Origin of the sequence: Brevundimonas phoenicis (genome assembly GCF_047237745.1) — a bacterium.
Lineage (GTDB): Bacteria > Pseudomonadota > Alphaproteobacteria > Caulobacterales > Caulobacteraceae > Brevundimonas.
In genome coordinates, this window is the sequence record NZ_JBDFLN010000001.1 from 2,932,275 (window position 1) to 3,041,479 (window position 109,205).

The 109,205-nt window shown below is 68.7% G+C and carries 114 protein-coding genes, 1 other RNA gene and 1 pseudogene (1 of these 116 only partly in view); 47 read left to right on the forward strand and 69 right to left on the reverse strand.

The genetic code is table 11. The annotated features are described in order from the left end of the window. On the reverse strand, positions 1-239 hold the start of the coding sequence (locus ABC419_RS14710) for an electron transfer flavoprotein-ubiquinone oxidoreductase (protein ID WP_412878002.1). It extends 1,417 nt beyond the left edge of the window; the window shows 239 of its 1,656 coding nt (coding positions 1-239); the start codon lies at positions 237-239; its stop codon lies off the left edge, out of view. Positions 240-430: 191 nt separating this feature from the next. Here ABC419_RS14710 and ABC419_RS14715 point away from each other — a divergent pair, with 191 nt between their 5' ends. Both ABC419_RS14715 and ABC419_RS14720 read left to right on the forward strand, forming a co-directional pair. Continuing rightward, entirely contained in the window at positions 431-1,252 is an 822-nt protein-coding gene (locus tag ABC419_RS14715; protein WP_412876982.1) for a uracil-DNA glycosylase, read from the forward strand. Positions 1,253-1,347: 95 nt separating this feature from the next. Further along, positions 1,348-3,051: a lytic transglycosylase domain-containing protein gene (locus tag ABC419_RS14720; protein WP_412876981.1), complete on the forward strand. Its 1,704-nt coding sequence runs from the start codon at positions 1,348-1,350 to the stop codon at positions 3,049-3,051. A 189-nt stretch (positions 3,052-3,240) separates the two neighbouring features. Here ABC419_RS14720 and ABC419_RS14725 read toward each other — a convergent pair whose 3' ends face one another. Both ABC419_RS14725 and ABC419_RS14730 read right to left on the reverse strand, forming a co-directional pair. Beyond that, positions 3,241-3,897 carry a glutathione S-transferase gene (locus tag ABC419_RS14725; RefSeq protein ID WP_412876980.1) on the reverse strand — a complete coding sequence of 219 codons (657 nt, stop codon included), beginning with the start codon at positions 3,895-3,897 and terminating at the stop codon, positions 3,241-3,243. Positions 3,898-3,924: 27 nt separating this feature from the next. Beyond that, the gene (locus tag ABC419_RS14730) at positions 3,925-4,245 is read right to left on the reverse strand and encodes a DMT family transporter (RefSeq protein ID WP_125901722.1); all 321 of its coding nucleotides are present in this window, start codon (positions 4,243-4,245) and stop codon (positions 3,925-3,927) included. A 216-nt stretch (positions 4,246-4,461) separates the two neighbouring features. Here ABC419_RS14730 and purB point away from each other — a divergent pair, with 216 nt between their 5' ends. From purB to ABC419_RS14750, 4 genes are all read left to right on the forward strand, one after another. Then, positions 4,462-5,760, forward strand: coding sequence for an adenylosuccinate lyase (gene purB / locus ABC419_RS14735; RefSeq protein WP_412876979.1), 1,299 nt, complete (start codon positions 4,462-4,464; stop codon positions 5,758-5,760). A 42-nt stretch (positions 5,761-5,802) separates the two neighbouring features. Next, positions 5,803-6,498, forward strand: coding sequence for a 2OG-Fe(II) oxygenase (locus ABC419_RS14740; RefSeq protein WP_412876978.1), 696 nt, complete (start codon positions 5,803-5,805; stop codon positions 6,496-6,498). Then, positions 6,498-6,998, forward strand: a complete 501-nt coding sequence (locus ABC419_RS14745) for a DNA-deoxyinosine glycosylase (protein ID WP_412876977.1) — start codon at positions 6,498-6,500, stop codon at positions 6,996-6,998. Before ABC419_RS14740 ends, ABC419_RS14745 begins: the two co-directional genes overlap by 1 nt. Positions 6,999-7,120: 122 nt before the next feature. After that, on the forward strand, positions 7,121-7,744 hold the full coding sequence (locus ABC419_RS14750) for a fasciclin domain-containing protein (protein ID WP_313515837.1): 624 nt from the start codon (positions 7,121-7,123) through the stop codon (positions 7,742-7,744). A 150-nt stretch (positions 7,745-7,894) separates the two neighbouring features. Here ABC419_RS14750 and ABC419_RS14755 read toward each other — a convergent pair whose 3' ends face one another. Next, entirely contained in the window at positions 7,895-8,218 is a 324-nt protein-coding gene (locus ABC419_RS14755) for a DUF1476 domain-containing protein (RefSeq protein ID WP_125901728.1), read from the reverse strand. Positions 8,219-8,477: 259 nt separating this feature from the next. On the opposite strand from ABC419_RS14755, the gene purC reads away from it, so the two are divergent. Continuing rightward, complete coding sequence (purC, locus tag ABC419_RS14760; RefSeq protein ID WP_003165779.1) at positions 8,478-9,236, forward strand: phosphoribosylaminoimidazolesuccinocarboxamide synthase; 759 nt, start codon at positions 8,478-8,480, stop codon at positions 9,234-9,236. After that, positions 9,236-9,475, forward strand: a complete 240-nt coding sequence (purS, locus tag ABC419_RS14765; RefSeq protein WP_125901729.1) for a phosphoribosylformylglycinamidine synthase subunit PurS — start codon at positions 9,236-9,238, stop codon at positions 9,473-9,475. Before purC ends, purS begins: the two co-directional genes overlap by 1 nt. A 64-nt stretch (positions 9,476-9,539) precedes the next feature. Here the strand turns inward: purS and ABC419_RS14770 are convergent, their stop codons facing one another. Next, positions 9,540-10,709: a class I SAM-dependent methyltransferase gene (locus ABC419_RS14770; protein ID WP_412876976.1), complete on the reverse strand. Its 1,170-nt coding sequence runs from the start codon at positions 10,707-10,709 to the stop codon at positions 9,540-9,542. Positions 10,710-10,833: 124 nt separating this feature from the next. Here ABC419_RS14770 and ABC419_RS14775 point away from each other — a divergent pair, with 124 nt between their 5' ends. The 3 genes from ABC419_RS14775 (at position 10,834) to purQ (ending at position 13,361) form a co-directional block, all read left to right on the forward strand. Further along, positions 10,834-11,316: a YbhB/YbcL family Raf kinase inhibitor-like protein gene (locus tag ABC419_RS14775; protein ID WP_412876975.1), complete on the forward strand. Its 483-nt coding sequence runs from the start codon at positions 10,834-10,836 to the stop codon at positions 11,314-11,316. A 107-nt stretch (positions 11,317-11,423) separates the two neighbouring features. Then, the gene (locus ABC419_RS14780; protein WP_412876974.1) at positions 11,424-12,665 is read left to right on the forward strand and encodes an MFS transporter; all 1,242 of its coding nucleotides are present in this window, start codon (positions 11,424-11,426) and stop codon (positions 12,663-12,665) included. 33 nt (positions 12,666-12,698) lie between these two features. Then, positions 12,699-13,361: a phosphoribosylformylglycinamidine synthase subunit PurQ gene (purQ, locus tag ABC419_RS14785; RefSeq protein WP_292057132.1), complete on the forward strand. Its 663-nt coding sequence runs from the start codon at positions 12,699-12,701 to the stop codon at positions 13,359-13,361. Here purQ and ABC419_RS14790 read toward each other — a convergent pair. Beyond that, the gene (locus tag ABC419_RS14790) at positions 13,358-13,600 is read right to left on the reverse strand and encodes a hypothetical protein (protein ID WP_412876973.1); all 243 of its coding nucleotides are present in this window, start codon (positions 13,598-13,600) and stop codon (positions 13,358-13,360) included. The two genes, purQ and ABC419_RS14790, sit on opposite strands and share 4 nt — an antisense overlap. A 112-nt stretch (positions 13,601-13,712) precedes the next feature. On the opposite strand from ABC419_RS14790, the gene ABC419_RS14795 reads away from it, so the two are divergent. From ABC419_RS14795 to ABC419_RS14810, 4 genes are read left to right on the forward strand one after another with little or no spacing between them, the layout of a single operon-like run. Beyond that, entirely contained in the window at positions 13,713-14,507 is a 795-nt protein-coding gene (locus ABC419_RS14795; RefSeq protein WP_412876972.1) for a TspO-related membrane protein, read from the forward strand. Positions 14,508-14,548: 41 nt separating this feature from the next. Further along, positions 14,549-16,759 carry a phosphoribosylformylglycinamidine synthase subunit PurL gene (gene purL / locus ABC419_RS14800; RefSeq protein ID WP_412876971.1) on the forward strand — a complete coding sequence of 737 codons (2,211 nt, stop codon included), beginning with the start codon at positions 14,549-14,551 and terminating at the stop codon, positions 16,757-16,759. Continuing rightward, a complete protein-coding gene (locus ABC419_RS14805; RefSeq protein ID WP_412876970.1) occupies positions 16,759-17,133 on the forward strand; it encodes an indole-3-glycerol-phosphate synthase in 375 nt (124 codons plus the stop codon). The genes purL and ABC419_RS14805 overlap by 1 nt, the downstream gene beginning before the upstream one ends. Positions 17,134-17,151: 18 nt before the next feature. Continuing rightward, entirely contained in the window at positions 17,152-18,249 is a 1,098-nt protein-coding gene (locus ABC419_RS14810) for a glycosyltransferase family 4 protein (protein WP_412876969.1), read from the forward strand. Here the strand turns inward: ABC419_RS14810 and ABC419_RS14815 are convergent. From ABC419_RS14815 to ABC419_RS14840, 6 genes are all read right to left on the reverse strand, one after another. Continuing rightward, complete coding sequence (locus ABC419_RS14815) at positions 18,224-19,045, reverse strand: TIGR00282 family metallophosphoesterase (protein WP_412876968.1); 822 nt, start codon at positions 19,043-19,045, stop codon at positions 18,224-18,226. The two genes, ABC419_RS14810 and ABC419_RS14815, sit on opposite strands and share 26 nt — an antisense overlap. After that, positions 19,042-19,587, reverse strand: a complete 546-nt coding sequence (locus ABC419_RS14820) for a 5-formyltetrahydrofolate cyclo-ligase (protein WP_412876967.1) — start codon at positions 19,585-19,587, stop codon at positions 19,042-19,044. The genes ABC419_RS14815 and ABC419_RS14820 overlap by 4 nt, the downstream gene beginning before the upstream one ends. A gap of 212 nt (positions 19,588-19,799) precedes the next feature. Next, a non-coding RNA gene (ssrS, locus tag ABC419_RS14825) (6S RNA) lies at positions 19,800-19,960 on the reverse strand. 176 nt (positions 19,961-20,136) lie between these two features. After that, a complete protein-coding gene (locus tag ABC419_RS14830; protein ID WP_412876966.1) occupies positions 20,137-20,826 on the reverse strand; it encodes a DUF4336 domain-containing protein in 690 nt (229 codons plus the stop codon). A gap of 35 nt (positions 20,827-20,861) precedes the next feature. After that, on the reverse strand, positions 20,862-21,203 hold the full coding sequence (locus ABC419_RS14835; protein WP_003165793.1) for a cell division protein ZapA: 342 nt from the start codon (positions 21,201-21,203) through the stop codon (positions 20,862-20,864). Next, positions 21,203-21,478 carry a hypothetical protein gene (locus ABC419_RS14840; protein ID WP_125901739.1) on the reverse strand — a complete coding sequence of 92 codons (276 nt, stop codon included), beginning with the start codon at positions 21,476-21,478 and terminating at the stop codon, positions 21,203-21,205. Before ABC419_RS14840 ends, ABC419_RS14835 begins: the two co-directional genes overlap by 1 nt. A gap of 126 nt (positions 21,479-21,604) precedes the next feature. On the opposite strand from ABC419_RS14840, the gene tkt reads away from it, so the two are divergent. From tkt to ABC419_RS14880, 8 genes are all read left to right on the forward strand, one after another. Then, complete coding sequence (tkt, locus tag ABC419_RS14845; protein WP_412878001.1) at positions 21,605-23,587, forward strand: transketolase; 1,983 nt, start codon at positions 21,605-21,607, stop codon at positions 23,585-23,587. 4 nt (positions 23,588-23,591) lie between these two features. Further along, a complete protein-coding gene (locus tag ABC419_RS14850) occupies positions 23,592-24,434 on the forward strand; it encodes an alpha/beta hydrolase (RefSeq protein ID WP_412876965.1) in 843 nt (280 codons plus the stop codon). Then, on the forward strand, positions 24,431-24,820 hold the full coding sequence (locus tag ABC419_RS14855; RefSeq protein ID WP_412876964.1) for a VOC family protein: 390 nt from the start codon (positions 24,431-24,433) through the stop codon (positions 24,818-24,820). The genes ABC419_RS14850 and ABC419_RS14855 overlap by 4 nt, the downstream gene beginning before the upstream one ends. Positions 24,821-24,824: 4 nt before the next feature. Beyond that, positions 24,825-26,018 (forward strand): formate-dependent phosphoribosylglycinamide formyltransferase, encoded by a 1,194-nt coding sequence (gene purT / locus ABC419_RS14860; RefSeq protein WP_412876963.1) that lies wholly within the window; start codon positions 24,825-24,827, stop codon positions 26,016-26,018. A gap of 273 nt (positions 26,019-26,291) precedes the next feature. Then, the gene (locus ABC419_RS14865; RefSeq protein WP_292057151.1) at positions 26,292-28,379 is read left to right on the forward strand and encodes a carbon starvation CstA family protein; all 2,088 of its coding nucleotides are present in this window, start codon (positions 26,292-26,294) and stop codon (positions 28,377-28,379) included. Further along, the gene (locus ABC419_RS14870) at positions 28,372-28,626 is read left to right on the forward strand and encodes a YbdD/YjiX family protein (protein WP_412876962.1); all 255 of its coding nucleotides are present in this window, start codon (positions 28,372-28,374) and stop codon (positions 28,624-28,626) included. Before ABC419_RS14865 ends, ABC419_RS14870 begins: the two co-directional genes overlap by 8 nt. Positions 28,627-28,897: 271 nt before the next feature. Next, on the forward strand, positions 28,898-29,905 hold the full coding sequence (gene gap, locus ABC419_RS14875) for a type I glyceraldehyde-3-phosphate dehydrogenase (protein WP_200168597.1): 1,008 nt from the start codon (positions 28,898-28,900) through the stop codon (positions 29,903-29,905). A gap of 117 nt (positions 29,906-30,022) precedes the next feature. Then, on the forward strand, positions 30,023-31,219 hold the full coding sequence (locus ABC419_RS14880) for a phosphoglycerate kinase (protein WP_412876961.1): 1,197 nt from the start codon (positions 30,023-30,025) through the stop codon (positions 31,217-31,219). A gap of 55 nt (positions 31,220-31,274) precedes the next feature. Here the strand turns inward: ABC419_RS14880 and ABC419_RS14885 are convergent, their stop codons facing one another. After that, positions 31,275-31,676 carry a hypothetical protein gene (locus ABC419_RS14885; protein WP_412876960.1) on the reverse strand — a complete coding sequence of 134 codons (402 nt, stop codon included), beginning with the start codon at positions 31,674-31,676 and terminating at the stop codon, positions 31,275-31,277. Between the two features lie 157 nt (positions 31,677-31,833). Between ABC419_RS14885 and fba the strand changes: the two genes are divergently transcribed. Continuing rightward, positions 31,834-32,898: a class II fructose-bisphosphate aldolase gene (gene fba, locus ABC419_RS14890; RefSeq protein ID WP_088410130.1), complete on the forward strand. Its 1,065-nt coding sequence runs from the start codon at positions 31,834-31,836 to the stop codon at positions 32,896-32,898. Positions 32,899-32,965: 67 nt separating this feature from the next. Here the strand turns inward: fba and ABC419_RS14895 are convergent, their stop codons facing one another. Then, the gene (locus ABC419_RS14895; protein ID WP_412876959.1) at positions 32,966-33,604 is read right to left on the reverse strand and encodes a DUF2799 domain-containing protein; all 639 of its coding nucleotides are present in this window, start codon (positions 33,602-33,604) and stop codon (positions 32,966-32,968) included. A 75-nt stretch (positions 33,605-33,679) separates the two neighbouring features. On the opposite strand from ABC419_RS14895, the gene ABC419_RS14900 reads away from it, so the two are divergent. Both ABC419_RS14900 and rpoH read left to right on the forward strand, forming a co-directional pair. Then, on the forward strand, positions 33,680-34,705 hold the full coding sequence (locus ABC419_RS14900; RefSeq protein ID WP_412876958.1) for an RluA family pseudouridine synthase: 1,026 nt from the start codon (positions 33,680-33,682) through the stop codon (positions 34,703-34,705). A 233-nt stretch (positions 34,706-34,938) separates the two neighbouring features. Beyond that, a complete protein-coding gene (gene rpoH, locus ABC419_RS14905) occupies positions 34,939-35,823 on the forward strand; it encodes an RNA polymerase sigma factor RpoH (protein ID WP_200168593.1) in 885 nt (294 codons plus the stop codon). A 16-nt stretch (positions 35,824-35,839) separates the two neighbouring features. On the opposite strand, the gene ABC419_RS14910 is transcribed toward rpoH, so the two are convergent. The 8 genes from ABC419_RS14910 to ABC419_RS14945 form a co-directional block, all read right to left on the reverse strand. Continuing rightward, positions 35,840-36,646, reverse strand: coding sequence for a response regulator (locus ABC419_RS14910; RefSeq protein ID WP_412876957.1), 807 nt, complete (start codon positions 36,644-36,646; stop codon positions 35,840-35,842). Positions 36,647-36,723: 77 nt separating this feature from the next. Further along, a complete protein-coding gene (locus ABC419_RS14915) occupies positions 36,724-38,019 on the reverse strand; it encodes an adenylosuccinate synthase (RefSeq protein WP_040345924.1) in 1,296 nt (431 codons plus the stop codon). Between the two features lie 92 nt (positions 38,020-38,111). Beyond that, positions 38,112-39,272 carry a phosphoserine transaminase gene (locus ABC419_RS14920; RefSeq protein ID WP_412876956.1) on the reverse strand — a complete coding sequence of 387 codons (1,161 nt, stop codon included), beginning with the start codon at positions 39,270-39,272 and terminating at the stop codon, positions 38,112-38,114. Between the two features lie 53 nt (positions 39,273-39,325). Beyond that, positions 39,326-40,261, reverse strand: coding sequence for a DnaJ C-terminal domain-containing protein (locus ABC419_RS14925; RefSeq protein WP_412876955.1), 936 nt, complete (start codon positions 40,259-40,261; stop codon positions 39,326-39,328). A gap of 126 nt (positions 40,262-40,387) precedes the next feature. Continuing rightward, entirely contained in the window at positions 40,388-44,065 is a 3,678-nt protein-coding gene (locus ABC419_RS14930) for a baseplate multidomain protein megatron (protein ID WP_412876954.1), read from the reverse strand. Between the two features lie 11 nt (positions 44,066-44,076). Continuing rightward, a complete protein-coding gene (locus tag ABC419_RS14935; RefSeq protein WP_412876953.1) occupies positions 44,077-44,508 on the reverse strand; it encodes a C40 family peptidase in 432 nt (143 codons plus the stop codon). A gap of 185 nt (positions 44,509-44,693) precedes the next feature. Continuing rightward, positions 44,694-45,347, reverse strand: coding sequence for a phage/gene transfer agent baseplate hub protein (locus tag ABC419_RS14940; protein ID WP_412876952.1), 654 nt, complete (start codon positions 45,345-45,347; stop codon positions 44,694-44,696). 3 nt (positions 45,348-45,350) lie between these two features. After that, complete coding sequence (locus ABC419_RS14945; RefSeq protein WP_412876951.1) at positions 45,351-45,962, reverse strand: phage distal tail protein, Rcc01695 family; 612 nt, start codon at positions 45,960-45,962, stop codon at positions 45,351-45,353. A 163-nt stretch (positions 45,963-46,125) separates the two neighbouring features. On the opposite strand from ABC419_RS14945, the gene ABC419_RS14950 reads away from it, so the two are divergent. Next, complete coding sequence (locus ABC419_RS14950; protein ID WP_412876950.1) at positions 46,126-46,824, forward strand: DUF805 domain-containing protein; 699 nt, start codon at positions 46,126-46,128, stop codon at positions 46,822-46,824. An 83-nt stretch (positions 46,825-46,907) separates the two neighbouring features. Here ABC419_RS14950 and ABC419_RS14955 read toward each other — a convergent pair whose 3' ends face one another. From ABC419_RS14955 to ABC419_RS14990, 8 genes are all read right to left on the reverse strand, one after another. Continuing rightward, on the reverse strand, positions 46,908-47,441 hold the full coding sequence (locus ABC419_RS14955) for a phage tail tape measure protein (RefSeq protein WP_412876949.1): 534 nt from the start codon (positions 47,439-47,441) through the stop codon (positions 46,908-46,910). Beyond that, positions 47,434-47,610: a phage tail assembly chaperone gene (locus ABC419_RS14960; RefSeq protein ID WP_412876948.1), complete on the reverse strand. Its 177-nt coding sequence runs from the start codon at positions 47,608-47,610 to the stop codon at positions 47,434-47,436. Before ABC419_RS14960 ends, ABC419_RS14955 begins: the two co-directional genes overlap by 8 nt. After that, positions 47,607-47,897 (reverse strand): GTA-gp10 family protein, encoded by a 291-nt coding sequence (locus tag ABC419_RS14965; RefSeq protein ID WP_412876947.1) that lies wholly within the window; start codon positions 47,895-47,897, stop codon positions 47,607-47,609. Before ABC419_RS14965 ends, ABC419_RS14960 begins: the two co-directional genes overlap by 4 nt. Beyond that, a complete protein-coding gene (locus ABC419_RS14970) occupies positions 47,897-48,307 on the reverse strand; it encodes a phage major tail protein, TP901-1 family (RefSeq protein ID WP_412876946.1) in 411 nt (136 codons plus the stop codon). Before ABC419_RS14970 ends, ABC419_RS14965 begins: the two co-directional genes overlap by 1 nt. A gap of 196 nt (positions 48,308-48,503) precedes the next feature. Next, on the reverse strand, positions 48,504-48,911 hold the full coding sequence (locus tag ABC419_RS14975) for a DUF3168 domain-containing protein (RefSeq protein WP_412876945.1): 408 nt from the start codon (positions 48,909-48,911) through the stop codon (positions 48,504-48,506). Beyond that, positions 48,908-49,225 (reverse strand): phage head completion protein, encoded by a 318-nt coding sequence (locus tag ABC419_RS14980; RefSeq protein ID WP_412876944.1) that lies wholly within the window; start codon positions 49,223-49,225, stop codon positions 48,908-48,910. Before ABC419_RS14980 ends, ABC419_RS14975 begins: the two co-directional genes overlap by 4 nt. After that, positions 49,222-49,488: a head-tail connector protein gene (locus tag ABC419_RS14985; protein ID WP_412876943.1), complete on the reverse strand. Its 267-nt coding sequence runs from the start codon at positions 49,486-49,488 to the stop codon at positions 49,222-49,224. The genes ABC419_RS14980 and ABC419_RS14985 overlap by 4 nt, the downstream gene beginning before the upstream one ends. 170 nt (positions 49,489-49,658) lie before the next feature. Beyond that, positions 49,659-50,900: a phage major capsid protein gene (locus ABC419_RS14990; RefSeq protein ID WP_412876942.1), complete on the reverse strand. Its 1,242-nt coding sequence runs from the start codon at positions 50,898-50,900 to the stop codon at positions 49,659-49,661. 127 nt (positions 50,901-51,027) lie between these two features. Here ABC419_RS14990 and ABC419_RS14995 point away from each other — a divergent pair, with 127 nt between their 5' ends. After that, complete coding sequence (locus ABC419_RS14995) at positions 51,028-51,459, forward strand: hypothetical protein (RefSeq protein ID WP_412876941.1); 432 nt, start codon at positions 51,028-51,030, stop codon at positions 51,457-51,459. Positions 51,460-51,462: 3 nt separating this feature from the next. Further along, a complete protein-coding gene (locus tag ABC419_RS15000) occupies positions 51,463-51,993 on the forward strand; it encodes a shikimate kinase (protein WP_412876940.1) in 531 nt (176 codons plus the stop codon). Between the two features lie 4 nt (positions 51,994-51,997). Here ABC419_RS15000 and ABC419_RS15005 read toward each other — a convergent pair whose 3' ends face one another. The 10 genes from ABC419_RS15005 to ABC419_RS15050 form a co-directional block, all read right to left on the reverse strand. Next, the gene (locus tag ABC419_RS15005; RefSeq protein ID WP_412876939.1) at positions 51,998-52,432 is read right to left on the reverse strand and encodes an HK97 family phage prohead protease; all 435 of its coding nucleotides are present in this window, start codon (positions 52,430-52,432) and stop codon (positions 51,998-52,000) included. A gap of 144 nt (positions 52,433-52,576) precedes the next feature. Next, the gene (locus tag ABC419_RS15010; protein ID WP_234288076.1) at positions 52,577-52,792 is read right to left on the reverse strand and encodes a hypothetical protein; all 216 of its coding nucleotides are present in this window, start codon (positions 52,790-52,792) and stop codon (positions 52,577-52,579) included. Positions 52,793-52,800: 8 nt separating this feature from the next. Continuing rightward, complete coding sequence (locus ABC419_RS15015; protein ID WP_412876938.1) at positions 52,801-53,967, reverse strand: phage portal protein; 1,167 nt, start codon at positions 53,965-53,967, stop codon at positions 52,801-52,803. Positions 53,968-54,140: 173 nt separating this feature from the next. Further along, a complete protein-coding gene (locus tag ABC419_RS15020) occupies positions 54,141-55,385 on the reverse strand; it encodes a DNA-packaging protein (RefSeq protein WP_412876937.1) in 1,245 nt (414 codons plus the stop codon). Beyond that, positions 55,285-55,740: a hypothetical protein gene (locus tag ABC419_RS15025; RefSeq protein ID WP_412876936.1), complete on the reverse strand. Its 456-nt coding sequence runs from the start codon at positions 55,738-55,740 to the stop codon at positions 55,285-55,287. The genes ABC419_RS15020 and ABC419_RS15025 overlap by 101 nt, the downstream gene beginning before the upstream one ends. Positions 55,741-55,861: 121 nt before the next feature. Next, a complete protein-coding gene (locus tag ABC419_RS15030) occupies positions 55,862-58,273 on the reverse strand; it encodes a PAS domain-containing protein (protein WP_412876935.1) in 2,412 nt (803 codons plus the stop codon). Positions 58,274-58,305: 32 nt separating this feature from the next. Continuing rightward, positions 58,306-58,785 (reverse strand): YcgN family cysteine cluster protein, encoded by a 480-nt coding sequence (locus ABC419_RS15035; protein ID WP_200168842.1) that lies wholly within the window; start codon positions 58,783-58,785, stop codon positions 58,306-58,308. 42 nt (positions 58,786-58,827) lie between these two features. Then, entirely contained in the window at positions 58,828-59,166 is a 339-nt protein-coding gene (locus ABC419_RS15040; protein WP_412876934.1) for a DMT family transporter, read from the reverse strand. Beyond that, complete coding sequence (locus tag ABC419_RS15045; RefSeq protein WP_412876933.1) at positions 59,163-59,753, reverse strand: TetR/AcrR family transcriptional regulator; 591 nt, start codon at positions 59,751-59,753, stop codon at positions 59,163-59,165. The genes ABC419_RS15040 and ABC419_RS15045 overlap by 4 nt, the downstream gene beginning before the upstream one ends. A gap of 47 nt (positions 59,754-59,800) precedes the next feature. Further along, positions 59,801-60,394, reverse strand: coding sequence for a hypothetical protein (locus ABC419_RS15050; RefSeq protein ID WP_412876932.1), 594 nt, complete (start codon positions 60,392-60,394; stop codon positions 59,801-59,803). Positions 60,395-60,491: 97 nt separating this feature from the next. On the opposite strand from ABC419_RS15050, the gene ABC419_RS15055 reads away from it, so the two are divergent. The 5 genes from ABC419_RS15055 (at position 60,492) to ABC419_RS15075 (ending at position 68,346) form a co-directional block, all read left to right on the forward strand. Further along, the gene (locus tag ABC419_RS15055; protein ID WP_412876931.1) at positions 60,492-62,309 is read left to right on the forward strand and encodes an ABC-F family ATP-binding cassette domain-containing protein; all 1,818 of its coding nucleotides are present in this window, start codon (positions 60,492-60,494) and stop codon (positions 62,307-62,309) included. Between the two features lie 186 nt (positions 62,310-62,495). After that, the gene (locus tag ABC419_RS15060) at positions 62,496-64,040 is read left to right on the forward strand and encodes a S10 family peptidase (protein WP_125901779.1); all 1,545 of its coding nucleotides are present in this window, start codon (positions 62,496-62,498) and stop codon (positions 64,038-64,040) included. A gap of 669 nt (positions 64,041-64,709) precedes the next feature. Further along, entirely contained in the window at positions 64,710-65,738 is a 1,029-nt protein-coding gene (locus tag ABC419_RS15065) for an ABC transporter substrate-binding protein (protein WP_412876930.1), read from the forward strand. An 80-nt stretch (positions 65,739-65,818) separates the two neighbouring features. Next, positions 65,819-67,231 carry a hypothetical protein gene (locus ABC419_RS15070; RefSeq protein ID WP_412878258.1) on the forward strand — a complete coding sequence of 471 codons (1,413 nt, stop codon included), beginning with the start codon at positions 65,819-65,821 and terminating at the stop codon, positions 67,229-67,231. Then, complete coding sequence (locus ABC419_RS15075) at positions 67,228-68,346, forward strand: DUF2336 domain-containing protein (protein WP_412876928.1); 1,119 nt, start codon at positions 67,228-67,230, stop codon at positions 68,344-68,346. The genes ABC419_RS15070 and ABC419_RS15075 overlap by 4 nt, the downstream gene beginning before the upstream one ends. An 84-nt stretch (positions 68,347-68,430) precedes the next feature. On the opposite strand, the gene ABC419_RS15080 is transcribed toward ABC419_RS15075, so the two are convergent. From ABC419_RS15080 to ABC419_RS15110, 7 genes are all read right to left on the reverse strand, one after another. After that, positions 68,431-68,853, reverse strand: a complete 423-nt coding sequence (locus ABC419_RS15080; RefSeq protein WP_125901782.1) for a Ros/MucR family transcriptional regulator — start codon at positions 68,851-68,853, stop codon at positions 68,431-68,433. A gap of 164 nt (positions 68,854-69,017) precedes the next feature. Beyond that, positions 69,018-70,232 (reverse strand): DUF2336 domain-containing protein, encoded by a 1,215-nt coding sequence (locus tag ABC419_RS15085; RefSeq protein WP_412876927.1) that lies wholly within the window; start codon positions 70,230-70,232, stop codon positions 69,018-69,020. 52 nt (positions 70,233-70,284) lie between these two features. Further along, positions 70,285-71,277, reverse strand: coding sequence for a cysteine synthase A (gene cysK, locus ABC419_RS15090; RefSeq protein ID WP_412876926.1), 993 nt, complete (start codon positions 71,275-71,277; stop codon positions 70,285-70,287). Between the two features lie 128 nt (positions 71,278-71,405). Further along, positions 71,406-72,086: a GNA1162 family protein gene (locus ABC419_RS15095; RefSeq protein WP_125901785.1), complete on the reverse strand. Its 681-nt coding sequence runs from the start codon at positions 72,084-72,086 to the stop codon at positions 71,406-71,408. Continuing rightward, on the reverse strand, positions 72,083-72,451 hold the full coding sequence (locus ABC419_RS15100; protein ID WP_125901786.1) for a DUF4810 domain-containing protein: 369 nt from the start codon (positions 72,449-72,451) through the stop codon (positions 72,083-72,085). The genes ABC419_RS15095 and ABC419_RS15100 overlap by 4 nt, the downstream gene beginning before the upstream one ends. Beyond that, the gene (locus ABC419_RS15105) at positions 72,448-72,765 is read right to left on the reverse strand and encodes a hypothetical protein (protein ID WP_200168855.1); all 318 of its coding nucleotides are present in this window, start codon (positions 72,763-72,765) and stop codon (positions 72,448-72,450) included. Before ABC419_RS15105 ends, ABC419_RS15100 begins: the two co-directional genes overlap by 4 nt. After that, on the reverse strand, positions 72,762-73,661 hold the full coding sequence (locus tag ABC419_RS15110; RefSeq protein WP_315027151.1) for a CsgG/HfaB family protein: 900 nt from the start codon (positions 73,659-73,661) through the stop codon (positions 72,762-72,764). Before ABC419_RS15110 ends, ABC419_RS15105 begins: the two co-directional genes overlap by 4 nt. Before the next feature lie 202 nt (positions 73,662-73,863). On the opposite strand from ABC419_RS15110, the gene ABC419_RS15115 reads away from it, so the two are divergent. Further along, positions 73,864-75,306, forward strand: a complete 1,443-nt coding sequence (locus ABC419_RS15115) for an aldehyde dehydrogenase family protein (protein WP_412876924.1) — start codon at positions 73,864-73,866, stop codon at positions 75,304-75,306. Between the two features lie 7 nt (positions 75,307-75,313). On the opposite strand, the gene gloB is transcribed toward ABC419_RS15115, so the two are convergent. Further along, positions 75,314-76,045, reverse strand: coding sequence for a hydroxyacylglutathione hydrolase (gene gloB, locus ABC419_RS15120; protein WP_412876923.1), 732 nt, complete (start codon positions 76,043-76,045; stop codon positions 75,314-75,316). A 141-nt stretch (positions 76,046-76,186) separates the two neighbouring features. Here gloB and ABC419_RS15125 point away from each other — a divergent pair, with 141 nt between their 5' ends. From ABC419_RS15125 to ABC419_RS15145, 5 genes are all read left to right on the forward strand, one after another. Continuing rightward, the gene (locus ABC419_RS15125) at positions 76,187-77,008 is read left to right on the forward strand and encodes a class I SAM-dependent methyltransferase (RefSeq protein ID WP_412876922.1); all 822 of its coding nucleotides are present in this window, start codon (positions 76,187-76,189) and stop codon (positions 77,006-77,008) included. A gap of 10 nt (positions 77,009-77,018) precedes the next feature. Then, positions 77,019-77,513: a SixA phosphatase family protein gene (locus ABC419_RS15130; protein ID WP_088410353.1), complete on the forward strand. Its 495-nt coding sequence runs from the start codon at positions 77,019-77,021 to the stop codon at positions 77,511-77,513. Further along, a complete protein-coding gene (locus ABC419_RS15135; protein ID WP_412876921.1) occupies positions 77,510-77,863 on the forward strand; it encodes a DUF952 domain-containing protein in 354 nt (117 codons plus the stop codon). Before ABC419_RS15130 ends, ABC419_RS15135 begins: the two co-directional genes overlap by 4 nt. Positions 77,864-77,865: 2 nt before the next feature. Further along, entirely contained in the window at positions 77,866-78,903 is a 1,038-nt protein-coding gene (locus tag ABC419_RS15140) for a quinone-dependent dihydroorotate dehydrogenase (protein ID WP_412876920.1), read from the forward strand. Between the two features lie 64 nt (positions 78,904-78,967). Beyond that, entirely contained in the window at positions 78,968-80,890 is a 1,923-nt protein-coding gene (locus ABC419_RS15145; protein ID WP_412876919.1) for a hybrid sensor histidine kinase/response regulator, read from the forward strand. Here the strand turns inward: ABC419_RS15145 and ABC419_RS15150 are convergent. Together ABC419_RS15150 and ABC419_RS15155 are read right to left on the reverse strand one after the other, a co-directional pair. Next, positions 80,887-81,309: a very short patch repair endonuclease gene (locus ABC419_RS15150; RefSeq protein ID WP_125901796.1), complete on the reverse strand. Its 423-nt coding sequence runs from the start codon at positions 81,307-81,309 to the stop codon at positions 80,887-80,889. The genes ABC419_RS15145 and ABC419_RS15150 overlap by 4 nt on opposite strands. A gap of 51 nt (positions 81,310-81,360) precedes the next feature. Next, positions 81,361-81,849 carry a peroxiredoxin gene (locus ABC419_RS15155; RefSeq protein WP_088410358.1) on the reverse strand — a complete coding sequence of 163 codons (489 nt, stop codon included), beginning with the start codon at positions 81,847-81,849 and terminating at the stop codon, positions 81,361-81,363. A gap of 135 nt (positions 81,850-81,984) precedes the next feature. Here ABC419_RS15155 and ABC419_RS15160 point away from each other — a divergent pair, with 135 nt between their 5' ends. Continuing rightward, entirely contained in the window at positions 81,985-82,554 is a 570-nt protein-coding gene (locus ABC419_RS15160) for a YqgE/AlgH family protein (RefSeq protein WP_125901798.1), read from the forward strand. Between the two features lie 7 nt (positions 82,555-82,561). On the opposite strand, the gene ABC419_RS15165 is transcribed toward ABC419_RS15160, so the two are convergent. The 11 genes from ABC419_RS15165 to coxB form a co-directional block, all read right to left on the reverse strand. Then, positions 82,562-84,235 (reverse strand): putative bifunctional diguanylate cyclase/phosphodiesterase, encoded by a 1,674-nt coding sequence (locus ABC419_RS15165; protein ID WP_412876918.1) that lies wholly within the window; start codon positions 84,233-84,235, stop codon positions 82,562-82,564. Continuing rightward, the gene (locus ABC419_RS15170; RefSeq protein ID WP_412876917.1) at positions 84,232-84,852 is read right to left on the reverse strand and encodes a GNAT family N-acetyltransferase; all 621 of its coding nucleotides are present in this window, start codon (positions 84,850-84,852) and stop codon (positions 84,232-84,234) included. The genes ABC419_RS15165 and ABC419_RS15170 overlap by 4 nt, the downstream gene beginning before the upstream one ends. A 46-nt stretch (positions 84,853-84,898) precedes the next feature. Continuing rightward, positions 84,899-86,113, reverse strand: coding sequence for a M16 family metallopeptidase (locus tag ABC419_RS15175; protein ID WP_412878000.1), 1,215 nt, complete (start codon positions 86,111-86,113; stop codon positions 84,899-84,901). A gap of 55 nt (positions 86,114-86,168) precedes the next feature. Further along, positions 86,169-86,894: an SURF1 family protein gene (locus ABC419_RS15180; protein WP_412876916.1), complete on the reverse strand. Its 726-nt coding sequence runs from the start codon at positions 86,892-86,894 to the stop codon at positions 86,169-86,171. Beyond that, the gene (locus tag ABC419_RS15185) at positions 86,891-87,223 is read right to left on the reverse strand and encodes a DUF983 domain-containing protein (RefSeq protein ID WP_412876915.1); all 333 of its coding nucleotides are present in this window, start codon (positions 87,221-87,223) and stop codon (positions 86,891-86,893) included. The genes ABC419_RS15180 and ABC419_RS15185 overlap by 4 nt, the downstream gene beginning before the upstream one ends. Positions 87,224-87,315: 92 nt before the next feature. Next, positions 87,316-88,194 (reverse strand): cytochrome c oxidase subunit 3, encoded by an 879-nt coding sequence (locus tag ABC419_RS15190; RefSeq protein ID WP_200168029.1) that lies wholly within the window; start codon positions 88,192-88,194, stop codon positions 87,316-87,318. A gap of 42 nt (positions 88,195-88,236) precedes the next feature. After that, on the reverse strand, positions 88,237-88,812 hold the full coding sequence (locus ABC419_RS15195; protein WP_087141734.1) for a cytochrome c oxidase assembly protein: 576 nt from the start codon (positions 88,810-88,812) through the stop codon (positions 88,237-88,239). Between the two features lie 5 nt (positions 88,813-88,817). Then, on the reverse strand, positions 88,818-89,072 hold the full coding sequence (locus tag ABC419_RS15200) for a cytochrome c oxidase system small membrane protein (RefSeq protein WP_125901211.1): 255 nt from the start codon (positions 89,070-89,072) through the stop codon (positions 88,818-88,820). Between the two features lie 5 nt (positions 89,073-89,077). Then, positions 89,078-90,055, reverse strand: a complete 978-nt coding sequence (cyoE, locus tag ABC419_RS15205) for a heme o synthase (RefSeq protein ID WP_412876914.1) — start codon at positions 90,053-90,055, stop codon at positions 89,078-89,080. A gap of 65 nt (positions 90,056-90,120) precedes the next feature. Beyond that, positions 90,121-91,767: a cytochrome c oxidase subunit I gene (ctaD, locus tag ABC419_RS15210; protein ID WP_087141731.1), complete on the reverse strand. Its 1,647-nt coding sequence runs from the start codon at positions 91,765-91,767 to the stop codon at positions 90,121-90,123. A 23-nt stretch (positions 91,768-91,790) separates the two neighbouring features. Further along, the gene (gene coxB, locus ABC419_RS15215) at positions 91,791-92,762 is read right to left on the reverse strand and encodes a cytochrome c oxidase subunit II (protein ID WP_412876913.1); all 972 of its coding nucleotides are present in this window, start codon (positions 92,760-92,762) and stop codon (positions 91,791-91,793) included. A gap of 264 nt (positions 92,763-93,026) precedes the next feature. On the opposite strand from coxB, the pseudogene ABC419_RS15220 reads away from it, so the two are divergent. From ABC419_RS15220 to tldD, 4 genes and pseudogenes are all read left to right on the forward strand, one after another. Continuing rightward, a pseudogene (locus ABC419_RS15220) lies at positions 93,027-93,338 on the forward strand (PadR family transcriptional regulator); the annotation flags it as partial. A 116-nt stretch (positions 93,339-93,454) separates the two neighbouring features. Continuing rightward, positions 93,455-94,021 carry a DUF1700 domain-containing protein gene (locus ABC419_RS15225; RefSeq protein WP_125901204.1) on the forward strand — a complete coding sequence of 189 codons (567 nt, stop codon included), beginning with the start codon at positions 93,455-93,457 and terminating at the stop codon, positions 94,019-94,021. A 24-nt stretch (positions 94,022-94,045) separates the two neighbouring features. Further along, positions 94,046-94,825 (forward strand): GIN domain-containing protein, encoded by a 780-nt coding sequence (locus ABC419_RS15230; RefSeq protein ID WP_412876912.1) that lies wholly within the window; start codon positions 94,046-94,048, stop codon positions 94,823-94,825. A 107-nt stretch (positions 94,826-94,932) separates the two neighbouring features. Beyond that, complete coding sequence (gene tldD, locus ABC419_RS15235; RefSeq protein ID WP_412876911.1) at positions 94,933-96,363, forward strand: metalloprotease TldD; 1,431 nt, start codon at positions 94,933-94,935, stop codon at positions 96,361-96,363. Positions 96,364-96,539: 176 nt separating this feature from the next. Here tldD and mnmH read toward each other — a convergent pair whose 3' ends face one another. From mnmH to ABC419_RS15255, 4 genes are read right to left on the reverse strand one after another with little or no spacing between them, the layout of a single operon-like run. After that, positions 96,540-97,601 carry a tRNA 2-selenouridine(34) synthase MnmH gene (gene mnmH / locus ABC419_RS15240; RefSeq protein WP_412876910.1) on the reverse strand — a complete coding sequence of 354 codons (1,062 nt, stop codon included), beginning with the start codon at positions 97,599-97,601 and terminating at the stop codon, positions 96,540-96,542. Further along, positions 97,601-98,656 (reverse strand): selenide, water dikinase SelD, encoded by a 1,056-nt coding sequence (selD, locus tag ABC419_RS15245; RefSeq protein ID WP_412876909.1) that lies wholly within the window; start codon positions 98,654-98,656, stop codon positions 97,601-97,603. The genes mnmH and selD overlap by 1 nt, the downstream gene beginning before the upstream one ends. 31 nt (positions 98,657-98,687) lie before the next feature. Continuing rightward, on the reverse strand, positions 98,688-99,641 hold the full coding sequence (locus ABC419_RS15250) for a TraB/GumN family protein (protein ID WP_412876908.1): 954 nt from the start codon (positions 99,639-99,641) through the stop codon (positions 98,688-98,690). A 37-nt stretch (positions 99,642-99,678) separates the two neighbouring features. Continuing rightward, positions 99,679-100,656 carry a TraB/GumN family protein gene (locus ABC419_RS15255; protein WP_412876907.1) on the reverse strand — a complete coding sequence of 326 codons (978 nt, stop codon included), beginning with the start codon at positions 100,654-100,656 and terminating at the stop codon, positions 99,679-99,681. A gap of 144 nt (positions 100,657-100,800) precedes the next feature. On the opposite strand from ABC419_RS15255, the gene ABC419_RS15260 reads away from it, so the two are divergent. Beyond that, on the forward strand, positions 100,801-102,849 hold the full coding sequence (locus ABC419_RS15260; protein WP_412876906.1) for a TonB-dependent receptor plug domain-containing protein: 2,049 nt from the start codon (positions 100,801-100,803) through the stop codon (positions 102,847-102,849). Positions 102,850-102,992: 143 nt separating this feature from the next. Here the strand turns inward: ABC419_RS15260 and ABC419_RS15265 are convergent, their stop codons facing one another. Further along, on the reverse strand, positions 102,993-104,840 hold the full coding sequence (locus tag ABC419_RS15265) for a peptide MFS transporter (protein WP_412876905.1): 1,848 nt from the start codon (positions 104,838-104,840) through the stop codon (positions 102,993-102,995). A 335-nt stretch (positions 104,841-105,175) separates the two neighbouring features. Between ABC419_RS15265 and ABC419_RS15270 the strand changes: the two genes are divergently transcribed. Further along, positions 105,176-106,342, forward strand: a complete 1,167-nt coding sequence (locus ABC419_RS15270) for a GNAT family N-acetyltransferase (protein ID WP_412876904.1) — start codon at positions 105,176-105,178, stop codon at positions 106,340-106,342. A 24-nt stretch (positions 106,343-106,366) separates the two neighbouring features. Here the strand turns inward: ABC419_RS15270 and mscL are convergent, their stop codons facing one another. The 3 genes from mscL to rpsA form a co-directional block, all read right to left on the reverse strand. Further along, positions 106,367-106,774: a large-conductance mechanosensitive channel protein MscL gene (gene mscL / locus ABC419_RS15275; RefSeq protein WP_412876903.1), complete on the reverse strand. Its 408-nt coding sequence runs from the start codon at positions 106,772-106,774 to the stop codon at positions 106,367-106,369. 28 nt (positions 106,775-106,802) lie between these two features. After that, positions 106,803-107,093, reverse strand: a complete 291-nt coding sequence (locus tag ABC419_RS15280) for an integration host factor subunit beta (protein ID WP_125901184.1) — start codon at positions 107,091-107,093, stop codon at positions 106,803-106,805. A gap of 278 nt (positions 107,094-107,371) precedes the next feature. Next, the gene (rpsA, locus tag ABC419_RS15285) at positions 107,372-109,069 is read right to left on the reverse strand and encodes a 30S ribosomal protein S1 (RefSeq protein ID WP_125901183.1); all 1,698 of its coding nucleotides are present in this window, start codon (positions 109,067-109,069) and stop codon (positions 107,372-107,374) included. Between the last annotated feature and the right edge of the window lie 136 nt (positions 109,070-109,205).

Sequence of the window (109,205 nt, forward strand, 5' to 3'; positions counted from 1 at the left end):
TTGTCCTTGGTCACCGGCGTCTCCAGCGGGGCGCCGCGTTCCTTCCAGTCGGGGAACAGCTCGTTCAGCGCCTTCGGGTCGATGACCGCGCCCGACAGGACGTGGCCGCCGATCTCGGCCGATTTCTCGAGCACGGCGACGGAAATCTCCTTCCCATCCTTCTCGGCCCGCTGTTTCAGGCGGATGGCGGCGGACAGGCCGGCGGGGCCGCCGCCGACGATGACGACGTCATATTCCATGACCTCGCGCTCGACGCCCGCCAGGGCCTCGAGCGGCGGCAGGTTGTCGATGACGGCTTCCTGCCATGCGTTCTTGGCGCCGCCTTCGATCATTTCCTCGGCCATGTCCCCTGAATCCTCGTTGTCGTCGTGGTTATCCGCCTTATCGGGAGGTGACGCGGGGGCGGTCAAGGCCTATTGCCTATAGCTTCATGAACGCCCCTTCCCTCGACATGGCTGCCGCAGAGGCCCTGTTCGCCTTCTGGCGCGACGCAGGCGTGGACGCCTGTTTCGAGGCGGAGCCGGTCGACCGCACCGTCTTCGTCGCCCCCGTCGCGGCCAAGGGTCCGGCCACGATCACGCCCCTGCGCGCCCCCGGCGCCGCGCCCGGCGCCGCGCCCGCGCCCGGCGAAGCGGCGGCCGAAGCGCGTCGCCTTGCGGCGGCGGCCGCCACCCTGGACGAACTGGCCGAGGCCATCGCCGCCTTCGAGGGCTGCCCCCTGCGCGCCATGGGCGCCAGGCAGTCCGTCTTCGCGCGCGGCAATCCGCAAGGGTCGCTGATGATCGTCGGCGAAGGCCCCGGCGCCGAGGAAGACGTGCGCGGTCAGCCCTTCGTCGGCCAGGCGGGCCAGCTGCTGGACCGCATCCTGATGGCGGCGGGCCTGCTGGACGGCGCCTTCATCACCAACACCGTCTTCTGGAAGACGCCCGGCAACCGCACCCCGACGCCGCAGGAACAGGCGGTCTGCGCCCCCTTCCTTGAGCGCGCCGCGGCCCTGCTGAAGCCCAAGGCGGTGCTGCTGGTCGGGGCGGCGGCGGCCAAGGCCGTGCTGAAGACCGACGACGGCATCATGCGGACGCGCGGCCAATGGCGTGAATGGCGATTGTCCGAAGGCGGAATTGCCGCCCCCGTCATGGCCACCCTCCATCCCGCCTTCCTGCTACGTCAGCCGCAGGCCAAGGGTTTGGTTTGGAAGGACATTCTAGATTTGTCCGCTCGCCTGCGCGGCGAAGTGGTTGAGCCGGGCGCCTGATTCAGGCATCCTGGACTCTTGGAGACCAGTCCGCAGAGCGTCGCAGAATCCCGGATCGAGACGGGGCCGACGCCGACGAAGGGGGCCGCCGCGTCATGTATTCTTTCCGCCGGACGCGTCGTGCGTCTCTGTTCGCCTTCGCGCTTTGCGCCCTTGCTGCGACCGCAGCCCAGGCTGAAGATGTCGATACCTCTCGACCCTATGTCGCCGCTGGTGCAGACTCTGGCGCAGACGCCTCGCCGTCGCCCACGGCGCTGAGCAGCGAGGACCGGCTCAGCTACACCACCGCTTTCGACGCCCTGCGTCGCGGCGACCTGGAGCTGGCCCGCGCCTCGGCGCGTCAGGCCAAGGATCGCGTCCTGCTGGGTCAGGTCGAGTTCGAGCGCCTGTTCCACCCCAGCCACGTCGCCACCTATGACGAGCTGGCGGCCTGGCTCGAGACCTATTCCGACCTGCCGATGGCCGAGCGCGTCTATACCCTGGCGATGCGGCGTCTGCCTGACGGCGCGGCCGAGCCCAAGCGTCCCGGCGGCCTGCTGACCCGCACCTGGGCCAGCCTGACCGGTCCCGGCGACGGCGGCGTCAACGACCCGGCCAAGGCCGCGCGCGTAGCCCTGAACAACGACGACCTGGCCGGCGCCTACGCCACGGGCCAGCGGATCGGCGATTGGTGGACGGCGGGTCTGGCCGCCTGGCGCATGGAGCAGCACGCCGACGCCTTCCAGGCCTTCGAGCACGTCGCCCAGGATCCGACCGAGGATCCGTGGGTCCGTTCGGGCGGCGCCTTCTGGGCGGCGCGAGCGGCGGGCCAGTCGGGCCGACAGGACCGCGTGAACGAATACCTGCGCCAAGCCGCGCGCTGGCCGGCCACCTTCTACGGCCAGATCGCCCTACGCCAACTGGGCGAGGAGCCGGTGATCGAGAACCAGGGGCCCCGCCCCTATGAGGCGACGCTGCAGCGCGCTTCCTTCACGCCCGAGCCGATCGGCGTGGATGCGCGCGCGCTCAACGCCTTCATCCGCTCGGACGAGGACGCCCGCCGCACCGTCGCCCTGTATGAAGTCGGCCGCCGCAACGACGCCGAACAGGCGGCCCGCAACGGCCTGCGCGCCGCCAGCGGCGACAGCGCCGCGCGCCAGATGTGGGTCGGCCTGTATCGCCTGGTCGCGCCCGGCCGCGCCGCCCAGTCTGAGGCCAGCCGCATCGACGCCGTCCGCTATCCGATGCCGGACCTGCAGCCGATGGGCGGTTTCACCATTGAGAGGGCCCTCGTCTACGCCATCGCGCGCAAGGAGACGGACTTCAACGCCAGCGCCCGTTCCGGCGCCGGCGCCTATGGGCTTATGCAGGTGATGCCGACCACGGCCGCCCACATGACCGGCGACCAGGGCTATGTCCGCACGCCCCAGCGCCTGCTGGACCCGGCGGTGAACATGAAGCTGGGTCAGGACTATGTGAACCGCCTGTTCCAGATCGAATCCTTCCAGGGCGACCTGCTGAAGGCGGTGGCCTCGTACAACGCCGGGCCGGGGCCGATGCTGGCGGCGATCCGCAAGCTGGGCGCCGACGCCGATCCGCTGCTGCTGATCGAGACCATCGACGTGCCTCAGGCGCGCGAATACGTCGAGAAGGTCGTCGCGGCCTACTGGATCTATCAGCGCATGATGGGCGGGCCGGTGAAGACGCTGGACGCCGTGGCCTCGGGCGCGCGCGCCGTGCCGATCCGCCTGGATTACGTCCCGCCCGCCCCTGCGCCCTTGCAGGTGGCCGAGGCAGTGCTGGGCGGCGGCTCGCGCTGAAGCGCGAGCTTCAGATCATCAGGGACGCCAGTGAAGCCCAGACCAGGGCCAGAACGACCGCCGCCAAGACATAGGCGCGCGCCGTGCGCGCCCAGTCGGTGTTTCTGCTGATCGTACGCATGGCTCCGCCCCCTCGAGAACAAGCTGGACTGTAAGTCCGCTCTCTTAAACCCGCGTTCTCAGGATCGGTTAATCAACGTTAGATGACAGCGCCGCCGCTTCCCACTCGCGGAAGTGCGGCTGGGCCAGAAGGGCGGCGACATAGGCGGCGGCCGTCCCGTCGTCGCCGTGGGCCGACAGGTCGATCTGATAGTGGCGCACCCGCGCCGCCACGGGCGTGAAGAAGGCGTCGGCGATCGACCAGTCGCCGAACAGCCACGGCCCGCCCGCGCCGAAGCGTTCGCGCATCTGCGACCACAATGCGACCAGACGCGCCAGGTCGCGGTCCAGCCCCGGATCGGACGGCGCCGAGCTGCGCGCATCCCCGGCCATCGGATGATCCGGCCCCATGCCGCACAGGTCGCGCAGGGCGTGGAAGCCGGAGTGCATCTCGGCCGTCGCCGAACGGGCCAGGGCGCGCGCGATCGGATCGACCGGCCACAGATGCGCCTCGGGATAGCGTTCGGCCGCCCATTCGCTGATGGACAGGGTGTCCCAGATCGTCTCGTCCTCGACCTTCAGCAGCGGCACGAAGCCCGAGGGCGACAGACGTCGCAGTTCAGCTTTTTCAGCCTCGGAGCGATACCAGACCTCGCGCGTGTCGAAGACGGCGCCTGCGCGCCTCAACACCAGCCACGGCCGCAGGGACCAGGTGGAGAAGAGGCGCGGCCCGACGATCAGTTCCATGGCGAAGCTCCGAGGCTGTCGCCGTGATTAATGGCTGGAGGCGAGCTTCAGCACAACCAGGCCGCTGACGATCAGCACGGCGCCGATGACGCGCATCGGCGTAATAGGCTCGCCCAGGACGGCGATGCCGACGACGAAGGCGCCGACGGCGCCGATGCCGGTCCAGATCACATAGGCCGTGCCCAGCGGCAACGTCTTCATCGAGATCGACAACAGGCCGAAGCTGATGATCATGAAACCGATGGTGCCGATGGTCGGCCAGGGCTTGGTGAAGCCCTCGGAGGCCTTCATCAGGAAGGCCCAGACGATCTCGAACAGACCGGCGAGAAGAAGGAAAATCCAGGCCATGACGTGCTCCTTGCATGGCATGCCGGGTCGTCCCAGCGTCATGCCCACTGATGGGAGAGGTCGTCCTCTGAGCGCGCCCTATTTGGGACAGGAGCGCGGCAAGTCAAGGTTTCCACACGCCGCGCCGTCGATCCGGTCGCCGGTGATGCCCAAAAGCCTCCATTCCCGCACGGCGAACCTTGACTCATGGCCCCTCGCGCACGACACGACCGGTCCATGATCACGCGCTATTCCCGCCCCGACGCCGTCGCCATCTGGTCGCAAGAGACCAAGTACAAGATCTGGTTCGAGATCGAGGCCCACGCCGCCACCAAGATGGCCGAGCTGGGCGTGATCCCGAAGGAATCGGCCGAGGCCATCTGGGCCAACGGCAAGGACGCGACCTTCGACGCCGACCGCATCGACGAGATCGAGCGCACCACCAAGCACGACGTCATCGCCTTCCTGACCCACGTCGCCGAAATCGTCGGCGAGGAAGCCCGCTTCCTGCACCAGGGCATGACCTCTTCGGACGTGCTGGACACCTGTTTCGCGGTGCAGCTGGCGCGCTCGACCGACCTGCTGCTGGACGGCGTTGATCGCGTCCTGGCCGCGCTGGAGACCCGCGCCAAGGAGCACAAATACACCCCGACCGTGGGCCGCTCGCACGGCATCCACGCCGAGCCGGTGACCTTCGGCCTGAAGCTGGCCGGCTATCACGCCGAGTTCCAGCGCGCCAAGCGCCGCCTGATCACGGCCCGTGAAGAAATCGCCACCTGCGCCATCTCGGGCGCCGTCGGCACCTTCGCCAACGTCGATCCGGCCGTTGAACAATACGTCGCCGACCAGATGGGCCTCAGCGTCGAGCCGGTCTCGACCCAGGTGATCCCGCGCGACCGCCACGCCGCCTACTTCGCCGCCCTGGGCGTCGTCGCCTCCTCGGTCGAGCGTCTGGCCGTCGAAATCCGCCACCTGCAGCGCACGGAAGTCCTCGAAGCCGAGGAGTTCTTCGACAAGGGTCAGAAGGGCTCGTCGGCCATGCCACACAAGCGCAACCCGATCCTGACCGAGAACCTGACGGGCCTGGCCCGTCTGGTCCGCTCGGCCGTGACCCCGGCGATGGAGAACGTCGCCCTGTGGCACGAGCGGGACATCAGCCACTCCTCGGTCGAGCGCGGCATCGGCCCGGACGCCACCATCCACCTGGACTTCGCCCTGCACCGTCTGGCGGGCGTCATCGAGCGCCTGAACGTCTACCCTGAGAACATGCAGAAGAACCTCGACCGTCTGGGCGGCCTGGTCTTCTCGCAACGGGTCATGCTGGCCCTGACCCAGGCGGGCGTCTCGCGCGAGGACGCCTATGCGGCGGTTCAGGAGAACGCCATGAAGGTCTGGCGCGGCGAAGGCGTCTTCATCGACTTCCTGAAGGCCGACCCGCGCGTCACCCTGCCCCACGACGAGCTGGAGGCCCTGTTCGACCTCGGCTACCATACGAAGAACGTGGACGTGGTGTTCCAGCGGGTGTTCGGAAGCTGAACTGACATGAACAAATCCCTCGTCCTCAGACTGAACCCAGCTTTGGACGAGGGGCGGCTTGCGCGCGCCTACCTGGAACACGGCATCGTTCAGATCGCCAACATCTTCGAGCCGGAGACAGCTGAGTATCTGACGCAGATACTTGAACAGCATACGCCCTGGGGGATGGCGTACCAGGACGCGGGCGGTCCCAAGGCTCTGACGGCCGATCAACTCAAAAGCGCGGATCATGACCAACTACGGCAGGCGTTAAAGGCCATGCTTGACCGCACCGGGGACGGCTACGGCTTTCTCTACCGGTGCTATCCGATGCTGACCGCCTATCTGGAAAGGCGAGATCCAGGCCACCCCATCCACGCCCTGACAGAATTCCTGACCAGTCCCGCCTTCATCGAGTTCGGCGCGCGCGTCACCGGCCAGCCCCAAGTCGTCAAAGCGGACTCCCAGGCGACCTATTACCGTCCAGGCGACTTCATCGGCCTGCACACCGACGTGGGTTCGGAGCCGAGCAATCGCTTGACCGCCTACACCCTCGGTTTCACACGACGCTGGCGCGAAGACTGGGGCGGGCAACTTCTTTTTCATGACGAGAACGGCGACATCCAACGAGGCTACGCCCCGCGCTGGAATACGTTGACGCTGTTCCGCGTGCCGCAGCCGCACTCGGTCGCCCCGGTGGCCGGCTACGCCAAGGCGCCTCGCCTCTCGATCGTCGGCTGGCTCAGAGACAAGGGGTGATGTCCCTCGTCGCAACGAAACAGGCCTTCCCCCCCGTCGTCGATGAGCGCACCCGCCTGCTGATCCTCGGCAGCCTGCCCGGCGACGCCTCGCTGAGGGCGGCGCAGTATTACGCCCATCCGCGCAACGCCTTCTGGCGGCTAATCGGGGCGGTGATCGGGGCGGATCTGATCACCGTGCCCTATGAGGCGCGGCTGGAGACCCTGTGGACGCACGGCGTGGGGCTCTGGGACGTGATCGCGTCAGCTGAGCGGCGGGGCAGCCTGGACGCAGCCATCCGCAACCCTCAGGTCGCCGACTTGATCGCCCTGACGAACCGACTTCCGGCCTTGCGCGCCGTGGCTTTCAACGGCGGAAAGGCGGCGCGCGCCGGGCGCCCCATGCTGGAAGGCGCCACAACGGCCGAGTTGATCGACCTGCCCTCCTCCAGCCCCGCCCACGCGCGTCCGTTCGAGGAAAAGCTGGGCCGATGGTCCGTCCTGAACGCCTGTCTGGATTGACCGACGAAGCCGCCCGTTCACGGGCCGCGCCGGAAAATTTGACGCCCGCCGCATCCTTTTTCGGGTCTGAGCCGTAATCCCCTCCGACGCGGGCGCCGCCCGTTCACCGAAGGAGAGAAGCCATGACGACCTATCGCACCGCCGCGTTTGCGGCTGTTTCGACCGTCGCCCTGCTGGCGCTGGCCGCCTGCGGTCAAAACGACGCCAAGAAGGAGCCCGCACCCGTCGAGACCCCGGCCCCGTCAGCAGCCCCCGCCACGACCGAGCCGATGGTCGGCGGCGTGGCCATGAACCCGTCCGACAATATCGTCGCCAACGCCGCCAAGGCTCCGAACCTGACTACCCTGGTCAGCGCGATCCAGACCGCCGGCCTGACGGAACGGTTGCAGGGGGCCGGCCCCTTCACTGTCTTCGCCCCCGACAACGCCGCCTTCGAGAAAATTCCCGCCGCCACGCGCGAGGGCTGGATGCAGCCGGCCCAAAAGGCGGCGCTGACCAAGCTGCTGACCTATCACGTCGTGCCCGGCCGCCTGACGGCCGCCGACATCGCCGCCCAGGCCCAGGCCAACGGCGGAACCGCCACCCTGACCACGGTTCAGGGCGAGAAGCTGACGGTCAAGGACGCCGGCGGCGGTCAGTGGCGGATCACCGACGCCAAGGGCGGAACCTCGACCATCACCCAGGCCGACGTGGCCCAGTCGAATGGGGTGGTTCACATCGTCGACACGGTGCTGATGCCGAAATAGGACATCGGATCGAACCGACCGGCCGCGGGCGCGTTGTTCGGATGCGCCCCGGCGCCTCCGGTCCCTTCCGTTTCCCCGGCGGGAGGCAGATCGAAGAAGGGCCGCAACCGTCGCCGGTTGCGGCCCTTGTGTCATTCGATTGCGATGCGGTTATTCGCCCGCCCGGATCTGTTCGCGCGCGATCGAGGCCAGTTCGTCCATCTTGGAGCGCAACTCGCCCTCGGACACCGTCATGCCCGAAGCCTTGAAATCGCCGGCCACCTTGCGGAAGACGTCTTCCTCGCCCGGCTGTTCGAAGTCGGCGCGGACCACGGCGGCGGCGTATTGCTCGGCGCTCTCAGGCGACAGGCCCATCTTCTCGGCAGCCCAAAGGCCCAGCATCTTGTTGCGACGCGCGATGGCCTTGAATTCCTGTTCCTGATCGAGGGCGTATTTGGCCTCAAAGGCCTGTTCCCGATCGTCGAAGGTCGTCATGCGCGTCGTAACTCCAGTCACGGACGAGTCTTGTCCGCAAACGGCTCTATGGCCCCCGGCGCGACCGAACGCAACCAGACTTCGGTCGCGTAGGCTGACGCAGGGTCGCTTCAGGATATTTGTGTCACAGACGCCCTTCGGCTAAAGGGCGCGTGGTTCTATATAGCCGCCGTCGATTCAGGAACCGCGCCGCCCCGACCTTCGGGCCGCGCGTTTTTCGTTTTGAGGCCGTCCGTTTCCTTCCCCCCGGGGCCCAAAGATGAACACCAAGCGCAAGAAGCTCTACGAGGGCAAGGCCAAGATCCTGTACGAGGGGCCCGAGCCGGGCACGCTGATCCAGTATTTCAAGGACGACGCAACCGCCTTCAACGCGCAGAAGAAGGCGACCCTGGAAGGCAAGGGCGTCATCAATAACCGCATCAGCGAATTCATCATGTCGCGCCTGAACTCGATCGGCGTGACCAACCACTTCATCAAGCGCCTGAACCTGCGCGAGCAGCTGATCCGCGAAGTCGAGATCATTCCGCTGGAAGTGGTGTGCCGCAACGTCGTCGCCGGCTCGCTGGCCCAGCGCCTGGGCCAGGAAGAGGGCACGCCCCTGCCCCGTTCGATCATCGAATTCTACTACAAGAAGGATGAGCTGAACGACCCGATGGTGACCGAAGAGCACATCACCGCGTTCAACTGGGCCACGACGCAGGAGCTGGACGACATCCTGGCCATGACGGTGCGGGTGAACGACTATCTGTGCGGCATGTTCGGCGCTGTCGGCATCACCCTGGTGGACTTCAAGATCGAGTTCGGCCGCGTGTGGGAGAACGACTTCGCCCGCGTCATCCTGGCCGACGAAATCAGCCCCGACTCGTGCCGCCTGTGGGATTCGACCACGGGCGAGAAGCTGGACAAGGACCGCTTCCGCCGCGACATGGGCGACGTCATCGAAAGCTACACCGAGGTGGCCCGCCGCCTCGGCATCATGAAGGACATGCCGACCGTGATTCAGGGAGGGCTGCATTAATGGCCAAGGTTAAAGTTCACGTCTTCCTCAAGCCCGGCGTGCTGGACGTCCAGGGCAAGGCCGTCGAAGGCGCCCTGCAGGGCCTGGGCTGGAACGGCGTCTCGGGCGCCCGCGTCGGCAAGCTGATCGAGTTCGACCTCGACGACGCCGTCGCCGACAAGGAGGCCGAGGTCAAGCGCATGTGCGAGACCCTGCTGGCCAATACAGTCATCGAAAGCTACCGGATCGAAATCGCCTGAGGGCGATGACGGTCCAGACGATCAAGGCCGCTCGATAGAGCGGCCTTTTTCTATGCCCGCCGACCTAGCCGCACAGGTAATCCCGGCTCAGCGGCGCGGCCGTTTGCTTCTTCGTCAGTTGAAGCTGGAACACCATGTGGCCCAGCTCGCGGAAGGCGACCTCGCTGGCGGCGAGGTAGAACTCCCACATCCGGCAGAAGCGTTCGTCATACATGGCCAGAGCCTCGCCGCGCCGGGCCAGAAACCGCTCGCGCCAATGCCTCAGGGTCTCGGCGTAGTGCAGACGCAGCACCTCCATGTCCGTGACCCACAGGCCCGCGCGCTCGATGGCGGGCAGCACCTCGGACAGGGCGGGGATATAGCCGCCGGGGAAGATGTATTTGCGCACCCACGGCTGGGTGCGGTTGGGCGGCGACTTGCGGCCGATGGAATGGATCACCGCCACCCCGTCGTCGTCCAACAGCCGGGTGACCGTGTCGAAATACTCCTGATAGTTCGGCACGCCGACGTGCTCGAACATCCCCACCGATATGATGCGGTCGAAGGTCTGATCCAGGTCGCGATAGTCCTGAAGCCGAAAATCGGCCCGGTCGGTGACGCCCAGCGCTGTCGCCCGTTCATTGGCCGTGCGGTGCTGTTCGGTGGACAGGGTGACGCCGGTCACGCGCGCCCCGCGCTCGACCATCGACAGGCCCAGCCCGCCCCAGCCGGCGCCGATGTCCAGGGCGCGATGCCCCGGCTCCAGCAGCAGCTTGTCGATCAGGCGGCGCTTCTTGGCGACCTGGGCCTCTTCCAAACTGGCGTCCGGCGTCTCGAAGAAGGCGCAGGAGTATTGCAGGTCTTCGTCCAGGAACAGGCGATAGAAATCGACCGTCAGGTCATAGTGATGGCTGACGTTGCTGCGCGCGTGCAGCCGATCGTTGGCCTGCTCCGCCCCGCGCTTGAGCCGCTGTATCCAGGTCAGCTTGGGCGAGCGCGGCCGAAGCGCCAGTTGCGAGGTCGTCAGTTGCAGGAAGTCATAGATGCTTCCGCCCTCGATCCGGAATGTCCCGTCCATGAAGGCTTCGCCCAGGGCCAGGTCAGGATTGGCGGCGATGGCGACGGCGGTCTTCATGTCCGTCAGCACGGCCGTCAGTTCCGGTTCGCCCGGCCCCGCCGTCAGCTCACGCCCGTCCGGAAGCCGCACCCGGATCGACCGCGTCTGAAAGGTTCGGTCCAACAGGGCTTGCAGCATCCCGTTCCTCCGCTCATCAAGACAGCTTGACCTTAGCTAGGGACAGAATGTCGCGACGCAACGCCCGTGGCGAGTCTTCCGTTAGTTTGGGCATCCGAATCCGCCGTCAAAGGAAGAGCGCGCCATGAGCTTCACCGTCACATCGACCAACTTTTCCGACGGAGGCGTCCTGCCTGACGCCCAGGTCAAGGCGCTGGGAAACACCTCGCCCCAACTGTCGTGGTCCGGCGCGCCCGAAGGGACCAGGAGCTTCGCCGTCACCTGCTATGATCCCGACGCCCCGACCGGCTCGGGCTTTTGGCACTGGACGGTCGCCAACATCTCGGCGGACGTGAACGCCCTGGCCGCCGGTGCGGGCGCCGTTGGCGGAGCGAACCTGCCCAAGGGCGCCGTCCAGGGGCGCACCGACTATGGCGAGGCCGGTTTCGGCGGCGCCGCCCCGCCGCCCGGCCACGGCCCGCACCGCTACATCTTCACCGTCTTCGCCGTGGACGTGGAACGGCTGGACGTGACGGAAGATAACTCGGGCGCGATCTTCGGCTTCAATCTGCACTTCCACACCCTGGCCAAGGCGTCGATCACGGCGACCTACGAGAACCGAGGCTGACCAGCCGACACAAAGCGTGATGACCGCTTCGACGCCGCCCCGGTTGATGCCGTGGGCGGCGTCCTTATTTTGCAGCGCAACCTCCCCTTGCTGCATCGCGACAATCCATGGCCCCTGCCGACGCCCCCTGCCTCGACGATCCGCGCTGCGCCGCGTCCATTCCCGACGAGCGCGTGGCCGAACCGGGCAAGGTGGCGCTGGTGCTGCTGGCGCTGGCCATGGGCGGCTTCGCTATCGGCGTGACCGAATTCGCCGCCATGAGCGTCCTGCCCGACTTCGCGGCGGGCCTGGGCGTCAGCGAACCGACGGCGGGCCATGTCATCAGCGCCTATGCCGCCGGGGTGGTCGTCGGGGCGCCGATCCTGGCCGTGCTAGGCGCGCGCCTGCCGCGCTGGCTGCTGCTGATCGGCTTCATGGCCCTGTTCGCCGTCGGCAACGCCCTGAGCGCCATCGCCCCGACCTATGAGTGGATGCTGGTCTTCCGCTTCCTCAGCGGCATTCCGCACGGCGCCTACTTCGGCGTGGCGGCCTTGGTCGCGGCGTCGCTGGTGCCGCTGCGGCTCAGGACGCGGGCCGTCTCGACCGTTCTGCTGGGCCTGACGGTCGCCACGGTGATCGGGGTGCCGGTCGCCAACGCCGTCAGCCACGCCTTCGGCTGGCGCTGGACCTTCGCCATCGTCAGCGTGCTGGCGGTGCTGACCATGGCCCTGGTCGCCCTGTTCGCGCCGCGCGATCCGGCCCATCCCGACGCCAGCCCCTGGCGCGAGCTGGGCGCCCTGAAGCGCGGCCAGGTGTGGCTGACGCTGGGCGTGGGCGCCGTCGGCTTCGGCGGCATGTTCGCGGTCTACGCCTATCTGGCCTCGACGCTGAAGGCGGTGACGGGCGTAGGGCCGGAAGTTCTGCCCTGGGTCTTCGCCCTGTTCGGCTTAGGGATGGTGGCGGGCAATCTGCTGGGCGCCTGGGCCGCCGACCGCTTCGGCATGATCGCGGCGGGCGGCCTGTTGCTGTGGAGCGCGGCGGCCCTGGCCCTCTACCCCTTCGCCGCGCCGCACCTGTGGGCCGTGATGATCGTGGTGGTGCTGATCGGCGGCGGCGGCGGGCTGGGTTCGGTGCTGCAGACCCGGCTGATGGACGTGGCCGGCGACGCCCAGACCCTGGCCGCCGCCCTGAATCACTCAGCCTTCAACACGGCCAACGCCATCGGCCCCCTGCTGGCGGGCATGGCCGTGGCGGCGGGCTGGGGCTGGACCTCGACCGGCTGGGTCGGGGTGGCGCTGTCTCTGGGCGGTTTCGCCGTCTGGGTCGTCGCCTGGGCGACGGGGCGCAAGGCGCAACAAAGCGACGCCTGACATTCGTCCCGAAGGGTGCTAGGAGGCCCGGCCATGAGCGCAGCTGTCATTGTATTCCCCGGTTCCAACTGCGATCGCGACTGCAAGGTCGCCGTCGAACGTTCCACTGGCGAACAGGTCCAGATGGTCTGGCACGCCGAGACCGAACTGCCCAAGGGCCTCGACCTGATCGTGCTGCCGGGCGGCTTCTCCTACGGCGACTATCTGCGCTGCGGCGCGATGGCGGCGCAGGCCCCGATCATGCAGGCGGTCAAGAAGGCCGCTGACGACGGCGTCACCGTGGTCGGCATCTGCAACGGCTTCCAGGTGCTGTGCGAAGCCGGGATGCTGCCGGGCGCCCTGATGCGCAACAGCAGCCTGAAATACATCTGCAAGCCGATCAGCATCACGGTCGCCAACGGCCAGACGCGCTTCACCTCGGGCTATCAGGGCCAGCGCGAAATCATCATGACCCAGGGCAACGCCGACGGTAACTACTTCGCCGACGAAGAGACCCTGAAGCGCATCGAGGGCGAGGGCCAGGTGGTCTTCCGCTACGTCGACAACCCCAACGGCTCGGTCGGCGACATCGCGGGCTTGCAGAATGAACGCGGCAACGTTCTGGGCATGATGCCCCACCCGGACCGCGCGTTCGAAGCCGAGCTGGGCAGCGCCGACGGCGCGACCCTGTTCCAAAGCATCTACGCGGCCGCCTAGATTTCGTTACGGTCCAGGACGCTGGCGCTGCGGCCGGCGTCGCCGACTTCGACCTCTGCCTCGACCGGTTCGCCGTCCTCGTCGACGGCGCGCTCCAAAGTGCCTTCGGCGCCGGATTCGTGGATTGCCGCCAGTTCGCGGGCGCCGACGCCCAGGCCCCGCTCCAGGGCGCGGTTGGTTTCGACTTCTTCCTCGAGCGTCTGCTCGATCGGTTCGGGCGCGTCGTTCGGATCAGGCATGGCGGCCTCCTTCTCGGTCTGCCTCAAAGCAAGGCGAAAAGCCGCGCGCAGGTTCCCTTGAACCTTCTTCGACGCGGCGCGTAGATACGGCGAAGCTGAGCCGGAGAGACGCATGACCGCCATCGAACGCCCCACCCCCGCCCAGCAGACGCGCCGCCTGGCCGTGCTGGCCGCCGCCGTCTTCGCCGTCATCGTTCCCGTCGTTCAGGCCCTGGGCGGTTTCGGCTTAAGCCAGGCGGAGTTCGCCGCCGACGGAAACCAGACGCTGCGGGTGGCCGGCTACGCCTTTTCGATCTGGAGCCTGCTCTATCTGGGCCTCCTAATCTACGCCGGGCGCCAGGCCCTGCCCCAGACAGGCGAGAGCGTGCTGATCAACCGCATGGGCTGGCCGTCTGTCGTAGCCTTCTTCGGCATCGGCTTCTGGATCGTCATGGCGGCGCTGAACCTGAAGGCGGCCAGCGTCGTCGTCATCCTGGCCTCGCTCCTGGCCCTGCTGCTGCCGATGCTGGCCAGCGCGCGCACCATCCGCGCGACCGGGACGGTGGAGCGCGACCGCTGGTTCCTGATCTGGCCGCTGGCGGCGCTGGCAGGGTGGCTGACCGTGGCGGCGCCGCTGAACCTGATCACCGTGGCGACGGCGTTCGAGGCCCTGCCCGCCGCCCTGTCGCCGACCGGCTGGGCCGTGCTGGCCGTGGTCGCGACCACCCTGGTCGGGATCGGCGTGACCTGGGCTCTGCGGACCCTGGCCTATCCCCTGCCCATCGCCTGGGGTCTGGTGGGGGCCTTCGTGGCCGAGCAGGAGGTCAAGCCGGTGCTGGCTTTCACGGCCCTGGCGGCCGCCTTTGCCCTGGTGGTGGCGGGGGTCATCATCGTCTTCGGTTTGAGACGCGGCGTCGAACGCCGGTGACGGGCTGACAGACGCCCCAGAGACGGCTAGAAGGCCCGCCCATGAGCGCGCCCCAAAAGACCATCGCCCAGCTGGCCGAAGAGTACGGCCTCGCCCCCAATGAATATCAAGTCCTGCTGGACCGGCTGGGCCGCGAGCCCAACCAGGTCGAGCTGGGCGTCTTCTCGGTCATGTGGTCCGAGCACTGCTCCTACAAGTCGTCCAAGAAGCAGCTGATGAAGTTCCCGGTGACGGGCGAGCGCGTCATCTGCGGCCCCGGCGAGAACGCGGGCGTGATCGACATCGACGACGGCGACGCCTGCATCTTCAAGATGGAGAGCCACAACCACCCCTCCTACATCGAGCCCTATCAGGGCGCGGCGACGGGCGTGGGCGGCATCATGCGCGACGTCTTCACCATGGGCGCGCGCCCGGTGGCTCTTCTGAACGCCCTGCGTTTCGGCGACCCGTCGCACGAGAAGTCCAAGCGTCTGGTCAAGGGCGTGGTCAGCGGCATCGGCGGCTACGGCAACTGCGTCGGCGTGCCGACCGTCTCGGGCGAGACCAACTTCCACAAGGGCTACAACGGCAACATCCTGGTCAACGCCATGTGCGTGGGCCTGGCCCGCGCCGATGAGATCTATTATTCGGCCGCGCCGGAAGCGGGCCACGACGTGGTCTATTTCGGCTCCAAGACCGGCCGCGACGGCATCCACGGTGCCACCATGTCCTCGGCCGAGTTCGACGACGAGTCGGACGCCAAGCGCCCGACGGTGCAGGTCGGCGACCCCTTCGCCGAGAAGCTGCTGATCGAGGCCACGCTGGAGCTGATGGCTTCGGGCGCCGTGGCCGCCATTCAGGACATGGGCGCGGCGGGTCTGACCTCGTCATCCGTCGAGATGGCGGGCAAGGGCGGCGTCGGCGTCGAACTGGACCTGGACAAGGTGCCTCAACGCGAAACCGGCATGACCGCCTATGAGATGATGCTGTCGGAAAGCCAGGAGCGCATGCTGGCGGTGCTGAGGCCCGGCTATGAAGACGTCGGCTATCGCATCTTCCAGAAGTGGGGTCTGGACTTCGCCATCATCGGCAAGACCACCAACACCGGCCATCTGGTGCTGAAGCACCACGGCGAGGTGGTCTGCGACGTGCCGCTGGCCCCGCTATTCGACGATGCGCCCCTGTACGACCGCCCGTGGGTCCAGCCCGAGCTGCAACCGCGCCTCGATCCGGCGGAAGTCCCGGCCCCGGACAGCTGGAATGACGCCGTGCTGAAGGTCGTCGCCTGCCCTGACATGGCGTCCAAGCGCTGGATCTGGGAGCAATACGACCGCCACGTCATGGCCGACACGCTGCAGGATTCCTCGACCGGCGCCGACGCAGGCGTGATCCGCGTCCACGGCACGGAAAAGGGCCTGGCCGTCACCTCGGACTGCACCCCGCGCTATGTCCAGGCCGACCCCTATGAAGGCGGCAAGCAGGCCGTGGCCGAGGCGTGGCGCAACCTGACCGCCGTCGGTTCGCGTCCCATCGCCATCACCGACAACCTGAACTTCGGCAACCCTCAGCGGCCCGAGATCATGGGCCAGATCGTGCGCGCCACCGACGGCATGGCCGAGGCCTGCCGCGAGCTGGACTTCCCGGTCGTGAGCGGCAACGTCAGCCTGTATAACGAGACCAACGGCGTCGCCATTCCGCCGACGCCGACCGTCGGCGCCGTGGGCCTGCTGACCAACTATGACGTGACCACCGGCTTCGGCGGCGCGGCCGAGGGCGACCAGTTGGTCCTGATCGGCCAGACGCACGGCGAACTGGGCGCTTCCATCTACCTGCGCGAAGTTCTGGGCCGCGAGGACGGCGCCCCGCCGCCGGTCGATCTGAAGCTGGAACGCAAGACCGGCGACTTCGTGCGCGGCCTGATCGAAGCGGGCGAGCTGACGGTCGTCCACGACCTGTCTGACGGCGGCCTGATCGGGGCGGCGGCGGACATCGCCCTGGCCTCGGACGTCGGCGTCGAACTGAACGCCTCCAGCCATACCCACGCCCACGCCTTCCTGTTCGGCGAGGACCAGGCCCGTTATCTGGTCGCCGTATCGGACGCCGACGCCCTGATCGCCAAGGCCAAGGATGCGGGGCTACACGCCTCGGTCGTGGGTCTGGTCAAGGGCGCGGACTTCGCCTCCTCGGGTCCGAAGGGCGAGCTGTTCCGCATCCCCGTCGCCCATGTGCGCGAATTCTACGAAGGCTGGATGCCGAACTGGATCGAAGGCTGATGCGCAGCGCCGCCCTCATCCTCGTCGTCTCGGGCGCCGCCCTGCTGTCGGCCTGCGAATTCGAGGGCGGCGATCCCGTCCAGCACGCCCTGCGCGACGCGGCCGCCGCCCGTCAGGCCGCCGCGCTGAAGACCACCGAGGAAGAAGAAGCTCAGGCGATCCGTCGCCCGACCGCCTCCGGCCCGGCTCTGCATGAGCCGGATGAACTGTCGCGCCTGATCGCCGCCCGTCGTCAGGCGGTGCAGGAGACGCGCACGGCGCTGACCGCCATCGCCGATCCGGCGTTGAAAGCCCAACTGACCGAAGACCTGAAGGCTGAAGAAGCCAGCCTGCGCGCGCTGGAAGCCCGCGCCGCCGCCAGAGCTTCCAACTAACCGGAGACACGCAAGGTCATGAGAACCGCCGTCGTCATGCCTGTCGGCGCGCGCTTCGACCTGCACCAGCCGAACTCTATGGAGACGGTGGCGCGCACCCTGGCGCGGGCGGACAAGGGCGAGGTCCGCGTCTTCTGCTGTGAAGGCGCCCAGGATCACGGCGACCTGCCGGTGCAGACCCTGCCCGCCGCGAACCGGCTGAAGGCCCTGCATCAGGCGCTGGCCGACTATCGCCCCGATGTGATCGAGTTCCACCAGCAGACGCAGCAGGCCGTCGCCCTGGCCCCGCATTTCCCAGACGCAGCGATCACCCTGTATCGCCACAACGCCGTGAAGCCGCCGCGCCATGTCATCGACCGCTGGCGTTATGAGCGGCGCTATGACCGCATGGACGGGCTGATCTTCGTCAGCGAGGCGGCGCGGCTGGATTTCCTGAAGGACTTTCCCCGACTGGAGGCCAAGGCCTTCGCCGTGCCCAACCCCATCGACGTGGACCTGTGGCGCGCGCCTGTGGAGGGGCGCGAGCCGCTGATCGCCTTCGCCGGGCGCGCCATGCCGGAAAAGGGCGTGGACCTGATCTGCGCCGCCCTGCCCGCCGTGCTGGTGCGCCATCCCGACTGGCGCGCCGTGCTGATGCTGAACGACTGGGACCGTCATGCGGACTGGGCCGCGCCCCATGTGGCGCCGCTGGAGCGGTTCGGCGACCGGGTCCGGGTGCTGAAGTCGGCGCCGCTGGCGCAGGTGCGCGCCGAGATGCAGCGGGCGGCCATCGCCCTGACCCCCTCGGTCTGGGCCGAGCCTCTGGGCCTGACGGCGCTGGAGGCTCATGCGGCGGGGGCGGCGCTGATCTCATCCGGTCGCGGCGGCCTGCGCGAGGCCAGCGGGCCGCACGCCGTCTATGTCGATGATCTGACGGCTGAGGGACTGGGCGAGGCCATCGACAGCCTGATCATCGATCCCGCGCGTCGCCTGACTCTGGCCCGCGCGGCGCAGGCCTATGTGAGCGAGACCCACACGCCCGAACACCGCGCCGCCCAGTTGCACGACCTGCGCGAACGTCTGGTCCGGGCCAAGCGTCGCCAAGCCGGCGTCAGACCTGCGGGATCGCCTGGCTGAGGCGGCCGCCGACGCGGATCGGCTCGACGCGCTTGGCCAGGCCGGTGCGGTCGTCGGTCTCGACAAAGACGCCGCAGATGGTGGCCGGACCGCTGGCCGGGGTGTAGCGCCCGCCCGACAGACGGGTGGTGAAGCGGCGCAGAGGCTCTTCCTTGTCGTTGCCGATGACGGAGTTGTAGTCGCAGCAGCCGCCCGCGTCGGTCTGATAGGCCGTGCCGTGGGGCAGGATCTGCGCATCTGCCGTCGGGACGTGGGTATGGGTGCCGACCACCAGGCTGGCGCGACCGTCGCAGAAGTGGCCCATGCCCATCTTCTCACTGGTCGCCTCGGCGTGCATGTCGACGATGACGGCGTCGGCGACGACGCCCAGAGGCGCGGCCTCCAACTCGCGCTCCACGGCGCTGAAGGGGTCGTCCATCGGATCCATGTGGACGCGGCCCAGCACATTGATGACCAGCACCCGGCGGCCGTCCGGCGTGACGAAGACATCGGCGCCGCGCCCCGGCGCATCCATCAGGCGCGGATAGTTGGCCGGACGAATCAGGCGCGGCTCGCGCACGATATAGGTCAGGGCCTCGCGCTGGTCCCAGCTGTGGTTGCCCAACGTCAGGACGTCGGCCCCGGCGTTGAAGATGTCGTTGGCCGTGTTCTCGGTGATGCCGAAACCGCCCGCTGCGTTCTCGGCGTTGACCACCACGAAGTCGAGCCTGAGGTCGCGCCTCAGCCCCGGAAGATGATCCGAAAGTCCATCGCGCCCGGACTTGCCGACCACGTCACCGAAAAACGCCAATCTCATGGGATGGCTCTATAGCCGGTCTCGGTCAAAACGCTATGCAGGCGGATGTCATGCGGCTCCAGAGCGAGGCGATCGACTGCCTGCCCGGCATAGGCGAAGCCGACCCGATGCGCGTCGGGCAGCGCCGCGAACGTCCGGTCATAGTAGCCGCCGCCCTGCCCCAACCGCCCGCCGTGGGCGTCGAAGGCCAGCAGGGGCGTCACGATCAGGTCCGGCCGCACCACCTCGCCCAGAGGCAGGGGCGCGGGGCATCCGGCGGCGTCGAGCTCCAGCGGCTCGCCCGGCGTCCAGGCGCGGAAGATCATGGCCGCGTCGCGCTCCAGCACCACCGGCAGGCACAAACGGCGTCCCGCCTGGTGCAGGACATTGGCCAGGACGTCAGTGTCCAGCTCCGACCCCATGGCGCGATACAGGGCGACGATGGCGCCGCTGGGCAAGGCGTCAGCATGGCCCGCCGCACGCTCGGCGGCTTCGGGATCGGTCTCGGTCAGACGCTTTCGCAAGGCGCGCATGGCGGCCCGGAGTTCGTGCTTGGGGGTCATCGCCGCTCGGCCCTTCGCCAAATTCCACCGACAGGCCGAGCGCGTCGCCCAACTCGATCCTCGGGTCAAGCCCGAGGATGACGGAGCAGATGGAAAGTCGGAAAGCGCGCTCAAGCACCAAGGCCCTGCGGGCCGCAGCGATAGCGCACCCAGACGCGCTCAAGCAGCGCGCCGCCGCGCGGCGAGCGATAGCGCACTAAAGAAGAAGGGTTGGCGGCGCCGCGTGAGCCGTGAAGAACGTTTAAATCCTCTCGACCTGGGTAGCCAGGTGGGCTCCGTATGCCCAGGCCCTCGAGCCCGGACAGGGACAGATCCCTATGAGTGAATTAAGGTCAGAAGGATATGTTGTCTTCGACGTGAGCCGCAGCATGACCCGCCGTCGCGCAAGATAGGCGTTCGGACGAGTTTCAACAATGGCGAAGCGCGCCTTTCTCCCTCCCTTTATGGGGACGGTGGCTGACCCCGTCAGGACGAAGTCGGGTGGGGGGTGACGCGACAACAGCTTATTCCCACGAAAACGCGAACCCCTGCTTTACCTATCGAACCCGCCTAGCGGGTCAGCCAGGAAAATGCCCGTCGCAGATGCTGACGCGCGTCCGTCAGGATGGGTCGGCCATGCGCCATCAGGATACGTTCGGTCGGCCACTCGAGCACTTTCGCAAGGCTCGCACGAGCCGCGTTGCGGTCCGTTGTGGCCAGTCGGAATTTGCGCGGAACTTCCGCAACCGGCCCCGTCATCAGGTCGAGGCGAGCCACCAGCGCCCGCCAGCCATGATACCAGTCCTCCGGCAGGTTCTGCAGCAGATCGGTGAAAATGGCCGTGCCGCTCGGGTGATGAAACAGGACGGCCTCGCTGGCGATAGCGTTCTCGAAGATGATCAGGTCGATCTGCCCCTCCCAGCTGCTCGGCGCTGTCGCCGCCAACGCCCCATCGAACCTCAGATCGGTACGCTTTTCCGCCAATGTGGGCGGCGCCAGAGTTTTGGCGTGCGGATAGGCCTCCTGCCATTCCCCGACAAAGCTGTGGTGGAGGGCGTTGGGCGGAATGATGAACCCGACCGGTCCAAGTCGGCCAACCGCCTGACGCAATTCCAGGCTCAGCGATACTGGCGACCAAATGACCAGCTCCCCATCCGCCAGCCGCATCACCGCCATCCGGGTCGGGTAGCGAAATCCCCCGCCGCCGACCACCACCGGGCCATCGGCAATCCATATGTCCGTTCCGAAGTCTTGGAGCATGTCGGTGTCCGAATGCGGTTTATAGAGGCGACGCCCTACATCGTCTGGACGATCTTCTCGATGCGGGCGGCCACGGCGTTCAGGGCCTCGGCCACGCCGTCGCTGGCGGGGGCGGGCGTCGCGACGGCCGCCGTCGCCGCCTTGGCGCGGCCCGAGTTCTGGACCGCCGCCTGGCGCTTCGCTTCTCCAAGCTCATCGGCCAGCATCAGGGCGGCCATCAGGAACAGGCGTACGTCGCCGACCTGGCCGACCTGATCGGCCACGCCCTGCACCCGTTCGTTGAACTGGGCCGCCAGGTCGCGCACCCGCGCCTCCTGACCGTCGGCGCAGCCCACCGCATAGGGGCGGCCGTGGACCTCTACCGTCACCGTCGCCATCAGTTCGCCTCCTGCTCGGTTTGGGCCTGCTGCTGCGCCAGCACCTCGCGCACGGCGTCGGCCGCGCGGGCCAGCGCCTGGGCGGTTTCCTGACCGGCCGTCTCCAGCTCGGCGATGCGGGCCAGGTCGGCCGCGTTCGAGGGGCGCGGCGCGAACAGGTCGTCGTCCGCGATGGGCGGCGCCGAGGCGGGCCTCGCCTTCAGCTCCAGCACCTTGCGCTCCAGATCGGCTAACGCCCGATCGATCCGCGCCTTTGCAGCCGTAACGGCGTCCATGATGGTCCTTTCTTCCAGATTCCGTGTAGAACCTGCCGGCGCGCCGGGGTAAAGCGGCGCCGCCCCCGCTTTATCCTGTTCCTGAGGAAAGGTCTCGCCGTGACCGACGCCCCCCATGCTTCTGCTATGGCTGCATTCGCCAAGCCTTCGCCCAAGCAGATGGCCGACGCCATCCGCGTGCTGTCCATGGATGCGGTCGAAAAGGCCAAGAGCGGCCACCCCGGCATGCCGATGGGCATGGCCGACGTCGCCACCGTCCTCTACTCGAAATTCCTGAAGTTCGACGCCAGCCGTCCCGACTGGGCCGACCGCGACCGCTTCATCCTGTCGGCGGGCCACGGCTCGATGCTGATCTACAGCCTGCTGCACCTGACGGGCTATAAGGACGCGACGCGCGAGCAGCTGGAAAACTTCCGCCAGTGGGGCTTCAAGACCGCCGGCCACCCGGAGTACGGCCACATGGCGGGCATCGAGACGACCACCGGCCCGCTGGGTCAAGGCCTAGCCACCTCGGTCGGCTTCGCCCTGGCGGAGCGGCATCTGGCCGCGCGCTTCGGCAAGGATCTGGTCGATCACCGCACCTGGGTCGTCGCCGGCGACGGCTGCCTGATGGAAGGCGTGTCGCAAGAGGCCATCGCCCTGGCCGGCCGCCTGAAGCTGAACAAGCTGTGCGTCCTGTGGGATGACAACGAAATCACCATCGACGGTAAGGTGTCGCTGTCGGACGCCACCGACCAGCTGACGCGCTTCAAGGCCTCGGGCTGGGCGGTTAAGGCCATCGACGGCCACGACTACAAGCAGATCCAGAAGGCCCTGGCCTGGGCGACCAAGCAGGACAAGCCGACGCTGATCGCCTGCAAGACCAAGATCGGCAAGGGCGCCGCCACCATGGAAGGCAGCCACAAGACCCACGGCGCCGCCCTGGGCGCCACCGAGATCGCGGCGACCCGTCAGGCGCTGAACTGGCCCTTCGCGCCGTTCGAGCTACCCGAAGGCGTGCAGAAGGCCTGGGCCAAGGTCGGCAAGCAGGGCGGCAAGGCCCGCAAGGCCTGGGAAGGCCGTCTGCTGAACCACGCCCAGCGCGACGACTTCACCCGCGCCATGGCCGGCGACCTGCCCACCGGCGCCTTCGAGGCGCTGGACGCCAAGCTGAAGCAACTGGTCGTCGACAAGCCCGCCCTCGCCACGCGCCAGTCCTCGGGCGAGGCGCTGGAGACGGTGTTCAACGCCATCCCCGAAATGGTCGGCGGCTCGGCCGACCTGACCGGCTCGAACAACACCTTCGTCAAGAACACCCAGATCATGGACGCGCCGGACTATGCCGGTCGTTACCTGAACTACGGCATCCGCGAGTTCGGCATGGCTGCGGCGATGAACGGTCTGGCGCTGCACGGCGGGGTCATCCCCTACGGCGGCACCTTCATGGCGTTCGCCGACTACAGCCGTCCGGCGATCCGTCTGGGCGCCCTGATGGGCGTGCGCGTCGTCCACGTTCTGACGCACGACAGCATCGGCCTGGGCGAAGACGGCCCGACGCACCAGCCGGTCGAGCATCTGGCGGCCCTGCGCGCCATCCCCAACCTGCTGACCATGCGCCCGGCCGACACGGTCGAGGCGCTGGAATGCTGGCAGGTCGCCCTGCAGCACAAGACCACGCCGACGGCCATGTGCCTGTCGCGCCAGAAGACCCCGGCCGTGCGCGTGACCGACCCGGGCGAGAACCTGTCCCGCAAGGGCGCCTATGAGCTGAAGGCCGCCAATGGCGAGGCGAAAGTCACCCTGTTCGGCACCGGCACCGAGGTCGCCCTGGCCCTGAAGGCCGCCGAGACGCTGGAGGCCGAAGGCGTGCCGACCCGCGTCGTCTCGGTCCCCTGCTTCGCCCTGTTCGAGCAGCAGCCCAAGGCCTATCAGGACGCCGTCATCGGCCGCGGCACCGTCCGCGTCGCCGTCGAGGCCGCCATCAAGCAGGGCTGGGAACGCTTCATCGGCGAGGACGGCGGCTTCGTCGGCATGTCGTCCTTCGGCGCCTCGGCCCCCGCCGAAATCCTCTACCGCGAGTTCGGCATCACCGCCGAGGCCGTGGTCGAGGCCGCCAAGGCGCGGCTGTAAACCCATGCGCCGCCTCGCCCTCGTCCTGAGCTTCGGCTTGTCGATGGCGGGCGGCGCGCCTGCCTTCGCCGAGACAACCGCCCCCATGGCGGTCGAGACGCCCGTTGTCATCGGCCAGTCCTACGCCCTGCCCTCCGCCGGCATGAACCAGACGCGCGAGATCAACGTCTGGCTGCCGCCCGGCTACGCGCAAAGCAATCAGACCTATCCCGTCCTCTACGTCCTCGACGGCGGACAGGATCAGGACTTTCACCACATCTCAGGCATCGCCCAGCTAGGCACCATTGTCGGCACGACGCGCGACGTCATCGTCGTGGGCATCGCCTCGATGGACCGCCGCAACGAGTTGGCCCTGCCGACCGACGACGCCGAACTGATCGCCCGCTATCCGACGCAGGGGCAGTCCGACCGCTTCCGCCGCTTCATCGCCGAAGAGGCCATGCCCTTCATCGACGTCCGCTATCGCACCAGCGGCGAGACGGCCCTGATGGGCGAGTCCCTGGCGGGCCTGTTCGTGGTCGAGACCTTCCTGAAGGAACCGCAGATGTTCGACGCCTATGTCGCCGTCAGCCCCAGCCTGTGGTGGGACGGCGGCAAGCTGGCGCGGCAGTCGGGGGCGCATCTGCGCGACCACTCCAACGACCCGCGCACCCTGATCCTGACGCTGGGCGACGAGGGCGAGATGATGCAGGCGCCGATGGACGTGCTGACCGCCAATCTGCGCGATCACGCCCTGCCCGGCGTCACCTGGGACTTCACCCCGCGCCCGAACGAGAGCCACGCCACCATCTATCACGGCGCCGCGCTGGACGCCTTCCGCCGCCTCTATGCGGTCCCGGCACAATGAGCCACCTCGGCGCCGTCAGCCTGCTGGTCCGCGACTATGACGAGGCCATCGCCTTCTACGTCGGCAAGCTGGGCTTCGACCTCAGCGAAGACACCGACATGGGCGGCGGTAAACGCTGGGTCCGCGTCACGCCGAAAGGCGGCCAGACCTCCCTGTTGCTGGCTCGCGCCGCGACGCCGGAACAGGTCGCCCGGATCGGCGATCAGGCCGGCGGCCGAGTCTGGCTGTTTCTCTACACCGACGACCTGATGCGCGACCACGCCGCCTGGCTGGAGGCCGGCGTCGTCTTTCGCGAAACGCCCCGTCATGAAGCCTATGGCAAGGTGGTGGTCTTCGAAGACCTCTACGGCAACGCCTGGGATCTGATCGAACCTGCTGGAGTCTGACGTCATGAAGATCGGCACGCCGCTTACCGACCACGCCACGCGCGTCATGCTGCTGGGCTCGGGCGAGCTGGGCAAGGAGGTGGCCATCGAGCTGCAACGCCTCGGCGCCGAAGTGATCGCGGTCGATCGTTACGCCAACGCCCCGGCCATGCAGGTGGCGCACCGCAGCCACGTCATCCCCATGACTGACGCCCAGGTGCTGAACGGCGTCATCCTGGCCGAGGCCCCGCACATCATCGTGCCGGAGATCGAGGCCATCGCCACCGACGCTCTGGCGGCTATCGAGGCCGCGGGTCTGGCCCGCGTCATCCCCACGGCCCGCGCCACCCAGCTGACCATGAACCGCGAAGGCATCCGCCGTCTGGCCGCCGAGGAGTTGGGCCTGCCGACCAGTCCCTACGCCTTCGCCGCCTCGGCCGAGGAACTGGCGACGGGGGCGCAGGCCGTGGGTTTCCCCTGTTTCGTCAAGCCGGTGATGTCGTCGTCGGGCAAGGGCCAGTCCTATGTCGACGGCCCCGAGGGCGTGGCCGACGCCTGGGCCTATGCCGAGGCGTCAGGGCGGGTCGCGGGCGGCGTCGTCATCGTCGAGGGTCGCATCGACTTCGACTATGAGATCACCCTGCTGACGGTGCGGTCGTTGCGCGACGGCGCAGTCCGTACGGACTTCTGCGCCCCCATCGGCCATCGCCAGCAGAAGGGCGACTATGTCGAAAGCTGGCAGCCGCAGATCATGAGCGAGGCCGCGCTGAAAGCGGCGCAGGCCATCGCGGGCAAGGTCACGGACGCCTTGGGCGGCCTCGGCGTCTTCGGCGTCGAACTGTTCGTGAAGGACGACGAGGTCTGGTTCTCGGAAGTGTCGCCGCGCCCGCATGACACCGGACTGGTGACGCTGGCGACGCAGGTCATGAGCGAGTTCGCGCTTCACGCCCGCGCCATCCTGAGCCTGCCGGTGGACGTTTCCTTACGCGAACCGGGCGCCAGCGCCGTCATCTACGGCGGCATGGAGGCCGAGGGCGTGGCGTTCGAGGGCGTGGCCGAGGCCCTGTCGGTCCCGACCGCCGACCTGCGCCTGTTCGGCAAGCCTGAAGCCTATGAGCGTCGCCGCATGGGCGTGGCGCTGGCGCGCGGCGCGGACACGGACGAGGCTCGCCAGCGCGCGACCGAAGCGGCGGGCAAGGTGCGGGTGGAGAAACCTTAAGCTCCCTTCTCCCCTTGTGGGAGAAGGTGGCAGGCGGAGCCTGACGGATGAGGGGTGCTTGCGCGCCTTTTCCTGAAAGATCGCTCAACGCCTGCACCTGACATCCACCGTCGCGCTCACACCCCTCATCCGAGCGCCTTCGGCGCCTACCTTCTCCCACAAGGGGAGAAGGACTGGCCAAGCTTCTTCGACTTTTGTCGATTGGCGCCGGGCGCGATTAGGGTCCAAAAAAGGCGAAAGGTCGCATCCAGTCGACCCGGAGGACCGTTCGCCATGGGCAAGCTCAAGACGGCGCTGATTTTCGGCGCCATCGCCATATTGGGGGCCGTGTCCCTCGCCGTCATCGCCCTGCATCAGGGCGAAAGCATCAGCGCCGTATGGATCGTGGTCGCGGCGTTGTGCGTCTACGCCATCGCCTACCGCTTCTACGCCCGCTATCTGGCCGGGAAGGTGCTGGGGCTGAATGCGCGCAGGCCCACGCCCGCCGTGCGGCATAACGACGGGCTGGATTACGTCCCGACGCCCCGAAACGTCCTGTTCGGCCACCATTTCGCGGCCATTGCAGGCGCAGGCCCTCTGGTCGGGCCGGTGCTGGCGGCGCAGATGGGCTATCTGCCCGGCGTGCTGTGGATTCTGGTCGGCGCCGTGCTGGCAGGGGCGGTGCAGGACATGATCGTCCTGTTCATGTCGACCCGCCGCGACGGTCGTTCGCTGGGCGACATGGTCCGCACCGAAATGGGGCCGATCCCCGGCGTCATCGCCCAGGTCGGGGTGCTGATGATCATGGTCATCATCCTGGCGGTGCTGGCGCTGGTGGTGGTCAAGGCCCTGGCCGAGAGCCCTTGGGGCACCTTCACCGTCGCCGCCACCATTCCCATCGCCGTCTTCATGGGCCTGTACACCCGCTTTCTGCGGCCTGGCCGCGTGGGCGAGGTGTCGGTGATCGGCGTGGTGCTGCTGGTCCTGGCCATCATCGGCGGCGGCCATATCGCCGCTGATCCGTTCTGGGGTCCGGCCTTCACCCTGTCGGGCACGACGCTGGCCATCGCCATGATGGCCTACGGCTTCATCGCCTCGGTCATTCCGGTGTGGCTGCTGCTGGCGCCGCGCGACTACCTGTCCACCTTCCTGAAGATCGGCGCCATCGTCGCCCTGGCCGTCGGCATATTGATCGTGCGCCCGCACATTCAGATGCCCGCCATCACCCCCTTCATCGACGGCACCGGGCCGGTCTTCTCGGGCGCCCTGTTCCCCTTCCTGTTCATCACCATCGCCTGCGGGGCTGTGTCGGGCTTCCACGCCCTGATCTCGTCCGGCACCACGCCCAAGCTGCTGGAGAACGAGAACCAGATCCCGCTGATCGGCTATGGCGCCATGCTGTGCGAAAGCTTCGTAGCGATCATGGCCCTGATCGCCGCCACGGTGCTGGACCCGGCCGTCTATTTCGCCATGAACAGCCCGGTCGCCGTCATCGGCGACAACGCCGCCTCGGCCGCCGCCGCCGTGGCCCAGTGGGGTTTCCACATCACCCCGGCCGAGCTGGAGCAGTTGGCCAAGGACGTGGGCGAACACTCCATCCTGTCGCGTGCAGGCGGCGCCCCGACCCTGGCGGTCGGCATGGCGCACATCCTGTCGGGCGTCATCGGCGGCAAGGCCATGATGGCCTTCTGGTACCACTTCGCCATCCTGTTCGAGGCCCTGTTCATCCTGACCACCGTCGATGCGGGCACCCGCGTCTGCCGCTTCATGATCCAGGATCTGCTGGGCATGGCCGTGCCCAAGATGCGCCAGACCCAGTCCTGGACCGGCAATGTCGTGGCCACGGCCCTGACGGTCGGGCTGTGGGGCTATTTCCTCTATACCGGCGTGGTCGACCCTCTGGGCGGGATCAACAGCCTGTGGCCCCTGTTCGGCATCGCCAACCAGATGCTGGCGGCGGTCGCCCTGATCCTGGGCACGGTCGTCCTGTTCAAGATGAAGCGGCACAGGTTCGCCTGGGCCACGGCGGTTCCGGCGGTCTGGCTGCTGATCTGCACCGTCACGGCGGGGCTGCAGAAGCTGTTCCACCCCGACGTGAAGATCGGCTTCCTGGCCCACGCGCGGAAGTATCAGGACGCCATGGCCGCCGGCGACATCCTGGCCCCGGCCAAGACCATCGGCGACATGCACCGGGTCATCGTCAACGACTACGTCAACTCGGCGCTGACGGCGGGCTTCCTGTTCGTGGTGCTGACAGTCGTGGTCTATGGCGTCGGGGCCTGCCTCAAGGCGCTGAAGTCCGACCAGCCGACCGTGGTCGAGACCCCGGCCGCGCACGAGTTGACCCTGGCCGACGAAGCCATGGACATCGCCCGTGCTTAAGTCCTCTTCATCCTCGGCGACGACCGGCGGCGCGGACTTGCTCTGCGCCTGCCGGGACACGCTGGTGCGGTGGGGCAAGGACGCCCGCCGCACCGCCGGGCTGATGATCGGCCAGCCGGATTATGACGCCTATGTCGCCCATGCCGCCGTCACCCACCCGGATCAGGAACCGCTGGACCGCACCGCCTTCTTTCGCCTGCATGAGGCGCGGCGGTTCGGCGAGGGCGGCGGCTTCCGCTGCTGCTGAGGGCGCCGGCCCCTCCCACGCCGTCATCCTCGGGCTTGACCCGAGGATCGAGGGCCGCGACGCGCTCGCCCTGCGCCGTTGTGCAGATGGACCACCCGATCCTCGGGTCAAGCCCGAGGATGACGGCTATGAAAGACAGAAGGCAAAGCGGCGCCGGCCCCGGACGGTTACACCCGATCATACCTTGTTACGGCGACGGGGTTGCAACCGCGCGCGCTCCGTCCCACTAAGGCGCCCATCATAATCGCCCCTGTTCAGGAGACTGCTCCCCATGACCGTTCGCGTCGCCATCAACGGCTTCGGCCGCATCGGCCGCCTCGTCCTCCGCTCGATCGTCGAGCACGGCCGCAAGGACATCGAGGTCGTGGCGATCAACGACCTGGGCCCTGTCGAGACCAACGCCCACCTGTTCCGCTATGACTCGGTGCACGGCCGCTTCCCCGGCACGGTCACGACCGGCGAGGACTGGATCGATGTCGGCACCGGCAAGATCAAGGTCACGGCCGAGCGCGACCCGGCCAACCTGCCGCACGCCGAGCTGAAGGTGGACATCGCCCTGGAATGCACGGGCATCTTCACGTCCAAGGACAAGGCCTCGGCCCACCTGAAGGCGGGCGCCAAGCGCGTGCTGGTCTCGGCCCCGGCCGACGGCGCCGACAAGACCATCGTCTTCAAGGTCAACCATGAGACCCTGACGGCCGACGACATCGTCGTGTCCAACGGCTCGTGCACGACCAACGCCCTGGCCCCGGTGGCCAAGGTGCTGCACGACCTGTTCGGCATCGAGCGCGGCTATATGACCACCATCCACGCCTACACCGGCGACCAGCCGACGCTGGATACGATGCACAAGGATCTGTACCGCGGCCGCGCCGCCGCCCTGTCGATGATCCCGACCTCGACCGGCGCCGCCAAGGCCCTGGGCCTGGTCCTGCCGGAACTGAAGGGCAAGCTGGACGGCTCATCGATCCGCGTCCCGACCCCGAACGTCTCGGTCGTCGACCTGAAGGTCGTCGCCGGTCGCGAAGTCACCGTCGAGGAAATCAACGCCGCCCTGCTGGCCGCCGCGAACGGCCCGATGAGTGGCGTCCTGGCCACGACCACCGACCCGCTGGTCTCGGTCGACCTGAACCACGTCGCCGCCTCCTCGACCGCCGCCCTGCCCCAGACGCAGGTCGTCGACGGCAAGCTGGCCCGCGTCCTGACCTGGTACGACAACGAGTGGGGCTTCGCGACCCGCATGGCCGACACCGCCCTGGTGATGGCGAAGTTCCTCTGATCCGGTCTCGCGCCTGACAGACTGCTGACCTATGAGGGGCTCTCGCCGAACGGCTGAGAGCCCCTTGTTTCAAGACGACGGGCCCGCCGCCCAGATCAAAAAAAAGACGGACCACCGATGACCTTCCGCACCCTCGACGACGTTTCCGACCTTTCGGGCAAGGCCGCCTTGGTCCGCGTGGACTTCAACGTGCCGATGGAGGACGGGAACGTCACCGACGACACCCGCCTGAAGGCCGCCCTGCCGACCATCCACCGCCTGCGTGAAGCGGGCGCCAAGGTGGTGCTGCTGGCACACTTCGATCGTCCCAAGGGCGAGCGCGTGCCGTCGATGAGCCTGAAGCCCGTGGTCGAGCCGCTGGAGCTGCTGCTGCACGGCCCTGTGCGCTTCGCCGACGACTGCGTGGGCGATGAGGCCAAGGCCGCTGTGGCCGATCTGGACGCGGGCGGCGTGCTGCTGCTGGAGAACGTCCGCTTCCACAAGGGCGAGGAAAAGAACGATCCGGCCTTCGCCCAGCAGCTGGCGGAACTGGGCGACCTCTACGTCAACGACGCCTTCTCGGCCGCGCACCGCGCCCACGCCTCGACCGAAGGCCTGGCCCGCCTGCTGCCCGCCTATGCCGGTTGCGCCATGGCGCGCGAGCTTGAGGCGCTGGACGCCGCCCTGGGCAAGCCGCAGAAGCCGGTCATCGGCATCGTCGGCGGTGCCAAGGTCTCGACCAAGCTGGACCTGCTGAAGAACCTGGTCGCCAAGCTGGACTACCTGGCCATCGGCGGCGGCATGGCCAACACCTTCCTGTTCGCCCAGGGCGTCGATGTCGGCGGTTCGCTGTGCGAGAAGGATCTGGCCGACACCGCCCGCGAAATCATCGAGGAAGCCCGCCGTCAGGGCTGCGAACTGCTGCTGCCGGTCGACGTCGTGGTGGCCAAGGGCGTCAAGCCGGGCATCGAATCGGGCGTGCGCGCGCTGGACCGCATCGCCACCGACGACCTGATCCTGGACGCCGGGCCTGAGACGGTCGCCCGTCTGAACCGCGCCATGGACCTGTCCAAGACGCTGATCTGGAACGGCCCGCTGGGCGTGTTCGAGGTTCCCCCCTTCGACAAGGCCACGGTCGAGGCCGCCAAGCACGCCGCCGAACTGGCCAAAGCCGGCAAGCTGGTCGCCGTCGCCGGCGGCGGCGACACGGTCGCGGCCCTGAACCACGCAGGCACGGCCGACGACATGACCTTCGTCTCCACCGCCGGCGGCGCCTTCCTGGAATGGATGGAGGGCAAGGTTCTGCCCGGCGTCGAGGCCCTGCGCGCCGCCTAACGGCAACCATCAAGGCGAGGGCTGTTCGCGGCCCTCGCCCCTGATGTCTGAAGGTTTAGTCTTCGCCGTCCATGTCGACGGCGCGCGCGACCAGATCGCGCCACGTCGGATCGGTGTCGTCCACCAGATCGACGTCGTCCAGCAGGGCCACCGCCCCGCCGCCGTCAGGCAGGATCAGGCCCAGCACCTCCATTAGATCGCCATCTGGCCCGACATGGGCCTCGGCCTGAACGATCACCGCCGCCTGTTCGCCGTCGTCTTCCCACCAGATGACCGGCTGGGGCAGCTCTATGTCGATGACGCGCGCCTCTTCGGTGTCGCCCAGGGCGAACACGGCCTTGCCCGCCTGAACGTCGTCCAGCGTCGCCACCGCGCCCGTGAAAGGCGTCAGCCGCGACCAGTCGTCGACGTCGAAACCGCCGCCGTCCTCATCCAGCGCATCATCATTCTGGCTCATCGCCGCTCCTTGGTCAGACACGCCCGAGGCGTCGCGTCCACTTAGAGGCTGCGCGCCCAAAGTCCACCACGCTTGCGCCCTGTCACATCGGCGTGACTTCCCCCGCCCGACCAGCTAAGACCTCGGGCAAAATCATATCTGGTTCAGGAGACTACCCATGGCGCGCATCACGCTGCGACAACTGCTCGACCACGCGGCGGAGCACGACTACGGCCTGCCCGCCTATAACATCAACAACATGGAGCAGGGCCTGGCCATCATGGAGGCCGCCGACGCCGTCAATGCGCCGGTCATCATCCAGGCGTCGCGCGGCGCCCGCTCCTACGCCAACGACGTCGTCCTGGCCAAGCTGATCGACGCCCTGGCCGAACTGTATCCGCACATCCCGGTCTGCATGCACCAGGACCACGGCAACGGCCCGGCGACCTGCGCCACCGCCATCCAGTACGGCTTCACCTCGGTGATGATGGACGGCTCGCTGGAAGAAGACGCCAAGACCCCCGCCTCCTACGAGTACAACGTCGAAGTGACGCGCCGCGTCACCGAGATGGCCCACAGCTGCGGCGTCTCCGTCGAGGGCGAGCTGGGCGTGCTGGGTTCGCTGGAGACCGGCATGGGCGAGGCCGAGGACGGCCACGGCTTCGAGGGCAAGCTGGACCACTCGGCCCTGCTGACCGACCCGGATCAGGCCGTCGACTTCGTCAAGGCCACCAAGGTCGACGCCCTGGCCATCGCCATGGGCACCTCGCACGGCGCCTATAAGTTCACGCGCCAGCCGGACGGCGAAGTCCTGGCCATGAACGTGATCGAGGAAATCCACCGTCGCCTGCCCAACACCCACCTGGTGATGCACGGATCCAGCTCGGTGCCGCAGGATCTGCAGGACATCATCAACGCCTATGGCGGCCAGATGCCCCAGACCTGGGGCGTGCCGGTCGAAGAGATCCAGCGCGGCATCAAGAACGGCGTGCGCAAGGTGAACATCGACACCGACAACCGCATGGCCATGACCGGCGCGATCCGCAAGCTGCTGGCCGAGAAGCCGGGCGAGTTCGACCCCCGCGCCTATCTGAAGCCCGCCAAGGAAGCCATGCGCAAGCTGTGCCAGGAGCGCTATCTGCAGTTCGGCTGCGAAGGCCAGGCCTCCAAGATCAAGCCCCTGTCCACGGCCCAGATGGCCAAGCGTTATGCCGGCGGCGAACTGGACCCGCGCATCGGCTGATCGCCGGCCGCGTCCTGATCAGACTGAAACGCCCGCCTTCGTTGACCGGAGGCGGGCGTTTTCATGTTCACCAGACGCCGTAGCGGCCGCCGATCGCCCCGCGCACCGCCCGCGCCTCGATCTCTGCGTAGTGAAGCGCCTCTTCGGCCTGGCGCGCATCGCGACGGGCGTCGCGAATTTCATCACGCACTTCACGGATACGGTCGCGGATGCGGCGGCGCTCCTCGTCGGTCAGGCCGTCCTGGCGCAGTTCGCGCTGCTTGGCCTCCAGCTTGTCCTTGCGATTGTCGATGCGGCTGATCGCCGAGTTCAACGCGCTCTCGGCAGAGGCCACCGCCTGCTCGACCGCATGGATGCGCCGCCCGTCCTCATAGGCAGGCAGGAAGTCTCGCTCCTCGGCCGGGGCGCAGACCCCGCCATAGCTGTTCCCTTCGCGCCCCTGCCGGAATCCGTTCTCCCAGGTGCAATAGGTCCGCAGCCCGTCTTCTCGCGAGGCCAGATAAGCGCTCATGTTCGGCGCCACCCCGTATTTGGCGCAGGCCTTGGCGTGCTCGTCCAGGCGGCTGACCTGGCGTCCGGCCGCGCCGTCGCGCCAGCCCTGACCGCCCCAGTCGCCGACTAGGCACTGATCCTCGTTCATGGTGGCGCAGCCCGACAACAGCGCCAGGCCCGAAACGGCGACAACGGCGGCGATCAGCGACTTCATCTTCGGCCTCTCCAGGGGCTTTTTCGCGTTGAGGTCTGATGACGCCCCTGCACGCAAGCCATGCTATTTTGCCTTATGGCCGATGAACCTTTGCTGACGGAAGACGACGAAACGCTCGAGGATGCGCCACGCGCCGCAGAACGACTTCAGGCGCGCATCGACACGCCGGGCGTGCGTCTCGACAAGGCTCTGGCTGAGACCTTCCCGACCCTGTCACGCGCCCGGCTCCAGGCCCTGCTGGCCGATGGCGCCGTCACCCGCGACGGCCAGACGGTCTCCAACGGCTCGGCCAAGACCCAACCCGGTGTCTATGTGGTCGCCCTGCCGCCCGTCGCCCCGGCCACGCCCCAGCCGGAAACCATCCCCCTGACCGTCCTGTTCGAGGACGCCGACCTGATCGTCATCGACAAGGCGCCCGGCATGGCCGCCCATCCGGCCCCCGGCTGCGAGACCGGCACCCTGGTCAACGCCCTGCTGGCCCACTGCGGCGACAGTCTCTCCGGCATCGGCGGCGTCGCCCGCCCCGGCATCGTCCACCGCCTCGACAAGGACACCTCGGGCGTCATGGTCGCCGCCAAGTCCGACCGCGCCCACGCAGGTCTGTCCGCCCTGTTCGCCGCCCACGACATCGAGCGCACCTATGTGGCCCTGACGCGCGGCGCGCCCTCGCCCGAAAAGGGTCGCATCCAGACCCAGATCGGCCGCTCCAGCGGCGACCGCAAGAAGATGGCCGTGCTGCGCTCCGGCGGGCGCGAGGCGATCACCGACTATGTGGTCCAGCAGACCTTCGGCCGCCCGGCCAAGGCCTCCAACGCCCCGCTGGCGGCTCGCGTCGCCTGCACCCTGCACACCGGCCGCACCCATCAGATCCGCGTCCACATGGCGTCCAAGGGCGCGCCCCTGCTCGGCGATCCCGTCTACGGCTCGGGCAGCCCCGCCGCACCCGTCCGCGCCGCCGTCGAGGCGTCCGGCCTGAAACGCCAGGCCCTGCACGCCGCCGTCCTGGGCTTCATCCACCCCGTCACCGGCGAAGCCCTCCGCTTCGAAACCGCCCCGCCCGAGGATATGCTGCGGCTGGAAGCCCTGCTCAGCGAACTCTGACGCTTTGGCGCGCCGTCGCGTCTGCGCCAAACTGCCCGCTTTATTAGCAACAACATCTGTGCTAGATAATCGTCACGACGGACGACCCGCGCGGTCGCCGCCGAATTGAGACAGTCCGCCCCTTTCGCTCCGGGCAACGGATTCCCATCTTATCAGTTGAGGGGCGAGGCGATGATGCACGTCATGTGGTCAAAGCCGCGGCGCCTGCTCTAGCATTCGGTCGGAGGGACCACATGGCCAATACCACGCTGACGGTGATGTCGCCTGAACAGGGACTGTCCCGTTATCTCACGGAAATCCGTAAGTTTCCGATGCTGACCAAGGATGAGGAGTTCATGCTCGCCAAGCGGTGGAGCGAACACCAGGATCCTGAGGCCGCCCACCGTCTCGTGACCTCTCACCTGCGCCTCGTGGCCAAGATCGCCATGGGTTATCGCGGCTACGGCCTGCCGATCGGCGAGGTGATCTCCGAGGGCAACGTCGGCCTGATGCAGGCCGTCAAGAAATTCGATCCCGACAAGGGCTTCCGCCTGGCGACCTACGCCATGTGGTGGATTCGCGCCTCGATCCAAGAATACATCCTGCGCTCCTGGTCCCTCGTGAAGATGGGCACCACGGCGGCGCAGAAGAAGCTCTTCTTCAACCTGCGCAAGGCCAAGAGCCAAATCTCGGCCTTCGAGGAAGGCGACCTGCACCCGGAACACCTGGCGGCCATCGCCACCAAGCTGGGCGTGTCGGAAGAAGAAGTCACCAACATGAACCGCCGCCTCGGCGGCGACGCCTCGCTGAACGCCCCGCTGCGCGCGGACGGCGAAAGCGAGTGGCAGGACTGGCTGGCCGACGACAACGCCGTCAGCCAGGAGACCCAACTCGCCGAAGACGAGGAAAAGTCGATCCGCATGAGCCTGCTGCAAGAGGCCATGGAAGAATTGACCGACCGCGAGAAGCACATCCTGACCGAGCGTCGCCTCAAGGACGATCCGGTCACGCTGGAAGAACTCGCCGGCCAGTACGGCGTCAGCCGCGAACGCGTGCGTCAGATCGAGGTGCGCGCCTTCGAAAAGCTGCAGAAGGCCATGCGCGCTGCGGCCGAGGAACGGAACCTGGTCGACGCCTGACGTCGACCGCAGCTCACTACCCCGCCTGCGCCAGGGTTTCGGGCGGCGCCAGCTTCAGCACCGCCTGAACCGGCGCCGTCAGCGCGGCCTTGGTCGGCGCGCCCGCCGCCAGGACCGTATCCAGACCTGCCGCCGCGATCGCCAACGGCGCGTCGCCGGTCTTGATGGCCAGCGCCTTCAACGTCTCGGCCTGCTGCTTGATGGCCCGCACGGCCTGCATCGGGTCGCTGTCGAACTGCGTCAGGGCCGAGAACAGGATCCGCATCGCCTGATCCTTGACCGCCAGCGCGGCCTCGGCGCCGGAACGCGGCTTGTCCGCCTTGCGCTTCTGCGGTCCGGCGTAGTCGTCCGAGTTGAAGCGCCGCCGATCGGGGCCGACATAGCCCACCGCCTCGACCCAGTCGCGCGGCTTGGTCGCCAGATTCTCGATCCGTCGTTGCAGATCGCCGCTGGTGAAGGGTTTTCTCAGGAACTCGTGGACGCCGGAATCCCGCGCGCCCTTGATGGCGCTGGCGGTCGCCTCGGCCGTCACCATGATGATCGGCGCGCGTCGGCACGACAGGCTGGAGCGACGGATACGCCGCACCAAGGCCTCGCCGTCCAGCTTCGGCCCCGCCCGCTCGGTGCAGATCAGGCCCGGCTCCATTTCGCGCGCCAGGTCCAGCACCCGCGCCTCGTCGCCCTCGACCACGATCTCGCGCGATCCGAACCCCTTCAGCAGGTCCATCAGCAGGCGCGCGGCGGCGGGATTGGGATCAACGATCAGCACGCGCCGAACCACCGGCGCGATCCTCTGTATCGTTTTGGCGTCTAGGGCGAACACGGGGCGAGCTCCATTCCAGAGCCCGACCCTATGCCCCACGGGTTAAGGCGATGTTGCCTCAGCCCAAAAATGTAAACTTAGCCTTGGAACGGATCGCGCATCAGAATGGTGTCGTCGCGCTCGGGGCTGGTCGACAGCAGGGCCACCGGCGCGCCGATCAGTTCCTCGATCCGGCGCACATACTTCAGCGCATGGGCGTTCAGATCCTTGAAGCTGCGGACGCCGCCCGTGCTCTCGGTCCAGCCTTCCAGTTCCTCGAACACCGGCTCGGCCGAGGCCTGATCCTTCAGGCTGGACGGCAGATAATCCAGCACCTCGCCGTTGATGCGATAGCCGACGCAGATCTTCAGCGTCTTCAGCCCGTCCAGCACGTCCAGCTTGGTCAGGGCGATGCCGTCGATGCCGTTGATCGCCACCGACTGGCGCACCAGCACCGCGTCGAACCAGCCGCAGCGGCGCGCCCGGCCCGTGTTCACGCCGACCTCGCGACCCACGACCGCCAGATGCTCGCCGACCTCATCGTTCAGTTCGCAGGCGAAGGGGCCTTCGCCGACGCGCGTCGTATAGGCCTTCACGATGCCCAGCACATAGCCGACGCCGCGCGGACCGACGCCCGACCCCGCCGCCGCCTGCCCGGCGATGGTGTTGGAGCTGGTGACATAGGGATAGGTGCCGTGATCCACGTCCAGGAAGGCGCCCTGCGCCCCCTCGAACAGCACCCGCTTGCCCGCCTTCTGCGCAGCGTCCAGCACCCGCCACGCCGGCTTGACGTAGGGCAGGATCTTCGGCGCGATCTCCAGCAGTTGCGCCAGCAGGGCCGCCGGGTCGATCGGCTCCAATCCCAGACCCGCGCGCAGCGGATCATGGTGCGAGCGCAGACGGTCGATCTTGATCTTCAGGTCGTCTTCATTGGCCAGGTCGCAGACGCGGATGGCGCGGCGGCCGACCTTGTCCTCATAGGCCGGGCCGATGCCGCGGCCGGTCGTGCCGATCTTGGCGCCCGGCGCGCTGGCGGCGGCCTCGCGCGCCACGTCCAGCGCCGGGTGGATCGGCAGGATCAGGCAGGCGTTGTCGGCGATGGTCAGGATGTCGGGGGTGATGGCCACGCCCTGGGCCTGGATCTTCTCGATCTCGCCGACCAGGTGCCAGGGATCGACGACCACGCCGTTGCCGATGATCGAGGGCTTGCCCTGAACCACGCCCGAGGGCAGCAGCGCCAGCTTGTAGACCTTGCCGTCGACGACCAGCGTATGCCCGGCGTTATGGCCGCCCTGGAACCGCACGACCATGTCGGCCCGGTTCGACAACCAGTCGACAATCTTGCCCTTGCCCTCGTCGCCCCATTGGGCGCCGACCACCGCGACGTTAGCCAAGACCGTTTCTCCGCAATCCAGAATGCGGTGGGAGCCTATAACCCCTGAATCGTCCGGAGTCGCCCCCAAAGGGCGTAGAATGGGCGACCGAATTATCCGGCCAGTTCGCCGACCGCCGTCTGGAACGCCCACTCCAGCCACGGCGTCGCGGCCACGACGTCCGCCGTCTCGACCGTGCAGCCGCACCACAGGCGCAGGCCCGGAGGCGCATAACGATGCGGCTCCATGTCATAGACCGCCCCCTCGCCTTCCAGCAGCCCCTTGAACCGCTTCACGAAGGCCTTCTGTCCCGCCTCGTCCATCGCCGCGATGCGCGGGTCGACGAACTTCAGACAGACCGACGTGGTCGAGCGGATTTCGGGGCGCTCCGGCAGGAAGTCGATCCAGTCGGTCCGCTCCACCCACTCGGCCAGGGCCGCATAGTTGGCGTCGGTGCGCGCGATCAGCGCAGGCAGGCCGCCTGCGCCCTTCGCCCAGTCCAGCGCGTCGATCCAGTCCTCGATGGTCAGGACCGAGAAGGTGTTCATCACCACCCCGTCCGCCAGGGTCCGGTCAAAACCCTTCTTGTCGACGATCCGCAGCACCTTGGGCACGGCCCGATCGGGGCGATACGTATCCAGCCGCGCCACGGCGCGCGGCGACAGCACCATCAGGCCGATGCCCGCCTCGCCGCCCAGCGCCTTCTGGAAGCTGAAGGTTGTCACATCCAGCTTGTCCCACGGCAGATCCATCGCAAACGCCGCCGAGGTCGCGTCGCAGATGGTCAGCCCCTCGCGGTCGTCGGCGATCCAGTCGCCGTCCGGCACGCGCACGCCCGAGGTCGTGCCGTTCCACGGAAACACCACGTCCTTCTTCGGATCGACCCGGGACAGGTCCGGCAGCTCGCCCCACGGCGCCGTCAGCACTTCCGGCTCCAGCTTCAGGTGGTCGCGCACGTCGGTCGCCCAGACCTGACCGAAATTCTCATAGGCGACGACCTGCACCGGCCGCTCGCCCAGCATGCACCACAGCGCAGCCTCGACCGCCCCGGTGTCCGAGCCGGGCGTATAGAGCAGCACATAGTCGTCCGGCGGGCTCAGCACTTCGCGCGTCAGCTTCAGCCCATGCGCAAACCGCTCGGCCACTTCCGGCGCGCGGATGCCCCGCCCCATCAGATTGGTCGGCAGCCCCGCCAACGACCAGCCCGGACGCTTGGCCGTCGGCCCGGCCGAGAACCAGGGGCGAGCGGGCTTGGCGGCGGGCTTGGACGTCATGACGGTCTCTACAGTCTCGGGGAGGAGAAGAAGTAAGCTAAGCCCTTAAGCCGTCAGCGGCCGGGCTTATAGGGCCGGCGTTCACGCCATTCGGCCGCAAACCGGACCAGTTCGTCGTCCGGCGTCTCCGGCAGCGTCACCACCAGCTTCGCCAGCAGATCGCCGCGCTTGCCGTTCGCATAGGCGCCGCGCCCCTTCAGCCGCAACACCTTGCCCGAGTTCGAGCCCTTGGGGATGGTCATCATCACCGCGCCCTCGGGCGTCGGCACCTGGATCTTCCCGCCCAGCACCGCGTCGGGGACCGACACCGGCAGATCCATCGTCAGGTCCGCCCCGTCGCGCTTGAACACCGGGTGCGGCTGGATGCGCAGTTCGATCAGGGCGTCGCCCGCCTGACCGCCCCGCCCCGGTGCGCCCTGCCCCTTCAACCGGATCACCTGGCCTTCGGAAGCGCCCTTGGGAATGGCCACATCCAGCATCCGCCCATCCGAGAACTGGATGCGCCGCGTCGTCCCGGCGATGGCGTCCTCAAGGCTGATGTCGAGGGTAGCCCGCACGTCCTGACCGCGCCCGCCGCCGAAGCCGCGCCCGGCCCCACGCCCGCCGCCGCCGAAAGCGCCGAAAATCTCTTCCAGATCGATGTCGTCGAAGCTGGCCCGGCCGCCGGGACCGCCCTCGCCGCGCCCGCCGAAGCCGAAGCCCCCGAAACCGCCGCCGCCAGGCCGTCCGCCCTGCCCTGCGCCGCCGAAGCCGCGAAACTGCTCTCGTCCGTCGGCGTCGATCTCGCCGCGATCATATTTGGCGCGCTTCTCGGCGTCGCCCAGCAGGTCGAAGGCGGCGGTGATGCGCTTGAACCGTTCCTCGGCGGCCTTGTCGCCGGGATTCTTGTCGGGGTGCAGTTCCTTGGCCAGCTTGCGGAACGCCTTCTTGATCTCGTCCGCGCTCGCGCCCTTGGAAACGCCCAGTTCCTGATAGGGATCGCCAGCCAATTTTCGCTCCACTCGGATCAATACGGACCAGAGCGTCAGTTAAGCCATGCGCCCGCCCGCCGAAAGGGGCGAGGATGGTTTCCTCATGTTGCAACACCCTCTCCCGGCGGGAGAGGGCCTTGTATCTCACAACCCCAACACCGCCTCAGTCCCCCAGCCATACCCTTCGCCCCACTGAGCCACAGCAACCCGGACGCCCGCCCCGACGCCGCTGGGAAAGTCCGCCTCAACCTCAACCGCCCCATAAACGGCCGCCAGCCCCTCGACCTCCCAAACCCGGCGCACGGCGGCGCCATCCAGCACCCGCACCCGAAACCGTTTCGGATCGACCTCGAACGGCTCCCCCTCCCAGCCGTCGCCGTTCAGACGCACGCGCGGCAACCAGTTCAACCGCCATCCGCCGCCCTCTGGGCTCGCCTTCAGATGCGCCGGTCGCCACGGCGCCGAATTCCGGTTGATCCAGACGAAGCCGACCTCCGTCGTCCCCGCCCCGCCCGGCGGCGAACCCACAGGCCCCGCCCGCCAGATCCGCGGCAATCCGCGCTCGACCGCATCCACCTCAGCCCGCGCCATGCCGCGCTCCAGCACCACGACCAGCGCCCCCGGTTCCGCCCCGCGCGCGGCCGCCTCTTCCGTCCCCTGCTGTCCGCGCAACAGGCCGCTCAACCGCCACACACCGCCGCCGACCAGTTCGGCCCGGCGGAACTGAACCAGCTCCCACCCGTCCGCACTGCGCACCGCCAGCAGATTGGCGCCCGACAGCACCGCCTCGGCCGCCCGGCTCTGCGGCGCCTGCCCCTCGATCCGCACGCTCAGCACGCCCGTCTCGTCCCAGCGCCCGACCACGCCGGGCCGCAAGCCCGCCGTCAGCGTCCCCACCGTCGCGGGCGTCTCCACCACGGCCCTCGGCGTCAGACTGTCGACTGAGGCCCCGCCATGCAGGGCCATCGGCGTCCACGGTTCGGCGGCGGCCGCGACCACCGGCCGCCCGTCCGCCTCCTCGCCCGGCAGAGGCGGCAGGTCCAACAGCATCAGGAACGGCGCCCCCGGCGTTCCCGCCCCGCCGCCGTCTCCGCGCCAATCCTCGGGCGCGTCCACGACAGCGACCTCGACAACCGGCGCCAGCACCGCCCTGGGCGTCTCATCCCAGTCCAGCCGCTCGACGCGCCAGTCGCCCGCACGCCCCTCCACCGCCGTCACATCGCCCGGCTCCAGCCTCAGCGCCTCCAGCGGCCCCAGCTTCAGCGTCAGCCGCTCCACCGCCTCGCCCGCCAACAGCCGCTGCGCCGCCGCCGTCGCCAGCCCGGCCCCGACCACGGCGGACAAGGCCGCGTCCACGCCGCCGCCCTCGCCGTCGCCGCGCACCGTCACCGCGCCCAACTGATAATCCGCCGCCTCATCAATGAAGCGCAGCCGCGCCACACCCGGCCGGGGCGTCAGCCGCCGATCCGCCGCCGCGCTCCCGCCCTTGTCGGGCAGGGCCAGCGCCGCCTGATGCAGCGTCATCTCCAGCGCCGTCTCGCCCAGCACGGCCACCCGACCATCCCGCTCGGCCGTCGTCGCCCCCAGCGCCTGCACCAGCGGCGCGAGCGCATCCTTCGTCGCCATCGGCCGGTCGATGACATAGCCCGTCACCCCGCCGTCCACCGCCCCGACCGTAAAGTCCGTCTCGCTCAGCCCGCCGCGCTTCAGGATCGCCTCGATCAGCCCGCGCGCATCGCCGCCCATCCGCCCGTTCAGCCAGTGCCCCGTGCGCCAGGCGCCCGCGTCCGCCCACACTTCACCCAGCACCGGAAAGGCCGGATAAGGCCGCGCGTCCCAGCACCAGACGTCCGCACCCTGCAGCATCGGCCCGCCATAGACGCCCGAGATCGGATTGTTCATCGGCTGCGCATAATGCCCCAGCACCGCCTCGATCAGCCGCCGCTGCATCCGGTCATCGCGCGCTCCGGTCGAGTGCGGCGGCAGGGCGTTCTCGCTGCTCTTGGGATCCTGGAACAGGTTCGGCGTATTGCCCCCGCGATCCACCGCCGCACAGCCGAACTCGGTCAGCCGGATCGGCTTCATCCCCGGAACCCAGGCCGTCGGCGACGCCTGCCGCACGCCGCCCACGCGCTCATGGTGCGCGTTCGACCACCAGCCCTTAATATCCTTGTAGCGCCAGATCCAGTCCTCGCCGTGCGCGCCATCCTCGATCGGCGTCCGCGTCTGCGCCGCCCGATCCGCCGCGCTGGCGTAGAACCAGTCATACCCCTCGCCGCCCGCCACCTGCGCCGCCAGATAGGCCGGGTCCGACGGCCCCTTGAAATCTTCAGCGTCCCGCCCGCCGGCGCCCGCGCGCCAGTCGCCCATCGGCGGATACCAGTCGATGCCGACGTAATCGATGTTCGGGTCCGCCCACAGCGGATCGAGGTGAAACCTTGCCTCTCCCTCCCTCTGCCAGCCGAAATACTCCGACCAGTCGGCGGCGTAGCTCAGCTTGACCCGCGCCCCGACCACCGCCCGACACTCCGCCGCCAGCGCCCGGAACTGCGCCACCGCCGGAAAGCCCCCGCCCGCATCGCGCGTCCAGGTCAGCCCTCGCATCTCCGAGCCGATCAGCAGGCCGTCCGCCCCCTCATCCGCCGCGATACGGGCGTAGTGCAGCGCCAGCCGCCGCAAGCCCCAGCCGCCCGCCGTCCCGAACAGGGCCGCGACCTCGGCCGTCGCCCCCGCCCCGTCCGTCCCCGTGATCCGCCCCCGCCACGGATAGCCGGGGCAGTCCATGAAGACGAAGGGATACAGCGTCACCTCCAGCCCGCGCGCCTTCAGCGCCCGGATCGCCTGCCGCACGCTGTCGTCCGAGGGCGTGCCGCCATAGGCCGGACCATCCTCGACCTGAGAGATCAGATGCGCGTCCGCCCGCTCGACCCCGGCCACGCGCCAGACCAGCGGCTCGGTCGGCTTCTGACGCCGCTCCACCCCCGGCCGGATGCGGCAATGGCTCATGCGTATGTCGTCGCCGAACCAGCCGACCACCAGACTGACCCGCTTCAACCTCGGCGCCTGGGCCGTCAGTTGATCCAGCGAGGCCTCCAGGTCGGTCTGACCCGCCGTCAAATGCACGTTCTCCGGCGTGGATTTCGCCAGCCCTTCGCGCCGCATCACCGGCTCGGTCGCCAGGCAGAACTCCCCTGCGCCGGGGATCAGGCAAACGCCCTCAAGCCGGTCTTCCAGCTGCGGCGCCGCCCCCTGCGGCCGCCGGAACACCTCGAACGCCAGTTGCGGCGGCCGGTCGCCCCAGGCGTCCAGCGGCAGATCCTCGAACACCACATAGGCTGTACCGCGATAAGCGGGCGCCCGCCCCTCTACCGCCTCGATCAACGGATCCGGCGTCTGATCCTCGGTCCCGCGATGCAGGCGCATGGTCACGCCCGCCATATCCATCGGCTGGCCGTCGGCCCAGATACGTCCCACCCCGTCGATCTCGCCCTCGCACAGGGCCACGGCGAAGCTCAGGGAATAGGCGTAATCGACCGTCTTGCCCGCCTTGCCGCCCGACCGCTTCTCCTTGCGCTCCAGAAACCGCGCGGCCCAGATCACCTGCCCGACCACCCGCGCCCGCCCGAAGACGCAGGCCATCGGCGCCCCCTCGGCCGAGGATTGCAGCTTCAGCCCCTCCAGCCTCGGCCCGACCTGCCGCGCGGGCGACAATCCAGCGACCAGCTTGTCGTCCAGCGCCCGCCCCAGCAGCCCCCCGGCCAACAGGCCCAGGCTGCTGACGCCCGCCATGCCCCCAAGGCCGCCCAGCAGCACCTGCGCCATCGTCTACTCCTTCAAATTGCCGCCAAGGGTTCAGGCCAGCGAAAGGCCGCAACCAGCCGCCGTCGCCACCACGGCCCCATCCAGCTTTCGACGACCGAGCGCCCCCAATAGGCGTGGATCATCCGTCGCTCCGGTCCTTCAACCGCGCTCAACACCGCGCAGTGTTTGGCCGGCGCGCCCGCCGTCATGCGGAACAGCAGCACGTCGCCCAGCCCCGCCCGCTCCGGCGATATCTCCACCAGCCAGCGCCGCGCCGCCGCCCACAGCGCCTCCTCGCCCCCGACCTCGGCCCAGTCAGGGCGATAGGGCGGCGGCGCCTGCGGCTCCTCGCCCATCACCTCGCGCCAGACCCCGCGCACCAGGCCCAGGCAGTCCGCCCCCTCGCCCTTCAGGCTGCACTGATGCCGATACGGCGTGCCCAGCCAACCCCGCGCCGCCGCCACGACCCGCGCGCGCGCGCGCCACGCCTCTCCCTCCCCTTCATGGGGAGGGTGGTCGCGCAGCGACCGGGTGGGGAGGGCTTGCTGATCAGGGCGCGGCGCTTGAACAGCCCCGCCGCCCCCACCCGACTTCGGCTCCGCCTCAGCCACCCTCCCCAAAATGGGGAGGGAGAGATCAGCGCCCTTCCTCATCGCCTGCGGCTCCCGCCGTCATTGCGCCCCGCGACCGGTCGCGCGGTCAGGAAGTCCTCGCCCGGCACATCCGGAAACCCTTGAAAGTTGACCCCATTGCCGAACACGCCAACGCAGGTCGCCCACCGCTTGTCGCAGCTGCGCCCCGCGATGGCCGCCGCCTCCAGCCCGCAGCGCCCATCGCCCAGCACCGCGTCGCAGCCCCGGCCATAGGTCCGCCCGACCACCCGCTCCAGCGCCGCCATCGGCCCGTCCAGATCGGCGATGAACCGCCCCTCCTCGCGCCGTATCCGGGCCAGCCTCCCCTTCCACAGCCGCACCTTCAGGTCCGGCCGCATCCAGTCCACGCGCCACAGCTCGACCTCTGCGGCGTCATACCGCCCCGCCGCTATGTCCTCTTCGGTGATCGCCGCGTCATCCAGCCCGCCCGAAGCCGACAGCGCCCCAGCCGCCAGACCGACCTCGCCTTCGCCCGCCCCGCCGGTCCAGCCGCTGGCCGCCCGGCACGTGACCCCTTCGACATCCAGATCGCGGTCATGGTCTGTGAAGCCCATCGCCCGCTCGTCCGCTCGCCTCAGCAGCCAGACATGGCACAGCGTCGCCGCCCCGCTCTCGATGCGGGCGGCCAGTTCATCGGGAACATTCCGCATGGCTCAGACCCGCACTTCGATCAGTGGCATGGCGACCATCCGCCCGGTGCCGAAGCTCTCCAGCCTCACCTCCATCCGGTCCGCGTCGAACCGCACCGGCACGTCGAAGGCGAACCCCGCCGTCACCGCGGCGCCCTGCAGCGGCGCCGTCGCCAGCGTCACCCGCCCCGTGACCGCATCCAGATTGAAAGCCGCCGTCTCCACGCCCGCCACAGCCACCCGCACCGATCCCTCCACCGGCTTGGCGATGACCCGCCGGTGATCCCCATAGGCCTTGCTCAGTTGAAAGACGCGCGCCTGCCCGTCTCCAGTCCCGATCGCCTGATCCAGCGGCGTCACGGCCGCCCCCGGCGCCCCGCTCCTGAAGTCCGCGAAGTCGCGAAACCGGAACCCGTGCAGCCGCCCGCGCCGCGCCTCGAAAAACGCCGTCAGCGCCGCCATGTCGTCCAGCGACCGCAGACCCGCCCCGATCAGATACCGCCTGCGCCCGTCCGCCCAGGGCGTCGAGCGCCGCTCGAACCCCGAGGCGAGCGTCGTGATCTCCGTCCTGCGCTCGACCCCGCCGGTCGAGCCGAACGCCAGCCGCGCGGGCAGGCGCACCTCATGAAAGGCCATGCGTCCTCGCTAGTTTGATGTGGATTGCGTCCCGTCGCGGGACAGTTTGCGAACGTCTCGCGAAAAACTTCGCCTAACGTCAGACTTCGGGTTGTCCGCGCCGCCCGCGTCAGCCATGCTTTCGCCACACCACGGCGAAGCCGTTCAACGACAGGAGATCCGCGTGCGCGGCGAAATTCTCAGCTATGACGACGTCTCGGGCACGGGCCTGATCAGCGGCGACGACAGCATCCGCTACGGCTTCACCCGCACGGACATCCAGGCTGGCGGAACCGTCGCCGTCGGCGCCCGTGTCGACTTCGTGCCGGAAGGCATGGAGGCGACCCAGGTCATGATCCTGGCCTCCACCGCCCCCGCCGCCGCCTTCGGCCAAGCCGCCGCCTCATCGACGGGCGGCGCTCCGCTCGGCGCCTATGACTTCGCCACGGCCATGTTCTCGTTCCACGGCCGCCTGCGTCGTCAGCATTTCTGGATCAGCTGGCTGATCCTGTTCGGCGTCGGCTTGATCCTGAACTTCATCCCGTTCCTGAACCTGCTGGGCCTCGCCCTGCTGTGGCCGCACCTCGCCATCGGCGTGAAGCGCCTGCACGACATGGGCAAGGCGGGTTGGATTATCGCCATCCCCTACGTCGTCATGATCGGCGGCTGGGTCTTCGCCTTCATGTCGATCGGCGTTTCGGCCTTCATGAACGCCCAGGCGCTGGAAAACGAGGATCCCGCCGTCATCCTCAGCACCTTCGGCCCGGCGCTGGGCATCCTCAGCCTGACCTGGCTGGTCGCTATCGGCTTCTGGCTCTGGATCGGCATCTCCGACAGCCAGCCCGGCGACAACAAATACGGCCCGAACCCCAAGGGCGAATAAGTTCTAAGGGCGCTCTTCGGAGCGCCCTTTTTTGTTGCACTACCGCTCGACACACGGCGCCTCGCTGCTTGAGCACGTCCTGTTCAACGCGCGCCCAGGGCCGCCGCCCGCGCCAGCATCCGGGCGATCTGCGTCTCCGAGCGCAGCAGCCCTTCGGCCCCTCCATCCACCGTGACGTTCACCGTCACCCCGGCCCCCGAACCAGAGTGACCGCCCATCGGCTCGATCGTCCCCGCGCCCGCCGGACGGAACACCTCCGGCCCGCGCTCGCCGACCAGATAGGCCCCGCCGCCCAGCACCGGCCCGCCGTCCGCCCGCGCCCCGCCGAAGCCGCCCAGCGCCGCCGCAATCGCCCCCGACAGTCCGCCGCCGCGCGCGCCCGCCGCCGCATTGACCGCATTCAGCACCGCCCGCGCCAGTTCGGCCAGCGTCACCTCCCCATCCGCCGCCGCCCGCGTCAGCGACCGCGTCAGGCTGGCCCCCGCGCGCCCGAAGGCGTCCTCGATCGAGGCCGCCGCCCGCTCCGCCGGCTCCTTCAGCGCCTCCAGCGCCGCTGCGGCCTCCGCCGCCTTCACCGGCACGGCGTCGATCCCGTCCGGCCTGAAACTGTCAGTCATCCGGCCACATCTCCTGCATCCGCTCCAGTTCGCCCCGTCCCAGCGGCGCCGCCTGCGCCGGCCCCGCCGTCAGCATCCGCCACTCCTTGAGCGACAGCCGCCAGAAGCCCTCCGGCCCCACGCCCAACCGCGCCGCCGCCTGCATCATTTCTCCCCACGGAGTCCTCACGCCGCCGCCGCAAAGGCCTTCGCCACCGCCTCCGCCGCCTCGCGCGGATCGACCGGCGCGCTCGCCAGCCCCTCCGCCAGCGCAACCTCGCCCCCGCCGCGCAACAGCGCCGCCAGCACCACCATCAGATCGCGCGCCGACAGCGCCTTCATCCGCTCGGCCAGCGCCGCCATCCCGGCGACGCCCAGCCCCGTCTCGATCTCGGCCAAGGCGCCCAGCGTCAGGCACAGCTTCCGCTCCGCCCCCGCCAGCCTCGCCGCAACCTCGCCCCGCACGCCGTTGATCATCACAGCGCCGAGAACGTCACTTCGCCCGCGCTGGCCAGGTTCAGCGCAAAACTGGCCTCGCCCTCATGCTCGCCGGCGTATTCCAGCGCCGCGACCAGAAACGGCCCCTCCAGCACGCCGAAATCCGGCACGATCAGCCGCCACGTCTTCGCCGCCTGCTCAAAGAAGGCCTCGCGGATCAGGGCGTCGGACGCCGCATCGCGGAATATCCCCTGCCCCGACACCGCCGCCGACTTCACGCCCGCCCCCGCCAGCAGTTCGCGCCACCGCCCGGCGCTGTCGCTGTCGGTCGCGTCCACCGTTTTGGCGTTCAGCGAGATCGTCCTCGCCCTCAGCCCCGCCACCGTGGTGAAGGCGCCGGCCGCGCCCTCGATCTTCAGCAGGATGTCCTTGCCCCGTTGCGCCGCCATGATGTTCCCCGTTTCACAGTTTCCTTCTCCCGATGGGAGAAGGTGGCCCGAAGGGCCGGATGAGGGTTCGCGGTCGCCGTCGGCTGAAAGCCGCCGCGCCACGGCTGGCGCCGACTGCAACGTCAGCCCCTCACCCTTTCGCCTTGCCGATCGCTTCGCTCCCGGAGGCTCAAGCCCTCTCCCGCCGGGAGAGGGTTCAGACTTCTTCCGTCACCGCCCGCAGCCGCATCACCGCCCACGCCCGCTTCAGATCCGGGCTGCGGAACAGGTCCGTGAACGTCACCGCCAGACTCACCGCCCTCACCCCGTCCGCCTCCAGCACCGCATCGGCGACCCGCGCCCGCACCGCCGCCGCCACGGCCCGCGCCTCCTCCAGCCCCCTGAACCGACTGGCGCAGGTCAGGGTCAGCCGCTGCTCCACCCCTCCGCCGTCGGCGTTCAGCGGTCGGCTCTCACACCGCCCGATCACCAGATGCGGAAGCCCGGCCCCCTGCGGCGCCTCATCCCAGACCCGCACCGGATCGCCCAACAGCGCCTGCAACGCCCCATCGCCACCCAGATGCGCGATCAGCGCCTTCACCAGCGCCCCTTCATGATCCCTCATCGCGCCCGCTCCAGGTCCAGCCGCACCCGGCCCGCCGCCTTCGGATCGGCCTCGATCCCGACCACGCCCCAGTCCGCCCCGCCGAAGCGCACCACCAGCCCCTCGGCCAGCCTCGGATCGGCCCGCCCCGTGGCGCTCAGCGTCTCGACGCCGCGCGTCACGCCCGCGTCCGTCCGCTCGCGTCGCCTGCGCGCCCCCAGGGCCAGCCACAGCGACCCCATCGCCTCATAGCTGACGACCTGCCCGCCATAGGGCGTCTGCGCCGCCACCGGCCGCACTAGCGACGCCACCACCTTCATCGCCCCCGCGCTCACAACCGCACCACGCGATAGGGGGCGATCCACCCCTCGACCGGCGCCGCGCTCATCTCGCCGTCGCCGCGCTCATAGGCGCGCATCACCAGCATCATCACCGCCAGCCTCAGCGGCGCCGCAGAGGTCGAGGTCAGGCTCAACCCGACTTCCCCCTCCACCCGCGCCCTGGCGGCGTCGATCAGGGTCTGGATCAGCCCATCCTCCGCCGCATGCTCGACGCGCAGGAACAGCTTCGCCTCCGTGAGGCTCACGGGTGCGGTCATTCAAATCTCCATATCTGTTCTGCTTCCTTCTCCCCTTGTGGGAGAAGGTGGCCGCCGAAGGCGGACGGATGAGGGGTCTTGCGCCCGCGAAACCCCTCATCCTCCCACCGCTCACGCGGCGGGCCCCTCCCTCTCCCACAAGGGGAGAGGGCTCTCGTTCGCCGCCGCCCTTACGAGGCCGCGAACTTCATCAGCTTGATCGCGTCGAAGTTCTGCACCCCGCCGCCGACACGCTTGGTCGTGTAGAACAGCACATAGGGCTTGGCCGAATAGGGATCGCGCAACACCCGCACCCCCGCCCGATCCACGATCAGATAGCCGCGCGCAAAGTCGCCGAACGCGATCGACAGACTGTTGGCCGCCACATCCGGCATGGTCTCGATCTCGGTGACCGGATAGCCGAGCAGGCTCGCCGTCTCGCCCGGCCGCGTCGCCGGCGACCAGACATAGTTCCCGTCCGCATCCTTGAACTTGCGCACCGCCGAGACCGTGCGGCGGTTCATCACGAAACGCCCGTTCGGCCGATACTGGGCCTTGGGCGCATAGATCAGGTCGATCAGCTTATCGACCGGGCTGGCGCTGGCGAAGGCGCCCGCCGCGCCCGAGGCCACCGTGCCGATCTGGCCCCAGGTCTGCGTCCCCTCGGCCGCCGTGGCATAGGCCAGGAAGCCCTTGGGCTTGTTCAAGCCGTCGCCGCTGACGAAGGCCGCCGTCTCCTGCGCCGCGAAGGCGTCCTCGACCTCGGCCGCCAGCCATTCGTCCAGGTCGATCAGGGCGTCGTCCAGCAGGCTCTGCGTCGCCGCCGGACAGGCGTAGAGATCGGCCGAAGAGAACTCCAGCAGCGCCAGGGTCGCCGGGTCCGTCTCGGGCCTGGCCGCCGTCTCGGCGACCCAGCCCGCCTGAACACCCGCCGTCGACACCGGCTTCCTAAACACGCCCGAGCCGACCGTGCGCACCGTGGCGATCTCGCGCATCGGCGACCCGGCCATCAGGCGCCGCTCGATGGCGCGCTCCGTCTCCGGCGGCACGACATAGCCGGCCGAGTTCGACGCCGACGACAGCCCCGCCTTCAGCTCCAACCCGTGCGAGGCGCCCGACTTCATATAGCCGTCCCACGCCGCCTTCGCCTCCGGCGCCGCCACGACGGCGGGCGGCTCGGCGCCCAGCCCCGAACCACTGAGAATGGGGCGACGGCTCTCGCTCAACACCCGGTCCATGCGCGCCTGCGCGCTGGCCACAGCCTGATCGATGCGCGCCACCTTCTCCTCCAGCAGCGCATCAGCCGAGGCCTTCTTCTCGATCTCGTCCAGACGGGCGTCATTGGCCCCTTTGAACGCCTCGAACGCGGCCATCATCTCATGCATGGCGGCGCGCGCCTCGGGCGTGCCCGAGACGGTCTTGATCTCTTTCATGGTCTCTCCAGAAAAATGCGCGACCGTCCTGCGGCGCGCCGTCAACCGGGCCAGGCCCGGAACGGGTGCGATCCTTCGTGCATCCGGGAAACCGTGCTACGCCGTCCTCGGATCAAGGGATGGATCAATGTTCAAGATCGCCGTCGCCGCCGTGTCTGCGGCTGGGCTCATGTCATGCACGGCGCATGACGCTTCGGCGCAACGCCTCTCCGCCGCCTCGCCGTCAGAAGCGCCGCGCCTCTCGCCGGACCAGGGCCGCCTTTCGGCCTACACCTCGATCAATCTGCGGATGTTCGAGACCCTCGGCGCCTGCGAGCACCTCAATCGCGACGGCGCCGGCGATCAGGCTTTCTCGGCCCATCTCCGCCGCCACGCCCCGGCCGCCGATCAGGCCGAACGACGCGCCCTCCGCGCGGCCTACGACCGAGGCCGGACGCCCGCCGTCGCCGCCCGCCAGACGCCCGAAACCTGCGCCATCGCCCTGCGCGGCTACCGCCAGGAAACGCCCGGCCTGCACGGCCGCCGCGACGACCGTCCCCTCGCCTCGCCCAAGCTCTGAACCATGCGGATCGTCTTCCTCTACGGCCCCGTCGGCGCGGGCAAGCTGACCGTCGGCCGCGAACTGGCGCGCCTGACCGGCCTGCCGCTGTTCCACAACCACTTCGTCGTCGACGCCGTCGGCGCCGTGTTCGACTTCGGCTCCGAGCCCTTCATCCGCCTGCGCGAAGCCTTCTGGCTCCAGACCTTCGCCGAGGCGGCCCGCGCCGGGCGCTCGCTCATCTTCACCTTCGCGCCCGAGGCCACGGTGGACCCCGGTTTCCCCGCGCGCGTCCAGGCGGCCGTCGAACCGTTCGGCGGCGTCGTCACCTTCATCGCCCTGACCGTCTCGCCCGAGGAACAGGAACGCCGGATCGTCCAGCCCAGCCGCGCCGCCTTCGGCAAGCTCCAGTCGGTCGATCTGCTGCGCCGCCTCCGCGCCGACTTCGACGCCAGCCTGGCCGCCATGCCGCCCGCCGACCTGACCATCGACACCGAGGCCTGCTCACCGCCCCAGGCCGCCGAGCGCAGCGCCGCCCATCTGGCCGACCGATAGGCCGTCAGGCGTCAGGCCCCCGCACCCCGAACCGCGCCCCCGGCAGCATCGGAAACGTCACCAGCGACACCTCCCACAGCTCGACCGCGCTCAGCACCCTTAAGCGCCCCTCGCGCCGCGCCTTCATCGCCCGAAAGCCGATCGACAACCCGTCCAGCGCCCCGGCTCGCGTCAGGGCGGCCGCATAGCGAGCCTCGGCCGACCAGTCTTCGATCCGCCCCTCGACCCACAGGCCGCGCTCGTCCTCGACCACCCGGTCCCAGACGCCGACCACAGCGCGGCTCTCATGCTGATGCAGCATCCGCACCCCGCCCGCGCCGGTCTTGCCCAGACTGTCCGCAAACACCCCGCGCGCCGTCACGTCCCCGTTCAGGTCCGCGACGCCCCACAGCGAGGCGTAGCCGCAAATCAGCAACGCCCCCTTCTCCCTCCCCTTCATGGGGAGGGTGGCTGAGCCCGCAGGGCGAAGTCGGGTGGGGCCTGCCAGACTATTCAAACGCCGAGCCTGCATCGCCGCGCCCTCCCCACCCGTCGGCTGCGCCGACACCCTCCCCATGAAGGGGAAGGAGAATTCCATCCGCCATCACTTCTCCTCCAAGCGCCGCTCGATCCGCTCGACGGCTGCGCGCGTCGCCTCGCCCTGCGCCTCCAGCCGCGCCAGCCGCTCGGCGACCAGTCTCTGCTCGCCCACGCGCTGTTCCAGCGTCGCGATCCGCGCAGCCGCCCCGCCCGCCCACACCAGGCCCCCGATGGTCTGCACCAACAAGGCCGCGATCAGGGCGACGGGCATCTTCTTCATCGCCTCCATCACGCCTCCACCCCCGCCATCCGACGCCGTTCCTCGTCGGTCAGGAAGCTCGCCGCATTCAGCCGCGCCCACAGCGCGTCCCGTTCGACCTGCAACGCCGGAACCGCATCCAGATCCGGCTCGATCCGGCAATCAACGAAGCGGCTCCCCAGCCACCCCGTCATCGCCCCCGCCGCCTTCCTCACCAGCGGGATTACAGTCCCTCGCCAGAAGGCCGCGTTCGCCTCGCGATAGTTGGCGTAGGTCGCATCCCCCGGAATCCCCAGCAGTTGCGGCGGCACCCCGAACGCCAGGGCGATCTCCCGGGCCGCCGCGTGTTTGCCGGCGATGAAGTCCATGTCGTGCGGCGTCAGGCTCATCGGCTTCCAGTCCAACCCGCCTTCCAGCAACAACGGCCGCCCGGCGTTCCGCGCCCCGGCATGAGCCTCGCCCAGCTCCGACTTCAGCGCCTCGAACTGATCCGCCGTCAGCCGCTCCCCGTCCTTCGCGCCATAGACCAGCGCCCCCGACGGCCGCGCCGCATTGTCCAGCAGCGCCTTGTTCCAGGCCCCCGACGCATTGTGCACGTCGATGGCGAAGGCCGCCGCTTCCAGCGGCGAAAACCCGTAATGATCGTCCGTCGGGTGAAACAGCTTCAGATGCATGACCGGCGACCAGCCGTCGCCATGCCGCGCGATCCGCACCGACCGCCCGCCGACCGCATACTCATAGGCTTCCGGCCAGCCCGCCTGTCCGGGGACGACCTTCACCCGGTCTGGCCTCAGCGCCCACAGCTCGTCCGGCGCCCCGTCGCCATCGGCGTCTCCGGTCGCCTCGACATAGGCGTTGCCCGCCGTCTGCAGCGCGCCGTACAGCGCCTCCATCAACTCCCCGCCCGACTGCTCGGGATTGGGCTTGTCGATCAGCCTCGCCAGCGGATGCTCCGCGCTCCGCACGCCCCCGACCATCACCATCAACGGCGTCGAGGCCGCCGCCTCCGCGATCATCCGCACACAGCGATAGGCCACGGCGTTCTTGCCGAAGCCCTCGTCCGCCAGATGGGCGTAGTCGCGCGGCGTCCACCGGGGACGGCCAGCCAAAGTCAGGGCGATCAGCGGCCCCGTGCGGCTGTCCTTGATCCCAGGCGCAGCCATGCGCCGCCGACCGAAGGGTCGTCGCCAATCCATATGGTTCTCCATGATCTCTTACCCTTCTCCCCTTGTGGGAGAAGGTGGCCCGTCAGGGTTGGATGAGGGGTGTCGACGCGAGGTCCGCCCGAAAGCCGCCAATCTGCTTCCCCGCCCCCTCACCCGTCCGGCTTCGCCGTCCACCTTCTCCCTCAAGGGGAGAAGGAAACCCGCTAAAGCGCCCGCAATCTCGGCTGCGTCTTCCCGGCCAGCAGCAGGTGCGTCAGCGCCCAGACCAGGGCGTCCGCCCGGTCCGGGCTCCTGCCCCCCGGCGCCTCGCCCCCCAGCGCCATCATCTCTTCCTCCAGCGCCGGAAACGCGCCGCAGTGGACCACCCGCCCCTGCTCATACAAGGCCGCCACTGGCTCAGCCCGCGCCTTCTTGCTCCGGCTGGCGTGCACCAGCCTCACCTGCGCCGGACAATCCGCCTGCCCCAGTAGGGTCCGCACCATCTCCCCGCCCTGATTGGCCTCGGCCAGCACCAGGTCGGCCTCGAACTCCCGCGCCGTCTCGGCCACGCGCCGCGCCCAGCCCGCAGGCGACAGCCCCCGCGCCGAGCGATCCGCCAGCACATAGCCCGTCCTATCCCTGCGCCCCGCCGCCACGATCCCACAGGCGTCGCCGTGGGCGCTGGCGGGCGGATCGACCGCCACCACCACCCGCTCGAACTTCGCCGGCCGGTTGCCCCGCGCCCGCGCCAGATCCTCGGCCCGGAACAGGGCGCCGTCGGCCTCGACCACCAGCCCCTCCATCTCCTGCGCCTCCAGCCGCGTCCCGGCGTAGAGCGCCTGCAGATGCCCCAGAAACCCCGGCGCCAGATGGGCCGCATTGTCCTTGGTCGCCAGCCGCGCCTTCACCACCCCCGGCTCGGCCAGCAGTCGCCTCAGCGCCGGAATCGGACGCGGCGTCGTCGTGATCGCCAGCTGGGGATCCGCCCCCAGCCGCAGCCCGAACCTCAGGTTCGACAGCGTCGCCTCGATATGCCTCCAGGCGCAGAATTCATCCGCCCAGGCCGCATGAAACTGCGGCCCGCGCAGGCTGTCCGGGTCTTCCGCCGAAAACGCATAGGCCGCCGCGCCCGAGGGCCAGACCAGCCTGCGCCGCCCCGCCTCCCAGCGCGGCCGGTTGTCGCCCGGCGCCTGCGCCTTCAGCCCCGACGGCCCCTCGACCATCACCTCGCGCACGTCGTGCAGCGCCGGACCCACCAGGGCGAAGGTGCGATCCTTCGCCTTGGCCAGCTCATTCATCCAGAACCCGCCCGCGAAGGTCTTGCCCGACCCGCGCCCGCCCAGCAGCACCCAGGTGCGCCAATCCGTATCAGGCGGCGGCCAGACCTGATCCTCGTTCAACCTCGGCGTCGCCTTCAGCAGCCGCAGCAGTTCCTCGCGCGTCGCCTGTTCCAGCCGCTGCTGCGCCAAATCCCTTGCGCTCTGCGACCCCGAGAAGATGATCGAGACGAGACTGCAGCTCTGCCCGCACGGCCCGTTCTTCGTCATCGGTGATGTCACGATCGTCTTCGCCCATTCCGTCCTCTTCAGGGTCGCGAGGCTTTCGAGGGGGCGAGGCCGCCAGCGCCGCCACCGCCTTGGCCGTGCGGGCCAGCACGCCGATGGCGCGCCCCCGCTTCTCGGCCTCGGCCACGTCGGACGGAGGTTCTGCGGCGGCCACCACGGCGATCGCTTCATCGGTCAGCTGCATCAGCCGCCCCAGCGCCCCGTCCAGCCACTGCGCGACCGCCGCCGCCCGCCCCGTCTCGTCCCCTTTTCCCGCCATGACCGAACCATAGCGCACCAGCGTCCTCAGGCTGACAACCAGCCTCCAGAACGTCGAAAAGCCGGGAATTTACAGGGATCGGCGCCCCCGGCTGCGATAGCCGGGACGAGATGGCCTTCGCCTAGCCCGCCATCGCGGTCGGCCCGTCGCCCGTCAGCCACCGCGTCAAGGCGGCGGCCAGTTCGGCGATCTGGATCGGCTTGGCCAGATGGCCGTCCATGCCCGCCTCCAGGCAGCGCGCCACCTGCTCAGCCTGGACGTTGGCGGTCAGGGCCAGGATCGGCGTCCGGCGCCCCGTGCCCGCCTGCATCCGGCGGATCTCGCGCGTGGCCCTCAGCCCGTCCATGACCGGCATGTGCACGTCCATCAGCACCAGGTCATAGGCGCCCGAATGCACGGCGTGGACCGCCTCAGCCCCGTCGGCCACGGCGTCGATCTCCAGCCCCAGATTGCGCAGGATGGCGCTGACCAGTTCGCGGTTGGCGGCCGCGTCGTCGGCCATCAGCACCCGACCGCGGATCGCAGGGTCCGCCGCCTGTCCCTGGCGCGTCTCGACCGTTTCATCCTCGGCCTCAGCCACGGCCAACGGCGCCTCGAACCAGAAGGTCGAGCCCTGCCCCGGCGTGCTGTCCACCCCGATCCGCCCGTCCATCAGCTCGACCAGACGGCGCGAGATCGCCAGCCCCAGCCCCGTCCCGCCATAGACCCGCGTCGTCGAGGCGTCGGCCTGGGTGAAGCGGTGGAACAGCTCATCGACCTTTTCGGCCGGAATGCCGATGCCGGTGTCGCTGACCGCCGCACGCATCCGCCACAGACCGTTCTCGTCGAACCGCCCGTCCAGCGTCAGCGTCACCTCGCCCCGCGCCGTGAACTTCACCGCATTGGACAGGAAGTTCAGCATCACCTGGCGCAGCCGCCCCTTGTCGCCGGTCAGGCGCGCGGGCGTATCGGCGGCCACCACCACGCGCAGGATCAGCCCCTTGAGCGAACACTGGCTCTCGACGATGGCGGCGGCGCCGTCCACCAGGGCCCGCGTGTCGAACGGCTCGGGGTCCATCTCGATCGCGTCGGCTTCCAGCTTGGAATAGTCGAGGATGTCGTTGATGACGCCCAGCAGGGCCTCCGACGCCGTGGCGATGCGCTCGACATAGATGCGCTCTTCCGGCGGCAGATGCTCCGATCCCTGCAACAGGCCGGAGAAGCCGATCACGCTGGTCAGCGGCGTCCGCAGCTCATGGCTCATATTGGCCAGGAATTCGCTCTTGGCCTGAACCGCCGCCTCGGCGGTCTCCTTGGCTTCCAGCACCTCCGCCTCCAGCGCCTTGCGCTGGGTCATGTCGCGGATCACCACCACCACGTCGTCGACATGGCCGTGCTCGTCCCTCAGCGCCTTGAAGGTGCACTCGACCCAGACGGTCTCGCCGTTCTTGTGCACCGCCCGGTGCTCCAGACGGGTCGGCTCGCCGCTCTTCACCGCCTTGCCGATGGCGCCCAGCACCAGGTGCCGGTCCTCGGGGTGGACATAGTCGGTCGACTGCCCGGTCATCTCTTCAAAGGTCCAGCCCAGAAGCTGCTGGATCGCCGGCGAGATGTATTTGCTCGACCCGTCCATCTTGACCCGCGTGATGACGTCGCCGGTGTTCTCGGCCAGCAGGCGATAGCGACGCTCATTGGTCTGGGCCGCCCGCAGCAAGCCCTCGCGCTCGGTCACATCCTGCATGACGCCGAACATGGCGATCACCCGGCCGGTGGCGTCCTTCTCCGTGGCGCCCTCGGCCGCCACGACGCGCTCGACCCCGTCAGCCCCGACCAGCCTCAGCTTGAAGGTATAGCCCTCGCCCGTCTTCAGCGCCCGCTCGACCAGGCGCTGGATCTCCGCGCGATCGTCTTCGTGATAGTGGCTGAACACGTCCTCCAGCGTGGGCGAGAAGGCGCCCGGCGCGATCGCATGGATACGGTAGATCTCGTCCGACCAGGTCACGGCCCCGGTCACGACCTCATAGCGCCAGCGCCCGACCCCGACCATGTCCTCGGCCAGCCGCAGCGTCTCCAGCCGCGCCGCCTCCTGGCGCATGGCCTCGGCATGCTCCATCAACTCGCCCGCCAGCCCGGCCAGCTCGCGGATCAGCCGCAGCTCCGTCTCTGTCGGCGCCGGACGCGGCTTGACGTCCATCACCCCGATGGCGCCCGCCGCGCGGCCGTCGGCCCCGCGCACCGTGGCCCCCAGGAAGAAGCGCACGCGCGGCTCCCCGACCACCATGGGGTGATCACGATAGACCGGATGCTCCAGCGCGTCCTCGACCACCACCACGGCGTCGACGCCCATGCCCGCCAGAGTATGGCTGACGCTGCTCATGCGCGGGATGCTGGTCTCGTCCAGACCCACGCCGGACAGGAAGACGGCCCGTTCCTCATCCAGCACGGTGATCATGGCGTGGGGCGCGCTGAACGCCGCGCAGGCGATCGCCGTCAGCCGATCGAAGGCGTCACGCCCTCCCGCCGCAGATTTCGATTGTGTCGCGACAATAGCCATTTTCGCCCCCACCCTGGCCCGCCTCCAACGAATTATTCGTTAGCGACGCCCCGTTCGCCCATCCATTCCGGCGCTTCGAAGTCCAGCGCGTCCTCCGGCTCCTTCAACGCCAGTTCCGAAATCGTCTGGCGCCGCACCGACACCCCGGCCGTGTGCACCGTCTCGGGATCGCCGGAGACCAGCGGGTGCCACCAGGCCAGCGTCCGCCCTTCATCCAGCCGGCGATAGGCGCACGACAGCGGCATCCACTTCAGCCGCTCGATGTTGTCCGGCGTCAGCTGCACGCAGTCCGGCACCTCGGCCTGGCGCTGGGCGTAGTCGGTGCAGGTGCAGCGGTCCGGGTCGAACAGCTTGCAATGGACGTGCGTCGGAATGATCTGGCCCGTGTCCTCGTCCTCGAACCGGATGACGCAGCACAGGCCGCAGCCGTCGCACAGGCTCTCCCACTCGGTCGGAGACATCTCCGCCAGGGTCTTGGTTTCCCAGAAAGGCTTGGGCGACGTGGAATTCATGGGCGCGCCCTATACGCCCCAAATCCCCGTCTGTCGCGGCTTTCAGTGAGTCACGCTCTTGGAGAAGACGTTGATGACCACCACCCCGCCGAGGATCAGCGCCAGGCCGATGATCGCCGGAACGTCCAGCTTCTGCTTGAACAGGAACAGGCCGATCACCGAGATCAGCACCACCCCCAGCCCGCTCCAGATGGCGTAGGCCAGCCCCACCGGCATCTGCTTCAGCGCCAGGGTCAGCAGGTAGAAGGCGACGCCGTAACACACCGCCAGCCCCGCCGTCGGCCAGGGCTTGGTGAACTGCTGCGACTGCTGCAACAGGGTCGTCCCCATCACCTCGAAGCTGATCGCGCCCAGCAGGGCCAGCCAGGTCGTCGGGTTCATTCAGCGGCCTCGCCATAGGCGTCCGTCAACAGGCTGCCCGGCGTCAGCAGCGACAGAAGAGCCTTCCTCTGCTCCGGCGACACCTCATGCGTGCCGAACAGATCGGTCATCCACAGGCCGTCGGCGATCAGCCGCAGCATCAGGGCGTCGTCCTTGCCTGCCAGGTCTTCCGGGTCATCGGCGGCCAGGGTCTTCATCGCCCCACGCCAACGCGGGATCAGGCTGGGCTCTATGGCGCAGGCGGCCAGGGCCGCCCGCCCGATGCTGACGTCCCGCTCCGTGGCCGGTTCATTGACGACCGCCCGCAGATAGGCCCGGGCATTGCGGCCATAGGGATTGGGGTCGCGCGCCGCCTCGGTCAGCACCGCGGCCGCCATCTCGGTGGCGAGATAGTCGATCACCCCTTCCAGCAGGGCCAGCTTGTTCGGAAAGTGATGCAGCAAGGCGCCCTTGCTGAACGGCAGGCGCGCCACGACCGCATCCAGCGTCACCGCCATCGCTCCCTGGTCGGCGGCGATCTCGATGGCCATCTCTATGATCTGGCGACGGGTGTCTTCAGGCGTGCGGCGGATGGTTTGCGTGTCCATGACGCTTTACATACCAACTGGACGGTATGCGTCAAGCCGAGACTCGCTCAGGCCTGTCTCGCTCTCCGCCGCGCCAGATAGACCCCGACCACCGTCGCCACCGTCAGGATCATGCCCAGGAAGACGGCGCCTAGCCCCATGAAGACCGTGGAGAACAACTGCCCCATGAACCCTTGTCCCACGGCGATCACCGTCTGCAGCCCGGCCTGCCCGTCATAGTCGGCCGAGATCCTGTAGGTTCCGGCCCGTTCGACGCGGAACACGTTGATCGCCTCGCCCTGACGCCCGCCCAGCGTATAGGTGGAGCTTCCCATGGGCGCGCTCACCGCCACCGGCGCGCCGTCCGCCGCCTCGACATGGACGGCCAGACCGGGAACTTGATCGACCGCATAGACCCGGCCGTCGACGACGCTGCGATACTCCAGAAAGACCGTGTGCCGGCCCGGCTCCAGCCGCAGTTCGCGCGCGCCCGGCACGACGATCTGCTCCAGCCCGTCGTCCAGCTTCGACAGTTGCGTGAACAGCACCGCGCCCATGGCCGCGAACCCGCAGATCATGGGCAGCGCCGCCAAGGCGTACCAGCCCCGGCCCGGTCCCTTCTTCGCGGCGCGACCGTCTCTTGCCGAGGCGCTCAGATCCATTCCACCCTCCGTCGTCGTCGCCCGCGACTACAGCGCGCCGCCAGGGAAGCGTCAACGCCGATGGCCGAAGCGACGGTCAGTCGCTATATGCGCCCCCATGGCCGCCAGACCCCCCCTTGTCGCTCTCAAAGACGTCCGCCTTCAGGACGGTCCCCGCCCGCTGTTCGACGGCGTCGACATGGCGATGGAGCCGCGCAGCCGCGCCGCCTTGGTCGGCCGCAACGGGGCGGGCAAGTCCACCCTGATGAAGGTCGTCATGGGCCTGATCGAGCCGGACTCGGGCGACCGCTCGGTCCAGGCCGGCACCCGCTTCGCCTATGTCCCGCAAGAGCCGGTCATCACCGGCGAGACCCTGGCCGACTACGCCGCCTCGGGCGAGGCCGAGCGCTGGACCGCCGAAAGCTGGCTTGAGACCTTCGGCCTCAACCCGAACAAGTCGACGCAAGGGCTATCGGGCGGCGAGATCCGCCGCGCCGCCCTCGCCAAGGCCTTCGCCGAAGAGCCCGACCTGCTGCTGCTGGACGAGCCGACCAACCACCTCGACATCCTGGCCATCGAACTGCTGGAGAACGAGCTGATCCAGGCCCGTTTCGCCCTGCTGGTCGTCAGCCACGACCGCGCCTTCCTGAACCGCGTCACCGACACCGTTCACTGGCTGGAAGGCCGCAAGGTCCGCACCCTCAACAAGGGCTTCGTCGAATTCGACGACTGGGCCGCCAAGGTCATGGAGGAGGAGGCCGAGTCCCTGCGCCGTCTGACCAAGCGCATCGAGGCCGAGACCTACACCTTCTACCGCTCCATCACCGCCCAGCGCACCCGCAACGAGGGCCGCGCCCGCGCCCTGCAGCAGATGCGTCTGGACCGGGCCGAACGGGTCAAGGATCTGCCGCGCGAGCTGAACCTGGGCGTCGATTCCGGCGCCGTCTCGGGCAAGCTGGTCGCCGACATCAAGGGCGTCAGCAAGGCGTTCGGCGACCGCACCATCTTCCGCAACCTGTCCACCCGCATCATCCGCGGCGACCGGCTGGCCATCGTCGGCCCCAACGGCGCGGGCAAGACCACCCTGGTCAAGGTGCTGCTGGGCGAACTGGCCCCGGACGAGGGAACCGTCCGCATGGGCGCCAACCTCGAACCCCTCTACCTCGACCAGTCGCGCGAGGGGCTGAAGTCGGACATGACCCTGTGGGACGCCCTGACGCCGGGCGGCGGCGACTCCATCTTGGTGCGCGGCCGCTCCATGCACGTCGCCGCCTACGCCAAGGACTTCCTGTTCCAGGAGGCCCAGCTGAAACAGCCCATCTCCACCCTGTCGGGCGGCGAACGCAACCGCCTGCTGCTGGCGCGCGCCCTGGCCCAGCCCGCCAATCTGCTGATCCTCGACGAGCCGACCAACGACCTCGACATGGACACGCTGGAGAAGCTGGAGGAGTTGCTGGAATCCTACGACGGCACCCTGATCCTGGTGTCGCACGACCGCGATTTCGTCGACCGCCTGGCCACCTCGACCATCGCCCTGAACGGCCGCGGCGACGTGGTCGAGACCCCCGGCGGCTGGCAGGACTTCCTGCGCCAGAACTCCGGCTTCCTCGCCCCGCCCCCGACCCACGCCGAGGCCGCCCCCTCCGGGGGGCGTCGGGTCGAGAAGTCGGAGCCTTCCGACCGCGCCCCCAAAAAACAGGCCAAGCTCTCCTACAAGGACGCCCGCCGTCTGGAAGAGGTCGAAAAGCTGATGGAGACCCTGCCGGTCGAGATCGCCCGACAGGACGCCGTCCTGGCCGACCCCGACCTCTACGCGCGCGACCCGGCCGCCTTCGACCGCGCCATGAAGGCCGCCGAAAAGGCCCGCGCCGAGCTGGAGGCCGCCGAGCTGGACTGGCTGGAGCTGGAAGAAAAGAAGGCCGCCCTGGCGAGCTGACGAACACGCGCGCCTCGCCGCATATTCTTCGTCAAACCCCTCCGCATCCGGCCAACCCTTCCGCAACGAGCGCGGAAGCCACGGTTTACATTCGGCCCCGCTTGCCGCCTCATTCCAAGCTGGGCGGCGCTGTTCGCGCGCCCGGCTCTCGAGGGGGAGCCGCGTAAACCAACTGGGGGTTTATCCATGAAGAGACTGCTTGTCGTCGCCGCTTCGGCGCTGGCCCTGGCCGGGCCGGCCATGGCGCAAAGCGGGGGCCAGAGCGGGCCTCAAGGCGCGCCGCGCGTCGATGTCGCCGCCGCGAACCGCACCGAGGCCGCCATCCCGCCGCCCGTCATGTCCGAGACCCGCCACACCGGCGTCTTCGGCGGCCAGCGCATCGCCTACCGCGCCATCGCCGGCGAAACCTATCTGAAGGACAAGGAAGGCAAGCCGCTCGCGGCCATGGTCTCCTACAGCTACATCAAGGAAGGCCCGACGGACCCGAACCGCCCCGTGACCTTCCTGTGGAACGGCGGCCCTGGCTCCGGCTCCCTGTGGCTGCACATGGGCGCCTTCGGGCCCAAGCGCGTGGTCGTGCCGTCGGACGCCCGCGACGACGGCGCCGCGCCCTTCCCCATCATCGACAACGTCGACTCCCTGCTGGACGTCACCGACATCGTCTTCATCGACCCGATCGGCACCGGCTTCAGCCGCGCCCTGGGCAAGACCGACCCGGCCGACTACTGGGGCGTGACCAAGGACGCCAAGTCGATCGCCGAGTTCATCCGCCTGTGGCTGAACGAGCACGGCCGCTGGAACGCGCCGAAATTCATCGGCGGCGAGAGCTACGGCACCACCCGTTCGGCGGCGGTGATCAACGAGCTGGAAGGCAGCTACACCGACGTATCGATCAACGGCATCCTGCTGATCTCGTCGATCCTCGACTTCAGCCTGGCCGCTGACGCCCAGGGCAATGAGCTGGGCTTCGTCACCACCCTGCCCTCGATGGCGGCCGCCGCCTGGTACCACGACAAGGTGCCGAACAAGCCCGCCACGGTCGAGGAGTTCGTCGCCGAGGCCCGCGCCTGGGCCATCGGCCCCTACGCCTCGGCCCTGCTGAAGGGCAACGCCCTGCCGGCCGACGAACGCGCCACGATCCTGCAGCAGCTGTCGCGCTACACCGGCATCTCCCAGACCTATCTGAGCAACGCCAACCTGCGCCTGTCGCCCGGCCGCTTCTACAAGGAGCTGCTGCGGGATCGCGGCCTGACCATCGGCCGTCTGGACGCCCGCTACACCGGCGTCGACTACGACAACGCCGGCGATCGCCCGGACAACGACCCCAGCTTCTACGGCATCGACGGCGCCTATACCGCCGCCATGAACGCTTGGTCGCGCGAAGGCCTGAAGTATTCGCCCGACGTGGTCTATTCCTCGATCGGCGGCACCCGGAACTGGGACTGGAACCTGCCGACCGCCGGACGCGGCGGGGCGGAATATCTGAACGTGGCTCCCTACATCGGCCGCGCCCTGCGTGAGAACAGCGGCCTGCGCGTCTGGGTGGGTCAGGGCTACTACGACTTCGCCACGCCTTTCTTCGGCGCCGAATACTCGCTGAACCGTCCGGGCTTCCCGACCGACGGCCGCATCGAGTGGCACTACTACCACTCGGGCCACATGATGTACGTGCGCGAGGACGACCTGAAGAAGCTGTCGACCGACATCCGCACCTTCATCCGCAATCGCTGATGATCCGCCGCCATCCGCTCCTGCGAGCGGGTGGCGGTCGCTTTCCTGTGGACAACGCAAGACGCTGATCCGCTTCTGCGAATTTCGTCCGCCCACAGATATCCACAGACTTGCCCACCGGGTCCGGGTCGATTCCGCACAGACGCTCCGATTTGGGCGCTTGCCCAATAACGGATTTCGCGGGAACGTCAACAGGCCGAGGGACACGGCGGCGCGGAAATCCGGGGAGACCCGGAGATCAAGCGGACCGGCCCGGCTCTCTGACCCAGGGTTCCAAGCCTCTTCGGAGGACGCAGAAACACCGAAGCAGGGCCCAGGCTCCCGATCCTCTAGCGCTTCGGCGCCGGGATCACGGAGAACCAGGCCGGGATCGACGGACGGCGCGAGGTTCGCCTTGCGGAACGCCGAAGACCAGGGGCCGATGGAACGACAGTCGAACGACGCCGGGTCCGCCCGCCGACGCTAAAGACCGACTTCCGACCCGATAGCGGCCAAGTCCAACCCGGACTTGGCGAGGGGACGCGATCCGCGATCCGACCGGCGACGGTCTGGCTCAAAGGGTTACGTCCCCTCGCTCAATTCCGGCGCATGATTTCCGGGCTGAAATCCCGCCCGGCGACGCCCCGCCGCCTTTCCAAGCGCGGCCCGTCCCCCTACACCCTAGACGTGATGACTCGCGCCCGCCTGCACCGACGCGGCCTAATGGCCGGCGCCCTCGGCTTGACCGCCCTGGGCGTCCTGTCCGCGTGCGGCCGGCGCCCGGCCCAAACCGACGAATCCGGCCGGGTGCGCCTGCGGGTCGCGGCGGGCGGCCCAGCCGGCGCCCTGCACGGCGGCTTCTACCAGGCGGTCGCGACCGGGGCCTATGAACGGCGCGGCCTCAACGTCGAGATTCTGGCCGGACCGTCGGGCGCCGACATCCCCGCCCTGCTGGCCGCCAGCGCGGTCGAACTGGCCGTCGGCCGCGACAGCTTCCTGCCCCTGCGGCTGATCGCCGACCGGGCGCCGGTCAAGGCCGTGGCCGCCTTCCTGCAGAAAGACCCCGTCGTCCTGCTGGCCCATCCCGGTCAGGAGCTGGAGGATCTGACCGTCCTGCGCGGCCGCCGCATCCTGATGGAGCCGGGCGACCAGACCGGCTTCTGGACCTGGCTGCGCGCCCGCTTCGACCTGACGCCCGACCAGGCGCAGACCGGCGCCCCCGAGGACAATCTGAAAGCCTTCCGCGAGGATCGCCAAAGCGTGCTGATCGCCCGCCTGACCGACGGCGCGCCCAGCCTGATCGCGCGCGAGGTCGGCTTCCAGCCCCTGGTCCTGACCCCGGCCGAGGACGGCTATCCCTCCTATTCCGGCCTGGTGCTGGCGCCCAACGCCTTCGCCCGCGACAACGCCCAGGCCCTGCGCGACTTCATCGCCGCCTCGGTCGAGGGCTGGCGCGACTATGTCCACGGCGACGGGGCCAAGGGCGACGCTCTGATCCGCCGCGCCCATTCCGACCTGCCCCAGCGCGTGCTCGACGCCGCCCGCGCCTCGCTGCGCGCCCAGGCTATGGTCGACGGCGGCGACGCGGCCCTCTACGGCCTGGGGGCCATGACGCCCGAACGCTGGCAAGCCTTCGCCGAGCAGACCCAGGACGCCTATTCCGTCGTCCCCGACTGGCGCGAGGCCTTCACCAGCCAGTATCTGCCCTCGCGCGGCTAAGACCGCCCGGCGTTAGGCGAGGATTAAGCCGCGCCGCCTAGGGTGCCCGGCTGAACGTCTTCACCTTGCACGAGGCGCCGGTGCCGCGCATCCTGACCATAGCCGCCCTTCTGCCCGCGCTCGGCGCCTCGACGGCCGCCCTGGCCCAGGCCGCGCCGTGGGCCCCGCCGCAGGCTCAGGCGCCCTATCCGCCCGCCGCCTATGATCGCCAGCTGTCCTGGCCGGGCCGCGCCCAGATCCATCCGTCCAGCCAGACGGCTCCCGCCTATCCGGCCGCGCCCGCCGACGGCTTCGCCCCGCCGCAGGAAGCGGCCTACTTCGCGCCGCCCGCCGCCCAGACCGTCGCCCGCCCGGCCGTCATCCCGCACGGCGGCTATCCCTGGCGCGCCGGCGCGCCGGACTACAACCGCCAGCTGACGCCCGCTCAGGCCTGGGGCGCGCCGTCGCCGATCCCGGCCCCGCCGTCTTCGGCCAACGCCCTGACGCCCGCCCCCGACTTCCGTCCCGTGACCAGCCATCCCGACGCGACCTGGGGCCCCTACGTCTCGCCCCCGGCCGAGCAACCCGCGCCGACCTACGCGCCGCCGGCGCCGTATCAGCCGACCTATCAGCCGGCGCCCTGGACGCGTCAGCCTCTCTCCGTCCCGCCCCAACCCGTCGCGCCGCCGCCTTCAGGCGAGGCCCCCGCGCCCTACGTCCCCGAGCGCCAGCCCCAGCCTCAGCCGATAGAGCGCGCCCCGGCGCCCAGCCACGTTCCCTGGACTCGCGCCCAGCCCCAGGCGCAACCCGCGCCCCCGCCGCCCGTCCAGCGCACGCCGCCGCCCGAACCGGCGCCGATGCCTATGCCCGAGCCTGTGCGGCCGATGCCGACGCCGCCCGCGCCAATCCAGCCCACCCCGATCCAGCCCGCCCCGCGCGCCGTCGCGCCCGCGCCCCGACCGGCCCCGCAACCCGCTCCTGAGCCGGTCCGCCAGCCCGCGCCTGTCGCCGAACGCATTCCTGAGCGCATCCCCACGCCGCCCGTTCAACCTCCGGCCCCGCCGCCCGCCCAGCCTGCGCCGCAGCCGACGCCTGCGCCCGCTCAGGCTCCGGCCGACCCGGCCTTCGACCCGATGGCCCCCCGCCGCGACGCGCCGATCTTCCAGTTGCAGCGCAACACGCCCCCGCCGCCGGCTGCGACGCCCGCCCCCGCGCCGGCTCAGGGTCAGGCGCCCGCCGCCCCGACGCCCCAGCCTGCGCCTCAGCCCGTGTCGAACGACGCCCCGGTCCAGCAGGGCAGCGCCCGCTACTATTCCGTCCACCGTCAGGCGGGCCGCCAGCCGGACGCCACGCCCCTGCCCGCGCCCAACTATCTGGACGCCATGCCGGTCGAGTTGACCGAGACGCCGTCCTCCGACGACCTAGCCCAGCCGCCCGAGCCGCCCGCCGTCATGCGCGACGCCCAGGGCCGCCTGCGCGCCGCCCCGCTGGCCGATGACCCGATGCTGCCATGAGCGACGGCGCCCCCCTGCCTCCCCCGGCCGAGACCGGCTCGCGCCTGCCCGACCTGATCGCCCTGGCGCAGGAGGCGTCCAGCCCCAAGCGCCGCGCCCTGCTGCGTGAGCTGACCGACTGCTTCTTCGGCGCCGCCGAGCGCACCGAGGCCGAGACCGCCCTTTACGGCGCCGTCCTGTCCGACCTGACCGACGCCATGGAGACGGCCGTGCGCGCCGAACTGGCCGAACGGTTCGCCCAGGCGCCGGACGCCCCGCCCCAACTCATCCGCCGCCTCGCCAATGACGAGGCCGAGACCGTCGCCGCCCCCGTCCTCAGCGCCTCGCCGGTGCTGACCGAGGCCGATCTGATCGGCGTGGTGCGTTCGCGCGGCCAGGGCCACCTGCGCGCCGTCAGCCGCCGCGCCGCCGTGTCCGAGGCCGTGTCCGACGCCATCGTCGAGCGCGGCGACGACGAGACCCTGGGCGTGCTGCTGGGCAACGAAGGCGCCAGCCTGTCGCGCGCCGCGACCGAAACCGCCGTCGAGCGCGCCCGCGCCAACCCGGCCCTGCACGCCGTCACGGTCGAGCGCGCCAGCCTGCCGCCCGACCTGCTGAACGACATGTATTTCGCGGTCGAGGCCCGGCTGCGTCAGCGCATCCTGGAGCAGAACGCGCGTCTGGACCCGGCCCTGCTGGAAAGCGCCCTGGCCGCCGGCCGCACCCGCGTGGCGGCCGAAGACGGCGCCCTGCCCGCCGACTACGCCGAGAGCCTGGCCTATGTCGAGGAACTGCGCGCCGCCAACCAGCTGACGCCCCAGGTGCTGGCCCGCTTCCTGCGCTCGGGCGGCCAGACCGCCTTCCTGATCGCCCTGTCGCAACTGGCCGACGTCGACTTCCACACCGCCCGCCAGATCATCGAGCGGCGCGAGTTGGACGCCCTGGCCGTGATCTGCAAGGCGGCGGACCTGGATCGCGCCCTGTTCCTGACCTACGCCGTGGTGCTGCTGAACACCGACGACAACGCCATGGGCAAGGCCCGCGCCTATGCCGGGATGTACAACGAGCTGACGCGCGAGGCGGCCCTGCGGACCCTGCGCTTCTGGCGCGCCCGCAAGGCCATGCAGGCGGCCTGACGGCTTTCGCAGCAGCATTCGGACAGCAAAACGCCCGCCTTTCGCTGGAAAGGCGGGCGTCAGTTTTTCAGTCGCGCTGGCCTATTACTTGCGCGTCGCGCGAGCCGGCTTACGGCCGCCCTGACCCAGGCCCATCTGCTTGGCCAAATCCGAACGCGCCTTGGCGTAGTTCGGAGCGACCATCGGATAGTCTTTCGGCAGACCCCACTTGGCGCGGTATTCCTCGGGGCTCATGTTGTATTTCGTGCGCAGGTGACGCTTCAGCGACTTGAACTTGCGACCATCTTCCAGACAGATCAGGAAGTCCGGCGTAATCGACTTGCGGACCGGAACGGCCGGTTCCTGCGGTTCAGGCTCGGCTTCCGCCGGCGCGACCGAAACGCCTGACAGCGCAGCGTGGATCTGAGCGATCAGACCCGGCACGGCGTCAGCCGATACGGTGTTGTTGCTGACATAAGCCGACACGATGTCCGCCGTCATCTCAAGCAGTTCGGGTTTTTCTTCCATCCGGATCAGCCTCTTGAAGCCCCAAATTCAATCGACTGATCTGAAACGATCTGCCGCTAACAGGTTCCATACGTATGTTCGATGTCGAAAGCAATGCAGCAACAATTTATCGCTTGATACGCGAGTTCAACTGCCCTGATCAGTAGTTACAACAACGTCGGTTTTTATCGACCGAAGTTCTCTGCAAGAGCCAATAGGGCCGCACGCTCGGGCGCCGAGTATTCATCGATCAGCGCCCCATCCCCTTCGCGGATTGCGCGTAGAAGCGTCGGAGTCAGGGCTGAAGACAGAGTCCAGTTCCAGTAACGCAGCACGGTTTGAGCCCGGTCCACAGCCAACATTTCATAAGTCGTCTGGACCCGACGCCAGTCCGGGTGCTCCTGCCCGTCGGCCGTCGTTTCGGGACGGCGCATGGCGCGCCACAAACCGGACAGATCGCGTCGGGTCAGGCCCGTCGCCTTGCACAATATAGCCAGGGGCTCGCCGCCCGCATCGCCCATGATCTTGGCCGAAGTCAAAGGCTTGATCCCCGAAAGATAGCCGATCTCGCTGACCAGATCGCGCGTCAGGCCGCCAGACGCAGCCGCCGCCACCGCCGCTTCCAGATCGGCGTAAGGGCTCTTTTCAATGGCCGCTCGATTACGTTGGCGGCGCTCGATGAACTGAAGCGCCTTGCGCGCGACGGGGTCGTTCCAGCCCTCCTCCGCCGCCATGGCGAAAACGTCCTCAACGCTGCTCTGCATGACTTCGCGCGACACGGCGAAGCGCTGCAGGATGATGCGGCGCTCGGTCGGCCCGCACCACCAGAACATGACATAGGCGCCCGACGGCCGCAGCTCCGGGCGCCGTAGCAACAGGTCGCACAAGGCCGCCGTCCCGCGGCTCAGCGCAATCACCCCCTCAAGGGCCGACTGCGACAGGCGAGCCGAATCGTTACGCAAGACGGCGACAATCACCGCCTCTTCTCCCCAACTCAGCAGGGTTTCCGTCACGGCTTCGGACAGACCGCGTCGGCTCGCCATCATCAGCCGGTGCTCCAGCCCCGCGTCGCGCGCGCAGCCGATCAGGTCCGCGTCGGACAAGGCGGCGCAATCTTCCAGCAGCGCCCGCGCCACCTCCGGCTCGTCGCGCAGCAGCAGCCGCTTCAGCGTGTCCGGCAGTTCGCCTAGCGGGGCCAGGCGCTGCGCCACCCGGCGGCGCTCCTCGACCGGCGCGGGCCGCAGCACGTCGACCAGCAGATCGCCGACCACCGAGCGTTCGAAGACGTTGATCCGGCTGGCGGGCAGGCTGACCACGTCGGCCAGACGACGCAACAGGGCGCGACGCGCCCTCGACGGCCGCGCCCCGATCTCTTCCGCCCTGACCCCGGTTTCACCCATGGCGCGAACTCTAGCGCCGACCGGTTAACCGCACGTCACGGACAGAACGGCCTCACAGCCCTTCGAACAGGGCCGTCGATAGATAACGCTCGGCGAAGCTGGGAATGACGGCCACGATGGTCTGACCCGCGTATTCGTCCTGCGCCGCCAGGCGGAAAGCCGCCGTCAGGGCCGCGCCCGAGCTGATGCCGACAGGTACGCCGTCCTCGCGCGCGGCGCGGCGGGCCATGTCGAAGGCGTCCTCGTTGGTGACCTGCTCGACCCCGTCGATAACCGCGCGGTCGACCACGGCGGGGATGAAGCCCGCGCCGATGCCCTGAATCTTGTGCGGTCCGGGCGCGCCGCCCGACAGGACGGGCGAGGCGGTCGGCTCGACCGCGATCATCTTCACCGAGGGCTTCTTCGCCTTCAGCGCATGGCCGACGCCGGTGATGGTGCCGCCGGTGCCGACGCCGGACACGACCACGTCGACGGCCCCGGCCGTATCGTTCCAGATCTCCTCGGCCGTGGTGGCCTCGTGGATCGCGGGGTTGGCCAGGTTCTCGAACTGGGCCGGGCTGACCGAGCCGGGAATTTCCGTCAGCAACTCCTCGGCGCGGGCGATGGCGCCCTTCATGCCCTTTTCGGCCGGCGTCAGCTCCAAGCGCGCGCCCAGCAGGGCCAGCATCTTGCGCCGCTCGATCGACATGCTTTCGGGCATGACCAGGATCAGCTTGTAACCCTTGGACGCGGCGACGAAGGCCAGGGCGATGCCGGTGTTGCCGCTGGTCGGCTCGATCAGGGTCGCGCCCGGCTTGATCTTGCCCAGTTGCTCCAGCGCCTCAACCATGGCCACGCCGATGCGGTCCTTGACCGAAGCGATCGGGTTAAAGAACTCCAGCTTGGCCAGCACCGTGGCCTTGGGCTTCAGCGCCGCCGTCAGATTGGGCAGCCGCACCAGGGGCGTGTCGCCGATGGTGTCGACGATGCTGTCATAGACCCGGCCGCGGCCCGCCTTCCGATGGCGGCTGGCGTCATAGACCTGGGTTTGGGCGGTGTCGGACATGGCGAGGTCTCCGTGCATCGGGGGGCGGCGTAACAGATAAGGCTTATACGCGCGACGCAAGGCGCCGCCCCTCAGGAATTCTGTCGCGGACTTTAGCCGCGCTCGCCGCCTCCCCTTCGCCGGGCGCCCTATTCGTTCGGGAAGGTCTTGTGGTCCTGCTGGTGCTGGGCCGGCAGATAGGGTCCGGCGGGCAGGCCCTGACCCAGGGTGTGAGTCGCGATCAGATTGGCCTGCTGGGTCAGCGGCATGTAGTTCGGCTTCGCCTTCTCCAGCGCCGAGACGATCGCCTGGGCCAGCAGGTCGGCCAGCGGGTTGCCCGAACCGGACGCCTGCGGGCTGTAGGTCATCGACTGATGGTCCGACCACAGCACCTGGCCGGTGCGGCAGCTCTTCAGCGTGTATTCGAACTCCACATTGGTCGAGGTGGAGATGACGACATATTGCGACTCCCACTTCTGGATCTCGACGAACAGCACGGAGTCGCAGCCGAACAGCGGACCGAAGCGCGAGGCGTCGGCCTGATGCACCAGCCCCGCGTCCGACAGGCCTTCGTCCTCCAGCACGCCCTTCACCATGTGGGCGGGGAAGACGTAATAGCCGCGCTCGGCCACCGGCCGCGAAATGGTCGAGACGAAATAGTCCGCCGCATCCACGTTGACCGTGGAATTGAGTGCCGGAACCACCATGACGCTGCGCGGATTCTCGGCGCGCAGGGCGGCGTAGCTCTTGGGCGCCGGCGCGGTCACGCAGGCGGCCAGCAGGGCGGTCGAGGCCAGGGCGGCGGCGGCGAGCGATTTCCTGACGATCATTGCGCGCCTCCTCCGGCGACGGCGGCGTCGCCGGAAATCCGGACGATCACGCGATCCATGAAGACGGCCGATTCCGGAAAGCGCGTGCGCTCTTCCTTGAACAGAACCAGGGCCTGGGCCGTCTCGCCCGCCTGCAGGTGCAGATAGCCCAACTCGGCCAGCAGACCCGGCGCAACGGCGTCGCGCTTGCGCCCGGCCTCGATGGCGCGCTCCAGAGCGGTGCGATAGGCCTCGCGGTTCTCGGGGTTCTGCGAATAGGCGTAGAGGGCCGGCTCATAGGCTCCCCACTCGAAGCGAGCGGCGGGCGCGCAGGCGGCGACAGCGGTCAGGGCCGCCAGCGCGGCGATCGAGAGCAGACGTTTCAAGGCACCACCACCACGGCCTGGGCCCCGGCGGCGACGATCACCGCCTGGGCGTGAAGAACCCTGCCGCCCTGGGTGACGGCGATCTCATGTCGGCCCGGCGTCAGCGACGCGCCTGCGGCCAGGGCGCTGACCGGCCCCATATCGCGTCCATCCACGATCAGGCGAGCGTCCGCCGGGGCGTTGCTCAGCTTCAGAATCCCGGCGGGCGCGCCCTGGACGGCCTCGCGCGTGGGATAGTTCTTGACGCACCCCGCCGTCAGGCCCGCCGAAAGGGCGACACACAGGACGGTCAGGACGACCGCGCTCGTCTTCATGGTCTGATCTCCGTGACCCGCAGGCCGCTGATGTTCTGGGGCAGCTCGCCCTGGACCACGCGGGCGGTCGCGCCCTCGGTCTCGGCGCTGTCGCCGAAGAAGCCGGTGATCTCGATCTGCGCCACCCGGCTGCCCGGCAGGGTGATCGGCAGGCCCGACTGGCCGCTGACCACCGTCTCGCCTGGCGTCTCGACGTGGAAACGGTCGCCCGCGCGCAGGCCCTGGCTGGGACCGCCGCTGACATAGACGGTCGAACCCGACACCCGCAGGATGTCGGTGAACCAGGCCCGCTGCTGCAACTGGTTGACGATATTGGTCATGGTGTCGGCGATGGCCGCCGAGATGGCCCGGTCGTTCAGCGTCGAATCATAACCCGCGCGGCTGCCGAAGCCCGCCACCTCGCCCGTCTCGGTCGTCGCCTCTCCAGCGCCCGAGGCGGTGAAGAAGACGCGGCCCGTGCGCACGTCCACCAGCCGGATCTCGACCGTGGCGTTGACCGCCTGGCGCCGCTGGGAGTTGAGGAACCCCTGCTTGCCCTCGTTGCGGCGGCCCAACTGGGTGATCGAGCCCAACAGCAGGGCGTCGACCCCGCTCAGCGCCTGACCGTCCGCCTCGGACAGCACCCGCTCGGCGTTCAGCGCCGTCAGGTCGGACCGCTCGAAGACAAAAAAGTGGTCGGACGCCACCAGGGCGTTGACCAGCATGTCGCCCGCCTGGGTCGCCACCGGATCGGCCTGCCCCGGCGACAGCAGCAGACGACCGTAGGGCGTGCTGTTGGTGAAACGCCCGACCGCGACCCGACGCTTCAGCCCCGGTCGCGCCGCCGCCTCGGCTTCGGCCTGAACCGCGCCCTGCGCCGCCGCCGTCGAAGGCTGCGCCGCTACGCACACGGCCACGGCCGCGAACGTTGCAAGAAGACTCTGTAATGACATGATGAACCGCCCCCGGTGTATCAACGATCTCCATGACACAGGCGACGGCATCGGCGCAATCCCTTCGCGAAACAGGCGCCGATTCCGGAGGCCCGTCGCGGACCGACGCCTTGTCCGCAGCCGCTGCGTCAGGCAATCCAGAACCGGAACCAAGGGGATGATCCGAATGACCGACACGCTTGAGCTTTCGCACTGGATCGGCGGCGAGAAGATCGCCGGGGCGCGGACGGGCCAGAGCCTGAACCCCTCGGACACGCGCGAGGTCGTAGCCCGCACGCCCCAGGGCGGGGCGGCCGAGGTCGATCAGGCGGTTCAGGCGGCGCGCGCGGCCTTCGGTCCCTGGGCCGACGCCTCGCCCGAAGTCCGATCGGACATCCTGGATCGGGCCGGCGCCCTGCTGATGGAGCGGCGCGAGGTCATCGGCCGCCTGTTGTCGCGTGAAGAAGGCAAGACCCTGGCCGAGGGGATCGGCGAGACCGCCCGCGCCGCCCGCATCCTGAAGTTCTTCGCCGGCGAGGCCCTGCGCCTGCACGGCCAGAATCTGGCCTCGACCCGGCCCGGAGTCGAAATCCAGACCTATCGCCAGCCGGTCGGCGTGTTCGGCCTGATCACGCCGTGGAACTTCCCCATCGCCATTCCGGCCTGGAAGATCGCGCCCGCCATCGCCTTCGGCAACACCGTCGTCATCAAGCCCGCCGGCCCGACCCCGGCCACGGCCGAGGCCCTGATCGCCATCCTGCATGAGGCGGGCCTGCCCGGCGGCGTGGTCAACATGGTCATCGGCGACGGCGACGTCGGCCGCGCCATCGTCGCCCACCCGGACGTGGACGGCATCAGCTTCACCGGCTCTCAGAAGGTCGGCGCCGGCGTGGCCGAGGGGGCGATGAAGCGTCAGGCCCGCGTCCAGCTTGAAATGGGCGGCAAGAACCCGCTGATCGTGATGGACGACGCCGATCTGGAGCGCGCCGTGGCCATCGCCCTGGACGGCAGCTTCTACGCCACCGGGCAACGCTGCACCGCCTCCAGCCGCCTGATCGTTCAGGATGAAATCCACGACCGCTTCGTCGCCGCCCTGGCCGAAAAGGTGAAGGCCCTGCGCGTCGGCGACGCCCTCGACCCGACAACCCAGATGGGCCCCGCCGTGACCGAGGCCCAGCGCGACGTCTCCTATGACTATATCGACATCGCCCGCGACGGCGGGGGCCGCGTGCTGGCCGGCGGCCAGCGTCTCAGCCTCGACAAGCCGGGCTGGTACGTCCAGCCGACCCTGATCGTCGACACCCTGTCCGACGCCCGCATCAACAACGAAGAGGTCTTCGGCCCCGTCGCCTCGACCATCCGCGTGGCCGATTTCGAGGAAGCCCTGGCGGTCGCCAACGGCGTCGAGTTCGGCCTGTCGGCAGGCATCGTCACCCAGTCGCTGAAGCATGCCCGCGATTTCCAGCGCCGGGCGCGGGCGGGCATGACCATGGTCAATCTGGCCACCGCCGGGGTCGATTATCACGTCCCGTTCGGCGGCACGAAGAAGTCCAGCTACGGCCCCCGCGAGCAAGGTTTCGCCGCCGCCGACTTCTACACCCAAATCAAGACCAGCTACTCAGCCTGTTAGAAGGCGACTAGCCCTTGAACCCGTCCTTGGCCGCGCGGCGCTGGGCGAAGTCTTCGGCGTCGCGGGCGCGCAGGAAGGGATTGAAGCGGCGCTCGATCCCCACCGAGGTCGGCACGGTCGCTTCGCCGCGCTCACGCGCGGCGAAGACGGCCTCGGCATGGGCTTGCAGGGCGTCATCGGCGCCCGGCAGCGACATGGCGAAACGGGCGTTGGACGCCGTATATTCATGCGCGCAATACAGCGTCGTCGCCTCGGGCCAGGCGGCGATGCGGTTCAGGCTGTCCCACATCTGCTGCGGCGTCCCCTCGAACAGCCGCCCGCAGCCCAGGGAGAAGATGACGTCGCCGACGAAGGCGAGTGCATCCTCCGCCGCGTGATAGACGACATGCCCCAGCGTATGACCGGGCGACAGCGCCACGTCGAAGGTCGTCTCGCCCAGACGCACCGCCTCGCCGTCGACCAGGACGTGATCCAGCGGCGCCGCGCGGCGCACCTCCTCCGGTCCGGCGATCTCGCAGCCGGTCTCGGCCTGCAGCCGTTCGTTGCCGCCGGTGTGATCGGGATGCCAGTGGGTGTTCAGGATCAGGTCCAGCCGCCCCCACCCCGACGCCTCCAGATCGGCCAGGATAGCCTCGGCGTCCGGCGTGTCGACGGCGGCGACCAGCCCCGTCGCCTCGTCGCGGATCAGGAAGCCGTAGTTGTCGGACAGACAGGGAAACTGGCGAACGGTCAGGGTCATGAGGGAGCTCCGATCAGGCGACATTCTAGCAGGCCGCACAGAGAAGGCGCCAGAAAGGCAATGACGGCGGCCTCAGAAGCACCACGTCATCCTCACCCTTGTGGCGAGGATGACGCGGAAGAATGAGCGCTGGCGTCAAGGATGACGCTGGAAAAGCCGACATCCGCCGCGAAATCCGCCATACTGCCCGCCATGCGCCGCAGCATCGACGATCTCCGCACCTTCTACGGCGAGCCGACCGGCGCGCTGGCGCGGCGCATGCTGGCGCGGCGGCTGGAAGACGCCTGGGGCGCGGCCAACGGCAATGACGTGCTGGGCCTGGGCTATGCGACGCCCTGGCTGGACGGCTTCATCGGCGCGCGCCGAACGATCGCCGCCATGCCGGGCGGACAGGGCGCCGAGCAGTGGGCGGCGGCGGGACGCAACCGCACCGTCCTGGTCGACGACCGGCGCCTGCCCTTCGCGGCCGGGACATTCGACCGCATCCTGCTGGTCCACGCCCTCGAGGAAGCCGACGATCCGCAGGCCCTGCTGGCCGAGGTCGTGCGCGTCCTGGCCCCGGCCGGGCGTATCATCCTGGCGGCGGCGGCGCGCGGCGGGATGTGGGCGCGGGCCGAGACGACCCCCTTCGGCCACGGCCTCCCCTTCACCCGCGGCCAGTTGGAGCGGCTGGTGCGCGAGGTCGGACTGGAGCCGACCGCCTGGTCGCAGGCCCTCTACGTCCCGCCGTGGCGGCCGATGCTGCCGCTGGCCGACGGTCTGGAGCAGTTGGGGCCGAAGCTGTTTCCCGGCGCGGCCGGTCTGATCATGCTGGAGGCCTCGCGCCGCGCCTACGCCCGCGTGCGACCCGGCGGCGCGGCCCAGGCCGTGCTGGCCGGGCGTCCGGCCCTGACCCCTTCGCCCGCCGCGCGCGATCACGCGCCCGCCGCGCACCCTATGGTCGCCGCACGCAAACAGCCGTAAAGCCCTCGCCATGCAGAGACTGATCCTGATGCGTCACGCCAAGGCCGAAGCCTCGGCGCCCGGCGGCGACGTGGCTCGCCCCCTGAGCGAACGCGGCCGCCGCGACGCCGCCGCCATGGGCCGCGCCCTGGCCGAGCGGGGCCTGAAGCCTGACATGGCCCTGGTCTCGGGCGCCCAGCGCACGCGCGACACCTGGGATGGCGTCAGCGAGCATTTCGGCGATGTCGAACTGCATGTCTCCGACGCCCTCTACAACGCCCCCGCCGACGTGCTGCGCCGCGCGGTCGAGGCGGCCGAGGATCAGGCGGGTTGTCTGCTGCTGATCGCCCATAACCCCGGCGTGCATCAGCTGGCGGTCGAATATCTGATCGAGAGCGCCGCCTCCCCCTCGGTGCTGGACAAGATGAGCGGCGGCTTCCCCACCGGGGCGGCGGCGATCTTCAGCGTCGATGTCGCCGGGCGCCCGTCCTATGAAGGCTGGCTGACGCCGGAGACCCTGGCGTGACCGATCAGCCTCACATCGCCTTCAAGATCCTGAGCCGCGCCGACTGGCGCGCCGCCCTGGCCGAGGGCCGCTATGACGGCTCGCCCGTGGATCTGGCCGACGGCTACATCCACCTGTCCGCCGCCGACCAGTTGGAAACCACGGCAGCGAAACACTACGCCGGCCAGACCGATTTGATGCTGGTCGAGGTCGATCTGAGCGCCCTGGGCGACGCCCTGATCTGGGAGCCGTCGCGCGGCGGCGCCCTGTTCCCCCACATCTACGGCTCCCTGCCCGTCGCCGCGACGCGCGCCGCCCGCGCCCTGTCGGTGACGGCCGACGGCCGCATGATCGTCGAAGAGACCGCCTGAACATGAGCCTGACCGACCTCGGCGCCTGGGCGCTGCGCCAACTCGACCCGGAAACCGCGCACCGCCTGGCCATCCGCGCCCTGCAGATGACGCCCTTGCCCGCGCCCGGCGCCGACGATCCGATCCTGAAGACGGTCATCGCCGGGCTGGAGATGTCCAATCCCGTCGGTCTGGCCGCCGGTCTCGACAAGAACGGCGAGGCGCTGGAAGGCCTGTCGCGCCTGGGCTTCGGCGCCGTGGAATGCGGCTCGGTCACGCCGCGCGCCCAACCCGGAAACCCCAAGCCGCGCCTGTTCCGCCTGGCTGAAGACCGGGCCGTCATCAACCGCATGGGTTTCAACAACGAAGGGCTGAAACCCTTCGGCGCCCGACTGGCGCGGCGTCCGACCCGCACCGTCATCGGCGCCAACCTCGGCGCCAACAAGGAGACCGAGGACAAGGCCGCCGACTATGTGATCGGGCTGAAGAAGCTCGCGGGGCTGGCCGACTACTTCACCGTCAACATCTCCTCGCCCAACACGCCGGGCCTGCGCGCGCTTCAGGGACGCGAGGCGCTGGACGACCTGCTGGGCCGCATCCATGAGGCCCGCCCCGCCGACGGGGCGCCTGTCTTCCTGAAGATCGCACCCGACCTGATCGGCGAAGAGATCGGCATGATCGTCGAGGCCTCCATCGCCCACCGCATCGACGCCCTGATCGTGTCCAACACGACGCTGGAGCGGCCCGCCTCGCTGCGCTCGGCCTTCGCGGGCGAGAGCGGCGGCCTGTCGGGCGCCCCGCTGAAGCCCTTCGCCCTCAAGGCGCTGGAAGCGGCGGCCGAGGCGGCGAACTGCCGCCTGCCCCTGATCGCCGTCGGCGGAATCGCCAGCGGCGAGGACGCCTTCGCGCGTATCCGCGCCGGCGCCACGGCGGTCCAGATCTATTCGGCCCTGATCTATGAAGGCCCCGGCCTGATCCGCCGCATCAAGCGCGATCTGGCCGCGCGCCTGCGCGCCGAAGGTTTCGCGAACATGGCCGAGGCGACCTCAGCCCGCCGTTGACGGAGCATTAGCAACCCTCAGTCGATGATGAACCAATGGGCGCCGAGCCCGTTTGGAACGTCGCATGTCGGATCCTCTCGCCGACGCCCACATCGGTTGGGCGCCAGCCATTCGCCAACGTCGCAAGGCGACGATGCAGCGCCTCGTCATGGGCGCAGCGACAGCGCTTGTCTTCAGCCCCCTTCTGGGTCTGGCAGCCTGCCTGGCCTGGCTGGCGGCCTATGTCCTGATTCAGGGGCTTGAGGCCTGGCTGGCCGAGCCCGTGGTGAAGGGACAGGTCAACGCTCCCCTGGGCTGGCGCGGCCCGGCCCTTGACGCAACCCTGGCCCTGAACGCCGGCTTCATTGGCTTTCTGTCCATTCCCTTGTGGCTGGTCGGCGGGCCCATGGGCGGATTCGCCGCAGCCGTCCTGCTGTCCGCAGGCACGGTCAATTCCGTGATCATGTCGGCCGGCAACATGCGGGTGTTCGCCTTCACCGTCGCGCCCCAGCTCGGCTATCTGGCCCTGACCCCCTTCTTCATGGCCCAGTGGGGCGCCGAAAGGCCCTTGGTCACCGCCGTCGGCATCGGGGTCGTCATCTACTCCATCTTCTGCCTGAACACCCGGGCCAGCCTGCGCCGGGGCATGCTGGCCGAGCACCGCGCGCTGAGCGAGGCTGACAACAAACGCCATCAGGCCGAGACCGCCATGGCCGAACGCGGCGCCTTCATGGCCGCCGTCGGTCATGACCTGCGCACCCCGATCAGCGCCATTCTGACCGGGGCCGATTATCTCCGCACGGCCGCCCCCTCCTCCGCCGCACGTCAGCAGATCGCTCTCATCGAGGACGCCGGCCTGATGATGAAGGCCCTGCTGGACGACCTGTTGGACCACGCCCGCCTGAACGCCGGACGGATGCACGTCGACAGCCGCGACTTCGACCTACGCCTGATGCTGGCCCAGACCGCCCGCCTCTGGCAGGGGCCGGTCCGCGCCAAGGGCTTGCAGCTGCGGCTAGAAGGCGCCCGCGAAACGCCCCGCTGGGTGCGCGGCGACGCCATGCGCCTTCGCCAGGTGCTGAACAATCTGATCTCCAACGCCATGAAGTTCACCGAAGCCGGCACCGTGACCCTGAGGGTCCGCGCCTGGCTGGATGACGAAGGCGCCCATGCGCTGCTGATCGACGTGGCGGATACGGGGCGCGGCATGACGGCCAAGCAGCTGGACCGCCTCTTCACCCCCTTCGACCAGACCCAGGACGGCGTCGCCGCACGCTTCGGCGGTTCAGGCCTGGGCCTGGCGATCAGTCGCGATCTGGTCGAGCTGATGGGCGGGCGCATGACGGTCCGCAGCGAACCGGGCTGTGGCGCGCAGTTCACCGTGGCCCTGAGCTTGCCTAAAGGCGCCGATCCCGACAGCGCCGGTGTTGAGGCGACGGCCGGTCCCGCGCCCCATGGCCGTCTGGACCCTGTCGCCTTCGCCCCGGACGACAACGCCCGCCCGCCCGCCCGCTCCGCCCCCGCCGCACCCTCGACCGCGCCTCAAAGCGAGGTTCCGAGCATCGACTCGGATATGACGGATTCGGATCAGGAAAACGCCGACGACGCCCGCCCTTTGCGCGTCCTGGTCGTCGATGACCACGCCATCAATCGCCGCGCCATCCAACTGATCCTTCAGGCCTTCGATTGCGAGATCGTCATGGCCGAGAACGGCCTGGCGGCGCTACAGGCCTGCGAAGGACAGATCTTCGACGTCATCTTCATGGACGTTCGAATGCCCGAACTGGACGGACGCGAGACGACGCGTCGCCTCAGAAAGGGCGGCGGGCCGAACGCCAGCGCCCCCGTCATCGCCGTGACCGCCGACACCGAGCCGGAGGATATGGCGGCCTGTCTGGCTTCAGGCATGAACGCCTTCGTATCGAAGCCCCTGACGCCTGCCGCCCTGCTGGACGCCCTGTCCCGCACCCTGGACGCCGCCGCCCAAGACGCCGAGGCGGCGGCCTAATCACCGCTCGACCGGAGGATCGCTGCGGCCAGGCGTTCGGCCCAGTCCGGCGTCTTCAGTTCGCATTCCCACAGGGTCAGGACGCGCCAGCCCGCCGCCGTCAGTTCTTCCGCTACACGGATGTCGCGGGCGTGGTTGCGCTCGATCTTGGCGGCCCAGTAGGCGGCGTTGCCCTTCGGCTTGCGAGCGCCGCGCGGGCAGTCATGATCGTGCCAGAAACAGCCATGGACGAACAGGGCGATGCGCCGCCCCTTCATCACCACATCGGGTCGGCCAGGCAAGCCGCAACCGCCGAGCCGATAACCGATTCCCGCCGAACGCAGCACACGCCGGACCTTGATCTCGGGGCTGGTGTCGCGGTCCTTCACGCGCCGCATGACGGCGCTGCGCTTCTCTGGCGTGAAGACGTCGCCCGCCACGTCCTCAGCCCCGCGAGCGGCGAGCGAGACGGCGGCGGGCGACGCCCGTCATCACAGCTGGGCCAGCAGGTGCTCGGCCGAAGACACCTTGAACTCGCCGCCCTGCTCGATGTTGAGCTGGTCGACCACGCCGTCCTTGACCAGCATGGAATAACGCTGCGAGCGCTCGCCCATGCCGAAGCCCTTGGCGTCCAGCGCCAGGCCCACCGCGCGGGTGAAGTCGCCGTTGCCGTCGGCCAGCATGACCACGTCGTCGGCCCCGTTCAGATCATTGGCCTTGGCCCAGGCGCCCATGACGAAGGCGTCGTTGACCGAGACGCAGGCGACCGTGTCCACGCCCTTGCCCGCCAGATCGGCGCGATGGTCGACATAGCCCGGCAGATGGCGCGCCGAACAGGTCGGGGTGAAGGCGCCCGGCACGGCGAACAGGGCGACCGTCTTGCCGCCGAACAGCTCGGCCGTCGTGACCGGCTTGGGGCCGTCGGGCGTCATGGTCGTCAGGGTGGCGTCGGGAATGCGGTCGCCGATCTGGATGGTCATGTCGGGGTCTCCGGGAGTTCGGCCCGGACGATCCAGGACGATGGGAGTCAGATAGAGACCCATAAGGAGATCGCCAAGCGCGCGGGGCCTTGAGAATGGCTTGCGCCCGCCATCGTCCACCCCGATGATAGAGGCATGACCGCCTTCTCCTCCCTGACCGGGCGTCTTCTGGTGGCGATGCCGGGTATCGACGACGATCGCTTCCGCCACGCCGTCATCCTGATCTGCGCCCACGACGACGAACACGCCCTGGGCCTGCGCCTGGACCAGCCCGCGCCGGGCGTCTCCCTGGCCGAGGTTCTGGAAAAGCTGGACACCCCCGCCGCCGACGCCGCGCGCGACCGTTCGGTGCTGATCGGCGGCCCGGTCGAGCGCGAGCGCGGCTTCGTCCTCCATACCGCCGACTGGACCAGCGAGGACGCCAGCCTGACCTTCGGCGACGGCCTGGCCCTGACCGGCACCCGCGACGCCCTGGCCGCCATGGCCGACGCCGAGGACGGCCCCAGCCGCGCCATCCTGCTGCTGGGCTACGCCGGATGGGGCGAGGGGCAGTTGGAGGAAGAGCTGAACGAAAACGTCTGGCTGACGACGGACGCCGACCCGGCCCTGATCTTCGACGCCGACTATGACACCAAATGGAGCCGCGCCCTGGCCGCGCTGGGCGTCGACGCCGCCCGCCTGTCCAGCCAGAGCGGCCGGGCCTGACGGCGGCCTAGACCGACCGCGCCTTGATCGGCGCGGCGCCGTCGGCGAGGGATTCGTTCAGATAGACCTCGGCCTCCTGGGCCGGCAGAGCGGGCGCATAGCCGAAGCCCTGGCCGTAATGGCAGCCGTCGTCCAGCAGCAGCTGGGCCAGGGAGGCGTTCTCGACCCCCTCGGCCACCACTTCCAGCGCCAGATCGCGGCCCAGATTGACGACGGATCGCACGATCTTGGCCGAGCCCTCGTCCTTGTCCATCGTCAGAACGAAGTAGCGATCGATCTTCAGCGTGTCGAACGGCAGCTTGGCCAGGTAGGACAGGGACGAGAAGCCGGTGCCGAAGTCGTCCAGCGCCAGGCTGGCCCCGGCCTCGCGCAGGGCCTTCAGCACCTCGGCGGCGCGCGCGGTGTCGCGCATGATGTCGCCCTCGGTGACTTCCAGCTTCAGGGCGCCGCGCGGCAGGCCCGCCTCCTTGATGATGCGGGCCACGTCCTCGACCAGGTGAGCGCGCTCAATCTCGCCCACCGACAGGTTGACGCTGCAGAACAGCCGCCCGGCGCTGGGGTGGCGGTGCAGCCACTCGGCCAGCTGACGCGACGCCTCGGTCATCATCAGCAGGCCCAGCTCGTTCATCAGGCCCATTTCATCGGCCAGGGTCAGGAACTCGTCCGGCGGCACCAGTCCGCGCCGGGGGTGGCGCCAGCGCGCCAGGGCCTCAAACCCCGCCACGGCGCCCGTGCCCAGATTGACGATGGGCTGGAAGAAGGGTTCGATCTCGCGGCGCACGAAGGCGTTGCGCAGATCCGCCTCCAGCGCCAGTCGCGACAGGCTGTCGGTCTCCAGCGCCCGGCCATAGGCCGCCGCCCCGCCGCGCCCGGCCTGCTTGGCCTGTTCCACCGCCAGTTCGACCCGCCGCAGAAGCTCGGCGGCGTCCGGCGCGTCCGGTCCGCCCTCGGCCGTCACGGCGCCGATGGACAGGGTCGGATAGATGTCGAAACCCGCCAGCCGCAAAGGCTGCTCCAGCGCCTCGCGCAGGCGCTCGCTGCCGCTGGCGCCGCTGCCGCCGCGCCGCACCAGGACGGCGAACTCGTCCTCGCCGATGCGGGCCGGGGCGCAATCCTCGGAAAAGGCCGCCGACAGACGCGACCCCAGGGCCGACAGCACCAGATCGGCGCGTTCGTGGCCCAGGGCCTCGTTGAGGCGGCGCAGCCGGTCCAGGTCGGCCACCACCATCTCGTAGTCGCCGGCCGCCGCCAGGGTCTCGGCCACGCGGACCAGGAAGGTGCGTCGGTCCAGCAGGCCCGTCAGCGTGTCGCGATCAGCGCCCGCGAACTTGGTTTCAAGCGCGACGATGCCCGCCGCGCGCAGGCCGTCCTCCAGCCAGACCCCGCGCCACAGGCAGGTCTCGCAGCCGCGCATCCGCAGGCGCACGGCGATCTCCGTCCCCTCAGCCTGAGGCTTGAGCAGGCGGTCGGCCAGGGCGCGGTCCTGAGGCATGGCCAGGGCGGTGAAGGCCGCGCCCGAACACTGCGGCGCCAGCGGCCCAAGACCCAGCGGCCGGGTGGCCCCGGTGAAGCGGATCTGATCTTCGGCGGGCGTCCAGATCCATAGGGCGGCGTCGGCCGCGGCGAGGGCTTCGATCGCCGTGGTCGGATCCCACGTCAGGGCTCTGGATCGTGTGCTCAAGACGGGTCCGATACTCTGACTGAATGGGCGACGCCGGCGGCGAACTCCTGATCGAGGACGCCGAACAACAGATGGTCTGCCCATCGGCCGTTAATTTTCAAATAAGCGCGGGCGAGACCTTCCTGACGAAAACCGGCCTTTTCCAAGACGCGGCGCGAGGCGTGGTTGGTCGGCACGCAGGCGGCCTCGACCCGATGCAGCCCCAGGGCGCTGAAGGCATGCCCCAGCATGGCCCGCACCGCCGCCGTGCCGACGCCCTGCCCCGCATAGGGACGGCCGATCCAGTAGCCCAGGGTGCCGGTCTCGGCCACGCCGCGCCGGATGTTGGACAAGGTGATGGCGCCCAGCAGGGCGTCGTCGGCTGGGTCGAACACGAACAGGGGCCAGGCCGTGCCCTGCTCCATCTCCCGCGCATAGACGCCCAGGCGGCGGCGATAGGCGGCGCGGGTCAGATCGTCTTCGGCCCAGGCCGGCTCCCACGGCTGCAGATAGTCTCGCGATTCCTCACGCAGAGAGGCCCACGCCACATAGTCCGCGGGGCGCGGCGGGCGCAGCAGAACCCCCTGCCCGTTCAGGACCGGTCCGGTCGCCTCGGCCATCCAATCGAACAGGGCCATGGAGCAAACGATAGCGCGAAGTGATCTCGGCGTCAGCAGGCCGTGATCAGCCCGCCGCCATCCGCTGACGGAAAACGCGCCCCGCCCCGCCCGCCGCCCTGGGCCCCAGCACCGCCGTCGCCGACAGTCCCTGGCTCGTCATGGCCTGGCCTACCGCGCGCAAATCCTGCGCCGTCTGGGCCTCGATGCGGGCGGCGCTGTCTTCCGACGAGACGGGCGCGCCGAACGCCAGGGTCTGACCCGCCAGACGGCCCGAACGGCTGGCCGGGCTTTCGTCGGCCATCCACAGGCTGGCGTTCAGCACGGCCTTGGCGCGCGCCAGCTCCGCCTCCGTCGGCCCCTTGTCAGCCAGGTCGAGAATTTCGGCGGCGCACAGTTCGGCCAGCTCCAGCGACCGCTCGGCCGCCGCCCCGGCGTAGACGCCCAGCAGGCCCAGATCGTCATAGGTCTCGTGATAGGCGTCGATGGCGTAGGCCAGGCCGCGATCCTCGCGCGCGCTCTGGAACAGGCGCGAGGCCATGCCCCCGCCCAGGATTTCGGTGAACAGACGCAGCGCCGGCTGTCGCGGATCGCGCACGCCCAGGCTCGGCAGCTGAAAGACCAGATTGGCCTGTTCGATCTTGCGCGCCAGCTTCGCCTCGCCGCCGGTGAAGACGGCCGGCGCCGTCGGCTCGTGCGGCGCGGCGACCGCCTGGCCGAACCAGGTCTCAGCCAGGGTCAGCAGTTCGGCCTCATCGACCGCGCCGGACACCGACACCACCATGTGGTCGGGCGAGTAGAGCCGCGCGCGCCAGTCGGCCACGGCCGCCCGGTCAGCGGGCGCCAGGCTGGCGATCGAGCCCAGGATCGGCCGCCCCAGGGCCTGGCCGGAGAAGGCCTGGGTCTGGGCCATCTCGAACACATGATCGTCGGGGGTGTCGAAGGCCTCGGCGATCTCCTGCGCCACCACGTCCTTCTCGCGCTCGATCTCCTCGGGCGACAGGGTCGGGCGGAACACCAGGTCGGACAGCACCTGCATGGCCAGCGGCAGGCTGCCCTTCAGGGCGCGCACGTCGAAGCTGGTGCGCTCATAGCCGGTGGCGGCGTTGATCGAGCCGCCCTCGGCCTCGATGCGCTCGACGATCTCGCGCGCGCCCATGTCGCCCGCGCCCTTGAAGACCAGATGCTCCAGCAGATGCGACCAGCCGGATCGGGCTTCATCCTCCATGCGGGCGCCGCCGTTGACGGCCACGGTCACGGCGATGGTGCGCAGGCCGGGCATGGGGTCGCACACGACGCGCACGCCGTTGGACAGGGTGTGAAGACGAGCAGTCAGGTCAGCGATCCTTGGAAGGCGTGGGGCGATAGCGGCGCAGCAGCAGGGCCGCGTAGAAGACGACCAGGGTGATCGCCAGGCCGAACCAGGTCAGGGCGTAGCCCAGGTGGTTGTTGCTGAAGGCGGCGGGCGGCGACACCGGCCGCAGCGTCGTCAGTTCAGGGTTGGCCGAAGTGGTCGCATAGACGGTGTAGGGCGACACCGCCCCCGTCACGCCCAGGGCCTGGGCCATCGCCGCCCGGTCGCGGCCGTAGAAGAGCTTGCCCGAGGGCGGCGGGGTCATGGCGTTGGGGCCCGGCGCCTGGCGCACCACGCCCGCGATCACGACCGGCATGGCGGCCTCGGCCTGCACGGCGGGGCGCTCGGCTGTTTCGGCGGGCAGGAAGCCGCGGTCGACCAGCACCGTCCCCTGCCCCTCGACCGGACAGGCCGAGATCAGCCGCACCCCGGCGTCGCCGTCCTCGATGGTCTGAAGCTCGACGAAGGGCGCCGTGTTCAGGCCGCGGCAGGTCACGACCACCTGGCGGAACTCGGGATCAGCCAGCGTCAACGCCTCGGCCAGGGGAAGCGGCGCCTGGGCCGCGGCGGCCTCGGCCTTGTCGATCAGGTCCAGCTTCCACTGCAGCCGCTGCACCTGCCACACGCCCAGCGTCAGCAGGGCGCCCAGCAGCAGGACGGCGATCACGGTCAGGATGATGGGAAAGCGAGGCCGGGCGGCGACGGTCATCGGGTCTCTCGGTGTGAATCGGCGCCCTTCTGGCGCAGCATCTGCAGGGCTGTCATCAGCCCCTTTCCCGGCCGCATCAAGGCCACGGCCAGAACCGCGACCAACGGCAGCCAGATGATCAGGTGCAGCCAGATCGGCGGGCTCCAGGCGATTTCGACGGCCAGGGCCGAGAAGCCGACCAGAAAGCCGGCGATCTGCATGATGAAGGTGGCCGCGCCGTCGCCCGTCTCGACCGAGTCCAGATCGAAACCGCAGGCCTCGCAGACGGTGCGGCGCTTCAGGAAACCCTCGAACAGCGCCCCGCGCCCGCAGGCCGGACAGCGCCCCATGATCCCTGCGCGAACAGCGGGCCAGACAAGCAAATCGGCGCGGGGCTTGGGGCCCCGCGCCGACGAAAGCTCAACTTGTCCGTCGCGTTCGATCAACCGAAGACGACGTACATGAAGACGAAGAGGAACAGCCACACCACGTCGACGAAGTGCCAGTACCAGGCGGCGGCTTCGAGGCCGAAGTGCTTCTGCGGGGTCATCTGACCGGCGTAGAGGCGCAGCAGGCAGACGGCCAGGAAGATGGTGCCGACCAGGACGTGGAAGCCGTGGAAGCCCGTCGTCATGAAGAAGATGGAGCCGTACAGCTTCGACTGGGCCGCTTCTTCGCTGAAGAACAGGTGGCCGTGCAGGATGTGGTAATATTCATAGGCCTGAACGCCGGTGAACAGCACGCCCAGCAGGACGGTGATCAGCAGGCCCAGCTTGGCGCCCTTACGGTCGCCGCCGATCAGGGCGTGGTGCGCCCAGGTCAGGGTCGTGCCCGACAGCAGCAGGATGACCGTGTTCATGAGCGGCAGGCTCCACGGATCCAGCAGCTCGACGCCCTTGGGCGGCCAGGTCTGCCAGGCGGTCGCCGTGTCGGCCCAGTTGCCGACTTCCGGGATGATCGTGCGCGCTTCGTTGAAGATCGCCATGTCGAAGAACATCCAGAAGAAGGAGACGAAGAACATCACCTCCGACGCGATGAACAGCACCATGCCGTAGCGCAGGCCGATGCCGACGACCGGGGTGTGGTCGCCCTTCTTGGATTCCTTGATGACGTCGGCCCACCAGCCGTACATCGTGAACAGCACGCCCGCGAGGCCGGCGAAGAACAGCCACTTGGTGCCTTCGGGCATGCCGAACAGGCCCTTCATCCACATCACGGCGCCGACGAACATGATGCACGCGGAGAAGGAGGCGATCAGCGGCCAGGGGCTCGGATCGACCAGATGGTAGTCGTGTTGCGGTTTCGCGTGAGCGTCAGCCATTCCCAAGGTCTCTGAATTAAGGCGAGAGTCGTTTGAAGAGGGCTATAGCCCCCGCTCTCCGGCTTTGCCAACAGCAGAGTCGTTCGCAACGGCCTGCTGAAAGCCTTTGGTTGGAAAGAAGGTGTAGCTGAGGGTGATTTCGCGCACCCCCTTCACCTCGGCGTCGGTCGCCATCTCGGGCGCGACGAAATACTGCATCGGGAAGGAGACGGTCGCGCCCGGCGCGATCTCCTGCCCCTCGAAGCAGAAGCACTGCAGCTTCTGGAAGTACGGACCGGCCCGCTCGGGCACGACGTTATAGGCCGCCGTGGCGTGGATCGTCTGGTTCGAGGTGTTGGTCACCTCGAAATAGGCCATGCCCGTCTCGCCGATGCGGACCTTCTGGCTGAACTGCTCGGCCTTGAAGGTCATGGGCAGGTCGCGGACGTTGGTGTCGAAACGGATCAGGACTTCCTGATCCAGGATCGTGGTCGGCGCCGCCTCGGCCTTCATGGTCGTGCCGTCAAAGCCCGTCACCTGGCAGAACAGCCGGTACAGCGGCACGGCGGCGAAGGCCGCGCCCGTCATCAGGATGACCAGGGCCGCGCACAGCAGCGCGACCGAATTCTTGTTCTTCACAGCCCTCAAGGCTCCTGGGTTACAGGCGCAGGAGCGTCCGGCTGGACCGGCGCCGGAAGGGCCGGATCGGCCCTCTCCAGCGTGGCCAGGGCCGCCGCCTCGGCTTCATGCCGCGCCTGGTTGTTGGCGTGCATGCGCGACACCGTCACGGTGTAGACCAGGGCGATGAAGGCCAGCAGGCCCAGGGCGATGGCCACGTTGCGACGCTTGCGCGCACGAACCTGTTCATCGTTCAGCTTCAGGTACTGGAGGTTGGACATGGGATTCAGACTCCGACGCCCGACAGATGCTCGACCAACAGGGCCGAGAACAACGCCATCAGGTACAAGATCGAAAAGGCGAACAGGTTGCGGGCCGGTTTGGCCTCGACCCGAACGTCATACAATGCGGCCTCTCGCCCCACGGCCTCGGCCTTGTCGGGCTGGTCGCCGGCGCGCGAGCGCCACAGGCGGAAGGCCAGGGCCAGGAAGCCCAGCCCGCCCGCGACCGAGACCACCAAATAGATGGGGCCGCCCAGGCCGGTGAAGGCGGGCGCGATCGCCACGGGCACGAAGGCCAGGCTGTAGAGCATGATCTGCAGACGGGTGGACTTGGCTCCGCGCGCCACCGGCATCATCGGAATGCCCGCCTTGGCGTAGTCGCCGGCCGAATAGAGGGTCAGGGCCCAGGTGTGCGGCGGCGTCCACATGAAGATGATCAGGAACAGCAGCCAGGCCTGCCACGGCGCGTCGCCCGTCACCGCCGCCCAGCCGATCACGGGGGGCAAGGCCCCGGCCGCGCCGCCGATGACGATGTTCTGAGGCGTGCGGCGCTTCAGCACCAGGGTGTAGAGCCAGGCGTAATAGACGATGGTCAGGGCCAGCAGGCCGCCCGCCAGCCAGTTGGTCGTCATGCCCAGCAGCATGACCGAAAAGACCGACAGCACCATGCCGAAGGCGATGGCGTCGTTCTTGCGCACGCGGCCCGCCGCGACCGGACGGCCGCGCGTGCGGCGCATCAGGGCGTCGGTCTCGCCCTCGACCGCCATGTTCAGCGCGCCCGCCGCTCCAGCGCCGACGGCGATGCACAGAATGGCGATGACCGCATTGACCCAGCTCAGCTGACCAGGCGCCACGACCAGGCCCGTCACCGCCGTGAACACCACAAGCGACATGACGCGCGGCTTCAGCAGCTGGAAGAAGTCTTCCGGCTGGGCCGTGGTGACGAGGGGCGTTTCGCGGGTGGGCTGTTCGGTCATGGTCATAAAAAGCGTTAAGGCCGCCCCTCCGATTACGGAAGGGCGGCCTCTCCGGGTCTATCCGATAAGGATCAGTGGTTGTCCGCCTTGACCACCGGCAGTTCGTTGAACTGGTGGTGCGGGGGCGGCGAGGACAGGGTCCACTCCAGCGTGGTGGCGCCTTCGCCCCACGGGTTGGCCTCGGCCTTGCGGCGACGGATGGCGGATTCCAGCAGCAGCACCAGGAACACGCCCACGCCGATGATGGTGATCAGATAGCCGACCGACGAGACGTGGTTCCAGTAGGTGAAGGCTTCCGGATAGTCGACGTAGCGACGCGGCATGCCCTGCAGACCCAGGAAGTGCTGCGGGAAGAACACCAGGTTCACGCCCACGAACATGATCCAGAAGTGAGCCTGAGCCAGGAACTCATTGTACTTCACCCCGAACATCTTCTCGTACCAGTAGTAGAAGGCCGCGAAGATCGAGAAGATGGCGCCCAGCGACAGCACATAGTGGAAGTGCGCCACGACGTAGTAGGTGTCGTGCAGGCTGTAGTCGATGCCGGCGTTCGACAGGACCACGCCGGTCACGCCGCCGACGGTGAACAGGAAGATGAAGCCCATCGCCCACAGCATGGGCGCCTTGAAGGTGATGGAGCCGCCCCACATGGTGGCGATCCAGCTGAAGATCTTCACGCCCGTGGGCACGGCGATGATCATGGTCGCGGCCACGAAGTAGGCGCGCAGGTTCACGCTCATGCCGACCGTGTACATGTGGTGCGCCCACACGATGAAGCCGATGAAGCCGATGGCGACCATGGCGTAGGCCATCGCGAGGTAGCCGAAGATCGGCTTCTTCGAGAAGGTCGAGACGATGTGCGAGATCATGCCGAAGCCCGGCAGGATCATGATGTACACTTCGGGGTGGCCGAAGAACCAGAACAGGTGCTGGTACATCACCGGGTCGCCGCCGCCGGCCGGATCGAAGAAGGAGGTGCCGAAGTTACGATCGGTCAGCAGCATGGTGATGGCGCCCGCCAGAACCGGCAGCGACAGCAGCAGCAGGAAGGCCGTGATCAGCACGCCCCAGGCGAACAGCGGCATGCGGTGCAGGGTCATGCCCGGCGCGCGCATGTTGAAGATGGTGGTGATGAAGTTGATCGCGCCCAGGATCGACGAGGCGCCCGCGACGTGCAGCGAGAAGATCGCCAGGTCGAACGACGGTCCCGTGTGGCCCATGGTCGACAGCGGCGGATAGGAGGTCCACCCCCCGCCGAAGCCGCGGCCCGGCCCGCCGTCGACGAACATCGACAGCACCAGCAGCACGAAGGCGAAGAAGATCAGCCAGAACGAGATGTTGTTCAGGCGCGGGAAGGCCATGTCCGGCGCCCCGATCATGATCGGGATGAAGTAGTTGCCGAAGCCGCCCATGGTTGCGGGCATGACGACAAAGAACACCATGATCAGGGCGTGGGCCGTGACCGTGACGTTGTAGCCGTGCTTGGACGCCTCGACGATCCCCAGTTGCTGGATGATCGTGCCTTCCTTGAACAGCTGGATGCCCGGCTCGGCCAGTTCCCAGCGGATCAGGCCCGACAGGGCGCCGCCGACAAGGCCGGTGAAGATGGCGAACACCAGGTACAGAATCCCGATGTCCTTGTGGTTGGTCGACAGGAACCAGCGGGTGAAGAAGCCCGGCTTATGGTCGTGTGAATCGTGAACAGCAGCGGTGGCCATGGGTCTGGGCTCTCGCGTCTCTCTTACTGAGCGGCCGGCGCGGCGGGCGCGGCGGCGGTTGCGGGGGCCGCAGGCGCGGCGTCGGTCGGGGCGGCGGCGGCGTCAGCAGCCGGAGCGGCGGGCGCTTCGGCGGCGGCGGGCGCAGCCGCAGCAGCGGCGGCCGCGGCGTCATCGGCGGCCTTGGTCATGGAGCCGCCCTTGGAGGCGACCCAGGCGGCGAAGGCTTCCTGGCTCACCACCTTGACGTGGATCGGCATGAAGGCGTGGTCGACGCCGCACAGCTCGGAGCACTGGCCGTAGTAGTCGCCTTCCTTCTCGGCGCGGAACCAGGTCTCGTTCATGCGGCCCGGAACGGCGTCCACCTTGATGGCGAAGGCCGGCACGGCGACGGCGTGGATCACGTCCGAAGCGGTGATCAGCAGGCGGATGTTCTGACCGACCGGAACCACCATCGGCTCATCGGCGGCCAGGCGGTACAGATGCTTGGGCGCCTTGTCTTCCGGCAGCATGTTCGAGATGTACTCGGCCACGCCCTGGTCCGGATATTCATAGCCCCAGTTCCACTGGTTGCCGGTGATCTTCACCGTCACGTCCGAGTCCGGATAGTCGTGATAGGCGAACAGCAGGCGGAACGAGAACAGGGAGATGCCGACCAGGATCAGCACCGGCACCACGGTCCAGATGACCTCGATGACCGTGTTGTGGCTCCACTTGGCCGGGGTCGGGTTGGCGCGCTTGTTGTAGCGGATCGCGATCCACACCAGCAGCGCCAGCACCAGGACGCAGATCACGGTGATGACCGGCATCAGCACGACGTTGTGGAAGAAGTGAGCCTCGTGCGCCAGCGGCGCGGCGGCCGTCTGGAAGCCGAGACCAGCCGGCGTCGGCTGACCCAAAACATCCTGCGCCATCGCCGGCGCAGCGAAAATGGCGGCAAGGGCGGTCGCGGCGATACCGCCCCCCAACCGCGCCATGGCTCGCATGCCCATCCCCATTCGAGAAGTCCTCATAAACCGTTCTGCAGCAGACGTTTGCGAGCAATTCGCAAGCGTCGCCGGGCCCAGACGGACCTCGGCGTGTCATGGCCGGTCCTTATCGGCTCGAACCGCCCTTGCCAAGCGATCAAGCGCACCTATGGCGACCTCCGGGCAAAATGCGGTCGATTAAATCGCTGTCATGTTTGGACAGCTACCTTGCACTGCAAGATACCTTGCGATACCCCTTAAGCACCCTAGAGAGGGACGCCCAAGAGGGACGCAATGCCCGACACCATCGACATCCAACTGAAGAAAGGCGTGCTGGGACTGTGTGTCCTGGCGCTGCTCGCCCGACGCGACAGCTACGCCTATGAAATCGCCAGCCGCCTGTCCGACGCCATCGGCATGGGGGAAGGCACCATCTATCCGCTGATGCGGCGGATGCAGACCGACGGCCTGGTCGAGACCTATCTGGTCGAATCATCCAGCGGCCCGTCGCGCAAATACTATCGTCTGACCGCCGCGGGCCGCCGCGCCCTGGACGGCCAGACCGGCGAGTGGCGGGCCTTCGCCCGCGCCGTCGAGGCCCTGATCGCGGGCGATGACGACGACAGCGTCATTGTCGCCGAGGCCCCGGCCGAAACGCCCGCCCTGCTCGATCAGAGCGCCCAAACCGAATCGACTGCCCAAGCTGACAGGGGAGAGAAGCAATGAACCGCGCGGAATTCCTGGCGCGACTGCGGCGCGGCCTGGTGGGCCTGCCCGCCGCCACCGCCAATGAGATCGTGGCCGACTATGAAGCCCACTTCGCCGACGGCGCCGCCGCCGGACGCAGCGAGGCCGAGGTGGCCGAGGCCCTGGGCGATCCCGATCGCCTGTCCCGCGAACTGAAGGCCGAGGCCGGCGCCCAGCGCTGGCGTCAGGAGCCGTCGGCCTCCTCCGCCGCCGGGGCCGTGTTCGGCATCCTGGGCCTGGGCGCGATCGACATCCTGATCCTGCTCCCCATCGCCCTGCCCGTCTTCGGCACGGTGCTGTCCCTGCTGCTGGGCGGGGTCGGCGTCTTCATCGCCGGCGGCTTCGTCATGGTGGCGGGCGCCTTCATGGGCCTGCCGGGCGGGGCGCTGGCCGCCGCGCTGCTGGGCGTCGGCCTGATGGGTCTGGGCGTCTTCATGGTCGGAACCATGGCCCTGCTGACCAAATGGCTGATCGACGCCACCGTCTGGTACGCCCGCCTGCACTACCGCGTCGTCAAACCCGCCCTGGAACCCCAGGCCTAAAGCCAGAGAGAGGAGAACACAGTCATGATCCGCAATCTGCTCATCATCTCCGGCGCGGGCCTGATCCTGGCCATCGTCGGCATCGGCGGCGCCTTCGCCGTGGGAGGCCGCGACCTGGCCCGCCACGACTGGACCTGGGTCATCACCGACGACGAGGCCGGCGACAGCGGCTTCACCGTCGAGCGCGGCCAGGTCTCGCCCGACACCACCCGAACCATCGAATGGACGGGCGGCGACCGCCTGGCGATCAACATCCCCGCCGACGTCGTCTACGATCAGCAGGCTGAGACGCCGGGCATCACCGTCTCGGGCGCCCAGAACGTGGTCGAGCGGGTGCGCTTCTCCAACGGCCGCCTGACGCTGGACGAAGCCCCGCGCGGCGACCGCAGCTATGTCCGCTGGACCCGCACCGGCATTCGCGGCTGGAGCGAGACCGACGCCCTGAAGATCATCATCAAGGCCCCCTCGGTGAAGACCTTCGACCTGTCCGGCCCGACCGAGCTGAAGATCCGCGGCTATGACCAGCCGTCGCTGGACCTGACGCTGACCGGCTCGTCCGACGTGCGGGTCCAGGGCCGGACCGACGCCGTGACGGTCGACGTCTCCGGCGCCGGCGACGCCCGCATGGACGAACTGATCGTCGACGACGCCAAGGTCCGCGTCAGCGGCTCGGGCGAGGTCCGCGTCGGCCCCAGCGGCAAGGCCGAGGTGGACGTCTCGGGCAGCGGCGAAGTCCGCCTGACCCGCCGCCCCGCCGAACTGCGCCAGTCGGTCAGCGGCTCGGGCGAGGTGTCGGAAGACTGATCTTCGCGATAGGCTGAACGCCTTGGTCGGCCCCTTTCGCACGACGAGAGGGGCCGATTGCTTTTGCGGGCCGTGACGCCGCGCTCCTCAGCCCCTATCTAGCGTCCATGAGCACCGTCGCCTCCCCCTCCCCCATCCTCGACGCCGCGGGCCTAGCCCCGGACGAGGCCCTGTCGATCCTGCAGACCGCCCTGTCGGGCGCCGACGACGGGGAGCTGTTCCTCGAAAAGACCGAAAGCGAATCCCTGGTCTTCGACGACGGGCGGCTGAAGGGCGCCTCCTATGACGCCGTCGAGGGATTCGGCCTGCGCGTCGTGGCGGGCGAGACCGCCGGTTACGCCCACGCCAATGAAATCTCCGCCGCCGCCATCCGCCGCGCCGCCGACAGCGCGGCGCTCGCCAAGCACGGCTATGACGGAACCGCCGCCGAGGCGCCGCGCGCCACCAACCAGCGCCTCTATGATCCGGTCGATCCGCTGCTGGCCCCGGCCTTCTCGGACAAGATCGCCCTGCTGGCCGAGATCGACGCCTGGGCGCGCGCCCGCGATCCGCGCGTCGTGCAGGTCTCTGCCTCCCTAGTCGGCGAACGCCGCGCCATAGACATCCTGCGCGGCGACGGGCGGCTGCTCAGCGACCTGCGTCCGCTGGTCCGGTTGAACGTGTCCGTCACCGTCGAGAAGGACGGCAAGCGCGAAAGCGCCTCGTCCGGCGCAGGCGGCCGCGCGGGCTTCGAGGAATGGATCGCCCCCGAACGCTGGCAGGCCCAGGTGGACGAGGCCCTGCGTCAGGCCCTAGTCAATCTGGAGGCCGTCGACTGCCCGGCGGGCGAGATGGACGTGGTGCTGGGCGCCGGCTGGCCCGGCGTCCTGCTGCACGAAGCCGTCGGTCACGGCTTCGAGGGCGACTTCCACCGCAAGGGCTCGTCGGTCTTCACCGGCATGATGGGCAAGCGCGTGGCCGCGCCGGGCGTGACGGTCGTGGACGACGGCTCCATCGCCGGACGCCGCGGCTCGCTGTCGTTCGACGACGAAGGCACCCCGACATCGCGCACCGTGCTGATCGAGGACGGCATCATGGTCGGCCTGATGCACGACCGGCTGTCGGCGCGTCAGCTGGGGGCGAACGCCACCGGCAACGGTCGCCGCCAGTCCTTCGCCCACACGCCCATGCCGCGCATGACCAACACCTTCATGGAAGGCGGCAGGGATTCGCAGGCTGACATGATCGCCTCGACCAAGCGCGGCCTCTACGCCGCCAACTTCGGCGGCGGCCAGGTGGACATCACCAACGGCAAATTCGTCTTCCAGTGCACCGAGGCCTATCTGATCGAGGACGGCAGGATCACCGCCCCGGTGCGCGGCGCGACCCTGATCGGCGACGGCGCCACGGCCCTGACCCAAATCCAGATGATCGGGGACGACTTCGCCTTCGACCCCGGCGTCGGCACCTGCGGCAAGGCCGGTCAGGGCGTCCCCGTCGGCATCGGCCAACCCAGCCTCAAGATCGGCGGCCTGACCGTGGGCGGCACGGCGGTTTAGTCCACCCTCTCCCGGCGGGAGAGGGCTTGAGCGCACGAGAGCGTCAGCGATCGTTCTTGCGCGAAAGGGTGAGGGGCTTGTCCCGTCAGTCGGCGAAGCCGTGGCGCGACGGCTTCGCCGACTTATGCCGAGAACCCTCACCCTTTCGCCTTGCCAATCGCTTCGCTCTTGGAGGCTCAAGCCCTCTCCCATTGGGAGAGGGAAGCCGCAATTGCTTCCGCCGCACGGTCCAGATCAGCCTCCGCGCCGCCGTCCATCGCGATCTCGCCCAGATCGCGCGCTCCGGCCGAGGCCCGGCGATAGGCCGGGTCGTAGTGGTCGCGCATCAGGGCCGTCGCCAGGGCGCGCAGGTCGCCCGCCTGCGACAGGGCGCGCCACTGCGCGATCCGCTCTCGGCTGTGGTGGCTGGGCATCCGCGCCAGCAGGGCGTCGCGCACGGCCGCATCATCGGTCGCCGCCTGATAGTCGCGCAGCACCCGCTCGACCCGCGCCTCGAACGGGGCGGACAGGCGCAAGGCGGGCGCCGCCTTCATCGCCGCCCACAGCACCGGCGGCACGGTCAGGCGGCCGATGCGGCTGGCCTCAGCCTCGACCACCACGGGGCGGCTCAGGTCGAGGGCGGATAGGGCGGCGTAGAGTCGGCTCTCGAACAGCTTCTGCGACGGCTGCTCCGCCTCGGTGCGCCCGAACAGGGAGCCGCGATGCGCCGCCAGCCCTTCCAGATCCAGGCTCTGGACGCCGTGATCCGCCAGGCGGGCCAGCACCTCGGTCTTGCCGCTGCCGGTCAGGCCGTCCAGCAGGACCAGCTTCAGCGCCGGGGCCGTCTCCCCGTCATGCAGGGCGGCGGCCACCGTCCGGCGCCAGGTCTGATAGCCGCCCTCCAGCCGCGTGACGGGCCAGCCGACCTGCTCCATCACCGTGGTCATGGCCGTCGAGCGCTGCCCGCCGCGCCAGCAATAGACCAGGGGCTGGAACCCGCCGTCGCGGTCGCCCAGCGCCCCGTCCAGATGCGCGGCGATATTGCGCGCCACCAGGGCCGCGCCCAGGCGGCGGGCGAGGAATTTCGAGGTCTGGACATAGAGGGTTCCCACCTCGGCGCGCTGGGCGTCGTCCAGCACCGGCAGGTTGATCGCGCCGGGCAGATGATCCTCGGCGAACTCGCCGGGACTGCGCACGTCGATGACGGCGTCGTAGCGGGCCAGCGCCGCAAGCGACACGTCCGCCGTCAGCCGCGCCATCAGCCGCCCGCCTTCACGACCACGGAGGGCGCGCCCTCTCCCACCCGGCCGACGCGCCGCGCCGAGACGAAGCCCATGTCCCCAACCAGCGCCATCACCGCCTCCGCCATCTCAGGCGCGACGGCGATCAGCAGGCCGCCCGAGGTCTGGGGATCGGTCAGCAGGTCGCGCCGCCATTCCGGCAGCGCGGCTTCCAGCGTCATCGCTTCGCCATAGGCCGCCCAGTTGCGCACCGAGGCCCCGGTTCGCACCCCGGCCTGGGCCAGGGCGGGCGATCCGTCCAGGAACACCGGCGCATCGGCGTCGATCTCGACCGTCAGGCCCGCGCCGCGCGCCATCTCCAGCGCGTGGCCCAGCAAGCCGAAGCCGGTCACGTCCGTCACCGCATGGACCCCGTCCATCGCCGCCAGCTTCGGCCCCGGCGTGTTCAGCCGGGTGGTCGAGCCGATCAGGGCCTCATAACCGCCCGCCTCCAGCCGCCCCTGCTTGTAGGCCGCGCTCAGCACGCCGACGCCCAGCGCCTTGGTCAGGATCAGCACGTCGCCCGCCCGCGCGCCGCGATTGGTCAGCACCCGGTCCGGGTGCGTCAGGCCCAGGGCGACCAAGCCGTAGATCGGCTCCAGGCTGTCGATCGAATGGCCGCCCGCCACCGGCACGCCCGCCTCGGCGCAGACGGACGCGCCGCCTTCCAGTACCCGGCCGATGGTCTGAGGCGACAGCTTGCCGACCGGCATGCCGACGATGGCCAGGGCGAAGATCGGCGTCGCCCCCATGGCGTAGACGTCCGACAGGGCGTTGGCCGCCGCGATCCGGCCGAAGTCGAACGGGTCATCCACCATCGGCATGAAGAAGTCGGTCGTCGCCACCAGGGCCTGCTGGTCGTTCAGCCGCCAGACCGCCGCGTCGTCCGAGGTCTCGGTCCCCACCATCAGATCGGCGAAGGCCGCCGTGCGCGGCGTCGAGGCCAGGATGGACTGCAGCACGTCTGGCGCGATCTTGCAGCCGCAGCCGCCGCCGTGGGCCAAGGAGGTGAGTCTGGGTTCGATGTCGCTCATGCCCCCGGCGTCGGCCTTCGCACGCCGGGCGTCAACCGCCTTCGTGCGTGGCGGGCGAGATGCGCCATTCGGGACCGCTGACCTCCAGTCCCCTTGCCGCCGCCTGCTCCAGCAGACCGCCAGCTTCCGCCGCGACGCTGATCGGCGTGACCATCAGGGTGGTCCGGGCGGCTGTCAGGGCGTCGGCCAGCGCCTCGCTCCACTGCGTGCGGCCGTTCCGGCGCAGATCGCCATCGGCGAACATGGCGCAATGGTCGACCGCCTGTTCCAACGGACTGGCCATGACCGCACGAACGTCCTGCCTGGCCCAGCTCGCGCCCCTCTGAGCCATGCCGTCCTTTCCCGCCTCGGTCGCGCGAATGGCGGCCGAAAGACAGGCGATCTGGTTGTCGTCCGGCACGGCGACGGCCTCGTCGACATGGCGAGCGTCCAGGTCTCCAACGTGAACCGTCGATTTCTTCGCCTTGCGCGCCATGGAGCGGACCGTCGTCAGCACGCCGCGCCCCGCGCCGCGCTCATAGGCCAGCCGGTCGTCCAGCAGATCGCGCGCAACGGCCACCAGCCCCCGGTCGGCGTAGTTCTGGCGATAGCGGGCGCCCAGGGCCTCCAGCCGGGTCAGTTGATCGGCTTCAAGATAGTCCGCTGTCGCCGCGCCATCCGGCAGACGGGCGCGGGCGCGGCGCATGCGCATGTAATCCCCCAGGCTCATCGTCGCCGTCTGGGACATGACGATGGCGTCCGCCTGTAACACCGCCGCCTCCAGCGCCTCGGGCCGCCAGACGATGTCGCGCGGCACGGCCGAGAGCGCCCCTACGATGATCACGACGCTGTCTCCGTTGCGAATCTCCCATGTCGGCGCACCCGATCGACGCGCCACCACGACGATGTCCTCAAGAGTCGTTGCGGCTTCGTCCTGAGCCCGGGTCAGCGTCCCCGACGCCAGAACTATCGCCGCTGCGAGAACCATTGCGCCTTTCGATCTCATGACGTCCCCTCCCCTTCCTAAGCCCCGTCCGACGTCTTCAGCCGCCCGAAGGCGCCGCCTTCCACTGCGGGCCATCCACCTCGAAGCCCTGGGCCTCCAGCGCATCCAGCACGCCGCCCGGCTCGGCCAGACGACGCAGCGGCGCGACGGCCATGGTCAGGCCGGGCTGGGTCAGGGCCTGGGCGATGGCGTCGGTCCATTCCGTGCGCAGTTGCGGCCCGATCTGCGGATCGCCCCAGGGCCAGCAGCGGTCCACCGCCTGATCGACCGGCGAGGCCAGCACCTCGGCCACCCGCAGCCCGCGCCAGGCCTCGGCCCGCAGACGCACGGCCTCCGGTCCCAGTTCGGCGGCCGACAGAGCCGCGCGCAGGCATTCGCGATGGGTCGCCGGCGGAGCGGAGATCAGGCTCTCCACCAGATCGGCGCCGCGCACCACCCCGACGGAGCGGATCGGCACGCGCGCCTTGCGGGCGGCGCGGCGCACGACGTCGTCGGCGCCGACCGGCCGGGCGTCCTTCTCGCCCGCCTTGTCCTTGAACAGGTCGATGGCCAGCATCAGCAGACTGTATCGCCGCCACTGATCGGTCTTTTCGTCCGCCATCAGGGCTTCCAGCCGCGCCTGATCCTCGGGCGTCAGGTAGTCGGCGGTCGTCGTGCCTTCCGGCAGCCAGCCGATGGTGCGGATGCGCCACATCAGGCGCAGGACGTCGGCGGGCGAGGCTCGACCGCGCTGCGGGAACAGGATGCGGTCGGAACGGGCGGCGGCCTCCTCCAGCGCCTGGGCGCGCCATTCGAAGCCGCGCGGCGCCTCCTCGATGGCGCCGACCAGGATCATCACCCCCTCGCCGTCGCGTCGCACCGTCCACATCGGCGCGCCCGCCCGCCGGGCGGTGACGACCACCTCGTCCACGCGGGTCGCCGCCTCGGCCTGTTCTTGGGCGGCGAAGGCCGAGGACGGAGCCGCCGCAGCAAGGATGAGAGCGGCCAGGGCGAGGGAAAGAAGAGGAGCTTTCATGCCCTCATCCTAAGGGCTGAAAATTCCACCGCACGTGACTATTCCGTAATGCTGTCAGCGATTTAATCCACCTGTCGGGCTTGTAACTGGAGATCGAACCGCCACGCCGCCAAACCTCTGCCGGACACCGAGGGAGAGGACGAGATGAACACCAAGAGCGCCCTGCTGGCGACCACCGCCCTGCTGCTGACCGCTGCGCCGGCTGCGGCGCTCGCCGCCGATGCGCCCGCCGCGCCCGCGCGCCAGTCGGCCGTGCCCGGCGATCAGGCGGTGCTGATCTTCACCCCCGACTTCTTCGCCGACGCCCGCCCCAACACGGCGCTGGACATGGTCAACCGAGTGCCCGGCTTCTCGGTCAACGACGGCGACGGGGCGCGCGGCTTCGAAGGCGCGGTCGGCAACGTCCTGATCAACGGCTCGCGCCCGGCGTCCAAGAACGACACCGGCTCCAACGTGCTGGGCCGCACCGTGGCCGCCCAGGTCGAGCGCATCGAGTTGATCCGCGGCGGCGCTCCGGGCATCGAGATGCAGGGCTATTCCGTCGTCATCAACGTCATCCTGAAGAACACCGCCAGCCGCGAACACATCGCCACCTTCAACGCCAGCCTGTTCGAAGGCGGCCAGGATCTGTTCGGCGGCACCTATCAGTTCACCGAACGCAAAGGCGACCGTACCTGGGGCGTGACGCTGGGCGACGGCATCTCCAGCAGCGACTCCAACGGCGCGGGACCGCTGCGTCGGGTCAGCCCGAACGGCGAACTGCTGCGCGCCGAGGATTACTACAACGACGGCTACGGCGGCGGGAACTCGATCCGGGGCAACTACTCCAGCCCCTTCCTGGGCGGCAAGATCGACCTGACGGCGCGCTACGGGATCAACGACTGGCACAACATCAACCGCCAGACCGCCCCGGACGTCCTGCGCGAGAGCCTGTATGACGAGGACGGCCACAGCGGCGAATTCGGCGCGGTTTACACCCGCCCGCTGTCCGAAAAGCTGAAGCTGGAAACCCGCTTCATTCATGAGTTTGGTGACTATGAGTCAGTCTCAACTTCGCGTGGCCGCGTCTCCGGCGTCGAAAGCCCCGAGCAGTTGTTCAACTCTGACGGCAAGTCCTCGGAAACCATCCTGCGCGGCCTAGTGCGCTACGAACGGTCGCCGTCGATGGACTTCGAGGCGGGCGGCGAAATCGCTTACAACATGCTGGAACGCGATCAGGCCTATTCCATAGGCGGCGTGCCGGAGCCGCTGCCTTCGGCCTCGGTCAAGGTCGAGGAAACACGCGGCGAACTGTTCGGCAAGGCCACCTGGCGCATCAATCCCAAGTGGACGCTGGAAAGCGGTCTGCGGCTGGAATCCTCGACCATCAGCCAATCCGGCGACGCTGATCAGGAAAAGAACTTCTTCTTCGCCAAGCCGCGCCTGCTGGCCACCTGGACCCCGGCGGCGAACAACCAGTTACGGTTGCGCCTGGAGCGGACGGTGGGGCAGCTCGACTTCGGCGACTTCGCCGCCTCGGCCGAGTTCGCCGACGAGAACGTCTTCGGCGGCAATGTGAACCTGCAACCCGAATCCCGCTGGGTCGCCGAACTGACCTATGAAAAACGCTTCTGGGGCGAAGGCATCGTCAGCATCGGCCTGCGCCACGACGAGATCACGGACGCCATCGACGTCATTCCCCTCGAAGGCGGTTACGCCGCCGTGGGCAACATCGGCGACGGGACGCTGGATCAGCTGGTGCTGAACGTCACGGTCCCCACCGACAAGCTGGGTCTGTCAGGCGGCAAGTTCGGCTTCCGCAACACCTGGAACCATACCGAAGTCACCGACCCGACCACGGGCGAGATCCGTCCCATCTCCGGCATTCGCGCCAGCCAGGCGACCATCACCTTCCAGCAGGACATCACCAGCTGGAAACTGCAGTGGGGCGGCGCCTGGATCCCCCTGCTGGGCCAGAAGAACTATCGTCCGGACCAGATTTCAGGCTGGCGGGGCCACGACTATTACGAGCTGTGGGCCGAGTATAAGCCGACGCCGACCCTCTCGATCCGCGGCCAAGTGAACATCTGGGACGACTTCAACGTCGAGCGCACTGAATTCGGCGACCGCGAGACCCGGCCGATCGCCTTCGTCGAGAACCGCTTCATCGACCCGCGCACCTTCTATCAGATCCGTCTGCGCAAGACCTTCTGACGAACCGAAACCACGAACCCCGGAACCAGCCGGGGCCTCCCCCGGACAACTGAAAAGGGCGGCGCCTCCTGCGAGACGCCGCCCTTTCCTTTCGTCGTCCGCCGGTCCGGAGCCTGAGCGCCGGACCGGACGAGAGACGCCTGTTACGCCGCCTTCTCGTGCGACCAGCCCTTGATGAAGAAGCTGAGGACGATGAAGCCGACGCCGATGCCCATGCCCCACAGGCCCAGCATCTCGAACACCTCCAGCGAGGTGCGCAGCGCCGCGCCGGGATCCAGAACCTGGCCGCCGACGGTCTCGGTGCCGGCCAGGCCCGCGATCCAGCCGCCGACGTACTGGGCGATGGACGAGGCCAGGAACCACACCGCCATCATGAAGCTGACCACCTTGGCCAGCGACAGCTTGGTGATCTCCGACAGGCCCACCGGCGACAGGAACAGCTCGCCCAGGGTGTGGAACATGTAGAGCAGACCCAGCAGCAGGATCGGCATCTGGAAGGCCGAATCGGCCATGCCTGCGCCCCACACCACGATCATGAAGCCCAGGCCGACCTGCAGCAGGCCGAGGCCGAACTTCAGCGTCGGGTTCGGATCCAGGTTGCGCTTGCCCAGGAAGGCCCACAGGGCCGCCATGATCGGCGCGAAGATCAGGATGAAGCCCGCGTTGAACGACTGCGTCTGGGCGGCGGTCACCGTGGCGTCGATCCAGAAGCCCGACGGGGTGATGCCCGCGGCCGCGAGTTGCGACGGGGTGCCGATAGTGATCCCCAGGAACTGAACCGCCGTCGGCGTCAGGCTGAGATCGACGTTACGGTCGGCGAACAGGTTCAGCGAAGTGCCGGCCTGTTCGAACAGGGTGAAGAAGACCACCGAGCCGATGATCAGCACCACCGCCAGCATCATGCGCTCGCGCTGGATGCGGTTCTCGCAGACCTTGATGATGATGTAGGCGATGAAGGCCAGCGAAGCGACGGTCGCGGCGCCCAGCACCCAGCCCACCAGGGCGTTGCGCTGGACCATGAACCACACCACGCCGACGCCCAGGATGCTGAGCAGGTAGATCGACCATTCGCGGTTCAGCGGTCCCAGGAAGGGCTTCTTCAGATTACCCTCGACCGGGGGCTCGCCTTTGCCTTGCAGCAGCGGCTTGCCCAGGACGAAGACCACCCAGCCCAGCGCCATGCCGACCCCGGCCAGGCCGAAGCCCGCCCACCAGCCGACCGTCTGGCCCAGATAGCCGCACAACACCGCAGCCCAGAAGGCCCCCAGGTTGATGCCGTAATAGTAGAGGGTGAAGCCCGAATCCCTGCGCGGATCGCCTTCGGGATACAACTGTCCGACAATGGTCGAGATGTTCGGCTTCAGATAGCCCACGCCCATGATGATCAGGGCGATGGCCAGGTAGAAGACGTTGATGCCCGCCATGTCGCGGGTCACGTCGATCTTGTACTCGCCGGTCGGCAGCACGGCCGGGATCGGCGCGTCCTGCGGCAGATCCTTGATCGCCAGGCCGTTCTCGACCGGGGCGAAGGCGTACTTCTGGCCGTTGACCATCAGACCCACGTCGCGCGCGGCGCCGCGGCCCTCGGCCGAGATTTCATAGGCCGCGCCCTGATAGGTCAGGGTTTCGGTGGCGGGACGCCCCTCGAAGGCCATCATGCCGTGACCGGCCACCAGCAGCAGGGCGCCGAACGCCACGGCCTTGCGCGTGCCGATGAAACGGTCGGCCATCATGCCGCCCAGCAGCGGCAGCAGGTACACCAGCGAGGTGTAGGAGCCGTAGGCCGAACCGGCCTGGGCGTCGTCGAACAGGAAGTGCTGGGTCAGGAAGAAGATCAGGATGCCGCGCATCCCGTAGTAGGAGAAGCGCTCCCACATCTCCGCAAAGAACAGGATGATCAGCCCGCGCGGGTGATTTTTCAGGATCTGCATCAGCACGGGCACGCCCGTGACGAAGGTGATGATCAGACCGATCGCGATGACGATATTCATGCCTGGGCCCCCGCACAGATCATGATCGACTTCATCTCATTCATAGCCATCGTCTGGGCTGCGCCCCTTCGAGTGCCGGGCCGGCGCACCGATCGCGCGCCCCCTCCGTCCGTCGTGCTCAACGGCAAGCTCCATCTTCTTGCGCCCCCGACGGGCGCGGAAGCGTGCAGAAACAGCACGGTCACGGATTGCAAACAAGCGTTAAGGACGAAATCCCGCCGTCAGGACGTCGCATATTCGTCAACACTTTCCCGTTTCGAGCGCGGTTATTTCAAAATACACTTTTAACGAGAATTCTTCGTCGTCCCTTTCTCGGACTGCGTGGAGACCTCGTCATGACGCTTCGCCCGATGCGCCCCGCCGACCTGGAAGCGGTCAATCGGCTGCATCGCAGCGTCTGGTGGCCTGCGCGATCACAGGCCGGGTGGGCGTGGTTATGGTCAAATCCGGCGACACGGGCGCTGCACAGCCCCAACGGCTGGGTCATTGACAACGGAGGCGGCGCCGTCGCCTGTGCAGGCAACTTCATCCAGCGCTTCTGGCTGGACGACCACGTGCTGTACGGGGCCACCGGCTATTCCATTATCGTCCCGCCCGATCAGCGCGGCCGCAGCCGCGACCTGATCCACGCCTTCGTCAACCAGCCCGGGTGCTTCGCCCGGTACACGCTGAACGCGAACGCCCGTTCCAGCCCTCTTTACAAGCGTCACGGCATGACGCCCTGGCCGCCGCTAACGCATGACGTCAAGCTGTCCTGGCTGGTGGATCCCCTCGCCTGTCTCTACGGGCGCGGCCTGCGCCATATTGTCGATCAGGCGCCGCTTCTGGCCCGCCTGCTGGGCGAGCAGTTATCGCCCTTGCCGCGCCTGCTCGGCGGGCGACGTCTGCAGAACGCCCAGGCCCGCCTGCCCTCCACGGTCAGCTTGCTCGACGATCTGACAGACGGTTCGGATTACGACCAATTCTGGCAGGCCCTGCGCGGCGAGGGACGGTTGATCGCCGACCGCAGCCCCGCAATCATGCGCTGGCGCCTGTCCGACCCCGACCTGACGGTCCCGCCCTTGGCCTTGGCGTATCGCGAGAAGGGGCGCATCACAGGCTTCGCGCTGGCCATGCTGAACAAGCAGACGCCGCTGGAGCCGCCGATCCTGGAGGTCATCGACCTGGTCGCCCTTCAGACCGATCCCGAAGCCGCTCAATCTCTTCTAGAAGGGCTGCGTATCCTGGCGCCGACCTTGGGCGCGGCCAAGGTGCGACTGCAAGCAACCTCGCCTGAATTGCTCCAGGCGCTCGGGCCGCTCATCGACAAGGCTCACCGAGAGGGCGGCTGGGGCCACTGCCATGTCGCCTTCAACGCAGGGATGCAGGACGCAGGCTGGCGGCCCACCCCCTATGACGGCGACTATTCCTTCTGTTTGCGGCCGCTGCCTGCGCGGGCCAGCGCCGCCCTGCGGCTGGCGTCGGCGCCCGCGCGCCGCTCAGCGGTGGAAGCGAGGGCCTGACACGGCCCTCGCAGCGGCGCTCCCTTAGGGACGCGCCTTCAGCTCGTCGCGGATTTCGGCCAGCAGGGCCTCGGTCGGCGTCGGGCCGGCTTCCGGCTCGGCCGGCTGCTCGCGGCGCATCTTGTTGATGGCCTTGACCGCCAGGAAGACCACGAAGGCCACGATCAGGAACTGGATCAGGGTGTTGATGAAGGCGCCGTACTGGATGGCCACCTTTTCAACCGCCTCGGTCGCCGGGTTCTCCGGCACCAGCACCCATTCCATCTTGGAGAAGTCGACCTTGCCCAGCAGCATGCCGATCGGCGGCATCACCACCTGGTCGACCAGGCTGGTGACGATCTTGCCGAACGAAGCGCCGATGATGACGCCGACCGCCAGGTCGACGACGTTGCCGCGCGCGGCGAATTCCCGAAACTCGGTCAGCAGGCTCATGGGGTCTTCAGTCTTTCGATTATTTTAGTCAGGCGTCGCCGGAAGCGTTGAGACGCTCGCGCAGTTCCTTGCCGCTCTTGAAAAAGGGCACGGCCTTGGCCGGGACTTCGACCGTCTCGCCGGTGCGGGGATTGCGGCCCGTCCGCGCCGGGCGGCTCCGTACAGAGAAGGCGCCGAAACCGCGAAGCTCGACCCGGCCGCCTTCCGACAGGGTCTCTGTCATACAGCCCAGGATCACGTTCACGACCCGCTCCACCTCAGCATGGGTGAGATGCAGGTTCTCAGCCGCCAGTTTCTCAATCAGTTCAGACTTGATCATTCAGGCCCCCGCCTTGGCTTCACCGTCCGGGACGACACCCTAACCGTCTGTCGCCACAGGAAGAAAGAGACAAAACGTATCGTCGTGAAGGTTTCTTGCTTTCGACGCGGACAGGTTTCGCCGCGCAAGCGGCTCGCGGAGAGAGAAAAAGCCGATCAGTGCTGCGATCGATTCCCAGAACGGTTCGGCCCGAGCGGCGTTCACGGATGCGGCGCGCAAAGAAAAAGGGCGGCCGGATCGCTCCGGCCGCCCCCTGGCTTCCCATGGGATGGAAAGACCTATTCCTTCGACGCGTTCTTGAGCGCGGCGCCCAGGATGTCGCCCAGCGAGGCGCCCGAGTCCGACGACCCGAACTGTTCGATGGCTTCCTGTTCGTCCTTCATCTCCAGAGCCTTGATCGAGACCGAGACACGGCGCGTGGCCTTGTCGACGGCGGTGATCATGGCGTCGACGCGGTCGCCCACGGCGAAGCGCTCGGTGCGCTGCTCGTTGCGGTCGCGCGACAGGTCCGACTTGCGGACGAAGGCCGTGACCGGCGCGTCGTCTTCACCGAACTTGACCTCGATGCCGCCGGTCTCGATCGCCGTCACGGTGACGGTGATCTGCTGACCGCGCTTGTAGGTGTCGCCTTCCATCGGGTCGCCGCCGAGCTGCTTGACGCCCAGGGAGACGCGCTCCTTCTCGATGTCGACGTCCAAGACCTTGGCCTTGATCGTCTCACCCTTGCGGTAACGCTGGATGGCTTCTTCGCCCGACACGTTCCAGTCCAGGTCCGACAGGTGGACCATGCCGTCGATGTCGTTGTCCAGGCCGACGAACAGGCCGAACTCGGTGGCGTTCTTGACTTCGCCCTCGACGGTCGAACCGACCGGGTGAGCCTCCAGGAAGGCCTCCCACGGGTTGTTCTGAGCCTGCTTCAGACCCAGCGAGATACGACGCTTGGCGCTGTCGACGTCCAGGACGATGACGTCCACTTCCTGCGAGGTGGAGACGATCTTGCCCGGGTGGACGTTCTTCTTGGTCCAGGACATTTCCGAGACGTGGACCAGGCCTTCAACGCCGGCTTCCAGCTCAACAAAGGCGCCGTAGTCGGTGATGTTGGTGACGCGGCCGGTGTACTTGGCGTTGACCGGGTACTTGGCTTCGACGCCGTCCCACGGATCCGACTGCAGCTGCTTCATGCCGAGCGAGATGCGCTGGGTGTCCGGGTTGATCTTGACGATCTGAACCTTGACGGTGTCGCCGACGGCCAGGACTTGCGACGGGTGCGACACGCGCTTCCACGACATGTCCGTGACGTGCAGCAGGCCGTCGATGCCGCCCAGGTCGACGAACGCGCCGTAGTCGGTGATGTTCTTGACGACGCCTTCGCGGATTTCGCCTTCTTGCAGCTGGCCGACCAGCTCCGTGCGCTGTTCAGCGCGGGCTTCTTCCAGGATGGCGCGACGCGAGACGACGATGTTGCCGCGCGGACGGTCCATCTTCAGGATGGCGAAGGGTTGTTCCTTGCCCATCAGCGGGCCGACGTCGCGCACCGGGCGGATGTCGACTTGCGAGCCGGGCAGGAAGGCCGAGGCGCCGCCCAGATCAACGGTGAAGCCGCCCTTGACGCGGCCGACGATGGCGCCGTTGACCGGGTGGCCTTCGGCGAACACGGCTTCCAGACGGGTCCAGGCTTCTTCGCGGCGAGCCTTGTCGCGGCTGATGACGGCTTCGCCCAGGGCGTTCTCGACGCGCTCCAGGTAGACTTCGACGTTGTCGCCGACCTTGGGCAGGACGGCGCCTTCGCCCTGGCCGAACTCGCGCATGGCGATGCGGCCTTCGGTCTTCAGACCGACGTCGATGATGACGATGTCTTTTTCAATGCCGACGACGCGGCCGTGAACGACCTGGCCTTCGCCGAGGTCGCGGCCTTGCAGCTGTTCGTCGAGCAGGGCGGCGAAATCGTCGCGGGTGGGGTTGAGGGTTTCAGTCATGGAAACTCTTGGGGTTGATGAAAAGGGAACGCGCACGGCCGAACGGACGCGCACGAAAGGGGTGAAGAAGGGGAAGTCAGGTCGTCACGAGACGAGGCCAAGCGCGCGGGAGAGCGCACGTACGGAAAGCCAGAAC

Bases quoted from the DNA above. Each gene is read 5' to 3' on its own strand.
- ABC419_RS14715 (WP_412876982.1), top strand. From the start codon at position 431: ATGAACGCCCCTTCCCTCGACATGGCTGCCGCAGAGGCCCTGTTCGCC.
- ABC419_RS14720 (WP_412876981.1), top strand. From the start codon at position 1,348: ATGTATTCTTTCCGCCGGACGCGTCGTGCGTCTCTGTTCGCCTTCGCG.
- ABC419_RS14725 (WP_412876980.1), bottom strand. From the start codon at position 3,897: ATGGAACTGATCGTCGGGCCGCGCCTCTTCTCCACCTGGTCCCTGCGG.
- ABC419_RS14730 (WP_125901722.1), bottom strand. From the start codon at position 4,245: ATGGCCTGGATTTTCCTTCTTCTCGCCGGTCTGTTCGAGATCGTCTGG.
- purB (WP_412876979.1), top strand. From the start codon at position 4,462: ATGATCACGCGCTATTCCCGCCCCGACGCCGTCGCCATCTGGTCGCAA.
- ABC419_RS14745 (WP_412876977.1), top strand. From the start codon at position 6,498: ATGTCCCTCGTCGCAACGAAACAGGCCTTCCCCCCCGTCGTCGATGAG.
- ABC419_RS14750 (WP_313515837.1), top strand. From the start codon at position 7,121: ATGACGACCTATCGCACCGCCGCGTTTGCGGCTGTTTCGACCGTCGCC.
- ABC419_RS14755 (WP_125901728.1), bottom strand. From the start codon at position 8,218: ATGACGACCTTCGACGATCGGGAACAGGCCTTTGAGGCCAAATACGCC.
- purC (WP_003165779.1), top strand. From the start codon at position 8,478: ATGAACACCAAGCGCAAGAAGCTCTACGAGGGCAAGGCCAAGATCCTG.
- purS (WP_125901729.1), top strand. From the start codon at position 9,236: ATGGCCAAGGTTAAAGTTCACGTCTTCCTCAAGCCCGGCGTGCTGGAC.
- ABC419_RS14770 (WP_412876976.1), bottom strand. From the start codon at position 10,709: ATGCTGCAAGCCCTGTTGGACCGAACCTTTCAGACGCGGTCGATCCGG.
- ABC419_RS14775 (WP_412876975.1), top strand. From the start codon at position 10,834: ATGAGCTTCACCGTCACATCGACCAACTTTTCCGACGGAGGCGTCCTG.
- ABC419_RS14780 (WP_412876974.1), top strand. From the start codon at position 11,424: ATGGCCCCTGCCGACGCCCCCTGCCTCGACGATCCGCGCTGCGCCGCG.
- purQ (WP_292057132.1), top strand. From the start codon at position 12,699: ATGAGCGCAGCTGTCATTGTATTCCCCGGTTCCAACTGCGATCGCGAC.
- ABC419_RS14790 (WP_412876973.1), bottom strand. From the start codon at position 13,600: ATGCCTGATCCGAACGACGCGCCCGAACCGATCGAGCAGACGCTCGAG.
- ABC419_RS14795 (WP_412876972.1), top strand. From the start codon at position 13,713: ATGACCGCCATCGAACGCCCCACCCCCGCCCAGCAGACGCGCCGCCTG.
- purL (WP_412876971.1), top strand. From the start codon at position 14,549: ATGAGCGCGCCCCAAAAGACCATCGCCCAGCTGGCCGAAGAGTACGGC.
- ABC419_RS14805 (WP_412876970.1), top strand. From the start codon at position 16,759: ATGCGCAGCGCCGCCCTCATCCTCGTCGTCTCGGGCGCCGCCCTGCTG.
- ABC419_RS14810 (WP_412876969.1), top strand. From the start codon at position 17,152: ATGAGAACCGCCGTCGTCATGCCTGTCGGCGCGCGCTTCGACCTGCAC.
- ABC419_RS14815 (WP_412876968.1), bottom strand. From the start codon at position 19,045: ATGAGATTGGCGTTTTTCGGTGACGTGGTCGGCAAGTCCGGGCGCGAT.
- ABC419_RS14820 (WP_412876967.1), bottom strand. From the start codon at position 19,587: ATGACCCCCAAGCACGAACTCCGGGCCGCCATGCGCGCCTTGCGAAAG.
- ABC419_RS14830 (WP_412876966.1), bottom strand. From the start codon at position 20,826: ATGCTCCAAGACTTCGGAACGGACATATGGATTGCCGATGGCCCGGTG.
- ABC419_RS14835 (WP_003165793.1), bottom strand. From the start codon at position 21,203: ATGGCGACGGTGACGGTAGAGGTCCACGGCCGCCCCTATGCGGTGGGC.
- ABC419_RS14840 (WP_125901739.1), bottom strand. From the start codon at position 21,478: ATGGACGCCGTTACGGCTGCAAAGGCGCGGATCGATCGGGCGTTAGCC.
- tkt (WP_412878001.1), top strand. From the start codon at position 21,605: ATGGCTGCATTCGCCAAGCCTTCGCCCAAGCAGATGGCCGACGCCATC.
- ABC419_RS14850 (WP_412876965.1), top strand. From the start codon at position 23,592: ATGCGCCGCCTCGCCCTCGTCCTGAGCTTCGGCTTGTCGATGGCGGGC.
- ABC419_RS14855 (WP_412876964.1), top strand. From the start codon at position 24,431: ATGAGCCACCTCGGCGCCGTCAGCCTGCTGGTCCGCGACTATGACGAG.
- purT (WP_412876963.1), top strand. From the start codon at position 24,825: ATGAAGATCGGCACGCCGCTTACCGACCACGCCACGCGCGTCATGCTG.
- ABC419_RS14865 (WP_292057151.1), top strand. From the start codon at position 26,292: ATGGGCAAGCTCAAGACGGCGCTGATTTTCGGCGCCATCGCCATATTG.
- gap (WP_200168597.1), top strand. From the start codon at position 28,898: ATGACCGTTCGCGTCGCCATCAACGGCTTCGGCCGCATCGGCCGCCTC.
- ABC419_RS14880 (WP_412876961.1), top strand. From the start codon at position 30,023: ATGACCTTCCGCACCCTCGACGACGTTTCCGACCTTTCGGGCAAGGCC.
- ABC419_RS14885 (WP_412876960.1), bottom strand. From the start codon at position 31,676: ATGAGCCAGAATGATGATGCGCTGGATGAGGACGGCGGCGGTTTCGAC.
- fba (WP_088410130.1), top strand. From the start codon at position 31,834: ATGGCGCGCATCACGCTGCGACAACTGCTCGACCACGCGGCGGAGCAC.
- ABC419_RS14895 (WP_412876959.1), bottom strand. From the start codon at position 33,604: ATGAAGTCGCTGATCGCCGCCGTTGTCGCCGTTTCGGGCCTGGCGCTG.
- ABC419_RS14900 (WP_412876958.1), top strand. From the start codon at position 33,680: ATGGCCGATGAACCTTTGCTGACGGAAGACGACGAAACGCTCGAGGAT.
- rpoH (WP_200168593.1), top strand. From the start codon at position 34,939: ATGGCCAATACCACGCTGACGGTGATGTCGCCTGAACAGGGACTGTCC.
- ABC419_RS14920 (WP_412876956.1), bottom strand. From the start codon at position 39,272: ATGACGTCCAAGCCCGCCGCCAAGCCCGCTCGCCCCTGGTTCTCGGCC.
- ABC419_RS14930 (WP_412876954.1), bottom strand. From the start codon at position 44,065: ATGGCGCAGGTGCTGCTGGGCGGCCTTGGGGGCATGGCGGGCGTCAGC.
- ABC419_RS14940 (WP_412876952.1), bottom strand. From the start codon at position 45,347: ATGCGGAATGTTCCCGATGAACTGGCCGCCCGCATCGAGAGCGGGGCG.
- ABC419_RS14945 (WP_412876951.1), bottom strand. From the start codon at position 45,962: ATGGCCTTTCATGAGGTGCGCCTGCCCGCGCGGCTGGCGTTCGGCTCG.
- ABC419_RS14955 (WP_412876949.1), bottom strand. From the start codon at position 47,441: ATGACTGACAGTTTCAGGCCGGACGGGATCGACGCCGTGCCGGTGAAG.
- ABC419_RS14965 (WP_412876947.1), bottom strand. From the start codon at position 47,897: ATGATCAACGGCGTGCGGGGCGAGGTTGCGGCGAGGCTGGCGGGGGCG.
- ABC419_RS14970 (WP_412876946.1), bottom strand. From the start codon at position 48,307: ATGGCGGCGCAACGGGGCAAGGACATCCTGCTGAAGATCGAGGGCGCG.
- ABC419_RS14975 (WP_412876945.1), bottom strand. From the start codon at position 48,911: ATGAGGGATCATGAAGGGGCGCTGGTGAAGGCGCTGATCGCGCATCTG.
- ABC419_RS14985 (WP_412876943.1), bottom strand. From the start codon at position 49,488: ATGACCGCACCCGTGAGCCTCACGGAGGCGAAGCTGTTCCTGCGCGTC.
- ABC419_RS14990 (WP_412876942.1), bottom strand. From the start codon at position 50,900: ATGAAAGAGATCAAGACCGTCTCGGGCACGCCCGAGGCGCGCGCCGCC.
- ABC419_RS14995 (WP_412876941.1), top strand. From the start codon at position 51,028: ATGTTCAAGATCGCCGTCGCCGCCGTGTCTGCGGCTGGGCTCATGTCA.
- ABC419_RS15000 (WP_412876940.1), top strand. From the start codon at position 51,463: ATGCGGATCGTCTTCCTCTACGGCCCCGTCGGCGCGGGCAAGCTGACC.
- ABC419_RS15005 (WP_412876939.1), bottom strand. From the start codon at position 52,432: ATGAAGGGGAGGGAGAAGGGGGCGTTGCTGATTTGCGGCTACGCCTCG.
- ABC419_RS15010 (WP_234288076.1), bottom strand. From the start codon at position 52,792: ATGAAGAAGATGCCCGTCGCCCTGATCGCGGCCTTGTTGGTGCAGACC.
- ABC419_RS15015 (WP_412876938.1), bottom strand. From the start codon at position 53,967: ATGGATTGGCGACGACCCTTCGGTCGGCGGCGCATGGCTGCGCCTGGG.
- ABC419_RS15025 (WP_412876936.1), bottom strand. From the start codon at position 55,740: ATGGCGGGAAAAGGGGACGAGACGGGGCGGGCGGCGGCGGTCGCGCAG.
- ABC419_RS15030 (WP_412876935.1), bottom strand. From the start codon at position 58,273: ATGGCTATTGTCGCGACACAATCGAAATCTGCGGCGGGAGGGCGTGAC.
- ABC419_RS15035 (WP_200168842.1), bottom strand. From the start codon at position 58,785: ATGAATTCCACGTCGCCCAAGCCTTTCTGGGAAACCAAGACCCTGGCG.
- ABC419_RS15040 (WP_412876934.1), bottom strand. From the start codon at position 59,166: ATGAACCCGACGACCTGGCTGGCCCTGCTGGGCGCGATCAGCTTCGAG.
- ABC419_RS15045 (WP_412876933.1), bottom strand. From the start codon at position 59,753: ATGGACACGCAAACCATCCGCCGCACGCCTGAAGACACCCGTCGCCAG.
- ABC419_RS15050 (WP_412876932.1), bottom strand. From the start codon at position 60,394: ATGGATCTGAGCGCCTCGGCAAGAGACGGTCGCGCCGCGAAGAAGGGA.
- ABC419_RS15055 (WP_412876931.1), top strand. From the start codon at position 60,492: ATGGCCGCCAGACCCCCCCTTGTCGCTCTCAAAGACGTCCGCCTTCAG.
- ABC419_RS15060 (WP_125901779.1), top strand. From the start codon at position 62,496: ATGAAGAGACTGCTTGTCGTCGCCGCTTCGGCGCTGGCCCTGGCCGGG.
- ABC419_RS15065 (WP_412876930.1), top strand. From the start codon at position 64,710: ATGACTCGCGCCCGCCTGCACCGACGCGGCCTAATGGCCGGCGCCCTC.
- ABC419_RS15075 (WP_412876928.1), top strand. From the start codon at position 67,228: ATGAGCGACGGCGCCCCCCTGCCTCCCCCGGCCGAGACCGGCTCGCGC.
- ABC419_RS15080 (WP_125901782.1), bottom strand. From the start codon at position 68,853: ATGGAAGAAAAACCCGAACTGCTTGAGATGACGGCGGACATCGTGTCG.
- ABC419_RS15085 (WP_412876927.1), bottom strand. From the start codon at position 70,232: ATGGGTGAAACCGGGGTCAGGGCGGAAGAGATCGGGGCGCGGCCGTCG.
- cysK (WP_412876926.1), bottom strand. From the start codon at position 71,277: ATGTCCGACACCGCCCAAACCCAGGTCTATGACGCCAGCCGCCATCGG.
- ABC419_RS15095 (WP_125901785.1), bottom strand. From the start codon at position 72,086: ATGATCGTCAGGAAATCGCTCGCCGCCGCCGCCCTGGCCTCGACCGCC.
- ABC419_RS15105 (WP_200168855.1), bottom strand. From the start codon at position 72,765: ATGAAGACGAGCGCGGTCGTCCTGACCGTCCTGTGTGTCGCCCTTTCG.
- ABC419_RS15115 (WP_412876924.1), top strand. From the start codon at position 73,864: ATGACCGACACGCTTGAGCTTTCGCACTGGATCGGCGGCGAGAAGATC.
- gloB (WP_412876923.1), bottom strand. From the start codon at position 76,045: ATGACCCTGACCGTTCGCCAGTTTCCCTGTCTGTCCGACAACTACGGC.
- ABC419_RS15125 (WP_412876922.1), top strand. From the start codon at position 76,187: ATGACGCTGGAAAAGCCGACATCCGCCGCGAAATCCGCCATACTGCCC.
- ABC419_RS15130 (WP_088410353.1), top strand. From the start codon at position 77,019: ATGCAGAGACTGATCCTGATGCGTCACGCCAAGGCCGAAGCCTCGGCG.
- ABC419_RS15140 (WP_412876920.1), top strand. From the start codon at position 77,866: ATGAGCCTGACCGACCTCGGCGCCTGGGCGCTGCGCCAACTCGACCCG.
- ABC419_RS15145 (WP_412876919.1), top strand. From the start codon at position 78,968: ATGTCGGATCCTCTCGCCGACGCCCACATCGGTTGGGCGCCAGCCATT.
- ABC419_RS15155 (WP_088410358.1), bottom strand. From the start codon at position 81,849: ATGACCATCCAGATCGGCGACCGCATTCCCGACGCCACCCTGACGACC.
- ABC419_RS15160 (WP_125901798.1), top strand. From the start codon at position 81,985: ATGACCGCCTTCTCCTCCCTGACCGGGCGTCTTCTGGTGGCGATGCCG.
- ABC419_RS15170 (WP_412876917.1), bottom strand. From the start codon at position 84,852: ATGGCCCTGTTCGATTGGATGGCCGAGGCGACCGGACCGGTCCTGAAC.
- ABC419_RS15175 (WP_412878000.1), bottom strand. From the start codon at position 86,113: ATGCCCGGCCTGCGCACCATCGCCGTGACCGTGGCCGTCAACGGCGGC.
- ABC419_RS15180 (WP_412876916.1), bottom strand. From the start codon at position 86,894: ATGACCGTCGCCGCCCGGCCTCGCTTTCCCATCATCCTGACCGTGATC.
- ABC419_RS15185 (WP_412876915.1), bottom strand. From the start codon at position 87,223: ATGGGGCGCTGTCCGGCCTGCGGGCGCGGGGCGCTGTTCGAGGGTTTC.
- ABC419_RS15190 (WP_200168029.1), bottom strand. From the start codon at position 88,194: ATGGCTGACGCTCACGCGAAACCGCAACACGACTACCATCTGGTCGAT.
- ABC419_RS15200 (WP_125901211.1), bottom strand. From the start codon at position 89,072: ATGTCCAACCTCCAGTACCTGAAGCTGAACGATGAACAGGTTCGTGCG.
- cyoE (WP_412876914.1), bottom strand. From the start codon at position 90,055: ATGACCATGACCGAACAGCCCACCCGCGAAACGCCCCTCGTCACCACG.
- ctaD (WP_087141731.1), bottom strand. From the start codon at position 91,767: ATGGCCACCGCTGCTGTTCACGATTCACACGACCATAAGCCGGGCTTC.
- coxB (WP_412876913.1), bottom strand. From the start codon at position 92,762: ATGGGGATGGGCATGCGAGCCATGGCGCGGTTGGGGGGCGGTATCGCC.
- ABC419_RS15225 (WP_125901204.1), top strand. From the start codon at position 93,455: ATGAACCGCGCGGAATTCCTGGCGCGACTGCGGCGCGGCCTGGTGGGC.
- ABC419_RS15230 (WP_412876912.1), top strand. From the start codon at position 94,046: ATGATCCGCAATCTGCTCATCATCTCCGGCGCGGGCCTGATCCTGGCC.
- tldD (WP_412876911.1), top strand. From the start codon at position 94,933: ATGAGCACCGTCGCCTCCCCCTCCCCCATCCTCGACGCCGCGGGCCTA.
- mnmH (WP_412876910.1), bottom strand. From the start codon at position 97,601: ATGGCGCGGCTGACGGCGGACGTGTCGCTTGCGGCGCTGGCCCGCTAC.
- selD (WP_412876909.1), bottom strand. From the start codon at position 98,656: ATGAGCGACATCGAACCCAGACTCACCTCCTTGGCCCACGGCGGCGGC.
- ABC419_RS15250 (WP_412876908.1), bottom strand. From the start codon at position 99,641: ATGAGATCGAAAGGCGCAATGGTTCTCGCAGCGGCGATAGTTCTGGCG.
- ABC419_RS15255 (WP_412876907.1), bottom strand. From the start codon at position 100,656: ATGAAAGCTCCTCTTCTTTCCCTCGCCCTGGCCGCTCTCATCCTTGCT.
- ABC419_RS15260 (WP_412876906.1), top strand. From the start codon at position 100,801: ATGAACACCAAGAGCGCCCTGCTGGCGACCACCGCCCTGCTGCTGACC.
- ABC419_RS15265 (WP_412876905.1), bottom strand. From the start codon at position 104,840: ATGAATATCGTCATCGCGATCGGTCTGATCATCACCTTCGTCACGGGC.
- ABC419_RS15270 (WP_412876904.1), top strand. From the start codon at position 105,176: ATGACGCTTCGCCCGATGCGCCCCGCCGACCTGGAAGCGGTCAATCGG.
- mscL (WP_412876903.1), bottom strand. From the start codon at position 106,774: ATGAGCCTGCTGACCGAGTTTCGGGAATTCGCCGCGCGCGGCAACGTC.
- ABC419_RS15280 (WP_125901184.1), bottom strand. From the start codon at position 107,093: ATGATCAAGTCTGAACTGATTGAGAAACTGGCGGCTGAGAACCTGCAT.
- rpsA (WP_125901183.1), bottom strand. From the start codon at position 109,069: ATGACTGAAACCCTCAACCCCACCCGCGACGATTTCGCCGCCCTGCTC.